Raw genomic sequence first — 115,343 nt, 5'->3', positions numbered from 1 at the left:
GGCCTTGAATAACGGCCTGTCAAAGCCTGGCGATGAGACTTCCAGCAGGTAAGCACTGCGAACCGGCTCTTCTACATCAAGAATGCCGCTGACCTGGTGACTAACCCGCTCACAATCTTCAATAGTGATGCCTTGTTCAGCGTCAATATAGATACGCAGGATGGCATCGGGGCCCCCCTGAATATACTCGACACCCACCAGCTCGTAGCCGAGAGTTTCGATTGATGCCTCAATTAATTGTTCAACCTGATCAACAATGGCCATTTTTGCCTCATCGCACTTGCCAGTGCGAATCAATTCTCCAGAAAAACAAAAACCCCATATAGGGGCCCGGAATTTAAAAAATTGTCATGCGGCGACAGTGCCTGCCCCGCTCTGCAACAAGCAATCATCGGGCTGTTCATTTCACAAGCGCCGTTGACTGCTTTCCAGAAAGCACAGAATAGTAACAAAACCAGCGCCTAACAGCAACTAAATCCACTATCAAAAGCCTTTGTCACTTGCACCGATCGGCAAAGTCGCAACAGGAATAACACACCCTGCTAAAAGGGAGCCCTTCCTTTTGAATTCAAGAACCCGATTTCAGCAAAATAGTCGGACTGTTATACACCGATTAAAGGAGAACCAATGAAACGCTTTCTGATCATGTTCATTGCCATATTTATGCCTATGGCAGCTCAGCTTACGTTTGCTGCCGACAGTGGCGATGCAGCGGAGTTTGTTGAGTTCGCCATTTTGCCTGACGAAGACACCAGCAGTGACTGTACCCAGCGTGGCGGTATGCGTGTGTTTGTGATCAACGCCCATCCGGATGCCATTATTGACCTGCAAATTGATCGCTATTTCTCGGATGTCCGCCAGGCCGGACGTTCGATGTTTGCCCTGGCGGCAGGACATCGTCAGCCGCTGGGATGCAACACGGTGATGGACAGTGAGCAGCGCTGGGAGCTAATGAACGCTGAGTTCATCACGCGTGAGCAGGGACAAGCTCGTTACGGCGTGATTTACTAATCACCCTTCTACGCCTTCAACTCTTGCTCAGGAAAGCGCCGCCGCCCGGCGTATTCCTCTATCCGGGCTGGCGATTCCATGTCGCCATTTGCTCCATACAACGCTGATTGATTGCTCTTGCCGAAGCAGAAGAACTCGACTCCGTGTAACAACGCAACTCAGGCGCATTGCCAGAAGGTCTCAGGTGGATTACATCCTCGTTGTCGAAAGTGACTCTGACCCCATCAGTATTATCAATCAATACCGGCTTTGAATCAGAAGGAAAGGCTTGCTGGATGTTGAGACTGTCAGTGTGCCAGTCACCAGTGGTAAATTGCGCCAGCCTGGACTGGCTGAGTTCCGTTGGGAACTGCTTGAGCCTGTCACTGTAGGTGTAGCGTGAGGGTAAGGTTTCTACCAACTGTGAGACGGGCAACTGGTGTTCAAATGCTGACAACATCACTGACAAGGCCACGATAACCGCATCCCGAGTTGGAAGCGGCGACAGGACTCTATCATCACGATGAATACGGGTCAGTTGCAGAAAACCACCATTGGCCTCATAGCCCACGATATTGGCATGGGGAACATCCCGGTGTGCCTGCTGCATCGCTGCAATAACATAAGGTGAGCCGATTTTTGTTCGCCCCACCCTAGAAAATAAATGGCTTTTTTCCACAGCGCTGTTACAGCTGACGGGTGTCATCACGATATCGGCTTGCAAGTAGGCTGCACATAAAATGCCGACAATATCGCCTCGCAGCCACTGGCCTTTTTCATCACTGACAAGGGGTCTGTCACCATCGCCATCAGTCGATACGATACAGTCAAAATCATATTGTTCTGCCCACTGCAAAGCGGCTGCGGTATCTTCAGGCCGGATGGCTTCGGTGTCGACTGAAACAAACGTCTCGGAGCGCCCCAGTATGGTCACCCTTGCCCCCAGCTTTTGCAAAATGGTGGCAAACACCTCTCTGGAGACCGATGAATGTTGATAAAGACCGATATGCCTGCCTTGAAGACAAAGCTCAGGGAAAAAGTCGAGATAGCGGTTTACATACAGTTCATGGGCAGCATCAGACACCGGCGGCAGTTCATGCAACTCCATCAAATATCCATGCTGATCAAATAAGCTATCATCAAGCTCAACCCGCTGTTGTCTTATCCCTTGCTCATCCTGCTTCAGGATCTCCCCTGCCACAGTATTAAACTTGATGCCATTACGGTCATCGGGAATATGGCTGCCAGTCACCATGATGGTGGGCATTTGATGAGCAATGCCATATAGCGCTATGGCCGGGGAAGGGATACAGCCAAAATAAACAGGTATCCCCCCCCTCATTGTGCAGGCAGCGGCTACCGCTTTGATGATTCGCGGGGAACTGCTTCTCAGATCGCCTGCAATACCGATCTTATCGCCTCTGGCTAGCTGCCCTTCTTGCTCCAGGTACTGAATAAATGCCGCCACATAAGCGACACAGACCTTATCGGTCATATCCGTCACCTGCCCCCGGACACCACTGGTGCCGAAAAGCACACCACTTTGATTCATCAATTCATCAATACTGATATTCATACCATCCTCTTAAATTGAGGTTTACGCCTGCCTAGTCACGGTGATAGTTGTCATCGAAGCGGATAATGTCATCCTCCCCGAGGTAGCTTCCTGACTGCACTTCAATAATCTCCAGCGGGATTTGCCCGGGATTATGCAAACGATGTTTCTTCCCCAGCGGAATATAGGTAGATTCATTTTCGGTCAACAGCGTGACCTCGTCATCGCAGATTACCTGCGCCGTACCACTGACCACAATCCAGTGTTCCGCACGGTGGTGGTGCATTTGCAATGACAGCGAGGCGCCGGGTTTGACATTGATACGTTTGACCTGGAAACGGTCACCGTTATCAATGGAATCATAAAAGCCCCAGGGCCGGTAACACAGCCGATGGTTCTCAGCTTCGGGGCGGCCGGATTGATTCAGCTCCGCCACGATCTTTTTGACATCCTGAGTTTTGTCTTTACTGGCGACCATCACCGCATCAGTGGTTTCCACTACGACCACATTTTCCAGCCCCAACACTGACACCAGCCGGTCTTCGCTGTGGATATAAGAGTTGGAGACATCATCCAGCATGACATCACCATAGATGACGTTATTATCCTGGCTGGGCCCGGCACACTCCCACAGGGACGACCAGGAGCCGACATCATTCCAGCCGGCATCGAGTGGTACCACCACTGCTTTATCGGTTTTTTCCATCACGGCGTAGTCGATGGAAATGGCCTCGCTTTTTGCAAAGCCCAGCTCATCCAGACGAATAAAATCAAGGTCTGGTTGCGCATTATCCAATGCCTCGCGGCAGGCACTGAGCAAGTCTGGCGAATAAATCTCAAGCTCTGACAGCAAAGTCGAAGCTTTAAACATAAACATGCCGCTGTTCCAGTAATAATTGCCTGAGCTGACATATTGCTCGGCCGTTGGCAGATCAGGCTTTTCAACAAAAGCTTTAACGCGACTGATAATGCCTTTTTCATTCGCTTCGATATAACCGTAACCGGTATTCGCATTGGTCGGCACAATGCCGAATGTGACCAGCGATCCTTTTTCAGCCTGTTCTCTGGCCTGCGCGATGGCCGTCTGAAAGGCAGACACATCAGCAATGACATGATCCGCAGCCAAAATCAGTAATAGCGGATCATCGCCGTCACGCATGGCCTGCAATGCGGCGGTAGCCATTGCAGGCGCTGTATCTCTGGCCACCGGTTCCAGCAGGATGGTGGGCGACGCCAGCTTCAGCTCCTGTAACTGTTCCGCCACCATAAAACGATGCTCATTGCTGCAGACAATAGTGGGCGGCTCAAGATCAGGGACACCGTCCAGACGCATCAGCGTTTGCTGAAACATGGTGTTGTCGCCAAACAGAGACAAAAATTGCTTGGGCTTATGCTTGCGGGACAGTGGCCATAAACGCGTCCCACTTCCTCCTGACATGACTACTGGAATCATTGGATTCTCCTCGTTAATTCAGCAACATTAAATTCTGGGTTGAGATTAGAGTTAGTCACTACCGAACAAGTCGCGGGTATAGACTTTGTCAGCGACATCCCGGATCTCGTCGACCATGCGGTTGGCGATGATGACGCTGCTTCTGGCCTTGAACTCATCAAAATCGCGAATCACTTCCGAATTGAAAAAGCTGTCCTCTTCCAGCACTGGCTCGTAGATGATGATCTCTACCCCTTTGGCCTTGATTCTTTTCATGATACCCTGCACCGATGAGGCCCTGAAGTTATCGGAGCCGGATTTCATAATCAGGCGGTAAATACCGACGACGCGGGGTTTTAACTTCAGAATACTGGCCGCCACATGATCTTTACGGGTGGTGTTGGCATCAACGATGGCATTGATAATGTTATTGGGCACGTCCCTGTAATTAGCCAGAAGCTGCTTGGTATCCTTGGGCAGACAGTAGCCGCCATAGCCAAAAGAGGGGTTGTTGTAATGATTGCCAATACGCGGATCCAGACAGACCCCGTTGATAATCTGCCGGCTGTCGATCCCGTGGATTTCGGCATAGCTGTCCAGTTCGTTGAAGTAAGCGACCCGCATCGCCAGGTAGGTATTGGAAAACAGTTTGACCGCCTCAGCTTCCGTCGCCTGCGTAAACAGCACCGGAATATCGGCTTTGGCTGCGCCCTGCACCAGTTTGTCAGCAAAGGTTCTGGCTCTGGGAGAATCTTCGCCCAGGATGATGCGCGATGGATAAAGGTTGTCATACAAGGCTTTGCCTTCACGCAAAAACTCAGGCGAAAAAATAATGTTGTTGCAACCCAGGCTGTGTTTAATATTTTCGGTATAACCCACCGGTACTGTGGACTTGATGATCATCACCGCTGAAGGGTTAATGGCCCTTACGTCCTCTATCACCGCTTCCACCGAGCTGGTGTTAAAAAAGTTGGTCTCAGGGTCGTAGTCGGTCGGCGTCGCGATCACCACATAATCGGCATTTTGATACGCCTCCTGTTTATCCAGTGTCGCTGTCAGATTCAGTGTTTTATGGGCAAGAAAATCTTCGATTTCAGCATCGGCAATCGGTGACTTTCCGGCATTTATCAGTGCCACTTTCTCGGCGACAAGATCCAAGGCCACAACCTCATTGTGCTGGGCCAGTAAAACGGCATTGGAAAGTCCCACATAACCTGTACCTGCTATCGCTATTTTCATAAATTCTTGTTCCTGTTAAATCTAAAGAAGATTGCCCAATCTGTAGCCGTGGGCATTCCCGTCGTCATTTTTAACCTTGAGAAACATACATCTTTGATGTTCCCGTATTGAATAGCTGCTCAAACAACGGCACCAGTAATTTATTGCCGTGTTCATTAAAGTGATCTTCATCGCTGGTGATTGGCAGACCATCTATGATTCCCGGGCAGACACCGTTGTCACACAGGTAGGGAATCGGATCGAGTAAGGTGACGTCACACTGTTGCCTGCTTTGCTGTAAGGCTTTCAGCACGGTGCTATTTTCAGCATGATGATGCGCCGTGCTTATCGCGTATTCGCCCATTTCGTCATAAAACAACAGTGCTCGCGAGGCTTCTTTCGCCACGTTATGATGCTGCTCAGGAGTCGGTTTCATCACTGCCACAGGCCGCTTTGCAGAAAAACTGCAGAAGGTGTCGACAATGGCGCTGTTGACCTCATCCAGGAATCCGGGCGCGTCATTACGCTCATATACGGATTCGAAATACACTGCCGGTTTCTTTTCTATTGATGAGCCAAACATGAAAGAAAAGCGGTTGATGATGATCATCGGGATTTGTTGCGGATACTGCTCAAGCTCTGCCTCGACCCACTTTACAAAGTTGGCACACTTGTCATTAGGGTGGTTCTGTAACCAGTCCGCCAGCATCACACCGGATAAAGTCGGGCAACTATCGTGGTAATAATGCACCACACCATGTCCATATTTAGCAGCTGCCCGGGCAATCGCAGTCACCTGCGAGGTGGAATGACTGTCACCAACAACAATGGCGCCGATATTGTCACTGTTACCATAGATACAACTCGGCATATCGTCGTTGAAGGTATCGATCCTTTTGCATTCAAAAGGGTTTTTATTCTGTGCCTGAAAGGCGATGTTATCTATCTGAGGCGCAATCCGACCGTCGATGCGGTGATTGGCAAAATTCACTGCGACGATGACCAGAACAAAGGTGATAGAAAAAATCACCGAGACCTCTTTTTTTAATGGCAGGCCGGAAAACACTCGTCTGGTGGGGGTTTCTATAAACTGATAAGAAACATGGGCCATGGCAACACTGACCAGCAAAGCCGTGACAATCGCCTGATTGCTGTCTTCAACAGACATGAAAAACAACAATACGATGGCTGGCCAGTGCCACAAATACAGTGAATAGGAACGATCGCCCAGCCACTGAAAAACAGGATTGCTGGTGAAAACCGACCGGGGCTGGTTCACGAAAATCACCAGCGCTGCCCCCAGCACCGGGATAAGCGCCCAGTAGCCCGGCCACAACAGGTCCTCATTGAGCAGAAACAGACTGCCTATGATCAGCGCCCAGGCAAGATAAAACAGACTCTTTTTATCCTGATACCTGGCTAGGGCCGGCCATATTTTGGGTGCCAGGTAAACCAGCCCGCCGGCCAGTAGCTCCCAGCCCCGCGAAGGCAACAGGAAGAATGTGGGAATCGGATAAAGCTGTACCACCACGATGTTCAGCAGCAGCGAAGCCAGAAAAGCCAGCAACAACACTGTCCAGAGAGTTTTTATGGACGAAGTCAGTTTACTCACGACCATCAGGAAAATCGGGTACAGCAAGTAAAACTGGGCCTCCACCGACAGCGTCCAGCTATGCAGCAGCCACTTGTCAAGGGCACTAGAGTCAAAGTATCCGGCATTGTCCCAGTAATAAATATTGGAGACGAAACCCAGCGCTGCGGCAGCCTCATTCGACAGACTCTGGTAGTCCGGTGTGGTCAACAGAAACCAGCCCATCGTCAGCAGCGTCACCACCAGAAACAACAGGGCCGGCAGAATTCTCCGCACTCTGGACATGTAAAACTTGACGATGGAAAACTGGCCCTGCTGATTGCCCCCCAGAATAATGGAGGTCATCAGAAAGCCGGAGATCACAAAGAAAATATCCACCCCGGCAAACCCGCCCGGCAACTGATAGGCAAAAGGCAGGTGATAGAAAACAACGGCAAGCACAGCCCAGGCTCTTAGCCCGTTGATGTCTTCTCTGAAAGGAACTTTACTCGGTAAATGTTCCACAATCAGGCTCGCAAAAAGATTCTGAACAAGAAAACCGGAATGCCAATGACATAACGCCTGAATAAGCGACGAGGCTCTTTCAGCAGGCGGTAAAGCCATTCCAGCGAACACTTCTGCACCCATGCCGGTGCCCGTTTAAAGCGTTCAGCATAAAAATCAATAATGGCTCCCCCGCAAATAACCAGACCGGCGCCGTCGATTTCCTCTCTGATCCTGGAGGCCAGCATTTCCTGCTTGGGCATACCCATGGCCAGGATAATGACGCTGAAACGCTGGGGAGCGATATGTTGTTTGAGGAAACTGAGGTAGGACTCAGTCGGATAGAAGCCGTCCTTGATGGCTTTGGCCTGACCATCAAGTAAACGATAACTGCCTTTTTCCAGCCAGGGGGACTGGGTACCCAGCACAAAATAGTCGGTGTCGACGGTATTGAAGGTATCCACGATCTGAGGGATCAGATCAGTACCGTTAAGGTTTGCCCCCTGTGGACTGGAGAAATACTTCAAGGCCAGGCTGACACCAATCCCATCCCGCAACATAAAGTCCAGACGCTGGAAGCTGCTGAAGGTTATCTCATCATCCAGCATCAGATTAAAGCCATGCTGGTTGAGAAAGCCCACCGTGGTAAAGCTGGCTTTGGCCTTTGACTGACGGCTCAAATCATTCAGAAAGGCCACACTGTTATCGTAAATGGCCAGTTGCTCAATGATTTGCTGCGCTTTTGTAGGTGATTCAGACTGCGTAGCCATCGACAATACTCCTCGCCACTGCTCTCCAGGAAAAGGTTTCGGCAAACTGTTTTGCTTTTTCGCCCTGTTGGTCGGACCAGGCACTGACCAGTGCCTGGTAGCCGGCTTCGAACTCTGAATGCTCGTAACTGAATAAGCCGCCAACGCCGGACTCGGCGATGAAGCTCTTGAACGAGTCAGGCTTTTTTGACAGGAAAGGCACCAGGCCATAGGACATCAGCTCGATAACACTCAGACCGAAGCCTTCGTATTCCGATGCGCTGACCACAAAGCGGGAAGCTTCAAGATGCTGACGGATTTGCTCATCATCAATATTGAACAGTAACTGCACCCGATCCTGGGCCTGTAACGACTCGACCAGATTCTCCAATTGCGCAGCATCACCGGTTGCCCGGTTACCAATAATCCTCAATTGACTGTCACCGGCAGCAAGACGATTAAACGCAACGATCAGCCAGTCCAGTTTCTTATTCGAACTCAAACGGCCCAGGTAGACCAGGTCATTGTGACTATCAGCCGTCTGCGCAGGACCAAACTTCTGGAAGGCAACGCCATTTTCTACCAGTTGGCAGTCTTCCCTGATTTGCTGAAACAGGGCGTTGTCATTATTACTGATGGTAAACACCACGTTGACCGGCCGCAGACTGAAACGGGTGACCGTTTTGAAAAACAATTTCTTAAAGTTCTGTTGGCGGGGGGTATGAAAGAATCCTCCATGGGTGGTCAAGACCAGTTTAGCTGTCAACAGACCCAGCCGCTTGAGCAGTGACAAGTAATCAATAAAAAAATCGACGGCATGCACATGAACAATATCAAACTGGTTCAACAGCTTAAGCGGGAAGCGCGCTATCGGATAACGCTTTGAACCCAGCCAGTTGAACCGCTTCACCGGCACGCCCTCGACTGTCGCCGTATCGGACAGCCGCTCACCGGACTGGAAATTAGTGTTCAGGGTGTACACCTTGACATCATGTCCCAGTCTTTTCTGTTCTACCGAGAGGTTAAGTACATAATCTTCCAGGCCACCAATACTCGGTGAGAACTGGCGAACAATATGTAAAATTTTCATTACTGAGTTCCTATGCTCAATCGTGTTGACAAGCAGTGAACGCAAGGCTGCCAAAGCGACTCCCGTTCCCGTTTTTAGCTAGCTATTCGCAGCGAGCTAATTGACAAAGGATTCCAAGATCTCGACCTGCGGATACTTGCTGGCATCCGGCGGGTAAATATTGAATCTGTAGTTCTCAAACCAGGGATCAGCGACCCAGTAAGACCAGCCATACCAGACTTCGCTGTTGTCCTGCATATAGGCGAGCATGTTGTCCAAGGCTTGCTGGCAGGTTTCACTCTGTCCCGTGGCAAATTCACCCAGAAACCCCTGGTAGCCATTGTCTTTCAGCCATCGCGTGAAAGTCGTCAGGCGTTCTACGCCAATATCTGCACTGACACATTGATCGTTGCTGCCGGTTGAGTACTTATCGAGATACTGATGCGCCTCGAAAATAATATTGTTTTTGGGGTCTTCAATATTTTTAAGCGCTTCGCCATTCGAATACTCGCCATCCTTGTGCAGCCAGCGAACCGCGCTCGAATAAAACGTCCCCGGCACCAGGATCTTCTGCTCTGCGCCAGTCTGGCGAATCGCATCAATCCCCTTTTGAGCCATTACCGACCAGGTCTTGGCATCCTGTTTGAACGGCTCATTCATCAGGCCGAAGATAAGATGGTCTTGCTCACTGTAATGGCCGGCCAGTCTGCGCCAGAGATCAGCAAAAGCAGCAGTTGGCACGGCGTCACTGCCAATCACATCGCCTTTGTAGCGGGCATAGTTATGCACATCCAGCACCACCAGCAGGCCCTGTTTGTCAGCCTGCTCCACAAAGGCGTCAATACCCGCCAGATACTCTTCATTGAAAGGCTGGTTCAAGCTCGGCTGCAGGCGCTCCCAGGTAAATGCCAAGCGGATAATGTCAAAGCCGAAGTCCGCGTAGGTTTTGACATCCTGCGCCGACGGGAAGTGATAGGCCTGACCGGGCTCGCCCGGATAAACATGCCCGGCTATCCCCGGCCCCGGAAAGTTGATCCCGGAAAGTGGCGTGTCAGCTCGGCCCGGGACCGAATACATCAATGCCATCAGACACAGCAACACTAATAGATACCGGTAAGATCTGACCTTATCCATATTGCATCCTCCTAGCAGGGAAAATATATTTCGCTGACTTCCAGTAACGCACCAGAAGCAGGTTGACAGGCACCAGCAACAGCGGAGCAAGCAGTCCCAGCAAATTACCGGCAATGATGTGGATATAAGCTTGCGTAAACCCGAGCTTGAGCAACACCACCCTGATGCCGGCCTCGGGAATGATGTGAGCCAGGTAAATAATGAAACTGTTCATGCCGATAAAAATCAGACAAGCATGCAGGTTTTGCAGCACACGACTGTCGCTGTTCTCGACGCGCCGCTGAACCCACTCAGCGATGTAAGCGATCGCCTGGTAACAGCTGTACACCGCAGTCAAAGAAAACAGGTAAAAATAGGCGTTCGATTGCCGGTACAGGCCTAGGTACAGCACTATACTGCCCGCGAAAATCAGCATATAAAGGGCTAATCCGGTCCTCGACTGTGCCACGGCCGGTGAAGACAGCCACACGCCCATCACGAAATATGGGAAGAAAAACAGGGCTTCGCCAAAGGTCTGCCCCGCCATTTTGAAACTGATAGCGTCAAGACCAAGCATGTTGCCCACACTCAGTGCTGCCATTGTCAGCACGGCCAGCACCAGCAAAGTTTTTTTCCCCATGCCGAGTTTGATCAATACAGCGGAGAAACAGGCGATCAAAAACAACGCCCATAAAAACCAGAACTGCTGTTTGGGCGGAAAAGGCGCCTGAATAACATAGTCCAGTGAACGCTCGACATTGACGTTGGCAGACGCCAGATACTGAATGCCGCTTTGCGTATATGACCAGAAAATAAGCGGCACGATAAACAGCAGCACATTGCGCTTGAAAAAATCGACCAGGCTGGTCTTAGCCAGGGTTTGCTGAATAAACATGCCCGACAGAAAAAAGAACAAAGGCATATGAAACAGGTAAATCGCCCGATCCAGGTTCAGCCAGAATGGGCTGTCTGCGGGCAAAATATCAGCATTGATCAGGCCTCTGATGGTATGGCCCCAGACCACCAGAATGATGCCCAGCATCTTGGCGTAATCCGGTCCAATTTGTCGCTGCAGCGCACTCATGACCCGGCCCCGCGCTTATCAGGTAAATTCGCCTGCTTGTAGAGATAGCCCATCATCATCCACATCGGCGCGGCAATTTTAATGGTGAAAACAGCAGCGCCAATCATCAGGTTGACAGCAATAAACCCGTTCATCGCAAACACATAGCGCTTGCTGGCCGGCTGGTCCGAGCGAACGACTAAGGCTACATAAAGCCAGAACAGAATCAGACCGAACAGACTAGTCGCGTAGATCAGATAACTGTAGCCACTGTCAGCCACACTGTGGATGCCAGCAAGATTGCCGGTCAGCAAGGTGGGCAGGTCAGCTTCGGACAACAGGTATAAAGTAAAGCCAATACGCCCGGCAAAAGAATCTGACAAGGAAGTCTGGCTGGGATCATAAAACAGCACTGTCGACAGCAGCAGGAGAACCGGGATAAAGGTGACGGCAAACCATCTGGGGAACAAGGGTGACAGGTAAAAGCAGGGGATCATCGCCAAGGCGAACAAGGCACCGGTACGGGTATCGTTGGTCAGAATAAGAAACACACTACCCAGCAGGAAAAACAGCACCGCCTTTTTGCCCATCTGCTGACTGAAGCCCATCAGGAAAATCAATGTCACCATCGCGAAATTAGCCAGCGATACCTGTTCTAGAAACAGCGATGAAATCCGGTGAGAGGACAAGAAGTTGAAAGAAAACCGTGAGCTGTAGCCCAGCGAGTTACGGAATAAGCCCGAGTCGCTGTACTCGAAGGGTTCGATGCCCCGGGTCTTGAAGAAATACTGTTCCGGCTCAAACAGCCATACGTAAGCTTCGGTGGCAAAAATCTCGATCGCAGCAACGCTGAGCACCGCAGCCATTAATATTTTAAAAGTAAAGATAATGTTCCGGCTGCTGAGAAAGGTGCCCAGCAACAGAAAAGCCACCATAATCAGACAGTCGCGGACGATCTTGATGAAGGTCGCCTCATTGCTCAGCATCACCCAGAACGACAGTAAACACATGCCCAGCAGGAACAGGATATGTGGCCGTATGTCCGGTACTTGCTTCAGCCTGGGCAGCAGAAACAGCATTACGCCCGCCAGCACCAGTGCTTCTGTGATAGCGACATGCGCTGAAGACAGTGACATGAGATGGGCATTGATGAACGCCAGAATGGCATTATAGGCAATCGCAAATATCACCAGCCAGCCAGGCAGACCAGGGCCTCCCCACTGACGGGGCAACTCAGAATGCACTGCGGTTGCTGTGGTTTGTTGATAATACATCAGCCGGGTTTCAACTCACTAAAGCGCGGTAATCGGTGCCCGCAGCTTCAATCATCTGCTCGATAAAAGCGTCGTATTGCGCAGCGATAGTGCTGACTGAAAAGCGTTCAGCATGTTGTTGCAGTTTCAGCCTCACTGACCTGGATGCCAGTTGATTCGCTACCGCGGCAAGACAGGCTGCTCTGACCTTTTCAGGGTCATCCGGCTCAAACAGCTGACCGGTTTCACCTTCCTTGACCAGCTCTTTCAAACCGCCTCTTGCCGAAGCAATCACTGCGCGTCCGTGAGAATAGGCCTCAATGACAGTGCGGCCAAAGGGTTCATTCCACATCGAGGGTACGATTACAAAGTCCACCTCACGATAGACGTCTTCAGCCGCGACCCAGCCCAGAAACTGGATACGTGCCGAGGGATATTTTTGCTTCAGATGCTGGACATAGTCTTCTTTGCCGGTGCCGGCGATCTTCAACTCATAATCATCTGGCAGAGACTGGAATGCCTGTAGCAGCAACTCGACCCCTTTCTCTGGCTCGATGCGGCCGAGGTAAGCAAAACGCCTGGACGCCGACTCATCATCAATATTCACATCAGGCGGTGCTTCGACAGGGTTGAAAATCACTGTTTTCAGGGCATTGCTGAAATACGGGCGATGCTTTTGCAGGATAAAATCGCTGATGCCGATCAGGCCGTTCACTCTGGCAGCACTGCGGGCCCGCCCGATGGTGCCGGTGCGGCAGCTCAGACAGCGGGATTTGCAGTTCTGACCTTGACGGAACATCGTGCCTTTAAAGCACAGGGTGTAATAGCTGCGCAGGATATGGGCGACCGGTATATTCAGCTGATGACAGGCTACCCAGACACTGTTACCAAAATTTTCGATTGTGCTGGTGAGCACCGCATCAGGCTGGATAGTCTCTAGCTCTGCCAGTAATGACCGCACCGCCCGCGGGTTCACATTTTCTTTGAAATGCCAGATCAGCTTCCTGACCGGCGGTTGGCTGTGCTTGAAGTTCCAGTAGATATTGGGTGTGCGGATTGCTTTGACCAGCACCTCACCATCCCTGAATTGATGCACCTTGTGATCCACCGTTAATACCGTGACCTCATTACCCAGATAAGATAAGCCTTGAGCCAGCAGTTGGGTGGACTTTTCCCCGCCCCCCTTTATGTTGGGCGGATAGGCGGCTGCGATAATACATAATTTCTTCATCTCAGTTCCTCATGCTCAGGGCAAGTCAGCCTGCAACTCTTTAAACAGCTGTCTCAGGTTGGTTTGAACCTGCTGTTTCCCAAACAGGGCGGCAGACTCAGATAAAATGGTGTTCTTGGTTGAGACTCTTGGCTTGTTGATAACAGCATCAAGCTCGCCCACGGAACTGAACAACTCCAGACCGCTGAAGTCTTTATCGCGCTTAAGCCAGTTCAAAAAGGCCTGTTCTGAAGCAATCACCGGCACGCCATAACTGATGGCATGAAAAAAGCTGCCGCTGACAATCATCTCTTCATTGTCATGTGAGAGGATGGTGGCCTTGGCAGCAGACATGATGGCTGCAATTTCTTCATCGGGTATGAAGCGAATATCAAAATCAATATTGCGCCCTTCTGCCTCGGCAATCAGCTCACTGACGTAGTCATGGTCCGAAGCCGGCCCGGCTATAAGCAGCTTTTCCCTGTCAGGCCAGTTTTCTATAATGCTGTGGATTTGCTTGTAGCGCTCAACCCGTCCGAACATCAGGTAGTAGCTCTGCTGTGGTTCGGCACTGTCAACACGCTGCGCATCAATACCTGTCTCATAGAGTGGGTGAGGGATATAGAAGTAATCCTGATTCTCTAGGTGACCTGAGTGAGCGACTTTCCTGTCGAACAACAATTCGCCGAAATCAACGATTTTCCGTGTCAGTCTCGCCTGCAGCCTGGGCATATCGTGCGGACAGATGTTATGCCTGACGTAAACGGTTTTTCTGGCAGCCAGCTTGAAGAACAGAATGTAAACCAGGAATTTCACTATGCCGAACAAAAATAATTTTTTCCCCTCGCTTCTGAGGTTATTTTCCAACCAGTTGATCACCGCAATATCGTACTTTTTGTAACACAGCGTCTTGTGTGGTCTGAGCACGATGTCTTTGATATTGGGCGCATAGCAAAGCGGCTTGCCGACCACAGTTTCAATGTGCTCAACCATGTTTGACGTGTATTCATTGGCGCCGTCAGGTTCTGGGTAAAAAAGTATTTTCATCCATCTACTCTGGTTCGTTGAAAGTCACTGGAGCCTTTGGGCTTCACACCCTATAATTCCGGCTCTGCCGATGCTGTGATACAGACCACTGTTCTTTTATTCTGCAGCTCGCTGCCACACAAACCCCGGCATGGCCGCTTTTGGCAGTGCTGTTCCCGATTGACTCAAGCTTGAGTGTCATGATGGCTGCTGGAAATTTTTGTTAGCCAAAAGCCGCACCTGCTCGATGTTTTGTGCCAGCTTAGCGAGGTAGTTTTCATGGTTGTTCTGAACAAGGTCTATCAAGCTGGCCACCCTGGCCCCGAAGCCCGGTTCCGGCTCCAGAGACAATTCGGGCAGCGAGAAAAACTTCATCAGGCCATCCACTTTCCCCTGCGTTGAGAGCACGATGGCGGGAGTACCAGCATTGAGAGACATAATTGACAAGTGCATTCGCCCGGTCACCACCAGTTGGGCTGCTTGTGCCAGGCGTTTAACCTGATCCGGTTCAAGCAGCCTGTTAACAAAATAGATGTCGGGGTCACTGGCAGCGATGGCTTCACAGACATCAAGATCATTGGCGCCATCACGAATCACATGAGGCAGTAACACCACGGCATACTGCTTTTCATGCAGCTTATTGATGATGGCCTTGTACTCTTCGATCTGATCAATCTCTTTTGCTATCAGGCCGCTGGCGTTTACCAGTGCCACCGGCTTGTCCCGGCAGTAACCAAGCACATCATCAATGCCCTGATCCTGCTGATTGGGATTGGCAAAAACCAGGTCGGCTGTTAATGCCGTGTTGCGCATGCCCAACTCATTCAGACGCTGGTGCGAGACGGCATCCCTTACCAGCAGTGAAACGCCTGTTTTGTCAGCAAGGCGCAGCGCCGCAACAGCTTTACGGTGAGGTCGATTATTCCAGCTGAACCCGAGGATTCGTGATGGCACCCCCGCCTTCATTGCAAATATGCCTGCATAGGCCCGCATGGCAGAAGCGTGTGGGTTGTAGCCGCCATCCATCACATCAGCGCCTATCACCGACAATGATTTCAGTCTTGGGAGCAAGCGTAGAAAGCGGACAAAGTCACGCACAAAAGCATGCGGCTGCCCGTAAATCAGACCGGGCATTGTTATGACCTCGACATCCAGCGAGTACAGCGGCGGAATGCTTAAGGCATTCTGATTGGTGGTAATAATCAGTTTCTTATCGGCCACATTGTGCAGAAACGACTCCAGCATCGCCTGATCACCAATATTGCCGCCGCCCGGCGCGGCGATAAGCGCTGAAGTATCCGGCCTAACAAGCCGCTTGCCCCTACTGCGCATGCAAAAGAGCAGAAAGCGCCCCATCATGACGTTGATAAATGTCGTGGGGATGCAGTTTTTAATAAGCTGTTTCATCAGGCTAATTTCACCTTGTTGAGGTAATGTCGTAATTCAAAAAGCTGATTGACGCTGTGTCTGAATATCGGAATCAGACAATAGGCCACAACCAGCAGGCCTGCCAGCAACAGCCAGCCCGAAGCGATCCCCTGTAGCAGTCCCAGTTCAAAATCCGCCACCATTTGTGCAGACAAAAACGCGGCTGAAAAATAAACGGCAGCCACCACCAGCGGTGTCACGATCATGCGCCTGACCGGAATGCCGGTATCTTTGAGGCACACAATCCCCAACAGCCACGACACTGCAAGGCCAATGGAATAGCAAAGCGCCACGGTCGTTATCGTGCCCATCAGGCCCAGCGCTGTGATCGCAATAATCAAAGGCCGGGTTATCAGGCTGAGTCTGAACAGACGGTTGGTGATGCCTTTACTGAGAAAGACCCAGTAACTGCTGTAGCCCAGCACCAGGAATACGCCGCCCGCTGATAAGGCCTGAAAAACCGGAACCAGCTCAGTCCATTGCGGGCCCAGCACCAGCGCCACCAGCCGCTCTGTCTGGGTCACGATAAGTACCAGTCCCAGGCAGATAAGGTGGACGATAATGTTCTGCCCAAACACCAGAAACTGGTTGTACTTGTGCCTGTCTTCATTCTCCAGTCTGGAAAGCACCGGCACAGCGACTGCCTGTGAGGGCGCGCTGAGCTGGTTCAGCGGCATCATCAAAATCTGCATCGCCCGCTCAAAAAAGCCCAGCGGCGTGGCACCGAACTTATAACCAATCATCACCACCGGCATATTCTTGGATAAATAGCCCAGCACTTGTGCGCCCATCAGATTCCAGCCGAAGGAGAAAAGCTGTTTAGTGCCCGCCTCACGCTGTGGCAGTCCCGGCCACCAGCGTGACAACAGGGCATAGAACAGCAGAAAAACCAGTGCCTGCACGATCTGCTGGTAAACAATCGCCATGTAGGAATAACCCGTGTAGGCAAGGTAGATCCCGATAGCAATGCCGATCAGGGTGCCCACTAACTCAACAGTGATCAGAAAGCCGAACTTCAGCTCACGGTTCAGCTTGGCCTTGAACTGTGACGCTGCACCATTGAGCAGAAAGATCAGTGACAGAAACTGTGCGATCTCAATGAGCTCAACCCGGTTGTAAAAATCAGCAATGACTTGGGCTAAACAGTAGGCCGCGAGCGTTAAACCGCCACCAATCAAAAGATTGGCCCAGAATAAATTACTGGCCTGTTTATGCGTCAGTTCCCGGGTTAGTATTGCGGCTGTCGACAGGCCACAATCGCGGATGATTTCACCAATGCCATACAAAGACACAATCATTGCCACCAGCCCGAAACTCTCGGGTTCGAGCAGCCGCGCCAGAATGATCAGATTCAACATCTGCAGCAACACTTTACCGGCCTGCCCCGACATCATGATCATGCCGCCACGGGCGGCTTTTGAGGCTAAGCCCATCGGGTCACTCCGGATTGGCTGATGTTGAAAAGACGCATGGCAGGATCAGTGCTCGACGATAAGATCAGACAGCGGCCTTCTGGCAGACAATGGCACCACGGTATCGTCAGCGGCATAGCCAATTGCCAGGAAGGTCAGGATCTTTTCATTGTCGGGAATAGCGCCGGTACGGTGGCCTTGTTGATCGCGCCTGGGATCCACACACCAGTTCAGACAGCAACTCGCCAGCCCCATTGATTGCAGGGCGTAAAGCAAGGACATCAGAAACAGGCCGCCGTCGAGTGACGGTTCATTTCTCTCGGTGGAATCGAAAAACGCCCCCATATCGCAGCAGACCACAGCTAGCATCGGAATGGTATGACCAAAACCACGATTGCCGTTTTGCAATTCCAACATCCGCTCAATGTCGTTTTTGTCCTGATACAGATGCAGACGCCAGGGCTGCCGGTTACAGGCACTGGGGCTCAGTTGAGCCAGCGCTGCTGCTTTCTCGACGATGTCCATTGAAACCGGCTGGGACTTGAAATTGCGTGTGCTTCTTCTGCTCAGCGCCAGCGAATACAGTACGTCATAACTGTCTTCGGGCAGGAGCTTGAAATCGATGGGCGTTCTATAGCTATCCTCCGTCTTGTCCTGCACGGATAAGAAAGCATTGAGTTCGGTCAGGGTTTGCTTTACCTGCGTGGTTTGAGGGTCGATGTTCTGGACAAAGTCACGATAGCCCTCCAATACCCCAATCGCTGCTTTGTAGACAGTAGCGTCACAAGACAGGCGATCCGAGCGCCATTTTCTCAACAGCATTAATGTCTGCTGCGCCGGATACTGCCCGAAAAAACGCCGGTTTTCGGGCGGTAAACACAGGCCTTTTTCCAACTTGTGATACCAGAAAATGAGCTCTGAACTGCGTTTTGAATAGTTGACCGTGCCCGAATGCTGCCAACCCATATGTCTGGCGTTCACTTTTTTCTCGTAGCGGTAACAGCGGTATCTCAACAGACTACGATTAAAACCATCCCGGCGCCTTTTCAGAAAAGGCTTTAAACCGGGGATCATTGAAACGACATTCTTGGCTAATGTTTCCATAGTAAAGTTCTTAATGTTGATAATTAGGGCGTTTACTAACGCGTTATAAAAGACTTGAAATCAGTGGCTTTGGGTCAACTCAGCACCAAAAAAGCGGGGCTTTTCTGACACAGCGAGATGACGGTAAAAGTCCCTGACAAAGTCAGTCATGTTGTTTAATGCCGTTTCCTCATCAGCCTCGATGGTGGAAACCCTGAACACCAATCCATCCGGAATAATATTGTTGAGCCCATATTCAACAGTCACCTGCTTTCTCTCAATGTTATTCCGGTAGAGCCGCTCACCAGCGACCGTCCAGTAAAGTAAGGGCTCGACCCGATTAGCTCGTTGCGTTTTCATATATTTCACTTGCAGTTGTCTGCCATCAGCCAGCATCAGCGGCAACGATCTTTTTTCCAAAACCTCGAAACCCTGCGCGGGGTAACAGGCCTCCGGCAAATGCACCGCCAGACCGGAGCGCTGATTTTCCGAGTAAGCCACCGACAACATCACCTTTTGATTATCTGCATTAAAATAGGTCTCACTCAGTCGATCGGTGTAGGCGCTATCCAGCTTTTCATCCAGCACTGCACTGGTAACCAACACATCACTGGTCTTAGCCAGCTGCCAACTGCCCAGCACCGGTTTGATATGGGTCATCAGTGGCTCGCGGTGTTTGATATTGGCCAGGTAGTCGGTGGGGGTGGCCCACACCGCCAGCGTGGCCGTCAAAACCATCAGAGCTGAAACACTGCATACCTTTAACCAAGTCATCGCTCATCGCCATTGTGTTTGTGGCGCCGGCTTCAAACACGCAGACAGCAGCGTATCCACCAGCATGATCAGCAGCAATGCCACCAGGAACAAAAATAAGCCCGCAAAATCATGTAAGTAGGACTGCCCCACTTCATCGCCAAAGTAATAGGTGATCAGGATCAAAGCTAAAACCCGCGTCACATTGGCGGTGAAGGAAATCGGCACAATCGCCAATGCCAGCAGTCCGTTACGCAACAATGAGTCATGCTTTACCAGGTGCAGATAAAGCAGGCCCATCGCTTCCAGAGAAATTAAAGTCTGCAGACCGGCACATGCATCTGCCACCAGTAGCTGATACGGACCGACATACATCACCACTCCATTGCGGGCTACCGGATAATCAAACCAGTAGAGTATTGATTCCGCCACATAGGACACCGCGATCTTCATCGGTAAGGTCACGGCATCAACAATAAAGCCCGGTATCGGCAATAAAAACAAAAGAAAAAACACCGGGAACCATAGCGCCAAGAGGCTTTTCCAGCCCCGGGTCATCAAAATCAGGCCGATAACGACGGGAACCAGGGCGCCGACATCAAAAATCAAAATGTCCTGTGAGCGTCCCAGCAGATAAAGCAACAGCCCGAAAAAAAAGATCACCGCACCCAACAAGGGCTGGGGACTGGCTGTCGAACTGCTGAGCAGCGCCGCTCGCTTTTTCCAGAACAGGACCAGTGTTATCAGCAATACAAATGGACCGTGGGCATGGTCCTCAGATTGCCAGAGCCTGTCCGATAAATTGAAAAAAGTGGGCAGGAACATGGCCAGCAGGGCAAAGACAATAGATAGCCACTTCAGATTGTCATTCTCATACAAATCAGCGTCGGTCTGCCCTGTAGCCATTGTTCAAGTACTGTCTTTTGTGCGTGCTTGATATCAGCTGTTGCTCAGTGATTGCCTGAGCAAGTCAAGTAAAGGCACCCGTCATTACCCTGCCTGATTAATATCAAACAAATTGACGACGACGATTACTCATAAAACCCACCAGCCCGAAACCGGCCATCATCAATGCCAGGGTGCTGGGTTCTGGGACGGGAGAAACAGAAGATGACAAGGTGTATGAGCCATTGTCTTGTGTCATCGCGTCAACCTGGACCAGATAGGTATCGGGGGCCAGATCATTAAAAGTCACAGACCCACTGTCCTGGCCATTGCCAAAGGTTTGGGACACGCCATTAGGCCCACTGACAGTCAGATTCAGGATGCCTTCATTGCCGTTAATGCGGAATGAATCAAAATTGAATGTCACATCCTCAGTCTTGGCCAGGGAAAATGAGTAATAGTTAGTGTAGTCACCCGCTGTATCAAAGCTCACCTGCACCGGCCCGCTGGAAACTTCATACGCTGAGGCCTCAGTGTTGCTTTGAGACGTGCCGTCAAACTCGACTGCTGCGTGAGCAAACGGACTCGCTAGCAGAAACAGGCTCAAGGTCCAGTACCTCTTCATAGCTATCTCCTCTCTGGTGTTATTAACAGTTTTGATGTTAAAACAGACGTGCCAGCAGAGATATGCTCCAAACCCCTAAAATTCTTTCAGCACCACCCCCACTGTGACAGCCTTGGCAATATCGAACTGCTGCTCAACCTTTTTTATTTCTTGGGTTTTGGTCTCGTTTTTACGGGCGACGATAACGCCACCGCCAACGTGAGAGGCGATAAGTTGTGCATCGGTGTATTCAAGCGCTGGAGGCGCATCAATCAGTACGATGTCATAGGCCTTCTCGGCAGCCTCCCAAAAGCTTTTTATCGACAACAGCTCCAGCGGATTGGGTAGTTTGGTTCCCGCCGTCAGGACATGCAGATTATCAAAGCCCCTCACCTTCTGGGTTTGATTCCCCCGTGACCTTCTTGCCAGGAGGTCTGACAGCCCTTGACTATTGTCCAGCCTGAATAAGTCATGCTGCATGGGCTTTCTGATATTGGCATCAACCAACAGGGTTTTATGTCCTATCTGGGAAAATAAAATCGCCAGATTAGCCACCGCATGGCTGGTCCCATGGCCATATCTCGCCGAGGTAAAAACCAAAGATTTGTTGTTCTCAAACCAGCGCAGAGACAGTTGTGTTCTCAATGCTCTGTATTCTTCGACTTCATCACCATCCAGGGTGAAAGCGACGAACACTTCGGGATCAATCGCTGCGCTATCCGGTGGCAGGATTCTGTATGTAAGCTGCTTGGCATCTGCCTTCATATTGCCCTCGTCTGTTAAAAATTACGCCATGCGCTCGGCAAGCTGTGCCCGTGATCTTTGCCCAGCTCACCGTGGCTGATTTACCCGGATTACTTCTGCGGCAGCAGTTGAGCCGTAGGCAATGAGCTGTTCTGATATTTTCTTTTTTTCAACTCGCCCAGTACCGGCAAGTCAATATCCTCGGTTGAACGCACCCGTGGACTGAGAAACTCCAGCCCCAGCGCCATGCCCACAGCCAGAAGGAAACCTAAAACAAAAGCCAGGAAGACATTGCGCTTCACATCGGGCGAGCTGGGATAAATTGGGGGCGCCGCCTGTGTCAGCACTGCCACATCACTCTGGTTGGTCTGGCCTTCCATTGACGTCTGACTGAACCTTTCAAGTGCCTTATCCAGGGTTTGTTGGGCGCTTTCCACATCCAGTTGTAATACCGCCAGTTGATCACGCTGCTGGTTCAGCTCCAGGATCCGCTGTTTTTGCTTATTGACTGCTGCTTCCAGCTCCTCTACGCGTTTATCAGAGATGGTTGCCGAGTTTGACAGGCCGCCGGTGACATTCTCGACTTCCCGTTGTAATTCCGTTTTGAGATTATTCACTTCGGCCAGGGCCGCCTGATATTGGGGATGATTCACATTCAAGCGCTGCTTGATTTTGGCCAGACTGGCTTGCGCCTTGTTGAGGTCGGCTTTCATGCTCTGTATGAGCGAGTTCTCCAGGATGTCCGGGTTCTGCTCGATACTGGTTGCTGTTGAGGCCTCATCACTGCGGGAGTTTGACTCAAGGGCATCGGCTTCAGCGTTAACCAACTCCTCGGACAGCTGTTCAAGCTTGGCATTTTCAACATCCCAGCGTTCTTCCAGCGCCACAATGCCTTTTTCCGACTGGTAGTCCGACAAGTTTTTTTCAGCTTCGATCAACTCATCCCGGTAAGATGCCAGCCGCTCACTGAACCAGTCAGCAGCTTCCAGCGATGGCTCGACCTTTAGGTGAAGATTGGTTTCAATGTAAGCATCGGCAAAGGCATTGGCAACGGTAGCCACAAACTTGGGATCAGTGCCGCTATAGCCTACTTCAATCACATTACTCTCTCGGGATGGCCGCACTATCAATTTATTTTGCAGCACGCCGGCCAGCCAGTCTTTGATATCCATCTCCCGGCTGGCATTGTTGTCAGCGCTACTGACCTCTTTGAACGCTTCGATTGCGTAGCGTGTCTCATCCAGTTGAAGCTGTTCAACAACTTTCAGGGCAACATTTTTACTGGAAATAACATCGACCTGTGTCGCCATGTACGTCGATGAAAGCTGTGGCGCCATGCTGTTACCGGTAACCGGGTCGGCGCCCTTATAGTTGATAATAAGGGTGGAGCTGGCCTGGTAGGTTTTGGGCTGCAACATTGTCACCACTGCCGCAGCCAGCACCGTCAGACCGAATACCACGATAATCATCACCCGACGGGCAAACAGTATTTTTATCAGCTGATTTAAACTCATGGACGGGTCCTTAGAAAAGCGCTTCTTTCACGTAAATAACATCGTCTTTTTGAATTCGGGTGGTGCCATTCACTTCATGGGTTTCAAATTCACCTTGTGCATTTTTTCGTTTAAGGGTGAGTCCATTCTCACTGCCACGGGGGGATAATCCGCCACCAATCGCCAGCGCCTGAAACACGGTCATATTGTTTTCATAGCGATAAGCGCCGCTGTTATTGACCTCGCCGTAAATGTAAAACTTCGGCTCACGGGGCACATAAATCACATCCCCCTCCTGCAGGGCCATGTTTTGTAACTTGTTTTCACCGGTAAACATCTCGTTCAGATTGATAACCGTGTGCTTTTCCTGCTGCTCTGCTTGGTGTCGGGTGACTGTCACCTCATCACTGCCCATCGATGCGATGCCACCAGCCAGCGCAATAAAATCGGACACGGTGCTGGACTCCTCAGTGATGGGGTATTTGCCAGGATTATTAACCGCACCGAGTACTGATACTTGTAGCCCGTGGACATAGATAATGTCGCCGGGAGAAACCGTCACATCAGCCTGCTGACCATTCAAGATGTCACTGAGGCTGAGCTTTTCCTTGCCCGGCTGGTCACCCTTACTGGAAATGATGGACACCGTGTCTGAGCCCAGTTGTGTAATACCACCGGCCATGGCCAGCACATCGGTCAGACTCATATCGCTGTGCAAAGGGATACGCTTGGGCGCCGTGACATTGCCCAGGATCGATACCTGCTGACTCAGAAATTCAGTCACCACGATATTGACTTGAGGCTTACGCAGAAATCCCTGACTTTCCAGTTGTGTCGCGATCAGTTTTTCCACCTGCGGCACGGATTTTCCGGAGATATTAACAACGCCAATCAGCGGGAAATTGATATTATCATCACTGGTCACCCTTGTTTCCGTGGTCAGGTCCGGGTTGTCATAAACGGTAATACGAAGCATGTCACCCGCGCCGAGCGGATTATCTGCCGCTGAAAGCCAGGTCGACATGCTGAGAAGTAAAACGAAGATCAGTTTTTTCATAATGGGCCCATCTTTATTCAAGTTGGATTTGGAATTACATTTTGATTGTTGCCGTCAGACTGAAAATATCGGCATCGAAATCACCTAATGGCAAGCTTGATTCACGCTCTAAGCGTTTATACCCGGCTGTGAAATCAAGCTGGGGATGTGGTTCGTAATTAAGGCTGAAAGCGAAGCTGTCATTGTCATCCTGGCGTTGCGCCACCGGACCGCTAACAAAGCCGGGGTCATCAATATCCTCACGGGACTCCCTCCGGTAGTTGGCGGCCAGCGTTAATTTTGCCGTGGGCAGCCATGACAGTTTCAGACTCTGGCCGAAGTTCTCACTGACACTGGCCTGCAGGTCATCACGGGGATAAGTCTCATCGAATACCGATAACTTGAGCCGGGTTTTGACCGTTGGTTTGTAGGTCATACTGAGGCGTTTATCAAAGGCCCCGTAGTCGCGCTCCGGTAAATTGTCGTAGTCTCTGCTGACATAGGCTGTCTGCATTTGAAAACTGGTTTTGACGCTATACTGCCAATCCACCACGACTGAAGCTGTATTCTGGGTATAGCCATCATCGATAGTGCTGACCTCGGTGACTGTGCGATTAGGATATTGACCCGCTTCCTGAGAGAGGCTGAATCCCACCCGGCTGCCTTTAGGTGTCAGGTAATCCAGTCCCACGCTAATGTTGTCGCTTTGAAAATCACCAATCCGCTGAATCGCCTCATCGTACTTGACTTCCCTGCCGGTATAGGAGAGCTTGCCCTGCCACCTGGGATGTATCAGCCAGTTCAGATTGAAAAAACGGTTTTGTTGTTCTCTCAAGTTGCCGGACAGCCCTCTGATATCGTTAAAGCTGGCCAGCGCGCGATTATACGTCTGCCCGACATTACCACTCAGATAATTGCCAAGCTGCCAGTTCCACTGGGTTTTTAAATAGCGTCCCTGGTAATCAAGTGTATTAAAGCGTTGGAAATCGTTATCACTGACTGCCGCCTTGACCAGCAATTTCTGCCTTGAATACTGCCAGTTGATATCGATTCCCAGCAGGTTTTTCTTCAGGGTGTCGGAACGGCCGCTCTCGCCCCCGACCCGGGACGAATTATCATCATCGATTCTCAGCAAGTTGGAGTCATAAACCAGACCACTGCTGTAATAGGGCGTAAAGGTATCGCCTTCAGCGGCAGCAGCGGGATTCAGCAGCATTTGTGACAAGCCAAACATAAGCATCGGCATTTTTACAGGCAGACTCTTCATGTAAATCGCTTGATTTAGTTGAGCCCCTGCAGACCTTTCTCTATGTATGACTTCTGGCTTGCTTCGGTCTGCAGTGCATCATCGTTAATTTCCGTTGTTTCCACTGAGCCGGGCTGAAAATTATCGCTGTACTCAATCACCGCATCATTTTTTAGCATTTCTACCGTTTTCTGTATCTGAGCCTTGCGTTGCTGACCTTTGAGGTGCTGCCTGATAGCCGGCGAGGCCATCTCCAGCTCAACCGGCTGAAGCTGTTTGTCTTTGACCTGAATAACCACCAGCCCGTCAGCCAGGTTGATAAACCCCATCTGGCCAACATCCAGCGTTGACAAGGGTTTCAGTAGACTTGGCGGAATATTCTCTGATGTTTTAGCTTTAGTGATAGCTTTGAAAGGAATCGCGTTATTGTTGAGCCAATCAGTGAAGTCGTTGAGCTCCTCCGTTTGCTGCACTTTTTTGTGTGCATTATCGAACTTGGCAATATCAGACTCCACAGTCACCTGCTGGTAGATAAAGAGCTTTCTGTTGGCGAACAAGTCGGTGTTGGCTGAATAATAGTTTTCAATATCCGTTTCAGAGATGGAAGGACTGATCGTCGCCAGCTGCTGCATGTATGCCGAGGCCAGAACACGACGCTTGGCGGCTTCGATTGACTGCATGACATGAGGCTCACGATCAAGATCTGCTTTTTCTGCTTCATTTTCCATCAGTGTCTGCAGGATCATATTCTCAAGCACAGCTTGTCTGAGCACTTGCTGATCCTTGTTCAGTGCCTCTTCTCCCATCGCACTAATCGCCTGATTAAGTTGATGAACCGTTATTTCTACATTGTTTACTTTGGCAGCCACCTGGCTGTTGTCTGATGTTTCAGCAGCATCGCAGCCAAGCAGCAATGTGATGAACAAGGCCAAAAACAATCGATAGAATGATGTCGTTCTCATCTGCATATTTCCTTTGTGCTTTGCCATCTCGAACAAGTCAGCTTGCTGTAACCGCACTACAGTGAAAAATTGATGGAGAGGGTGACTGTCGAAAAGGTGTTGCTTGTATAGCGACTATGGTGAGATATCGACTGGAAAATGCATATAGGGGAAACCCCTAATTGTCAGCTGCATCGCTAGCACAAGTTGGCAAGCACTCAGCGCATAAGCTGGTGCTATGCCAATAGTGGCCACTTTAGGGTGAAAAAAATCTGCTAACTGCTTAACGCCAGCCGGTTTCTGGCAACCGGACTTCAGACAATAAAGAATTTGCCTGATGGCTTTATCAGCCGGGCGCTTCAGCAGTTTACGTGGACCGTCCGGCTAGTAGGCATTGTCATCGCCCTTGAACACAACGATCACGGTTCTGAGGATGATCCACAAATCCAGATAGAGCGACCAGTGTCGCAGGTATTCAAGATCCAGACGGATACGGCTTTCCATTTTGTCCAGGGTATCCGTCTCTCCTCTGAAACCATTGACCTGTGCCCAACCTGTGATTCCCGGCTTAACCATATGCCTCACCATATAGCCCTTGATGAGTTTTCTGTATTCCTCATTGTGGGAAACCGCATGTGGTCTGGGTCCGACAATACTCATCCGGCCCTGAAATACATTAATGAACTGCGGCAGTTCATCCAGTGAGGTTTTACGAATAAAGTGTCCAAACGGGGTGATTCGATCATCGTTCTTGGTCGCCTGTTTGACATAGTCCCCCTCTTTGTGGACCCGCATGGATCTGAACTTGTAGACAAGGATCTTGTTGCCATCAAGACCATAGCGATACTGCTTGAAAAGCACCGGGCCGGGAGAGCTCACCTTCACACCAATCGCCAGCGCCAACAAAATGGGTGAAATCATCAGCAGAATGATGGCTGACAGAATGATATCGCTGATGCGCTTGACCACGCCATTCAGGCCCAGAAAGGGGCTCTCACAAACACCCACCACAGGCAAGCCGTTGACGGTGTCTATGCGGGCCTGAATCATGTCATACAAAAACAAGTCCGGCAGAAAATAGATAGATACTGTGGTGTCCCTCAAGTCATCCAGTAACTGTAAGATTCTGGGCTGTGCCGCCATCGGCAGGGCAATGTAGACATTGTCCACCTGCTGGCTTTTGCAATAGGCTGCGACTTCGGACATATCTCCCAGCAGTGGCACTTCGGCACTTCTCAGCACGGGCAAGGATGTCTGGTTATCGAAAAAACCAACGACCTGGACCATGCTTAATTCGTCGGCGTTCATTCTGGCCGCAAAGTTGCCCCCAAGGTCATTTGCACCGATAACAATGGCTTTCTTGCTGCCAGACTTGACCAGTTGAACGCTGCCTACAATCATCTTGATGACCACGCTGAACATCAGCACCATCAGCGGGGTTAATAAAGACCAGGTCACCACGATTTCCTGGGGGAAATACTTCAATGTTTGTGTGCCGTAGCCCAGCAACAAGAGTAAAGCGACGATAATGAGCCAGGACGATATCAACCTTCTGGCAAAACGCTGTACGCTCGTGGTGATCCACTCCCCCGGATAGGTGATAATCAGAATTAACAAACACAAAATAGTGTATTTGAGGTTTAAGGTATCGCCATAGAACATCGCTACAGAGACCAGCGTCAACACTGCCACGATGGGTTCGATGACGTGTTTGAGCAATGAGGTGAGCGAGAGATTACCTTGGGTGATTATGGGCATGCTTGCCATTCATGCATTCCTTCTCGTCAAATTACAGGGGGGCGCCATCGCTTTGCATTTTGATGGCGTATCGCATCAGGGCATTGCCGTCAGCCAGGCCCAGTTTTTTTCTGATATTGGCTCGATGCGCTTCAATGGTTTTCACACTTCGGCTTTTGAGACCGGCGATATCACTGGTGGACATGCCGCGCGCGAGCAGCTGGAAAACTTCGTATTCAGAGGCGGTGAGGCGATCAATGACCGAGTCAGAACCACCATTATCAGGATTCTCAATTCTTGAACGGATGGTTTCGCTCACCACAGTTTTTCCATCATTCACTGCCCTGATGCCGTTAATGACTTTATCCGATGCTTCCTGCTTCATGATGTAGCCTCTCGCACCGGTTTTAATGGTGCGCTCGGCATACAACAGTTCGTCATGCATGGAAATGGCGAGGGTGGGGATATTTTCGTAATAGATCCGCATCCACTTGATTAGCTCAAATCCTGATACGTCATCCAGAGAAATATCAATAATCGCCACATCTACCTGATTATTAGCGGCTTGCAGGTATTGTTTTGCATGATTGACGCTGGCACATTCATGGACAACATTCATGTCATCCTGAGTGTTAATCAGCATGGACATGCCTTGCCTAACCAACTGGTGATCTTCAACTATCATGACACTGATCAATTCATGAGCCATGGTCACACCTCAGTAAGCTGAAAAAAGGATTTGCACGCTAACACTTAATTAAAACTGTCAATGTGATTCATGTCGCTTTATTGAATAACAACGCACATTGCCATTAGCTTCCGAATCAGTTTTGTGAACTGATACGGAATAAAAGATGGGGAAATGATGGCCAGATCATCGGCCACACTGATTGATAATATAGAGCGTCTTTGCTCGGAGACAGTCAGTTATCTGACAACTTTGACTTCAAAGCCATTATCTTCGGGTTTGTTGAACTCAACCTTGGCTCTTATCAGCTTAGTCCTGTACATCATCGACTGTAAACCTATGCCATTGATTTTTTTATTACGCTGATATTTGTCGTAATCGAAACCAATCCCGTTATCACGGATAACCAGACTGAAGTGGTGTTTTCTGACTGTCAGGCTCAGTTCAATATGCGTGGCTTTGCCATGTCTGATGGCATTATTCATTGCCTCCTGAGCGATGCGGTAAAGGTGAAGTGAAACGATGCGATCATTCATCAACACCTCACCATCTGGTTGGTAATGACAAGTCACGTTATAGGTGCGGCCAATGTACTTGGTGAGGCTCTCCAATGCTGCGTTGAGTCCGTTTGATTCCAGTTCAATTGGCAGCAATCCCCTGGCCAGTCCTCGAATTTCAGAGATCACTTCATTGGTTTGTGTGACCAGTGTGGCGGCATTAGGCGCCAAAGCCGAGTTTTTTTCTTTCAGTCCGTGCGCCAGTAATTTGGCCAAAAATGAAATACCCACCACTTTTTGTCCGACACCATCATGCAGCTCCTGGCCAATCGAGCGCTGTTGATCCTCAGTCATCGCCACTAACTCTGACTCGACTTCCCTGTGTTGGGTAATGTCACGGCCAATACTGATTACCCCGCGGATATTCCCTTCAATATCTTTCATAGGCGCTTTGACCAGATCGAACAGGACTGCTGAATCATCCAGCTTCCTGAGCCAGACTTCTTCACGTAATAACGCGGCTTCACCCTCAAGTATTTTCCAGCTCATCTTGGACGTCAACGGCGCAAATCTCTGCGAAAAGACATCTGTTGCAGGCATGCCCAGAGTTTGTTCCTGATCCAGCCCGGTCAGGGCTTCAAAGGCGCGATTGCTGTGAGTCAGCTTACGCGCATGATCTTCGATAAACATCACATCCGGGTTGGCATCAATAATCGCCCTGAGAAAGGCGCGCTCATTCTCAACTTCCCGGTGCTTTTGCCTCGCGGCAATTTCAGCCCTTTTCCTGACTATCAGCAAAGATGATTGATAGGCGATGCGTTGTAAGGTTTCCAGATCAGCCAGTTGAAAACGCGCTGAAGAGCTGTAGAAAACACACAACACGCCCAGTGGTTTGCGGAATAAATCCAGAATCGGGAAGCAGTGCACACCACCCCACTGAGGCACATCGGTGTTCAGGTCTAACCATTTGGTCGGGTTTTCAATTGAGCTGACCATTTCTGCCCGATTGAAGCAATCTCTGACCGGCGTATTGAGGTGATAAAAATCTGATGTCGAAAACGGCTTGATAAAAGACTCAGGCAGGTTATATTGCGACTCCAGCTTTAGTTTATCCGGTTGTTCCACCAGAAAAATCGCTGAGTAGCAGCCTCTGATGTCATTGACAGCCGTCTTGCATTGCAACATCAGGAGCGTTTTGAGGGTCATTGAAGTCCGGGACAGCAGATCATCCATCCGGCTGCTGGCTGCCTTCCACTCGGTTTCCTCACGCTGGGCCTGACTGATGCCGACTGCCAGGCCGGTTATCAACAGCGACATGATAAATGACCAGATCTCCAGATCAGTCCCTGCTGAAACAGCCGCATAAAACCCAACACCAAATAACTGACTGCTGTAGCTAGCAATAAAAATAAGGAAAACGCCGGCATAAACTGCCGTCAGACCTGCGTATAGTGCGCCCCATACAATGAGCGGGTAAAAAATAAAAGGAAGAAATAAATGATTCAGCGTGGGATGAAGAATCAAATCGCTGAACACGATCAGGCAGGACACTGTGATGGATCCCAGCCACAGCATCTGTCTCATATCATAATGAGAATTAACAAAGTGAGAGCGGCCCAGCAACAATACCCGGGGGGCGATCAACAATACGCCCATTGCCGTCCACATCCAGGTATGCAAAAAAACTTCAAATGAAATTTGGAAATCCGCGACCGCCTCATCCAGCCACAACAAGCTCGTCAACGTAGAAATAAGTGCGGCGACGCCACTCCCCCAACTCAGCAGACTAAGCACACTTTGTCTGTTTTTGAGGTTGTTATCGAAATGATCGATACCCATCATGCTGACTCTACCCAGCACGGCGGCCACAACACAGGATATTGTCATGCCTATTGCGATTGCCGGTATTGAAGACAACAGCAATTGAGAAATTAAAACGCCGAGCACGATCGCAGGAATGATTCTATAGCCATAGCGCAGTACGGCTGCCAGGCTCACACTGAGCTCGAAGCCAATCGCTGGACGGGGAATATCGGGAAAATCAAACAGTTTCCCCAGTGACGCAATAACAATTATTGCAATAGTGATATAGAGGTGGGTTTTTGCAGATAAATCTGCAGCAGAGGACATTGTCTCAAGCCTTTTCTGTGCGATGGGAAGACACTCAGTGTTCAGGATCCTTTGAGCAGACTATAGCAATCGCCGCCCATGAGTTCTATGGACTGGTTGGTGATCCTGCCTTCTTTGGACAGAGATAAGCTTATTGAATGTATGAAATGAATATGGCTTTTTGGGGGAACAGCTGAGAGGTCAGGAAAAACTCAGCCGTTTTGTAGACTAATCAGGTCTTCATACTCATGTATGAATTTGGTAGCGGGGGCCAGATTTGAACTGACGACCTTCGGGTTATGAGCCCGACGAGCTACCAGGCTGCTCCACCCCGCACCTGATTAGACTGCGCATTATACATAGCCCCCCTGGGCCATGCAAGGATTAATCTAGCTTTCTTTTAATTTACGGGTCAGGGTGTTTCTGCCCCAGCCTAAAAGCTTGGCTGCTTCCTGTCTTTTACCGGCGGTTTTCTCCAGCGCGACTTCCATTAACAGGTGCTCGATCAAGGGTACGACATCCGCTAAAGCGCCTTCCTGACCGGTTAACGCTTTGTTGGCTGCCCACTGTCTGAACAGTTGCTGCCAGTCACTGCCCTGACTACTTCCGCCTTCAGCACCCTCTGCCGAGAGTTCCACTGGCAGGTCGTCCATCTGCACGACTTGCCCCGGTGACATCACGGTGAGCCAGCGGCAAGTGTTTTCCAGTTGCCGCACATTACCGGGCCAGGGCATCTGCGACAGATACATTTCGACATCCGGTGACACGTTTTTGGTGGCCATATTCAGTTCTTTGGCCGCCTTGTTAAGGAAATAGCCGACCAGGGCCGGAATGTCTTCACGCCGTTCACGCAGCGACGGAATGTGAATGCGTATCACATTGAGTCGGTGGAACAGGTCTTCACGGAAATCGCCACGTTCAACCAGTTTTTCCAGATTCTGGTGGGTCGCCGCAATAATGCGGACATCGACTTTGACGCCGCTGTGGCCACCGACACGGAAAAACTCACCATCGGATAAAACCCGCAATAAGCGAGTCTGCAATTCGATGGGCATATCGCCGATTTCATCCAGAAACAAAGTCCCGCCATTGGCCTGTTCGAAACGACCTTTACGCTGCACATGGGCGCCGGTAAAAGCGCCCTTTTCGTGACCGAATAGTTCCGACTCCAGTAATTCTTTGGGAATCGCCGCCATATTCAGGGCAATAAACGGCCCCTGCCGACGCGGACTGTGACGGTGCAGCGCCTGGGCAACCAGTTCTTTACCCGTGCCGGACTCACCGTTGATTAAGACTGTGATATTGGAGCGTGCCAAACGGCCTATCGCTCTGAACACTTCCTGCATGGCCGGGGCTTCACCGACAATCTCAGCGCCCAGGTTGATATCTTCAGCCGGACTATTATCCTGTTCTTGACTAAGCGCAATCGCCCGTTGCACCAGTTCCACCGCTTCATCAACATCAAATGGCTTGGGCAGATATTCAAAGGCGCCGCCTTCATAGACCGACACCGCACTGTCCAGATCGGAATAGGCCGTCATGATGATGGTCGGCAGTTCCGGGTAGCGTTCTTTGATTTCAGACAATAACTGCAGACCATCGATACCGGGCATGCGGATATCGCTGATCAGCACGTCAGGTGCCTGCTCGCGGCCCTGTTTCAATTCATGTAAAACCACATCGGCCGTTTCAAAGGCACGCACTGTGATATCCACCGCTTCCAATGCTTTTTGTAACACCCATCTGATGGATCGATCATCGTCGACAATCCAGGCAATTGCTTTACTGGCGTTCACGTCCTAACTCCAAGGGAAATATAACTGAAAAGATAGTCTGTCCCGGCTGGCTGTGACAGGACACTGTGCCGCCATTACGTTGTACCAGGTTCTGCACCAGGTAGAGCCCCAGTCCGGTGCCATCAGCACGACCGGTGACCAGGGGATAGAACAGACTGTCCTGTAAAGGTTCGGGTATACCGGGGCCATTGTCTTCAACTTCTATTAAGACGCCCAGCCGGTAGTAATTTTTTTCAATGGTGAGATTGCGTTTGATGCGTGTCCGCAGGGTAATCAGACCGACCCCTTTCATGGCCTGTACCGCATTACGCACAATATTCAAAAAAACCTGAATCAACTGATCAAAATCGGCAAAAAGTTCGGGGATACTCGGGTCGTAATCGACTTTGAACTTGAGCCGTTCATCCAGCTCAATATCCACCAGTTGCCTGACATGCTGCAGCACTTCATGAATATTGGTGTCATTTTTCTCCGGATGCTGGTTGGGCCCCAGCATCCGGTTCATCAAATTCTGCAGGCGATCCGCTTCGGTGATGATAATGCGTGTGTATTCTTTGAGGTCTTCAGAGTCGAGCTGGCGTTCCAGTAACTGCGCGGCACCGCGAAGGCCGCCCAGCGGATTCTTAATCTCATGAGCCAGTCCGCGCACCACCTGTTGCTGAGTCTGCAGGTTTTCATCGCGGCTGATGCGCTGCTGATAATCCAGCTGTGTCAGTTCCATGATGACATAGGACTGATCGATATCGAGTACCCTCATGGCACAGTCGATAAGGACTTCACCGCTGGCAGGCAGAAACAGGTGTACTTCCCGTTCAATCAAAGCCTGGCCGGTTGAAACGACCCGCCGCAGCGAGTTGATCAGTCTTTTCTCTCCGGGCAGTAAAGTCTGCAGTGGTATATGCTCAGCCTGACGCTGGCTGATCTCAAACAAAATTTCGGTGGCAGTGTTGATGTAACAAACACGCAAAGACGTGTCGAGAACCACGACCGCAGTGGTCAGGTTTTCCAACACATCATTGCTGGCAATGGCATCGTGACTCATTGTGGTGACACTCATATACATGCACAGCTGTTAGCAAAAAACGCTCCATCTATGATCAATTTTGCAGCGTCTGATGCTAAGCTGTTGATTGTAGGTAAAACTCGTTATAAATAGCTTGGGCGCAAGCAAGTCTGAACGCGCCATAGCCGGCACTATAGCATCAAACCGCCGATTCAATGCACCATTAAGGTGCGCTAGTTGGCGCCGGGATTGGGTGAGGGTCTGCCACCGGTCGGCCCGGGCGGGGTCAGGCCGGTGTTATTCTGAATTGAAGTGCGGTGAAGCTGGAAACTGATGACGGGACTGCTGGCAAAGGTATTGCCATTGTCATCCACTATCATGGCATCCAGCGTATGGGTGCCGCGGCTGAGATTATTGAGTTGGAAGGTGGTTGAGGCTCTGGGCTCGCTGACGGCCTCGCCATCAAGCTGGAGTAGGATCTTGTGGCCCTGCTCGGCATCCAATGCCGGCTCTACAATCATGCTGACGGTCAAATCGCCGTTATTGCTCCAGATACTCTCATCACCGGACGGCGCGATAATGCGTAATTCGTAGGACGTTGCCGGTGCTTCATTATCCTCATCACTACTGTCTGGCTCCGGACTCAAAGTCAGCGGAGGCTGATCCGGCTCCGGTGCACGGATACTGTCATCAGGGGTATACACCGTGGAAGGCGAGACTTCTATCTTTTCCGCCTGGGGATGAGGCTCGTCAGTAAACACCACATTACCGCTTTCATCCACCCAGCGGTATATCTCAGCCAACGCCGGGAAGCTAAAAAACAGCAGTAATAGCCATGTGTATCTCATAACTGAAGCATAGGCCAGCACCGCCAAAGGCGCAACTGTCAGACATAAAAAAAGCGCCCCGCAGGGCGCTTTTTGTAGCTTAGGTCACAAACCGTGGCAAATTAGACGCTGTAGTACAGGTCAAATTCTGCCGGGTGAGTTTCCATACGCAGACGGGTGACTTCTTCCATTTTCAGTTCGATGAAGCCATCGATCATATCGTCGGTGAAGACACCACCTGCAGTCAGGAATTCACGGTCTTTGTCCAGTGCATCCAGCGCCTGATCCAGTGAATGGCAGACTTGTGGGATAGACTTCGCTTCTTCAGCCGGCAGGTCATAGAGATCCTTGTCCATTGCATCACCAGGATGAATTTTGTTCTTGATACCATCAAGACCAGCCATCAGCAGTGCAGAGAATGCCAGGTAAGGGTTGGCTGTTGAATCCGGGAAACGCACTTCAATACGACGACCTTTTGGATTGTTCACAAAAGGAATACGGATAGAGGCTGAACGGTTACGGGCTGAGTAAGCCAGCATAATCGGCGCTTCAAAACCCGGAACCAGACGCTTGTAGCTGTTGGTTGAAGAGTTAGTGAAGGCGTTCAGGGCCTGGGCGTGCTTGATCACACCACCGATGTAATACAAAGCGGTTTCAGACAGACCACCGTATTTGTTACCGGAGAACAGGTTTTCACCGTCTTTGGACAGCGACATGTGCACGTGCATACCGTTACCGTTATCACCTACCAGCGGCTTAGGCATGAAGGTAGCAGTTTTACCGTATGCGTGCGCCACGTTGTGAATCACATATTTCAGTTGCTGTACTTCGTCAGCTTTTTTCACCAGCGTGTTGAACTTGGAACCGATTTCACATTGACCGGCAGTCGCCACTTCGTGGTGATGCACTTCGGTGGTTTGGCCCATTTCTTCCAGTGTCAGGCACATGGCACTACGCACGTCCTGCAGTGAATCTACAGGAGGTACAGGGAAATAACCGCCTTTCACGCTTGGACGGTGACCTTTGTTACCGTCAGCGAAGACTTTTTCGGTATTCCAGGAAGACTCGTCAGAATCAACTTTATAGAAAGAACCTGAAATATCGCTGCCCCAGCGAACATCATCCAGTACAAAGAATTCATTCTCAGGGCCGAAGAAAGCGGTGTCAGCCAAACCGGTTGACTTCATGTAAGCTTCAGCACGATTGGCAACAGAACGTGGATCACGCTCGTAACCCTGCATGGTGGCTGGCTCAACGACATCACATGTAATGATCAGCGTCATGTCGTCCATAAATGGATCAAGTACGGCTGTTTCCGGATCCGGCATCAGGATCATGTCTGATTCGTTAATGCCTTTCCAACCCGCTACTGACGAGCCGTCGAACATCGCACCTTCGGTGAAGCTGTCTTCATCAATGGTGTGCGCAGGGTAAGACACATGCTGCTCTTTACCGCGCGAATCGGTGAAACGGAAGTCAACAAACTTGACGTCCTCGTCTTTGATCATCTGAAGCACTTTTTCGACTGACATTTAACTTCTCCAATTTATAAAAACTGCACTTAAGGCGTGCAAATAAAACTCGCGACTGGTTACAGCAGAAATCACGCCAACTTCTGCCACCAATAAAAATCAACCATTTAGGTGCAGGCGCACCATACATTAGCACTACTATGGTGCATAGTTATAGCTATAAGCACCATTTTAGTGCTATGCACCAACACGAACCGTTATCCGGATTTCGTCGTCATGCTGATGCGACTCAACGACTTCGTGACCATTGATCCGTGCCCAGGCCGGTATATCATTCAAAGCGCCCGGATCGGTACAAATCACATCCAGCTCATCACCGGGCTGCATGCTGGCGATACGGTTCTGTGCTTTGATCACCGGCATCGGGCATAACAGGCGGCGCGCATCCAGTTGCTCACGGTTCATACATACCACTCCTGCATGACCGCTTGTGTTTCCATCGGCGCGGTTTTAATCGTCAGGCTGGTGCGGTCGGGAATTGTCAGACTAAGTTCCACTTCATCCGCACTTCGCCCCTTGCCATAACGGGCAACGATGGCCGCCGCCAACTGGTATTGTTCCGGCTCCAAATCACCATCGACCAGTGCCATCGGCCCACTATGACTGGTGGAATAGATACTGGCAAACTGTTTGCGGTAGCCTTCCAGAAATTTGCTTTCGCCGGCATCGCGGGCAATGATCAGCTTGAACTCGGGTGTGGGGCGAATATGCCGGCCCACCTTGAGCAGCATGATGTCGTCCATCTCGTAATCACGGCTGTTACGCGCCTGCCACAGATCAACCAGTTTGTCGGAATAACTCTTGTCAGTGAGGAAGCAGCAACCGCCCGCCGGTGACGCAAAGTCATTAAGGCCGAATGATTTGGCCAGCGCGATTTGCGGTTTTCGGTTGCGGCCATGGAAGTCATACAGCTTGTCACGATCGACCCAGCCCTCACGCTCAGGTTTGGTCTCGGGCAGGTTTTTGGCACATAAAGGACGCAGCAACAGATCTTCGGCACCCGACTCTTCTGATACCAGCGGCATGGTGTCACTGCGCTGCGACATCGGTCGCTGACCGATGACTTCACCGGTAATAATAAAGTCAAAACCGTCTTTATGGTGCTCCTTGACCCATTCCACTGCCTTGCCGACCATAAAGATCTTGCAGTCTAGGCAGGGGTTCATATTGGCGCCATAACCATGTTTGGGATTGAGCAGCACGTCTTTGTATTCTTCAATGACATCCACAATGTGCAGCTTGATGCCCAGCTGTTCAGCCACCCATAAGGCATTATTACGTTTGGGTTTGTTCTTGTCCTGATTGCGAATGGCATGAGTGTGGCCTTCCACGCAAAAACCGGTAAAGAAGTTGATGCCTTCAACTTCAATCCCCTGCTCCTGCATTACACGCACTGCCAGCATTGAGTCCAGGCCGCCGGAAATCAGGGCGACCGCTTTGTGTTGTTGTGCCATTGTTATGCTGTTCCGCCCACCGTTAATGCATCGACTTTCAACGTAGGTTGACCGACACCAACCGGCACGCTCTGTCCTTCCTTGCCACAGTTACCTACGCCACTATCGAGCGCCAGATCATCAGCCACCATCGAAATACCCTGCATCACTTCCGGGCCGTTACCAATCAGGGTCGCCCCTTTAACCGGCCGGGTGATTTTGCCATTTTCGATGAGGTAGGCTTCACTGGTGGAGAACACAAATTTACCCGACGTAATATCTACCTGGCCACCACCGAAGTTAACGGCGTAAATGCCTTTATCAACGGAAGCAATGACTTCTTCAGACTTGTGTTCACCGGGCAGCATGTAGGTGTTGGTCATTCGCGGCATGGGCAGGTGAGCATAAGACTCGCGGCGGCCATTACCGGTGCTTTTGACGCCCATCAGTCTGGCATTATGTTTGTCCTGCATATAGCCAACCAAACGACCTTTCTCAATCAACGTGGTGTGCTGGGTGACCTCACCTTCATCATCCACATTAAGCGAGCCGCGTCTGAATTCCAGCGTGCCGTCATCCACTACGGTACAGAGCGGTGAAGCGACCTGTTCGCCCATTCGTCCGGAGAAGGTCGAAGTGCCACGGCGGTTAAAATCGCCTTCCAGGCCGTGGCCCACCGCTTCATGCAACAGCACACCGGGCCAGCCGCTGCCCAGCACGACCGGCATAGTGCCCGCCGGCGCAGGAATCGCTTCCAGGTTGACCAGAGCAATGCGGACTGCCTCATGGGCATAGCCTCGCGCCATATCATTATCGCGGAAATAACGGTAATCCATACGCCGGCCACCACCGGCACTGCCTCGCTCACGGCGACCGTCGGACTCGACGATCACACTGACATTCAATCTGATCAGCGGCCGGATATCATTGGCATAGGTGCCGTCACTGGCGGCGATCAATACAGTATCGAGTTCGCCTGCCAGGCTGACGGTCACCTGCTTTACTCTGGGGTCAGCAGCGCGGGCCGCTGCATCCGCTTCACGCAGCAGAGCAAGTTTATCTTCCACGCTCAGGGCCAGAATCGGATCCTGACTGCTATACAATGCCGGACTGGTCTGTTTTTTCCAGACGGCGACCTGTTTGTCGCTACCCTGGCGGGAAATCGCCTGCGCCGCACTGGCCGCCTGTTGCAGAGCCGGTAAAACCAGATCATCGGAATAGGCAAAGCCGGTTTTTTCGCCGCTGCAAGCGCGCACGCCGACGCCCTGTTCCAGGTGGTAGCCACCATCTTTGATAATGCCGTCTTCCAGCACCCAGCTTTCCTGGCGCGACTGCTGAAAATACAAATCGGCATAATCAACGCCGCCGGTCATGGTGGCACTCAGCGCCTGCTCCAGATCATTCTCAGTCAGGCCTGCCGGCAGTAATAACTGCTGTTGTACTTGTTCGGAAATCGATGCTTTCATCAACTAGAAAATCGCTGTCGCTTCAAACCCATTATGATAGCAGATTTAGGGGTTTATTGGCCTCTGCTCATTGTCCGGCGTCAGCACTTTCAGACGCGGATTTTCCCAGGGTCCGCTCAATTGATAACTGTAGCTGATCAGATTGACCAACTCACGGTCAAAAATATCACCGGCCAGTTTATCAAACAGCAGAATCGCCGTACCCACACCCAGCCCCACCGGTCCGCCGGCCACGGCCCCGGCCAGTGGCAAGGTTGATGATACTTTGGGTGTCACTTTAACAATCTGATCATAGCTGCGTTCGACCAGGTTAATAGGGCCGGTTACTTCTATCAAAGCAGAGTCGCCCTGCATCACCAGATTGCTGGTGCGGGCGATACCGTTGGCAAAGCTAAAATCACCACTAATGGCCCTGAAATCAAAGCCCTTACCAAATAAGTCACTGAAATCCAGTGCCAGACGACGCGGTATGGCAGCAATGCTGAGCAGACCGAAGATACGGCCAGCCGCACCGGGCTCAACTTCTATCAGGCTGCCACGCCCGACGCTCAGTGCCATGTCCCCTTGCATAGATGCCAGGGAAAAGTCGCCGGGCGCGCCCGGCCAGTTAAGCTGACTGTTCAGTTGTACCTGGTTGGCTTCGATGACCTCCTGGTAACCGTAATAAGCCAGCAGGGCTTGCAGATCATCACTGGACGCCACAATCTCAAAGCGACTCTGGTCGACTGTCCCAGCCCTACTCCAGCGACCGTTAATCGACGCCTGCAACACCGGTGAGGTCAGGCTGGCCGACTCCAGCACCCAGCTATCAGGCTGCTGATTGGCCCGCAGGCTCAGCTGCCCCAGACGAATGTCGTCCAGTTCCAATTCATTGATTTCCAGCCTCAACGGCGGCCACAGCTCAGACTCACTGGACGGAACTTCATCAGTTGACTGTTCGAGGTCGAGATGCAAATGTGCTAGTTCTACATTGAGGGGCCGCTGATTGGAAAGCGTATGAGGCCACTGAATATCGCCCTTGATTTGCGTCGAGTTCAAGCCAATTTGCCACTGCCCCGCAGTCTGACTCGCTGAAATGGCAATATCTTTTATCTTTTGCCTGGCTATTTGCAGTTGCTGGATGCGGACATCCAGCGCGCTGACGGGTATCGCTGACTTGGCAGTGGTCGCCGGCATTTCGCTCTGCCAGTCCAGCCACTCATCCAGGTTGAGTTGTTCAAGCCGGCCGTTGATGCGTAGGCCTTGACCACCGGCACGTGCAGACTCACCACCAAGCCTTACCTCCCCATTGAGACTGTCATTTGAAAAAGATAAGGCGGTCTTGAGCCAATTATCCAGACTCAGCCGGTAAACCGTCTGATCACGGTTATCAATGTTGAGCCGCAGCATGATCGGCTGATTGGCGGTTTTACCCAGTGGCGACGGGGTATTAATAGCAATCCCCGCCAAATCTGACTGCACATTGACGGCTACATCAAACTGGCCGGGCTCGGGTTCATTGATAGCAACACGGGCCTGGTAAGCACTTTCACCACTGACAAACGCCGGGATAAATTCCGGCCACTGCTGGCGCAGCGCCGGGATACCAGCCCGGCCGTTAATGACCACTGCGGTCTGACCTGAATCAGGTTTTACATCCACCGAAATGTTTTGCTCTAGGGCTTTGGCTGTTATCGCCTCGGCGCTCACCCCGTTGTTATCAAAATTCAGCTTGCCGTTAATGGCCGTGACTTTAAGGCCTGGCACCGCCGAGGTGCTCAGCGCGCTGTCAGCAAAGGTGACATGGCCATTCGCCTGCGTATTGTCCGGATTCACCAGCGGCACCATCAATTGCAGACTGATATCACTGCTGCCACTGGTCTGCAGCCAGTCCGCCACCTGTCCGAAACGCTGTTTAAGCGGGCTGTTTTGCAAAAAGGCCAGCGCATCGGGCGTTGTACCATTGAGCAGACCGTCTACCCGCAGCACCGGTTTGGGTCTGACCAGGTTGTCGATAGTGGTCTTAACCTGATTGAATTTAAAGTCGGCAATCGTGCCGGACTGGCTCTCAATCAGCAGATTATTGCCCTGACCGGTTATCGTGCCATCCACTTGTTTGATATCAGGCCAACCCTCGGCATAGTGCAGTTGGGTGTTTTCCACCTCAAACTGCATATCAAAGCGCCCTTCTTCCGGTGATTCATCAAAAGGAAAGGCAGCCGGATTGCCTTGCATTACGATATAGCCGCTGCGGATCAGACCCTCGCGAAAAGCCTCCCGCGACCACTGTTCGAAGTCTTCAGGGATAATTTTCTTTGGTACGTAACGGCGCCAGCGATTAACGCTGACATCCTGCAAATCCAGCCGCAGATCGGTATCTATTTGCTGATTTACCTGCCCAATGCGCCCATTGAGACTGAGGTTTAAATCCTCATTCCATAGCTGCAACGCTTTTGCTGACAGCGCCCAGTTATCTTGCTTTTGTTGCCAGTTAAGTTGGCCACTGATGGAGTCCAGAAACACAGCCTCATCCAGCCAGCCCTCGGCATAAACGGTAGTTTGCTGGCTGTCCAAAGTCAGTTGGGCCTGGTTCTGCTGCCAGTCAAGCTGGAAGCTGAGTGCGTTTACGCCCGGAAAATCCTGCCAAGGCAATACTGCCAGTTGCTCAGCGCGCAGGCTGGCCGCCTGAAGCCCCTGCTCAGGCTGATAGCGCAGCGTCAGGTCATAAATATCACCGGCCGGTTGTGCGCTCACCAGCCAGTCAGGCATATCCTGCATCAACAAAGCGAGGGCCGTGATATCACTTAAACGCAGATAATCCGTACTGAACGCAATCTCACCCTGCTGATCATGCTGAACACGAAAAGCCGTGACAGGCCAGGGCTGTTCCGCCCCGGTGATTTGCATATTATCGCCCTGTAACTGCCAACTGGCATTGGTTTTACTGAAGTTAAGGCGCCCCTGCAGGCTGGCAAACACCACTGGCTCGGCTGTGGTTTGCTGCATGCTACTGTCAAGACTGAGTTCAGTGATTTCCAGATCGGCATCGGCTTCAAGCTGACCGTGATTTGTATAGGAGACGGTGGCCCGGCCGGCCACCTCGCCGGCAGCGATATGCAAACCTCTGAGCGACGATGTTTCAAGCAGCGGTGACAGGGCCAGTGCTGCGGTTTCCACACTGCCGCGCCAGTCAATCAGCCGGTAATCTTCATCGATAGTGGCGCGTCCCTGCAAAGTCAACCCCGTGCCCAGTTTTTCCGGCACAATAATCCGAGCATCTGCCTGCCATTGTCCCTCACTGAAGTCGAGCTGCAGTTGCTGCAGCTGATAACTGCCGCTCAGTGCGGGCTGAAATTGATCATTCACGGCAAGTTGGATATCTGTCAGTTCCAGTTGCCGTAGCCAGCTCAGCCAGCGGGTCACCTCAGGCAGGCTGGTCTGACCACGCCGGGCCCGATCTTTTTCCAGTCCGGTGAGGTGCCATTTGCCGTCACTGCTGCGCTCCACCGCAAGACGTGCCTGGTCAATACTGGCATCAGCCACCACCGGTTCGCCCTGCTGCAGCGTCTGCAATATATCCAGGCTCAGATACATCTGCCCCACTGTGGCAATCGCTGCGCTGCGATCTTGCTGCTGCAGGGTAATGCCACGGACTTCCAGTTTCGGGATCAGGTCATACCAGTAAAGTCCCGCCTGTTCGATGTTGACCGGATAGCCGGTTTTATCGCTGGCCCAGGCTGCAATTTCATCTTCACGATCAGCGACCTGCTCTGACAGCCACATCGCACCGATCAGAGCCAGCAAAGCAAGAATAATCAATACCACTGCCAGGTAGAAAAGCTGGCGGCTGGCAATATGCAGGCTGCGCAATAGCATCGATGGTTTACCTACATCAGCACCACGTTAAACTGCTCACGGCCGTATTGTATTTCGCACTGAAACAGAATCGGTTTACCAATCAGCTGCTCCAGTTCGGCCACCTTGGTGGAATCCTCATCGTTAAGCCGGTCAATCACATCCTGCGACGCCAGGATCAAAAACTGTTTGGTTTCATACTGGCGGGCTTCACGCATGATTTCGCGGAAGATCTCATTGCAGATGGTTTCCACGTTTTTGGTGTAGCCCTTGCCATCACAGCTTGGACAGGGTTCGCATAAGATATGACCCAAACTCTCGCGGGTTCGTTTGCGAGTCATTTCTACCAGGCCCAGTTCCGACACAGCGCTGAGGTTATGACGAGCGCGATCCTGCAGCATGGCTTTATCCAGTGCCCGTAACACCTGTTCACGATGGCTGACTTCTTCCATATCGATAAAATCGATAATGATAATACCGCCCAGATTACGCACACGAAGCTGACGGGCGATGGCGTGAGCCGCTTCCAGATTGGTTTTGAATATGGTTTCTTCCAGATTCTTGTGACCGACAAAGCCACCGGTATTCACATCGACCGTGGTCATCGCCTCGGTCTGATCAAAAATCAGATAGCCGCCGGACTTGAGCAGCACCTTGCGTTGCAGCGCTTTCTGAATTTCATCTTCGACCGCAAACAGGTCAAACAAGGGCATTTCACCATCATAATGCTCGAGCCTGATTGCACATTCAGGCATAAAGCCCTCGGCGAAATGCACCGCTTTGCGGTAAGTGTCTTCGGCATCAATGCGGATACGATCAATATCGTCATTGAACAGATCCCGTAAGGCCCGCATCGCCAGCGGCAAATCCTCATGCAGGGGTTCACCGCAATTGACCGATTGTTTGCGCTCCTGCAGCTTGCCCCAGAGCCGGTAGAGGAATTTCAGATCGGCCTGCAACTCTGATTCAGACACACCTTCTGCTGCGGTTCTGAGGATGTAGCCACCGGTGCCGGGATCGAGCAGACTGGTCAGGCAGCTTTTCAATCTTTCGCGCTCTTCCTCGGTTTCAATTTTCAGCGATACGCCAATGCCTTCCGTTTCCGGCATATACACTAGGTAGCGCGATGATACCGACAACTGGGTGGTAAGCCGCGCCCCTTTGGTGCCCATCGGATCTTTAATCACCTGCACCAGGATCTCCTGCCCCTCACGCAGCAGGCTGCTGATAGTGGGTTCTGTGGTCGCGGCTTCCTTGAGATCGCCGGTTTGTCCCTTGGGAATGGAGATATCAGAGACATGTAAAAAGGCGGCCCTTGGCAGGCCAATCTCGACAAAAGCCGCCTGCATGCCGGGCAAAACCCGGCACACCTTGCCTTTGTAGATATTGCCCACCAGACCGCGATACTCACTGCGCTCTATAAAGACTTCCTGCAACACACCGTTTTCAACAACGGCGGCGCGGGTCTCGCTGGGGGTCACATTAATTAGAATTTCACTGCTCACGCTGGCTGTCCATTTTTAATAGTTGTGCTGTTTCCCTGATCGGCAAACCCATAATGCCGGAATAACTGCCTTTGATTTGTTCAATGAAAATCGCGCCCAGTCCTTGCACCGCATAACTTCCGGCCTTGTCACTGCCCTCTCCGGTACTGAGATACCAGTCAATATCCGCTTCGCTGAGCGCGGCAAATCGCACTTCACTGACTGATATCGCATGAAGCAGATCTGCTGAGCCCGCCAGACTGATGGCGGTCATCACCTGGTGGGTATTGCCTGAAAGCAGTTTTAACATACGCCGGGCATCAGCGTCATCGACCGGTTTACCAAAAATGCGATTATTGACGATGACGGCCGTATCCGCTGCCAGCACCGGCCTCATCGGGCTATCTGAAAGCATAGCCTGACCGGCCCGGGCCTTGTTGTCCGCGATACGACGGACGTAGGCCTCTGGCGTTTCACCAGCCTGTACCGACTCATCAATATCAGGCGCAACAACAGCAAAATCGACTGCCATCTGCTGGAGAAGTTCGCGCCGCCGCGGTGAGCGTGATGCCAGGTAAATGGCTGGAAAATTCATGAGCGGTGATAAGGATGATTTTGCAGGATGGTCCAGCCGCGATAAATCTGCTCGGCCAGCACAATGCGCACCAGCGGGTGCGGTAAGGTCAGCGCAGACAAAGACCACTTAAGATCAGCGCGTTGCAGGCATTGCGGATCCAGACCATCAGGACCACCGACTATCAGTGAGACATCACGGCCATCACTGAGCCAGTCCTGCATGTTTTGGGACAGGGTTTCGGTCGACCAGCTTTTACCAGTAACTTCCAGTGCGATCACGCGATGATTATCCGGAATCGCCGCCAGGATGCGTTCGGCTTCCTCCTTCATCCACTGTAAAGGCTGGGCATTTTTACCACGCCGGGCTGGGGCTATTTCTAGCAGTTGCAATTGGCATTCGCGCGGCAGGCGCCGACTGTACTCATCAAAGGCCTGGGTGACCCAGGTCGGCATCTTGTTACCGACCGCCACCAGGTTGATTTTCATTCCTGATCAGCCGAACGTTTTTCGCCGGCTTCAGGCACGCTCCACAGTTTCTCCAGGTTATAAGTCAGTCGGGTTTGCGGGGTCATGATGTGAGTAATAACGTCACCCAGATCAACCAAGGCCCACTCCCCCACAGTTTCGCCTTCCACGCCAAGGGGCTGGACACCAGCCGCTTTGGCCTGCATCACCACTTCATTGGCCAGCGCCTTGACCTGGCGGCTGGTCTTACCGGTGGCAATAATCATCACATCGGTGACATCGGTCATCTCGGTGACATCCAGTATCTGGATATCATCGGCCTTGATATCTTCAAGCGCATCAATGACCAGTAATTTGAGTTGTTCAGCCTGCATGGGGCTCTCCGTATCAATTAAGGTTAATTATAGTGTAACGCAGCGGCGCACTCTGTTGTGTGCGCTTATTCATCCCGGGCCTGAGACCGCGGCGCCGGAAACCAGGCGGCGCTTTTGCCGGTGGCGAAATAGGCGCTGAGGCCGATCCATTCGTGCCAAGCGACTTCCAATACGCTGAGGTGAGAAAACAGATCAAAATCCCAGTAGCGTTGCTCGGGCCTGGCACTGCGGTAATCCACCGGGTAGGGAATCACATCAATACCCTGTTTGCGGGCGACGCCGACTGATCGAGGCATATGAAAGGCCGAGGTCACCAACAAATAACGCCCTTCGGGATCAGGCAGCATCGGCTTGATCATGACAAAGTTTTCATGGGTGTTGCGTGCCCGGTTCTCCATCAAAACCTGTGATGTTTTGATGCCAGCCTGACTTAGCAGAATTTGAGACACCTGCCCGTCCTCATCCAGTGCCGGCATCTGCACCAGATTACTGCCGCCGGTGTAAATGATCGGTAAGTCAGGATAATCACGGCTGAGTTTCGCCGAAGCCAGGATCCGTTCACCGCCCTCGCCCATTTGTGCTGCCTGCCAGCCCACTGAGAGTTTGAGATTTTCAGCGCCGCCCAGCACGATAATGCCGTCGATGTTATCCGGCAGCGAGGCCGGTTTTTCAAAACGGGTTTCCAGCGGATAAAGCAGCCAGTCACTGACCGGATAGGCCATCAGGGTGATGGCCAGTAAAGTGAGCAATGTCAGCAGACGGCGTGCGGCTTTGACATAGTTCAACCACAACAATAGTGTCGCCAGTAACAGGATCCAGACCAGCAGATTGACCGGGCTGAGCAGTCCCCACAGCAGTTTGGATGCAACAAAAAACAGGTTATCCATTAGCTGGCTTGCGGCTTGAGCTGGTACAGCCCCATTTGTTCAATCAATGTGATCACTGCATCAGGTAATAAATAACGCACATCGCGTTGCTCGTAGAGCGCATCACGGATAGCGGTAGCGGAGATCGCCAATTGCGTCACCGGAATCGTCCAGACCTTGCCGTAAGCCAGCGTTTCATCACCGGCCTGCGCCTGGCGTGACTGATACCAGTCAGCCAGCTCCGTGTTCATTTGCATCGGCTCTTCGGGCCGCTGCATCACCACGATATGCGCCAGCTCGGCAATTTGCTGCCAGCGCGACCAGGAGCTCAGGCTGCAAAAAGCATCCGTGCCCATCAACACAAACAGCGGATTATCGGGCAGATCTTCACGCAAACTGAGCAGGGTATCGACCGTGTAGGAAGGGCCTTCCCGATCCAGTTCACGGTCATCGACCACCAGCCGTGGATGATTTTTAATCGCCAGTTCCAGCATCAAACGCCGTTCCTGGGGACTGGCTACCGGCTCCACCCGATGGGGAGGCAAAGCACAGGGAATCAGGCGCAGTTGCTCGAGGCCCAGCGCTTCGACCACATCCAGGCCAGTACGCAAATGGCCGAAATGCACCGGGTCAAAGGTGCCGCCAAGAATGCCAATTGCCGGTTTAATCTCTGATTTGTCCACTGCCCAGCACTATCCATTTCTGTGAAGTCAGCCCTTCCAGCCCTACCGGGCCGCGGGCATGAATTTTATCGGTGGAAATACCGATTTCAGCGCCCAGACCATATTCAAAGCCATCAGCAAAGCGGGTCGAGGCATTGACCATCACCGAACTGGAATCGACCTCGGCCAGGAAGCGACGCGCCCGCTGGTAATTGTCGGTGACTATCGATTCGGTATGACCAGAGCTGTGCTGATGGATATGCGCCATCGCGGCATCGAGGCCATCAACCACTTTAATCGACAGGATCGGAGCCAGGTACTCGGTATCCCAGTCGGCGTCGCTGGCAGCATTGATATCCTTGAGAATGGCACGGGTACGGGCACAGCCACGCATTTCCACGCCTTCATCGGCATAACGCACTGCCAGTCTGGGCAAGATCGTCTCTGCCACCGTCTCATCCACCAACAGCGTTTCCATCGCATTACACACACCATAACGGTGGCACTTGGCATTGAAAGCAATATCCTCCGCCATATCCAGATCGGCTTCGCCGTCGATATAAACGTGACAGATACCGTCCAGATGTTTGATCACCGGCACCCGTGCTTCATTGCTGATGCGCTCAATCAGGCTTTTACCACCGCGCGGCACAATCACATCCACATAATCGGGCATGGTGATAAGCTCACCCACTGCAGCCCGGTCAGTGGTCTGCACCACCTGCACGGCCGTGTCCGGGAGCCCGGCCTGTTCCAGCCCACGGCGGATACAGGCGGCAATTGCCTGGTTGGAGTGAATGGCTTCACTGCCGCCGCGCAAAATGGTGGCGTTGCCTGATTTCAGGCACAAAGCTGCGGCATCGGCAGTGACGTTGGGCCGTGATTCGTAAATAATGCCGACCACGCCCAAAGGCACCCGCATTTTGCCCAGTTGAATGCCGGACGGACGGTAAGTCATCTCACTGATTTCACCCACCGGATCGGGCAAGGCGGCAATTTGCTCCAGCCCTTCTGCCATGGACTCGATACGGGCATCGGTCAGCGTCAGTCTGTCCAGCAGCGCGGCTTCAAGGCCTTTATTTTTGCCGGCTTCCAGATCGCGTTCGTTTTCCCGTTTCAGCGTGGATGCTGCGTTTCGAATTTCAGCAGCCATCGCCAGCAGGGCCCGGTTTTTGGTTTCAGTTCCGGCACGCGCCAGGGCACGGCTGGCCTGTCGGGCCTGCTGTCCCAGACTCTGCATGTATTCAATCACGTCCAACAAAAGACTCCTTCATTAAGCGGTTTCAGGCATGTTGACGCCTGCGACCTGCAGGCAGAGAGTTTCCAGTAAGCGCCAGGGATCGGCCGCATTCATGCCTTTGGCGGACTGATCGACAGCGGCCATCTGCGACAGAAATTGCTGCCAGCGCTGCACACTGTGGCGTTGCAAAGCCGATCTTGTCATCGCTTTTTTGCTGTCCCAGACCGGTGGTTTCTGACTGGCAAAGACACGTTCCAGCGCTTCGCCCTGCTGCAGCCTGCTGGCCATATCTACCAGCCTCCTGAGCGTCCACGACACCGCAGAAAAAACCGCCAGAATATCAACACCTTCACCCTGTAAACGACTTATTATACGCGGGATTCGGGCACTGTGTCCGAGCAGCACAGAGTCCATCAGGCCAAAGGCTTCAAAGCGGGCATTATCGGCCACCGATTCCATTACCAGCGAGACATCAAGTGGCTCAGGGCCATGCAGTAACACCAGTTTGTCCACTTCCTGGGCGGCAGCAAACAGATTGCCCTCCACTTTTTCGGCAATAATCGCGGCAACCCGGCTATCAGCCTGCAATCCCTTATCTTTCATGCGCTGCATCAGCCAGCGCGGCAAGTGGCTGGCATCAACGGGCCAGATTGGCAGGCTGACGCCGAGCTTATCCAGCTCGGTAAACCACTTGGCTTTCTGCGAACGGCTATCGATTTTGCCGCTGATAATCAGCAGCGTGGTGTCCTCGGGGGACTCGGCAACAAAGCGGCGCAAAGCTTCGCCGCCGTCTTTGCCGGGACTGCCGGAGGGCAGGCGGATTTCAATCAGACGCTGGCTGGCAAATAATGACAGGCTCTGTTCCTGCCATTTAATTTGTGACCAGTCGAAACGACCTTCCACATGCCAGACTTCGCGGTCATTGGCCCCGGCCTGACGGGCACGCTGTCGAATTTTATCGGCCGTTTCTTCCACCAGCAACGCTTCATCACCATGCACCAGGTAAACCGGCTGCAGGCCCTGCTGCAATGCTTGGTCAAGCTGTTCGGCTTTGAGTCGCATTGTTTATTTCATAACAGACAAACGTCTGAGAATGCTTTGTACCATTTGCTTGTTGAGATCCTGGCGCAGCACCCGTTCCTGCTCGTCCATCGCCAGGATCTGGGTGCGATCGAACTGATAATCCCGACGCGCTTCTACGCGTTGCTTGCTGCCTATCAGTTCACCCTTATCGTCGGTGACCTGGAATATCACAATGGTTTCCAGTTCATATTCACGAACCAACGCATCGGAGCCGACTGAGAGGATATTGCGGTTGTAGCGGTTTTCCAACACGGTAAACAGGGCTGCGTCTTCCTGGTATTCATCCAATACGGTGATGCCGTTTCGAACCAGCGCCCGCTTGAGATCCACGCCAAATTCATCCTGACGGGTATCAACCCCCTGAATATAAAGCGTTTGCAGCTCTTCCGAGACGGTGGTCTGGCCTCTGAGCTGAAAGCCACAGGCAGCCAGCATCAACAAGCTCAGGCCCAGAATGCAATTTGACACAATACGGTTCATCGTTGGTTTCCTGTGTTTAGCCTGCTACCACGATATTGAGCAATCGTCCCGGCACCAGAATGACTTTTTTGACTTCCTTACCGTCGGTGAACTTCTTCACGTTCTCCTCGGCGAAAGCCACCGCTTCAATGGCATCCTGCTGGGCATCGGCGGCGACGGCGATCTTGGATCTGAGTTTGCCGTTCACCTGCACCATCAACTCGATTTTATCCTGCTTCAACGCCGTCTCATCAACGTCGGGCCAGCGTGCATCCACAATGGCTTCGTCGTGGCCCAGTGTCTGCCACAACTGGTGGCAGATATGCGGCGTAATCGGCGACAGCATTAAGACTACCAGCTCCAGAGATTCCTGCACAACGGCGCGGCCCTGCTCGCTATCATCGCTTCGTTTGCTGATAGCATTCATCAGTTCCATCACCGCTGCAATCGCGGTATTAAAGGTATGCCTGCGACCAATATCGTCTTGTACCTTGGCCAGCGTCTGGTGAGACTGTCGCCGCAGATCCTTAAGGTTGTCTGACAGTTTGTCGCTGTCGAGCTCGGTCACCTCGCCCTGCTCACGATGCTCGTTGACGGCCCGCCACAAACGTTTAAGGAAACGATTAGCACCGTCTACCGCCTTGTCCGACCATTCCAGCGACATTTCCGGCGGCGCAGCAAACATCATAAATAACCTTGCGGTGTCGGCGCCGTATTCATCGATCAGAGCCTGCGGATCGACCGTGTTGCCCTTGGACTTGGACATCTTGGCCCCGTCTTTCAGCACCATGCCCTGGGTCAGTAAATTCTTAAACGGCTCATCACCGGAGACTAGGCCTTCATCACGCATCAGCTTATGGAAGAAACGGGCATACAAAAGATGCAATACGGCATGTTCAATCCCGCCGATGTACTGATCCACGGGCAGCCAGTGATCAGCACGCTGGTCCAGCATCGCTTCTTCGTTATCCGGGCAGGTAAAACGGGCGTAGTACCACGATGATTCGAAGAAGGTATCGAAGGTATCGGTCTCACGTTCAGCCTCGCCGCCACAATCCGGACAGGCCACCTGGTAGAAATTGGGCATAGATTTAATCGGTGAACCGGAGCCGTCTACCACCACATCTTCCGGCAAGGTGACCGGCAGATCGGCTTCCGGCACCGGCACTGAACCACAGCTCGGACAGTTGATAATTGGAATCGGTGTGCCCCAGTATCTTTGCCGTGACACGCCCCAGTCACGCAGACGGTAGTTGGTCTGGCGTTCGCCCAGATTTTTGTCAGCCAGGAAATCAGCAATGGCATCGAACGCCTGTTCACTGCTGAGCCCATCAAACTGCTCAGAATTCAGCAAACGTCCTTTTTCGGTAAAGGCCTGTTTAGCCAGATCGATCTCTGCATCATCAACTGGCTCAATCACCTGCTTCACCGGCAGATTATATTTCTCAGCAAACTCGAAGTCACGCTGATCATGCGCCGGCACTGACATCACTGCACCGGTGCCATAGCCCATCAGAACGAAGTTGGCAGCCCACACCGGGACCTGTTCACCGGTAACCGGATGCTCTGCCATCAAACCGGTTGCCACGCCTTTCTTCTCAGCGGTTTCCAAAGCGGCTTCCGAGGTCTGCATCTTTTGGCAGTCTTCGATAAAGCTTTGCAGTTCAGCGTTGCTTTCCGCGGCTTTGATCGCCAGTGGATGCTCGGCTGCCACCGCCACATAACTCACGCCCATCAGGGTATCGGGCCGGGTGGTGTAGACGGCAAGGCTGTCTTCACTATCAGCGATATTGAACTGGATTTGTACGCCCTCAGAGCGACCAATCCAGTTAGCCTGCATGGTGCGAACCTGTTCCGGCCAACCATCGAGCTGATCCAGATCGGCCAGCAACTGATCGGCGTAGTCAGTGATTTTCATAAACCACTGTGGAATATCACGCTTTTCCACCAACGCGCCACTGCGCCAGCCGCGGCCGTCAATCACCTGCTCATTGGCAAGCACGGTATTATCAACGGGGTCCCAGTTCACCGATGCGGTTTTCTTGTAGACCAGGCCTTTCTTGAACAGGCGGGTAAACAGCCACTGTTCCCAGCGGTAATAATCCGGCTTGCAGGTCGCCAGTTCACGCTGCCAGTCATAAGCCAGCCCCAGACGCTGCAACTGACCACGCATATAGTCGATATTCTGATAAGTCCAGTTGGCAGGCGGCACCTGATTTTTGATCGCCGCATTTTCCGCCGGCAGGCCAAAGGCATCCCAGCCCATGGGTTGCAGGACGTTTTTACCCAGCATGCGCTGGTAACGGGAGATTACATCGCCGATGGTGTAATTCCGCACATGGCCCATATGCAGCTGACCACTGGGATAGGGAAACATCGACAGGCAGTAAAACTTTTCCCGGTCAGGGTCTTCGGTGACCTGAAAGCTGTTATTGTCTTGCCAGAAAGACTGGGCAGCCGATTCCACTTCATCAGGGCGATATTCTTGTTGCATGGACTCTCTTTAAAATACGGGAAATCAGAAAGCGCTTAGGATACCTCAGCGCGGGCCTGGCTCAAAATATTGTGTCAACAAAAAAGCAGCCCGTAGGCTGCTCTTGAGATAATTTAACTTGTTGTCGTTATTGCTGCTGTGGCATTAATTACCGGCTGCCATCAGCCCTTCGTACTTGGCGTAAAGCTGATCATGGCTTTCTTCGTTATCCGGGTCCTTGGGAATACAATCCACCGGACACACTTCAACGCACTGCGGTGTATCAAAGTGACCGACACATTCGGTACACAGATCCGGATCAATCTCATAAATTTCAGCACCTTGCGAGATGGCGCCATTGGGACACTCCGGCTCGCATACATCACAGTTGATGCATTCATCGGTGATAAACAGGGACATGGTTTACTCCAAGATAAATAGTCATTGCGATCTTAGCGCTGTTTTTTCGGGGCAGGCAATGTCGCTTTCAATGCTGTCTGCACGCAGGGTGCAACGAACTCCGACACATCGCCGCCCAGAACAGCAATTTCCTTGACCAGCGACGAAGAGACAAAGCTCAGGTTTTCCGCCGGGGTCAGAAACAGGGTTTCTACTTTTGACTGCATACGCCGGTTCATGGTTGCCAGCTGCAGCTCATATTCAAAATCCGACACCGCTCTCAGGCCCCGGATTATAACATTGGCGCCCATGTTAATGGCTTCATTGACCAGCAGCCCTTCAAAACCGCGCACTTCAATATTATCCAGCCCCTGCAACGTCTCTTTGGCCAGCGCGACCCGTTCCTCCAAGCTGAACACCGGCTGTTTGCCGGGGTTGATAGCAATGGCCACGATCACCTTGTCAAACAAGGGAGCGGCGCGTTGCACCAGATCAATATGGCCGTAGGTAATCGGATCAAATGTGCCCGGGTAAATCGCCGTGGTCATCAGGCTCCGGCTCCGTTTTGAAATTCAAACAAGGCGTATTTTACATCACCGGCCTGCTTTTCTTTCAAACAATGCCAGTTTGCAGGCAAATCCGGTTGTGGCTGACGGCGAGGATATTCCAGATAAATGCGGGCGCCGTCGTTGAGCAAACCGCTCTCGTTGAGTAATAAAGCAACCGGTGACCACAAATCCAGCTGATAGGGTGGATCCAGAAACACCACGTCAAACTTGCCTTGGGCCGATTGCAGATACTGTTCGACGCGATCCTGAATAAGCTGGCACTGTTCGGCCTGCAATAAATCGATATTCTGCTGGAGTGCGGCGGCAGCCTGGCGATCCCATTCCACCATCACCACTGAATCAGCACCGCGCGATGCGGCTTCCAGCCCCAGTGCGCCGCTGCCGGCAAAACAGTCCAGACAGCGGCTGCCGCCCAACACTGGCTGCAGCCAGTTAAACAAGGTTTCCCGCACCCGGTCACCAGTGGGTCTCAGCCCTTCCGTGTCGGGGAATGCCAGCTTACGGCCACGCCAGCGACCGCCGATAATTCTCAGTATGCCCTGCTTATTGCTTTTCTGTTTCGCCACCTACCAGCACCGTCAGCATTTTATCTGCATTCACACGACGCTTGAATGCATCCTTGATCTCCGCCACGGTGACCGCGTTAACCCTGTCGTTGAAGTTGTCAAGATAGTCCAGTGGCAAGTCGTAGAATCCTATCATAGCGAGGTAGTCTGCGATCTTGCTGTTACTGTCGACGCGTAGAGCAAAGCCACCGGTAATGTTCTGTTTGGCCGCGGTAAGCTGTGCCTCGCTGGGCCCGGTTTCAACAAAGTTTTTCACCGTATCGCGCAGCACGGTTAAGGCTTCTTCCGCTTTTTCATTACGGGTCTGCAGCGCCATTTGGTAGGGGCCAAGCTGCTGCATCGGCCGGAAGTAACTGTAAACCCCGTAAGTCAGGCCACGTTTTTCCCGCAACTCATCACTGAGCATCGACACCAGACCGCTGCCACCGAGAATGTGGTTGCCGACATAGAGCGGAAAATAATCCGGATCATCGCGGCTGATGCCCGGCTGGCCCATCACGATCGTGGTTTGCGTAGACGGGAAGGATTTATGTATCAGTTCCGCTGACTTGAGTTCTGCCACTTGAGGCAGCGCCGGCGCCGCCTCACCGGCAGCAAGTCCGGCAGTCACACGCTCAGCGATTTGCTCGGCCTCGCTGCGGTCAACCGCGCCGACAATCACTACCACCGCATTGCGGCTGACAAAATATTGCTGATAAAAGGCTTTCAAGTCCTCAGGCGTTAATTGTTTCACACTGTCTGCTGTTCCGTTAGGCATCACGCCATAGGGATGTGAAGGATAGAGGTTTTCATAAAAAGCCCGGCTGGCAATCGCCTTAGGTGACTGGTTTTCTGCCTGTAATCCGGTCAGTAACGTTTGCTGGATACGTTCAAACGGCGCTTGCGGGAAATCAGGTTTAGCCAGAATCTGGCTGTAAGTGGTGAGCGCCTGTTCAAACGCTTGGTCTTCAGTCAGGGTGCGCAGGCTGAACACAGCCATATCGCGTTCTGAGCTGGCGCCAAAGTTAGCGCCGACATCGGCAAAGGCAGTGGCAATCTCATCAGCGCTCATGCCGCCCGCCCCTTCATCAAGCATCGCCGAGGTCATCTTGGCCAGTCCCGGCATGTCGCCATCACGTGCAGCCCCGGCATTGAAAACCACGCTGATATCTACCATCGGCAATTCCGGAGCCGGCACAAAATAGACGCCGGCACCATTGTCAGTGTCCCAGTGCTGAATATCAGGATTGGCCCAGGCCAGGGCACTGGTCAGACACAGTGCAACAAAAGCAAAAGGTTTAGCGAACATGAGTATCTCCGGTTGTTACGGCAGGACGGCTTCCATCCAAAGGCTGTGGCACTAATTCACCAATGGTCAGCCTGTCATCAACAAAATATTTGTTGGCTACAGCCTGTACCTGTTCGGCGGTCACCTGCTTGACGTTATCAACATAATTTTCGCCCACCATCCAGTCCAGACCGATGGTCTCCAGCATGCCGATCTGCATCGCCTGATAAAACACGCTGTCTTTTTCATAAACCGTGTCTGCCACGACCTGGGCTTTGACCCGGGCCAGTTCCTGCTCGGTCACCGGTTCATCTTTAAGGCGTTGCAGTTGTTCTCGTATCGCCTGCTCCAGGTCGGCAACGGACTTACCATTGGCCGGTGTACCGGCAATCACAAACAAGTCTTTCAAGCGTGAGAACAGGCTGTTACCCGCGCCGACATTGGTGGCCACCTGCTGTTCACGAACCAGTTCGCGGGCAAAACGGGCGCTGTTACCACCATCAAGGATGCCGGCCAGCACCTCCAGCGCATAAGGCTCCCAAGCCTTGTCTTCGGCAACAGTCGTCACTACCGGGACTTTCCAGCCCATCATCAGATAAGGCAGTTCCGCAGGTGCCTTGACCTTGATTTCGCGCAGGCCTTTTTGTGCCACCTCGGTCTGTGGTTTCAATTCAGCCACTTGCTCGGGTTTGAGCGGGCCAAAATATTTTTTGGCCAGTTCCAGCACCGTCTTGGGTTCGACATCACCAGCCACCACGACAGTGGCATTGTTGGGCGCATACCATTGCTGATACCAGTCGCGCAGATCGTCAGCCTGGTAATGATGAATATCGCTCATCCAGCCAATGACCGGGTGATGATAGGGACTACTCATAAAGGCCGCGGCGTTAAAACTCTCGCGCAGCTGCGCTTTGGGATTGTCTTCGGTGCGCATACGCCGCTCTTCAGCCACCACATCACGTTCTTTGATGAGTTCCGCTGAATCGATAATGAGGTTACGCATGCGGTCAGACTCGTGTTTGAAGCTCACCTCGAGCCGGTCTTTGTGTAATTTTTGAAAGTAGGCGGTGTAATCACGTCCGGTAAAGGCATTATGTTCACCGCCGTTATCAGCGATGATTTGCGAGAACTCGTTGGGTTCGAGGTTCTCGGTGCCCTTGAACATCATGTGTTCGAGGATGTGGGAGATCCCGGTAATACCGTTATGTTCGTAGCTCGACCCCACTTTGTACCAGACCTGGGAGACGACCACCGGCGCCCGGTGATCTTCTTTAACGATGAGTTTGAGCCCGTTTTCAAGCTCGAATTCACTGACTTGCGCCAGCGCCAGACCGGGAATCAACATCGCCAGCCAGGCCAGTATTTTTAGTTTTTGCATCTGCATATCTTCAACTATCGCGTGATAAGATTGACCGTCGAAGTTTAACGACAAGCAGAGAATATGTTTAGTTTCCTCAGAAAGAAAAGTAAAAAAACTGAGCCGGAAGCGGTATCAGAGCAGGCTGTAACGCCTGTTGAAAACACACAGGATGCAGACACCGAGGCCGAAGCGGCAGCGCCTGCTGAGCCGCGCGACAAACCGGGGCTTTTTGGCCGCCTGAAACAGGGCCTGAGCCGCAGCAGTAACAAGCTGACTGAGGGCTTTGCCAGCCTGGTGCTGGGTCGCAAAAGCATCGATGATGATCTGCTTGAAGAATTGGAAACCCAGCTGATTACCGCGGATCTTGGTGTTGAGGCCACCACGCGCATTATTGATGATCTGACTCAGCGGGTCGCACGCAAACAGCTAGGTGATGTCGAGGCACTATTCAATGCCATGCGCGATGATATGGTTACTATCCTGGAGCCCAGTGCCCAGCCGCTGGTGGTGCCAGAAAAACCCGGTCCTTATGTGATTCTGATGGTGGGCATCAACGGGGTCGGCAAGACTACCACCATCGGTAAACTCGCCAAACAATTCCAGCAACAGGGCAAAAAGGTCATGCTCGCCGCCGGTGATACCTTCCGCGCTGCCGCTGTGGAGCAGCTTCAGGTCTGGGGTGAACGCAACCAAATCCCGGTCATTGCCCAGCCCACCGGCGCCGACTCGGCTTCTGTCATCTATGACGCATTGGAAGCTGCCAAAGCCCGTGATGTCGATATTCTGATTGCCGATACTGCTGGTCGCCTGCACACCCAATCCAATCTGATGGAAGAGCTCAAAAAAGTGAAGCGTGTGATGGGCAAGGTCGATGATACCGCGCCTCATGAAGTCATGCTGGTTGTCGATGCTGGCACCGGCCAGAATGCCCTGCAACAGGCGCAACAGTTTGATCAGGCAGTGGGCGTCACCGGCATTACCCTGACCAAACTGGACGGCACCGCCAAGGGCGGTATTATTTTCGCCATTGCTAACAAAACCGGCCTGCCTATTCGCTTTATCGGCGTCGGTGAGAAGATTGATGATCTGCGGCCGTTCGAAGCCGGCGAATTTGTGGATGCTTTACTGGGAAGGGAAGACGACGAGTGATCCGCTTCAGCGACGTTTACAAACGCTACTCCAATCAGCACGAAGCCCTGTCCGGACTCAGCTTTGAGTTGAGCAAGGGTGAAATGGCTTTCCTCACCGGCCACTCCGGTGCCGGCAAAAGCACGTTGCTCAAACTGATTGCATTGATTGAGCGTAGCTCGCACGGCCAGGTCTGGGTCAACAACCAGAACCTGACCCGTCTGCCCAAGTGGAAAGTGCCGTACTACCGTCGCAAAATCGGCCTGGTGTTTCAGGATCATAATCTGCTGCATGACCGCACCGTGTTTGATAACGTGGCACTGCCTTTAATCATTGCCGGTGAAAACCACCGGGAAATCGGCCGCCGGGTACGCGCAGCGCTGGATAAAGTGGGCCTGCTCGGCAAAGAACGCAGCCTGCCGATTGCTCTGTCCGGCGGTGAACAACAACGGGTGGGCATTGCCCGCGCCGTGGTCAACCGACCGCCGGTGCTGCTGGCTGACGAGCCTACCGGTAACCTCGACCCGGCATTGTCACGCGAAATTATGGATCTGTTCGAACAATTCAATCAGGTTGGCGTCACGGTCTTCATCGCCACTCACGACCTGGAACTCATCAACCGCATGCCCTACCGCCGAATCACGCTGGAACAGGGAAGGCTGGCATGATAAAACTCAATATCCATAACTATTTCCTGCGTCATATGCAGGTGATGCTCTACAGCCTCGGACAACTGTGGCGAACACCGGCGGCCAGTGCCATGACAGTCATGGTCATTGGTATTGCATTGGCCCTGCCGGCTGGCCTCTATGTGCTGCTGAAAAATGTCGAACAGGTCAGCAGCCAGTGGGAGGATGCCAGCCAGATTTCTCTGTTCCTGCAGCACAACACGCCTGACAACCGCGGCAAGCAACTGGCCGAACAATTACTGAGCTGGCCGGATATCAATGCCGTGCATTATCAGAGCTCGCAGGATTCGCTGGCTGAATTCCGTCAGCTATCCGGCCTCGACAGTCTGCTTGATACCCTGCCCAGCAATCCTTTGCCGCCGGTCATCGTGATCCAACCCGAGCAGGGGCAAAATGAAACCGAGGCGCTGCAGGCACTGTTGGAGCGCCTGCAGAACATGCAGGAGGTCGAGCTGGCTCAGCTAGACATGCAGTGGCTTCAGCGCCTGCGCAGTATTAATCAGACGGGTGAGCGCGGCATCAGCATTCTGGCCGTTTTACTGTCACTCAGCGTACTGCTGGTGATCGGCAACACCATCCGCTTGGCCATCTTGAGTCGCCAGACTGAAATCAGAGTCATCAAACTGGTGGGCGGCACTAACGCCTTTGTGCGTCGGCCTTTTCTCTACACCGGCTTCTGGTATGGCTTGTTGGGCGGCATCATTGCCTGGCTGACGCTGCTGATGACATTATTGTTTATCAATGGCCCGGTCAATCGGCTGGCGACGCTCTATGACAGTCAGTTCATGCTGAACTGGCTCAGTGGCCAGATGTTTATTGCCCTGCCCTTGTTCGGCACGATTCTGGGTGTGCTGGGTGCATGGCTGGCTGTAGGCCGACACCTGAATACGATAGAGCCCACCTGACAGCAGGAACTTTTACCTGATTTGCTTATCATATAGTTGCAAATTCCTAATAAATGTTATTATTAGGCGATGACTCTCAGGAGACTGCGTAGATGACGAATAATGTGGCCCAATACGAAATGGCCTTGGCACCGATTGGTAATCTGGATGCCTACACCAGCCTGGTTCACACCATTCCTGTTCTTACCGCAGAAGAGGAATACGAGCTGGCGACACGCCTGCAAAACGATGGTGATCTGGAAGCTGCCCAGCGGCTGGTTCTTTCGCATCTGCGTTTTGTTGCCCGCATCGCCAAAGGTTACAGCGGTTATGGTCTGCCGGTTGCCGATCTGATTCAGGAAGGCAATATCGGCCTGATGAAAGCTGTCAAACGATTCAACCCTGAAAAAGGCGTGCGTCTGGTCTCTTTCGCCGTGCACTGGATTCGCGCTGAAATTCACGAATATGTGATTCGTAACTGGCGCATCGTCAAGATCGCGACAACCAAGGCGCAGCGTAAATTATTCTTTAATCTACGCAGCGCTAAACAACGTCTGGGTTGGCTTAACCAGGAAGAAGTGGAAGCTGTAGCCGAAGATCTGGGCGTCACACCGGCCAATGTGATGGAAATGGAACGTCGCCTGGCCCAGCCTGATACCTCTTTCGATTTACCGGCTGACGGTGACGATGAAGAAACCCACTTCTCCCCGGTCGCTTACCTTGCCGCGCCTGATAACAGTGATCCGTCACAGCAACTGGAACAGGATAACTTCAGTGACTATCAGCAGCAGAAGCTGGCTAATGCACTGTCGACGCTGGATGATCGCAGCCGTGACATCATCAGCCAGCGCTGGCTCAATGATGAGGATAAAGCCACGCTCCACACCCTCGCTGATCAATATCAGGTTTCTGCCGAAAGGATTCGACAGATAGAAAATAATGCGATGAAAAAACTCAAGAAACTGATGGCCTGAGTCATTATCCAGGCCAAAAAAAAGCCCGCTTAGAGCGGGCTTTTTTTTATCCGGGAGTGTCGGCTAGCGTTCAAGCAGCGGCGTTTTATCCGCTTTGCCGTCCCATTCCTCAGCGTCTGGCAAAGGATCTTTTTTCTCGGAAATCACCGGCCAGCTTTGTGATAATTCTTCATTAATCTGCAGGAAGTCCATTTGATCGTCCGGCAAATCATCTTCCGAGAAAATCGCTTCTGCCGGACACTCCGGCTCGCACAGGGTGCAGTCGATGCACTCATCAGGGTCAATAACCAGAAAATTGGGACCTTCGTGAAAACAATCTACTGGGCAGACATCAACGCAATCAGTATATTTACACTTGATACAGTTTTCTGTGACGACAAAGGTCATGCTGAATTCTCCAAAAACACGAGTGACGCGAGCTTGACTCGCTTTAATTATAGTTAAACCGCTATTTTACATGATTTAGCCCTATTCTGGGCAAGGCCCGTTTTTGCGGTATGATCATCAATCTGGGAGCAAAGCTTCCAACCTGAGCAATGTTAAGGGACTGCGCAGTATGCGAAAAATGTTTTTCTGGCTCTTGTTTGCCCTGATTTTTATTATCAGCGCTGCCTTTGCCGCATTTAATATGACCGCCGTTACGGTGAATTTCTACTTCGGTGATATCACGCTGCCACTGGCTGCCGTGCTGGTGCTGGCCATGCTTGCCGGTGTCGCTCTGGGGGTCATTGTGCTGATGATGAGCACGCTGAAACTGCGCTACGAAAACCGTCGCCTGCAACATAAACTGTCGGTCTCCGAACAGGAAATTAACAGCCTGCGGATCCTGCCGATTAAAGACAAGCACTGATCGTGATGCTGGAATGGCTGTTTTTTCTGCTGCCTGTTGCTGCCCTGTCCGGCTGGATGATGGCCAGGCGTCATTACAAACGCCGCTATCGTCCCCAGGACTCGGCTTTCAGTCCGGAGTACTTCAAAGGCCTCAACTACCTGCTGAATGAACAACCGGATAAGGCCATTGATGTGTTTATCGGCTTGCTGGAAGTCAACAGTGAAACGGTAGAAACCCATCTGGCGCTGGCTAACCTGTTCCGTCGCCGCGGCGAGACCGACCGCGCCATCCGTATTCATCAAAACCTCATTGCCCGTCCCACGCTCAGCGGCCAACAGCGAGTCCAGGCATTGGTAGAGCTGGGACTGGATTATATGAGCGCCGGGGTGCTGGATCGGGCTGAGCAGCTGTTTCTGGAACTGCTGCAACAGTCGCCACCACCATCGGAAGCGCCCAGACAGCTACTGCGGATCTACCAGCAGGAGAAGAAATGGCAGCAGGCCATTGATATGGCCAAACTGATCCCTGCCGATACCAAGCTCAATACCGATGCGCTGATTGCCCAGTTTTACTGTGAACTGGCCGAGCCGCTGAGCAAGCAGGATCGTCAACAGGCCATGACTCTGTTGCGTCAGGCTTATCAATACGATCCCAGCTGTGTTCGCGCCAGCCTGCTGGAGGGCAAAATGCTGATCAATGCGGGTCACAGCCGTAAAGCCATCAAAGTTCTACAGCAAATCGAACAACAGAATCACTATTATTTGTCCGAGGCGCTGCCACTGCTACAACGCTGTTACGAACAAAGTGGTCAGTCAGCACAGTTTCGTGGCTGGTTACAACAGTTGCTGGAGCGCCATCCCCAGCTCACCTCTGCGCGGCTACTGCTGACCCGGCTGCTCCAGAAACAGCAGGGCAACCAGGCAGCCCAGCAGTTTCTTTACCGACAGCTCTATCAACACCCTTCAGTGGAAGGCCTGCATCAATTAATACAGCTGGGTGAAGACAATCACCAGGTGCTGATTCCTTTAATTAAAGAGGTCACCACCGCTTTGATTCATAAAGGTGACCGCTATACCTGTAAAAACTGTGGTTTCTCCGGCCGCACGATGCACTGGCAGTGTCCCGGTTGCTCAAACTGGGCCACTATCCGCCCGGTCGAAATTCATTTATCTGCTTTGGAAAAACTATTGGAGCCATCTCGATGACCGCTATTCAGATTCTGCATAACCCGCGTTGCAGCAAGTCCCGACAAACGCTGGCCTTGCTGGAAGAAAAAGGGGTTGAACCGGAAATCATCAAATACCTTGATACCCCGCCCAGCGCCGCAGAGTTAAAGACGATTCTGGCAAAGCTGGGAATCAGTGCCCGTGATTTGCTACGCAAAGGCGAAGATGATTACAAAAAACTGAACTTGAAAGATCCCGACTTAAGCGAAGCCGCACTGATCGATGCCATGGTCAATCACCCCAAGCTGATTGAGCGGCCGATTGTCATCAATAACGACAAAGCCCGGCTTGGCCGGCCACCGGAATCGGTTCTGGATATTGTCTGAGCCATGGCCGATATCCTGATCCTTTATTACAGCCGCAGCGGTCATGTGAAAAGCATGGCGGAACAGGTGGCACGAGGCATTGAGACGGTCTCCGGCTGTCACGCCATGCTGCGCACAGTACCGCCGGTTTCCACGGTCTGTGAAGCCACCGAAGACAGCATTCCGGCGGAAGGTCATCTTTATGTGACCCATGATGATCTCAAACACTGCTCAGCCCTGGTGCTGGGCAGCCCGACCCGCTTTGGCAACATGGCTGCACCGCTCAAGTATTTTATCGATTCCACCAGCGATCTGTGGCTGTCCGGCGAACTGGCCGGCAAACCGGCGGCGGTCTTTACCTCAACCGGCAGTCTGCATGGCGGCCAGGAATCAACGCTGCTGTCGATGATGCTGCCGCTATTGCATCAGGGCATGGTGCTGATGGGGCTGCCCTACAGTGAACCAGGCCTGATGCTCAGCGAAGACGGTGGCACTCCCTACGGCCCCAGCCATGTGGCAGGCAGCCAGAACAACCGCAAGCTCAGTGACAATGAAGCACAATTATGCCGGGCGCTGGGTAAACGCATTGCCGAATTCACTATGAGGTTAGAATGAATCAAGTCGCCCTGTTCCGCTGGCTGACCCTGGCCAGCTATTTCGGTCTGATGCTGACTTTGCTGGGCTGGATTTTACTGGCTCCGCATACTGAGAACTATCCCACCTCAGCCATGCTACTACTGGGCGTCGTCCCCCTGCTGTTTCCGCTAAGAGGGCTGCTTTATGCCAGACCCTATACCCATGCCTGGACCAGTTTTCTGATGCTGTTCTATTTCAGTCATAGTGTGGGCGAGGTCTACAGTGCCGGTGGCAGTGGCATTTATCCATGGTTAGCACTGCTATGCAGCAGCGTCTGTTTCTGCACTTGTATTGTTTTTGTTAAAGTAGACGCAAAAAGACGACATGCATCACAAAACAAAACGCATTAACATGCTATAAATACATTGATTCTGGGAGACAGACAATGAATAGTATTTCAGCATTTCAATCAGGGATTGCCGGTGTACAGAACGGCGTTTATGGTGCAAGCCAGAACGCTAGTCAGATTGCCCGTGCCGATCAGCTCTCCAGTCAGCAACTGACACAGGAACTGGTATCGCTCAATGCCAACGAACGCCAGGTACAGGCGGCGGCCAAAGTGATTGAAACCAGCAATGAAATGATTGGCAGCCTGTTAGACATCAAAGTCTGACATCACAGCCCTTTCCCGGCGCTTCACAGTGCCATCCCGGCCCTGCTAAACTAGCGGCTCAATCTCAACAGCAAGACTTTTGACTTGAGCCAATCCCCTTTTTCACCGCTCACGACGGTTGCAATCAGCAAGGCCATGTCGGCTTCGGCGCAACAGCAACTTGATGACATCCTGGTTTATCCGCAAATAGACTCCACCAGCGACCAGCTGTGGCGGCGTTTCAGTGATGGTCAGCAAACCCCTGCGGTATGTCTCGCAGAATCTCAGACATCGGGACGCGGCCGCCGGGGAGATCAATGGCAGTCTCCTGCCGCCGGCAATTTATACCTGTCGCTGTTCTGGCCCAGTTGCGCAGAAACACCGCGTAACGGCCTCAGTATCGCCATGGGTATCAGCCTGATAAACAGCCTTAAAGAAGCTGGAATCAATCAGTTACAACTGAAATGGCCCAATGACGTGTTATACCGGCGACAAAAGCTGGCGGGAATTCTAGTAGAATCAAGGTTCAACAGTAAGCAATTTACGGTTGTGGGCATCGGCCTTAATTTCAAGCTTCCGGCGTCCACCCAGAACTTAATCCAACAACCCTCCACCAGCCTCGAACAGCTCTGTGACCCGGTTCCCTGTCGAAACTGGCTGGCCGGAAAAATAATTCAGAACATGATCGAGACAATACAAGTGTTTGAACACCGCGGCCTGAGTGACTTTCTTCCTCTGTGGCCACAATATGACGCCCTCCACGAACAGGCGATAACCCTGGTAGATGGCGAACAGCGTACCCCCGCCCTGGCCTGTGGCATTAATGAACAAGGCGAACTGCGTTACCTGCGTGACAGCCAGGTTCACCTGCTTTCCAACAGTCATATCAGCATCAGGTTTGCCTCATGAAACTGCTGGTCGATATCGGTAACAGCCGGGTCAAATGGACCGTAATGGATAAAGACGGTCTGGCCGACAGCCAAGACTTCCAACGTAGCAAAACCGGCATCAAGGCCTCACTGAATAAAGTCTGGAAATCATTGACAGACGTTGAAGCGGTGTTTGTGGCCAATGTTGCCGGTGACAAGCTGGCCCAGCAACTCACTGAATGGACGCAAAAACAATGGCAGTTAACGCCGACATTCGTTAGCAGCGAAGCCAAACGCTTCGGCGTCAGCAATGCCTATGATGAGCCGGAAAAACTGGGTATCGATCGCTGGTTGTCGCTGATTGCCGCCCGCCAGCATGCCCGCCAGGCACAATGTGTGATCGACTGCGGCACAGCGATGACGATTGATATTGTCAGCAAAACCGGCCAGCATCAGGGTGGTATGATCCTGCCGGGCCTGAGCCTGATGCGCAGTTCGCTGGCCGCCAACACCGACGCCTTGACCGAAGCCCCGGGTGAAAAAGAATTCAAAACCCTGGCTACCAATACATTCAGTGCGATTCATGCAGGGACGCTCTACAGTATCAGTGCCACACTGGAACGCATAATTAATGATCTCAGACAAGGCTTCGACAATCAGATCCGCTTCATCATTACCGGCGGTGACGCCATGCAGTTATTGCCCTTGTTACCTGACGATATTCACCACTACCCGGATATCGTGCTGAAGGGGCTGGCTTTTTATGCTCGCCAAGCCGACAGGAAAAAACGCAGTAATAAAAAAGCTGAAAACACTGCGCAGAACGAAGCGGAAACGGCAGAAAAGCCGGCAGTGCAACAGACCCAAGCTGCGCCTGAAAAGCCGCAAAAAAGCGATAAAGAAACCACTGGCAGCAAAGCAAAACCGCGCCGCAGCAAAGCCCCCGCTAAAAAAGATAAGACCCAAACTGCACCACAAAACGCGGAGAAACCTGACACAGCATTGCCAGACAAGGCGATCTGAGGTAATCTTCGCCCCCTCTGGAGAGCTGGCCGAGTGGTTGAAGGCGCACGCCTGGAAAGTGTGTATAGGTTTATAGCCTATCGAGGGTTCGAATCCCTCGCTCTCCGCCATTTTCCCTCCTTCCCTGCACGACCTTAGCGCTGTTGATGGGCTATAATCAGCCTAAGATTAACAGCTAACCATGACCTATGCCTGCAGTTGATATCAAACTTCGCTTTCCTTACCACGGCCTCTACGCGTTGGGACCCGGCAAAGCGGACTTACTTGATGCCATTATCGAAAAGGGCTCGATATCTGCTGCAGCAAAAACCATGGGCATGTCCTACAAACGCGCCTGGGATCTGGTCAGTACCATGAACAACAGCTTCAAACAGCCTCTGGTAGCTACCGCCACTGGCGGCAACCACGGCGGCGGCGCTCATATTACTGAATTTGGTCGTGACGTACTGCAACGTTATCGGCATATCCAGCGTCAGGCGATGGCTGCGGTCGAACAGGAAGCCCAAGCATTTAACGAGCTACTCCGTTAGTAGAGTTGGTTTATTGTCTTGCGTTGTATATGCTTGCATACAGCGAGTAACTGAATAGACACATGGCAAATAGCGAATCCAGCCGGATACTGCTGATTGGGATTGACGACACCGACAACCTGGAAAGTCGTGGCACTGGCTTCCATGCCCGCCACATCGGTGCGGCTGTGGGCGAGAATAACTGGGGCACGTGCCGGGTTATTACCCGCCACCAACTGCTCAAAAGCCCGCTGGTGCCGTTTACCTCGCATAACAGCGCGGCCTGTATCAGGGTAGAAACGGCCACTTCGGCTATGGCTGACATTGAAAGCTTTTGTAAGGCGTATCTACAACAGAACAGCGCCGAAGGCTCAGATGCCGGGCTTTGCTTGATGTGGCAGGAACAAATCCCGCTGACAATTCAACAGTTCGGTTTTGTCTGTAAACAGCAACTAGTCAGCCAGCAAGCCGCTTGGGATTTGGCTGAACAACATGCGATCAAGCTGTTTGGCCTTACCGGCACTAAAGATGGGGTTATCGGCGCCCTGGCAGCGGCGGGCCTCAACGCTTCGGGCAGTGATGGCAGGATGCTGTGGTTGGCTGGAATGCGCGAATTAGCTGGGCAGACAGTTACGCTCGAGGCTCTACTTGCACAGACCGGGATTGAGCTGGTGCAGAGTCTGCAAGGACTGGTATTAACCGATCCGGCATGCCTGATTGCGATGGGGCCCTGGCCCCGTGGTATCTGGCTGGGTGGCAAGGCTACCCTGCTGGTTGAACCTGATACGGAGAACGCTGATGGCTGGCAAGTCGCTGCCAAAGACTATCTCAGGAAATTCTGAAGCGCATAGATCAAACGGCTGGCAACTGCTGCTGATATTCTCGGCCGGGGTCCTCGCCGTGTGGTTTCACGAGGCCCTGCGCTGGCCGCTCAACCTACCCGGTCGCCATGGCCTGGAACTGATGGCGATTCTGATGTTTGTACGTCTGAGCGCACCACAGCATTACGCTGCAACCCTGGCTGCCATGGGCGGCGTATCCGCCTCTTTACTGTTCAATGATGCTGCCGGCGTGGGCAGCCTGATTTTACTTGCCCAGGGGCTGTTTATTGACAGTGCCCATCGCCTGCTCAAGCACCACAGCCTGACGTTATGGCTGATGATGGTTGTCACTGCCTTGGCACACATGCTTAAACCCATGATCAAGTTCGGCTTCCAGTCCGGCATGGGCATAGTCAGTGATTCGCTCAGCCATGGCCTGCTTTACCCGCTCATTACCCACTTCAGTTTCGGTCTAATCGGCGGCCTGGCCGGATTATTGGCCTGGCGCTCGCTGCAAAAAAACAAGTCCGACCAACCCTAAACCAAGGCAACCCATCATGAGAACAACACCCACTCATCATGTCAGCCGTTATAGTTCAAAGAATATAGCGAAACCTATTATCAATACCACGTTGAGTTTGATGGCTTTGACCGTCAGTAGCGGTATTGCTGCCAAAGCAAACAGCGAAGATGTTTACCCGCTGGGACAAATCGTCGTCAGCGAAGACGTCGAAACGGCGAGTCAGTTCCGCATTGAACGTCAGGATATGGAGCGAATCAGCGCCCGCAGCCTTGATGATGCCATCAGATTGCTACCCTCACTCAATGTCCGCAATGGCGCAGACGGTACGCCGCGAATTGATATCCGGGGCCTCAGAACCCGTCAGATCAAACTGCTGGTCAATGGTATTCCGTTTAACTCGACTTTTGACGGCCAGTTCGACCCTACCCTGATTCCAACGCTGGGCATAGGGCGAATCAACCTCAAAGCCGGCGGTTCGTCAGTGCTTTACGGTGATGGCGGCATGGGCGGTGTGATGGATATTCAGACCCGCGGCCAATTCGACGGTTTGCGCAGTGGTGTCAAAGCCGAACTGGGCAGCGATCATTTCTGGCACGGCAACGCCTACGCTGGCTATGGTGATGAAAACAATGATTTGTTTATGGCTGCCGGGATCCGCTCCCGCGATGGTTTTCCAATGTCGGATAATTTTGATTCGCCCATCGGTGTCGACACTGATAATTTCCAGGATACCAATGAGCGTAATAACAGCGATTACCGGCGTAAGAATTATCTGCTTTCCTATAATCGGCAGGTGACTCAAAAACTCAATCTGGGTCTGTTTATCAGCCACCTGCAGGGTGATTACGGCAAACCCCCTATCGCTTTTGATAACAGCGATCCTTTCTCACGTCGGGCCCGCTATGAGCGTACCGAAGATCAGCGAGGCACCACACTGCAGCTTGGCGGTGATTATGCTTTCAATGACAACTGGGGCGCCAAACTCTGGTTGTTTCATAACCAGTTGGAAGATACCGAGTTAAGTTTTGATGATGCCAGCTATAACAGCATCAGCCAAAACAATAGTTTCCGGCTGGATAATGAAACCCGTATCCGTGGACTGCATGCCCAACTTGACGGGCTGATTACATCGACATCCACCGAAATCGCTTTCAGCGTCGACAGCCGCAATGAAGACTTCGACTCCAGTGGTGTCGAATGTAATGCTTCCGGTGGCGGCGGTGGCGGCGGTGGCGGCGGTGGCGGCGGTGGCGGCGGTGGCGGCGGTGCCTCAGGATGCGATACCCCGTCCGACTTTACCAGCATTGATTTAAATAAAGATATCGATGTCACCTCCTATGCCGTCGAAGTCACCCAACCCCTGCCCTACCAGATGACCCTGGTGGCAGGCATGGCGCATCACAAGCTGGATAAGGATGGCGGCCAGGATGAAAGCGAGCAAAGTGCGCGGCTGCTGTTGAGCAAAGCCGTGAGTGCATCGTCCTCGGTGTATGGGTCTGTCTCACGCAAGGTGGATGCGCCCAGTATTCGCCAGTTATATGAGAGCCGTGGCGGTAATGACAGCCTGGGCTTTCAGCGTGCCAACCACCTGGAAGCAGGCTATAACAAACATTGGCAACAGGCTGATCTGAACATTGCTTTCTGGCATTCAAAAGTCTATGACTTTATCGAACGCAACAATGACACTGATGAGTTCGAAAACCGCCAGGAGCTCGAACTCAAAGGCATTGATATCAGCGCCCAAATCCGCCCCACTGACAAACTGACTGTCCGTGCAGCATTGGGTTTATTGCGGGCCCGGGATGACTCCAGTGATGCGGCTTCCAGCACCCTGCAATACCGGCCTAAGCAAAAGCTGAGCCTGGATGCCGATTATAGGGTCAATGCTGACTGGACGGTGTCGGGCACGCTGATTCATATCGGTGAGCAGGCCTATTTTGCACGTGGTGGCAGCAGTGAGCACCGAGAACTGGACAGCTATGAACTGGTGGGTGCCAAGCTCAGCTACCAACTGCCAGCGCAATCGGGCCAGGTTTATATCGGCGTTGATAACCTGTTTGATGAGGACTATCAGACCAGCTATGGCTTTCCGCAGGCCGGGCGATTTCTCTACACCGGTATTAATCTGAACTGGGACTAATTATTGATTGGGCGTTCCCCTTTCGCCCCGGCTGATCAGGGACGATCGGCTGTTTTCCTGTCAGCGCTGGCAATCTGATCACGAACGTACTGTTCAAACTTGGCCAGCGGCAAGGGTTTGGCAAACAGGTAGCCCTGCAGCCACTGACAGCCGATTTGTTCCAGGATCAAGCGCTGGCTGTCAGTTTCCACCCCTTCGGCAATGACGGCAATGCCCAGGTGGCGGGCCATATCACTGATCGCTTCAATAATCGCCCGGTCATTTTCATCCGATTCCAGATCACGGACAAAGGAACGGTCAATCTTCAGATAATCGACATCCATTTCCTTGAGATAGGACAGTGAGGAATAACCGGTACCAAAATCATCAACTGCGATCTGCACATTGGCTTCACGCAGTTTTTTCAGTAACACCCGGCTTTCAGCGTGACGTTGCATCAGCACACTCTCGGTGATTTCCAGTGTCAGTAATTGGCCATCAATCCCCTGCTCGCGAAGATGTGCCAGCCAGTCAAGTCGACCGCGCTGGTTGCCGAAATTATGGGCTGAACGATTGACCGACACATGTACATCCCCCAGACCTTCTTGTTGCCAGTTTTTGATCTGCTGACAGACCTGTCTGAAAACAAAGTCATCAATTTTCTCGATCATGCCCATGCGTTCGGCCTGGGGCAGAAATTCCGCCGGCGCAATCAAGCCCCGTTCCGGATGCAGCCAGCGCACCAGCGCCTCGGCACTGATATCCAGCTCATCGCCGGTAGCAATCAGCGGCTGGTAATAGACCTCAATTTCACCGTTTTCAATCGCGGCTTCCAGTTCATTGATAATGAACGTTCTGGAACGCCAGCTTGATTCCAGTTCCGAAGTATAAAACTTGAAGGCACTGCCGCCCATATCCTTGGCGGCGTACATGGCACGGTCGGCATTCTGAATCAACATGCCGGTATCCAGCGCATCATCGGGATAAAAAGTAATGCCGATACTGGTGGTGATCCGCAGCGTCTGTTCCTCAATGGTAATCGGCTGCTCAATATCGCTGATCAGTTTCTGGGCAATATTAACTGCATGACTCTTGCTATCGAAGTCACTCAGAATAATGGTGAACTCATCCCCACCCAGCCGGGCCACCGTATCCACTTCGCGCACACAGTCGCGGATCCGCAATGCCATTTGCCGTAGCAACTCATCACCGAATTCGTGGCCCAGCGTATCGTTGACGTCCTTAAAACGGTCCAGATCCAAAAACATCAGGCACAGCTTTTCCTGTTCACGCCCTGATCGCAGTATGGCCTGCTGCAGTCGGTCGGTAAACAGCCGACGGTTGGGTAAGTCGGTCAGAATATCGTAATTGGCGTGACGCTCGATTTTAGCCTGGGCTTCCTTGACGTCGGTGATATCAGAGAACACGGCGACCATATTGCTGATCCTGCCGTTATCGTCATACACCGCAGACATCGACACGTAGGCCGGGAAGGTCTTGTTATCGCGATGATGGCTCTGTATTTCACCCCGCCAGATCCCTTCGCTTTCGATGGCGCTGGAGAAGTCTTCCGATAACTGCCGGTATTCACTCTCGCTGAGTCCGCTCACCAGAAAATCGGGATATTCGCCCAGCACCGACTGCTCGCTATAGCCGGTAATGCGGGTAAAGGCCGAGTTCACAGCGATGATGCGCTTGCTGTCATCAGTAATCATCATCGCTTCACTGGTAGAGTTGAATGCCACATCCGACAACAGCAGCTTCTGCTCGGCCTGTTGCATTTGTCTGAGCACCTGGCGAATGCGCTTTTCCGATGCCTGCGCCCGATTCGTGGCTGCCGTCAGTTCTTCGGTACGCTGATTGACCTCCTCGGCCACCCGATGGGTGCGTCCGGTGATACTCAGAAACAGCAGCGAGAACAACCCGGCGAGCAGAAAGCCGCCTATCAGCGCGAAAACGGCCAGCTGCGTAGTATTGCTGTTGAGGAAGTGCTCGGTGGGCGTGAACTGCAGCCGCATGCTGCGGCCCGCCATCTCAAATGCGACTTCATGGCTGATATCGGTGTCTATGCTGGACGCCTGCTGATAGTAATACTCACCAGTGAGTTCATCCTGCCATTTCAACGTGAAATCGCGCGTGCCGCTGTCACGCAGAATCTCATTAATAAAATCGTCGATACGAATCACGATATTAACCAGCCCAGCCACCTGGCTGCGGGCCGGATCCAGCGTCAAATTGCCGCTGGCTCGCTGATAAACAGGCCGGTAGATAAGTAGGGCATCGATGCGGCTGTTATCACGCAGAATTTTAAGCGGTGGTCTGGCGTAGGGACGGCCTGTTTCGATGGCCTTTTCAATGACCTGCCTGGACACCGCTGAAGAGGTTGGGTCAAAGCCGCGCGCCGGCTTGTTATCCCATTCGGGTTCAAGGAAAGTAATCGGATAATACACTTCACGTTGACCCGCTGGTCCCAGTTGCCCTCTGGCCACGAATTCCGTAATTGAAAAACCGGGCCCGAAATAAGCCTGCTGCTCTGCCTCATAGGCAGCACGCTGTTCAGCAGTGATCCTCGGCAGCCACTCAACCACCTGAATATGTTGATTATGGGCTGTGGCCCAGCGCACAAATTCACTGAACTCTTTCCGCGTGACTTCTTCGGAAGACACAAATAACTGGGCAACACTCTCCTGGATCAGTTCCTCGGCACGTAAAGCCACCTGGAATAGAGTGCCGGCTTCCTGAGTACGGATACGGAAACGATCATCCAGCCGATTATCTTCAAACTGTTTGATGTTGTGCGTCAGGGTCACGATCACCAGTAATGACACCAGCATCTGTATCCCCATTAACCAGCGTCTGCTGCGCCAAAGTTGGCGTGGCTGGCCGGTGAAGCTCATAAGCAGCGGCAAGGTAACCAGAATGCCCAGCGAGTCGCCGGCCCACCACCCGGCCCATGTGGACCAGTAACTCAGCCCGGCCTCGCTGAAAACATGCATGGTGCTGACGCTGATACTGGCACTGATAAGACAAACCAGCGGCACAAATACCAGAAACAGCAGAATTTCACGATCATCACTCAAGGTCAGCGGATCACTGACAAAGCGCTTCAGCATCAGGGCACCCACTGCTGCCTGCAGCGCTGAGGCCAGCGCTATCACCATGGGTAAAGCATGAGACACAAGCGTGAAAGAGCCCTGCTCACTGGCTACCAACAGGTTCAGCAAATAAGAACCAATAAGCACACCGGGCAAGACCCGCCACAGTCGATAGGACAGACAGAACGCCAGCGCAATGCCGGCCGGAAAAAAGACAACAGCGGTAAACTCATTGATCGCCGAGATTTTCAGGCTCAGCAATCCGGTCGCCAGATACAGCAGCGCAACCAGCAGATTACTGATTAGGCCTTTCATTGAGTGGCGCGTTGTTTGGGACAAAAAATTCTCCGCTTCGGGTTCTGGGCCAGTCAGGCGACTTTGCCTGACTGCCGGGCAATCAATTTGCGGTTTGCCTATCAGCTTATCGGTTGATTCTATCCTCTCAACAGCTTTTTTAGAATCTGATTGCGCAAATCAAACGCAATTATTGCTGAGTTTCAGACAGGTCTATCGCTAAGTGCTTGTTTAACGGGGACTGGTCCGGCGGTGTATTTCGGTGATGGAAAATCTCGTCATTAACACCTACAATATGGGGTTCTATGGTGGCCTGCATCGGTCTCCTCGCGACGATATGTTGGTCAACCCGTCAGGCCCGGAAGGGAGCAGCGGAGCCTTCGGACTCGGGCGCCGAGATTCGGCTGGTGTGGGTCACCACCCTAACTGATCAAGGGTGACGTTTAGCTGATGAGTTATCTGGTTCTGGCCCGCAAGTGGCGACCTAAATCGTTTGCCGAAGTCGTCGGCCAGCAGCACGTATTACGGGCGCTGATAAATGGTCTCGATCAAGACCGGCTGCATCATGCTTTCCTGTTTTCAGGCACCCGCGGCGTCGGCAAAACCACCCTTGCCCGTATTCTTGCCAAATCCCTTAACTGTGAACAAGGCGTCAGCTCCACACCCTGTGGCGAATGCCAGAGCTGCATTGAAATCGATAACGGCCGCTTTGTTGACTTGATTGAGGTCGATGCTGCTTCGCGTACCAAAGTCGATGACACCCGCGAATTACTCGACAACGTGCAATATGCCCCCAGCCGTGGCCGCTACAAAGTCTACCTGATTGACGAAGTGCACATGTTGTCCGGCCACAGCTTTAATGCACTGCTGAAAACACTGGAAGAACCCCCACCCCACGTTAAATTCCTGTTTGCCACGACTGATCCACAGAAACTGCCGGTCACCATTTTGTCGCGTTGCCTGCAATTCAACCTGCGCCGACTGGAACTGCCGCAAATCAGCGACCATCTCGCCTTTATCCTGCAACAGGAAAATATCCAGTTCGAAACTGAGGCCCTCACGCAAATCGCGCGGGCTGCTGACGGTAGCATGCGTGATGCATTGAGCCTATTGGATCAGGCGATTGCTTTCGGTGGCGGTGAAGTCAGCAGCGATACCGTGTTTCAGATGCTGGGTAGTATCAGTCAGCAGCAACTGACCCTGTTGCTTCACGCATTACAGCAACAGGACGCCAAAGCCCTGCTGGCGCAATCCGCCGAGTTGGCCGCTTTGGGCCGCGATTTCGGGGTGGTGTTTGACTATATGCTGGCCGCCTTGCAACACATCGCTACGCTGCAACTGGTGCCAGATATGGAAAGCACCGAATCCAGCAGCGCCGAACTTAAAGAACTGGCCCAACTGTTTGATGCTGAAACCGTGCAGCTGCTATATCAGATAGCCCTGCATGGTAAACGTGACTTATCCTGGGCTGCCGATCCACAAAGCGGCTTTGAAATGACGCTGCTGCGTATGCTCAGTTTCCGGCCGGCCCCGCCACCGACGGAGTCAGAGGAGACAGCGCCGCTAAAAAAGTCGCCACCGCCCAGTAAACCGGCCGTGACTCCACCGCCGGTGAGTCAAGCGACCCCGCCTGAAACGCCGCCCATTACCGAAGCTGCGGTTAAAACAGCGCCCGCCGCACCCCGGCCAGAAACGCCACCAATCGACCAAGCAGCGCCTGCGCCCGTTACTCAACCGGTTACTGCTGCCAATGATGCTGAGCCTGGATCTGCCGGCCAGAGGCCAGATCTGGATCTGACGCCGGACAACTGGACCCGCATTATTGCCGAACTCAAACTGTCCGCTTTGACCCGGCAACTGGCAGAAAACAGTGCCTTAGTCCGGGTCGAACAGCAGGCCGTGCATTTATCACTGTCGCCGGAACTAGCACATCTGGCTACTGACAAATCCAAGAAACGACTCTGCGACGCGCTGTCCACCAAACTGGGACAGGAACTCAAGCTGGTGTTTGCCGAGCCCGCCGATGTGCAGGATGCCGGCCCCACGCTGGCAGTGGAACGTGCCGCTCTGGCAGCAGAGAAGCAACAACAGGCGGTTGATGCGATTAATAATGACCCGGCAGTGGAAATCATCAAAAACACTTTCAATGCCCGTATAATTGAGCAATCAATCAAACCTATCGATTAACAAAAGGAATGGCCATGAAAGGTGGATTAGGCAACCTGATGAAGCAGGCCCAGCAGATGCAGGCCAATATGGAAAAAGCCCAGGAAGAACTGGCTAAAGTAGAAGTCGTCGGTCAGGCCGGCGGCGGCATGGTCAAAGTCACCATGACCGGTAAACATGATGTCAAACGCATCGAAATCGAAGATACCTTGTTCGAAGATGACAAGGAAATGGTGGAAGATCTGGTAGCGGCAGCCATCAATGATGCAAACCGCCAGGTCGAAAAAACCACGCAGGAACGCATGTCTGGCATGATGCCACCCGGCATGAAGATGCCCTTTTAATATCACGCTATGGCCAGTCTCGGACCCAGTATTGACGAGTTGATGCAGGCTTTGCGCTGCCTGCCCGGTGTCGGCCCCAAGTCGGCGCAGCGGATGACCTTTCACCTGCTGGAACGTAACCGTGATGGCAGTGAACGCCTGGCAACGGCATTACAAAAGGCATTGAACAATGTGCGTCACTGCCAGCGCTGCCGGATTCTGTGTGAAAGCGATCTTTGCATCCGCTGTCAGGATATCCGCCGTCAGCAGGATTTGCTCTGCGTGGTGGAAATGCCCAGTGATGTGCTGACTATTGAACAGGCCACGCAATATCAGGGGCAGTACTTTGTATTGTCAGGGCACTTGTCACCGCTGGATGGCATCGGCCCGGAAGCTTTGGGTATCCCGCAACTGGCCGAGTGGCTGGATCAGGGCACGGTGGAAGAAGTCATTCTGGCTACCAATCCCACGGTGGAAGGGGAAGCCACCGCCCACTACATCAGCGAACTGGCCCGCGCCCGTAATATCAAGGTATCGCGGCTGGCACATGGCATTCCACTGGGCGGAGAGCTGGAATTTATTGACAGTGGTACACTGTCACATGCCTTCTCCGGTCGTGAATCAATCTGAGAAGACTGATTTTTAACAAGAGCATCTGACCATGGATGAACAACCTGTGCCTTTTGAGTTGCTAAAGACCTTCAAGGGTTTGATTCATCGCCAGCCGCTGTTCACCCCCAACCGGCTCAATGTGGACAGTTATCACCTCTCGTTCCTGGATTTGCAGGGCAGCAAGCTGGATGATGACAGCGCGGTACCCGACTTTATTGAACAACTGCCCAACATTCTCAAAGGCATCAGTCACCGTCAGCAGGCCTTGCTCACTATTCCCGAGTCCTGGCAGGATGCCCTGCTCAATTTATCCGATATCGGCATGTCTCTGACGCTGGATATTAACGGTGATGATGTGCCGCAGCTCAGCAACAAGGCTTTCAGCTTCGCCGGCCATGCCCGTAATGATAATGACAGCCGCGCCCAGACGCTGCTGATCGACCTGGAACAGTTCCGGCCACAGGTGCTGACCGACTATCTGCCTCAGTGGCGTCAGCAACATCAGATCCTCTGTGCCACCAATGTCAACGCGGCCGCCGAATATCAGTTCTGTAAAAGTCAGCGCCTGGATCTGCTGCAGGGGATTTTCTATACCCTGCCCCAGGCCAAGGAAAAGCCCAGTGCCAGCCCCGCGCAGCAAACCCTGATGGAAGTGCTGGTGAAACTGCAGGAGCCCGATATCGAACCCGATGATTTGGCTGCCACCATCAATCAGGATGTCAATCTCAGTTATAAACTGTTGCGGCTGATTAACTCGGCCTTCTTTGGCCTGCCACGCGAGGTCAACAGCACCAAACAGGCCGTGATGATGCTGGGCTTCAATAAAATCAAAACCTGGGCCAGCCTTTTGTGCCTTGCCGGTATGGATGACAAACCCAACGAACTGCGTGGAGTGGCCATGATCCGGGCGCGCATGTGCGAGCTATTAGCCAAGTATTACCGCGGCCAGCCTGATGCTTTTTTTGCCACCGGCCTGTTTTCCACCCTCGATGCCATTCTGGACCGGCCGATTAGCGACATCACCGAAAACCTGCCTTTGTCCGAGGAGCTGAAAATCGCCCTGAATCAGCAGAAAGGCCCGGCCGGTTTTGCCCTTCATGACGCACTGAATTACGAGCGTGGCGAGTGGCAGTTACTGCAACATTCCCCTATCCCCAAAGAAGTACTGGTCAGAACCTATCTTGATTCCATAAACTGGGCTAAGGAACTCAATTTACAACTGCAAGATTGATTCTATGTCTATCACTTGGTTAGCGGCCACAACCCGCAGTCGCTTCCCGCCGGTTGAACAGGCCACAGAACATGGTTTGCTGGCAGCGGGGGGAGACTTATCCGCAGAACGGCTGCTTGATGCCTACCAGCATGGTATTTTCCCCTGGTTCAACAAAAATGATCCGATCCTCTGGTGGTGTCCTGATCCCCGTATGATCCTGCACACTGATCGGGTGCATATCAGCAAAAGTCTGAAACGCCAGCTGCGCAAGCAATCGTTCAAGGTCACCCTGGACCAGGCATTTGAAGAAGTCATGCATGCCTGCTCCGCGCCCCGCGCCAATCAGCCCACCGACCCGGATAACCGCACCTGGATCCATGACGAGATGATTATGGCCTATAATGAACTACATAGGCTGGGTTATGCCCACAGTGTCGAAGTCTGGCAACAAAATCGCCTGGTGGGCGGTCTCTATGGTGTGGCTATGGGCAAGGCATTTTTTGGTGAATCCATGTTCAGTTTTGTCACTGACAGTTCCAAAGTGGCACTGGTCGCTTTGTGCCAGCAAATGCAGCGCTGGCATATGCCGCTGATAGACTGCCAGATTTACTCGGATCACCTGTCCCGGATGGGCGCTGAAGAAATGCCGCGGGCCGGCTTTATTGAACAACTTCAGCAACTTTGTCATCAGCCGGCAGTGCTGGCACCTTGGCAGCTTGATGCCGATTTACCGGTGATCACATGAGTCTCGATTTTTATCAGGATCAACCTCACGCCTGCTCCTACCTGGAAGGCAGACGGGCGCGGAATATTTACCCTGATCCGACTAAACCGGCCAGTAAAGCCCTATACAGCCAGTTGATCGAACATGGCTTTCGCCGCAGTGGCGATCATATCTACCGGCCTTTCTGTCCGGACTGTGATGCCTGCGTGCCGGTGCGTATCGATGTCAATAACTTCCGGCCCAACCGCAGTCAGCGACGTTGTTTGAACAAAAACCGTGATATCGAAATGAAAGTACGGCCGGCCGAATTCCATTTCGAGCATTTCGCACTCTACAGCCGCTACCTGGCTGGCCGTCATCCCGGCGGCGGTATGGATAACCCCACCACCGACAGCTACATCAACTTTCTCACCAGTAGCTGGTGTGATACCGCCTTTATCGAGTTTCGTCTGGGTGAAAAACTGGTCGCGCTGGCCGTCACCGACTTTATCAATCAGGGGGCATCGGCCTTCTACACCTTTTTTGACCCCGCTATGGATAAACGCAGTCTGGGGACTTTTGCCATACTCAAACAAATAGAACTGGTAAGAAATTACGGACTTTCATGGCTTTATCTGGGTTACTGGATCGAAGAAAGTCCCAAAATGCGCTACAAAACCAAATTCTCAGCGCTGGAGGCCTACCGCTCCAAATGGCGTAAAGTTGATAAAAACTTTGAATAATCAGTGATATTACGGCAAAATGATCGTTTTACCTCAAGGTCATTAAGAGTTTATGGCAAAAGAAGATCATATTGAATTTGAAGGCACAGTCATTGACACCATGCCTAATACCACTTTCCGTGTCGAACTGGAAAACGGTCACGTGGTCACTGCCCATATTTCAGGCAAAATGCGTAAAAACTACATCCGCATCCTGACCGGCGATAAAGTCACTGTTCAACTGACTCCCTACGATCTGAGCAAAGGTCGCATCGTCTACCGCGCACGCTAATCAGCAGCCATGCCGCGCATGGCCTTCCCTGATCTTTTTACCCGCTGCTGCTATCAGCCCTCAAGGGCCCGACTCAGATAAAGTCGGGCTGTCTGTGTTTGCCAAATAGCTGACTCAGCCCTGCCAGGATCATCAGCACAAAAGCCACCAGCGTCCACGCCGGTATGCTTAATCCGAGAAAGGTCCACATCACATCGGCGCATTCGCCGGAACCGCGCAGCACCATATCAATGGCCTGGCTAAGCGGGAAATTTTCCAGGATAAAGTTCAGTCCCGGACCACAGGTTGGTACCTGATCGGCCGGCAATTGCTGCAGCCAGACATGACGGCCGGCAATCACCGCACCGATGCCTGCCGACACCACAACCAGCAGGCCATAAATACGGCGACCAGTCGTCACCGGGTTATGGATGGCTCCCAGCAAAAAGAACACACCTGCCACCAATACCATCAGTCTCTGCAGAATACACAAGGGACAAGGATCCAGGTGCTCAATAAACTGAAAATAGCCGGCAATCAGCAACATGCTCAGACAGAGCAGAAATCCGGTCAGGAAAACCCCGCGAAATGTGTTCAAAATGGCCCCCTAGGTTTGGTTAGTTGTGCTAACTTATCTTAAAAAGGCCGGCGTTTAAAGGAGTAATGCGATGGAACAGGACAATTTTGAAAAAAAACTGGTCGACGCATACGACAAAATGATGGAGCGGGTGCATCACCTGCTCGATGATGCCGAAGAGCAGGCTATCCCCACTTTACAGCGCAATATTGACCGGGCCAAGAAGCGTGCGGTGGAACTGCGTGAGTTGTCGAGCGAAGAGGCAGAAAAAGTCGCAGCCTACGTCAAACGTGACCTGCATGAGGCTGCCGACTACCTGGATAAAACCGGTAAAGAGCTTTCCAGTTGGTTCAGTTTTGATCTGCAACTGGTTGAGGAGCGCATGCTGGATCTGTTCGCCCGTGCCGCTGACAAGACCCGGCTGGAGCTCAACCGGCTTGCCGCTCAGGCCAAACGTGCCCAGGAATATCACACCGGCGAAATTGCTGCGATCGGCACCCTGGTCTGTGATGCCTGCGGCTGTGAGATGCACTTCAAGAAAACCAGTCGTATCCCGCCCTGCCCTAAATGTCATAAGACGATTTTCAAGCGCGGCGTCAAAAACTAATCCTGCTGCCAATGTCGGGCGCCGACGGCTATCAATTGCTCCAGCGCTGCCATAGCTGAGGGCAGCGCGCGCAGTTGTTTTAATACTGTCAGATCAATCGGCCGCTCCTGCAGCAGCAAGGGTAAGGCGACGCTGGCGGTTTTAGCGAGACTGATACTGTCACCGGCAGCAAACAGTTTGAATTCTGCTTCAGTTTCCACCCAGGCCACGCGAATATAGGGGTTAGCAACCAGACTATCCCCTGCCAGCATTCGCTCTGTCAGCATTGTCTCACTGACCGGATCACTGATACTGGCATCGGCCAGCCACTGCAGACTGGGTTTGGTTTCGGTCATCAGGCGGCCGACCGCATCCATAACCCACTGATCGGACTGTTCTATGCAGTTAAGCAGGCTCTGCTTGAAGCGATTCAATGCCGCAGCATCAATCAGTTTGTCATCCGCTGCCACCTGTAGTCCGGGATCACGGTAGCGTTGCAAACCGCCTTCCTGTTCGGTCAGCGTTTGCATAAAAGCATCCAGCAACTCCATTTGGGTCGGGGCCCGGAACCCCACTGAAAACGTCATACAGTCATCCAGCGCCACCCCGTGGTGGGCAAAATGCGGTGGCAGGTAAAGCATATCGCCGGGCTGCAGATCCCAGCTCTCATCAGCCTCAAACTGCTTGAGGATTTTTAAATCCAGGCCATCGATAAATTCCGCTTCCTGCAACGGCTCATGGCTAATCTGCCAGCGCCGGCTACCCTTGGCCTGCAGCAAAAAGACATCATAACCATCGGTATGCGGTCCGACACTGCCACCCTCGGGGGCAAAGCTCACCATCAGATCATCACGACGCCAGTCAGGAATAAAATTAAACCGCCGCATGATGCTGGCCAGTTCCGGCACATGTTTATCCACATCCTGTACCAGCAAAGTCCAGTGGGAGGCCGGCAAGGCAGCAAAGTCCAGCTCGCTGAACGGGCCATGGCGCAGTTGCCAGGGACCGCTTTCACCCTGCTCTATTACCAGCCGCGATTCAATCTCCTCTTCACAGGCCAGTCCGGCCAGTTCCTCAATACTGAGGATAGGGTCAAAGCCGGGCCAGGCCTGACGAATAAGCAGCGGCTTTTTCTGCCAGTACTGGGTCAGAAACTGTTGCTGGGTCAGCTCACTGTTGAAAAAAGCGGTCATAAACGTCCTGCATGAAACTTGAGTTGCGGCTGTGCAGTGGCACCTCGGCCGATAATCTGAATCCGGCTCACGCTGGCATAGGGCACGCTCAGCCGCCATATTGAATCAAGCGGCATATTCAAAACATGCGCCAGAATAATGCGAATGGTGCCGCCATGGCTGACCAGCAGCACGTGGCGTTGTTGATATTGTTGCTGAATCGCGTCAAAAGCGCGCAATACCCGCTGCTGAAAATCCACCAGTGGTTCGGCACCGGGCGGGGTGTTGTTCAGCGGATCATTGTAAAAGGCATAAAAAGCCGATTTATCGGCCCTTTCCAGTGCGGCGGCGGTTTGCCCTTCCCAGTCACCGAAATCAATCTCCCGCAAGTCAGGTTCATAGGTCAGCGGCAGGCCGGACTGTCGCGCCAGGTCCTCAGCAAAAGCCGAACAGCGCTTGAGTGGCGAGGTGATGATCTGCTGCCAGGGTGTATTGACCGGCAGCAAGTCACGCATTTGCTGCCAGCCCAGCTCGCTCAGCGGATCATCAAGCTGGCCCCGATAGCGTGTGCCGCCTTCAGGCTCACCGTGACGCAGCAGATCGATAACGGTGGGCCACATTCAGCGCTCCGGTTCCACATCGAACACTACATTATTGAGCGCGATGATCCGCACTTTGGTGCCTTTGGCACAGTCGGGGCCGGTGACTTTCCAGGTCGAATCATCCAGCCGGATTTTGCCCACGCCATCGCTGATCGGCGAGGTCAGGGTCACCACCCTGCCAATGTATTGCTCGCCCCGGCGGTTGAGATTAGGCTGATCACTTTGAATCGGATTTTTCAGATAATAATGCCGCCACAGCACGATGCTGACAACGGATAACACGGCAAACAACAGTAACTGGATTTGCCATGCCAGATCCGGCATCAGCAACAGCGCAAGTCCGGTCAGGAACGCTGCGATTGCCATCCAAAGTGCAAAAAAGCTGGGCGCCAAAATTTCAATAATCACCAGCGCCACGGCAAATATCCACCAGTACCAGAAATCGATCTGCCAGCTCATTGTGATGATCCCTTATTGCCAAAGGCCTCGCGGGCCAGTTCGGTAATACCGGCTACTGAGCCTATGACACTGCTGGCTTCCAGCGGCATCATGATCACTTTGTGATTGTCGGCCGCCGCCATATCTTTCAGCGCTTCGACATATTTCTGGGCAACAAAATAATTGACCGCCTGAATATCGCCTTTGGCAATCGCTTCGGACACCATCGTGGTGGCCTTGGCTTCAGCTTCTGCCAGTCGCTCACGGGCTTCGGCATCACGGAAGGCGGCCTCACGGCGGCCTTCAGCTTCCAATACCGCGGCCTGCTTTTCGCCCTCAGCACGCAGAATTTCGGCCTGGCGGTCACCCTCGGCATCCAGAATATTGGCGCGTTTTTCCCGCTCGGCTTTCATTTGCCGGCCCATCGCTTCCACCAGGTCTGCAGGGGGCTCAATGTCCTTGATTTCAATCCGGGTGACTTTAATCCCCCAGGGAGTGGTGGCATCATCGACCACACCCAGCAGGCGGGTATTGATGTCATCGCGCTTGGACAGCAATTCATCCAGATCCATCGAGCCCATCACGGTGCGCACATTGGTCATGGTCAGGTTGAGAATGGCATTATCCAGGCCGCTGACCTCGTAGGCCGCCTTGGCGGCATCAATGACCTGGAAAAAGACCACACCGTCGACCCGTACCATGGCATTATCGCGGGTGATAATTTCCTGTGACGGCACGTCGAGCACCTGTTCCATCATGTTGATCTTGGCACCGACCTTATCGATGACCGGCACAATCAGATTAAGCCCCGGTCTCAATGTGCGGGTATAGCGTCCGAAACGCTCGACAGTAAACTCCATGCCCTGGCTGACTGACTTCACGCCCATCAGGACGATGACTACCGCCAGTGCCAGGAAGAACAGCACAAACCCCGAAAATCCGTCCATTTCCCTTTCCTCTGTGTTGATCCGCATTGATCAGCCCGATAATAGCAGGTAACTGCGGGCTTGGGCGCCTCACTTGAATATTGGCGGGCATTCGGTGGACAATAGCTCGACACACACTCTTATCAAGGTTGCCATGACTCACAAAACCTTCTTTTCCCGCGCCAGCCTGCTGGCTCTATTGCTGCTGGCAAGTGGCAATGTACTGGCCCAGCAGTGGTATCACGTTGAACTGGTAGTATTTGAACGCCTCAGCGGTGCCAATGCCGAACACTGGCCGGCCATGAGCAATATTCGCAGTGGCAGCCTCAGCCCGCAGATGTCGAACAAACATATCCAGCCGGCCGCTGTTGATACCCTGGCCGGTGTTTCCAGCAGGCTCTCCAACGCCAGCAATTACCGGGTGCATTATCACAAGGCCTGGCAGCAACCGATGCTGAGTAAAGGCAGTGCCCGTTCAGTGCAGATCAGTTCCAACAATAATCTGGTCGAAGGCGCGCTCAAGTTATACCGGGTCAATTATCTGCACGCGGATATTGATCTCTGGTTCAAGGAAAACAGCAGTATCGGTAACAACTGGTCTGCCGCTGTACCCGACAGTGTCGATCTGGGTGGCCCCCGCAATCCGCACCTGTCACAGATCCGTCGCATCCGCAGCAAGGAATTGATTTATTTCGACCATCCGCGGATCGCTGCCATTTTACAGCTAACCCCGGTTGCGGCTCCCGCCTCAGCGGTATCTGACACTCCGGAGAGCTATTCCCTGCCCGCTAGCGGCGAAGCTGAGGAAGGTCAGTAAGACCAGCAATCACTTTGCGTACATTTTCGATGCCGGCCTCCAGCGTGTGCTGGATGTCAGCCATGCTCAACTCGCTGTGGGCAATACCGGCAGCCCAATTTGCCACCACGGCCAAGGTGGCATATGGCAGATCCGCTTCCCGCGCCAGATAAGCCTCGGGCATACCGGTCATGCCCACCAGCTCACAACCATCACGGGCCAGCCGCCGGATTTCAGCTGCGGTTTCCAGGCGCGGCCCCTGTACCGCGCCATAGGTGGCACCATCTATCAGTGAAAGCTCTGCCGCCTTGCCCGCTGCCAAAAGCGCCTGTCGCAGCTCGGCATGGTAGGGCCAGGTAAAATCAATGTGACGGTCGGCGCTGAAAGCATCGCTGAAAAAACTCTGCTCACGGTCATGGGTGTAATCAATAATCTGATCCGGCACCACCAGCCTGCCCGGCGCAAACTGCTCACCGATGCCGCCGACGGCAGCTACCGCAATGATATGACTGACGCCGAGCTGTTTCAGCGCATGAATATTGGCACGGTAGTTAACCCGGTGCGGCGCAATAGTGTGCTTGTCACCGTGACGGGGTAAAAATACCACCGGCTGATTGTGCAACATCGCGCTTCGCAAAGGCGCTGAAGGCATGCCAAACGGCGTCTCGATATTGTGAACATCGGTCATTTCCAGCCCCGGATAATGAGCCAGGCCACTGCCACCAATAATGCCAAGTACCGTCATTTAACTGTCCTTCATCGCATAGACAGCAGGCAGATTACGCCAGTAACCGGCGACATCCATGCCAAAACCAAACACGTATCGATCGGGCACGGTGAGTCCCAGATACTCCGGCAGCGGCCCGACTTTATCCTCACGCAGCTTGTCGAACAGGCAGACGCAGCGGACAGAAACAGCCCCCGCCTCCTTGCAGAATTCGCGTAATGCGGCCAAGGTCAGGCCCTGATCATAAATATCCTCGATCAACACCACGTGCCGATCGTTAATATCAATGCTGGGCTGGGATTGCCAGACCAGTTCCCCACCCACCGTTTTATCGCCATAGCGGCTGGCGTGGATATAATCCAGCTCCAGCCTGAACGGTAATCGCGGCAATAGGTGCCCGGCTGTCATGACTGCGCCGTTCATCACACACAGCATGACCGGGTTAAGCTCGGCGTAGTCGCGCTCAATGGCCTCAGCCAGTTTATCCAGGGCCTGATTGATATCATCCATGCTGTAGAGCAAATCAGCCTCAGCCAGCAGGCTGTCCATTTGTGTCATTGCTTGTGTTCCCCTTTGGGCTTGGCCGCTTCGAACGTATAATGGGCTATTTAAACACGGGAGCCATCATGCGCCGATTCTGGCCGCTGTTACTATTTGTTGCCATTATGGCCGCCGTTGTCTGGCTGCTGCCGCGACAGGCTCCCCCCGCAGACTCAGCCGCATCTGACTCAGACTACCAGCGCATTGTCTCTTTATCACCCGCCATTACCGAAACCGTGTTTGCGCTGGGCCTGGGTGACAAAGTGGTGGCGGTCACCGATTATTGTGATTACCCGCCGGGCGCGCAAGCCCTGCCCAAGGTGGGCGGCTACACTGACACCAGCTTGGAGGCCATCGTCGCAAAGAAACCGGATCTGGTGATCATGTTGCAGGCACAGCAACGCCTGCAACAGCAACTGCAACAACTGGGGATAAAAACCCACGCCGTCGACACCAGCGGGCTGATGGATATTGAGGCCGCAATTGCCAGCATTGGCCAGCTTACCGGCCAGAAACAGCAGGCCGAGCAGCTACTGGCCGGCATTCATCAGTTAATTGAACGGGTCACCACCAAAGTCGCTGGCGCAGAGCCGGTGCGCACCCTGATTTCCATCGCGCATTATGTGAACAGTGACCAGCTGGAAACGGTTTATGTTGCCGGCCAGCAGGATTTTTACAATGATCTGTTGGATCTGGCCGGCGGCCGGAATGTCTATACCAGCCAACAGATCAAAGTGCCGTCGGTGACCCGCGAAGGCATTATTCGTATGAACCCGGATGTTATTATCGACGTTTTTCCGGAAGCCGATGATCACCAAAGCAATATGCAGCAGGTACGACAACAATGGCAGCAACTGGATATGGTCAGTGCCGTAAAAGCAGAGCGCGTACATATTCTCGAGCGTGACTATGCCAGTGTGCCCGGACCACGGGTGTTTCAGCTGCTGCCGGAGTTTGCCCGCCTGCTGCATCCGCAACTGAACTGGGAAAGCACCGATGATTGAAGTGCAGCAACTGAGCGTCAGTCTGCAGGACAAAACTTTGCTGGCCGACATTGAGTTTCAACTCGATAAAGGCGACTACCTGGTGGTGGTCGGCCCCAACGGTGCCGGTAAAAGCACCTTGCTCAAGGCCATGCTGGGCATTATCGATATTGGTCAGGGGCAGATACGTTATCAGGATCAGCCTGTTGCCGACTTTTCACAGCGCCAGCTGGCCCAACTGGTCAGTTATGTACCGCAGAGCAGCGGCCGTGAATTGCCCTTTGCGGTGGAAGAATTTATCAAAATGTCGCGTTATGCCCACCAGCATGCTTTGTCGGAATGGCAGCCCGACGATCAGCAGGCGGTGGAAGATGCCATGCGGATCACCAATACCGAGCGATTTCGTCTGCGACAGATGAGCACCCTCAGCGGCGGCGAAAGCCAGCGGGTCATGATCGCCGCGGCCCTGTCGCAGCAAACCCCGATCATGCTGCTGGATGAACCCACCAGCTATCTTGATCCCCACCATCAGGTGGAAGTGCATCAATTAATAAGTCGGCTGAACCGTCAGTTGGGCATTACCGTGGTGGAAGTCAGTCACGATATCAACCACGCTGGCCAGCAGGGTCAGACCGTGCTGGCACTCGTTGAAGGCCACAGTCTGTGGCTGGGGCCGGGTGAAGACTTTCTCGACAAACAGTTACTGCAGGCACTATATCAACAAGAATTTGTTTTCGTCCCCCACCCGCGCAGCGGGAGAACCATCGCTTTGGCTGATCCTATATGACACTGACTACCCGACTGACACTGATGGTGCTTTTTTGCCTGGCTGTGCTGGCTTTAGCGCCTTTTGCCGGACTGGGCGGGATTGATGATGCTGCCATCAGAGAGCAGATTCTGACCCAGATCCGCTTTCCTCGAACTCTGTTTGCCTTTGTCGCCGGCGCCGGACTGGCTTTGTGCGGTCTGGTGTTTCAGGCCATGTTCCACAACCCGCTGGCGACACCGTTCACGCTCGGGGTTGCCAGTGGCGCCTCATTCGGTGCAGCGCTGACCGTATTGCTGGGTATCAATATCAGCCTGCTGGGATTCGATGCCATCACTCTGGGCGCATTCTTCGGTGCATTGGGCGCGATCAGTTTTGTCTATGGCATCAGTCGGCTAAACTACAGTTTCTCTACCGAAACCCTGCTGTTGACTGGGGTCGCCACCAGCTTTTTCTTTTCCAGCCTGATCCTGTTCACGCAGTATCTCAGTGATGTCAACGAATCATTTCGTATCACCCGCTGGTTAATGGGCGGACTCAGCATCAGCGGTTATCAGCAGCTTTTGCAATTGCTGCCGGTAGTCACCCTGAGCGCCGGCATTATTATCTGGCTCAGCCGCGAACTGAACCTGTTAATGGCCGGTGATGATATTGCCATCAGTCGTGGTGTAGCCGTCAAACGGGTGCGTTATCTGATGTTTTTCACCACCTCGATGTGTGTCGGCGCCATTGTCGCTTTATGCGGCCCAATTGGTTTTGTTGGCATGATGGTGCCGCATATCTGCCGGCTGATTATCGGCACTGATCACCGCTGGCTGATCCCGGCCAGCCTGGTATTTGGTGGCGGCTTCTTAATCCTCTGCGATACGCTGGCCAGAGTTATCATTGCCCCGGCTGAGTTACCGGTGGGCGTCATCACCACCTTGCTGGGCGGACCATTCTTCCTCTGGTTACTGGTTCGCAGCCGCCGTCAGAGCGCTTGACCACGTACCGGTCGCGTGTGATGATCGTAGTGAAATTAAGCACTTATCCGCGAGGCAGTGGTGTCAGCAAGGACAGGTCTGGTTCTGCTTATCCTGACGGTGACCCTGTCGTCACCGGCGCAGGTCTATTCGTCACCGGATCAACTGCCCGTCCCTGATCATCCGCAACTGGCGCAACTCAGTGAGCTCACAACACCACTCTGGCTCAGGCATTCTCAGTTAAATCGGCAGGCGCATGATGCGCTCAGCTTCATCGCGGCTTCTGCCCGGCATGGCCTCGATCCCAATGACTATCACCTGAGTCTCTTGAGGCGTTTGTCGGCAGCAGAAAAAGTCGAAAATGCCACGTATTTTGAGCAGTTGCTGACCGATGCGATGTTGGATTTGATCAGTGATCTGGCCATTGGTCGCCTGGATCCAGCCAGTGCCGATCCTGACTGGCATATCCCCCGGGATGATGTGGATCCGGCTGCGGTGTTGAAAAAAGCACTTCAGGAAAAATATCTGCGTAACAGTCTGAATCAGCTTATTCCCCGCGATGAACAGTATCATTTGCTGACCCAGGTGTTATCGCGATACCAGCGTTATGTGGCCCGCGGCGGCTGGCAGACGGTGCCTGATATGGGGCTACTCAAACCCGGTGAGTCTCATCCCCATGTACCGCTCATCCGCCAGCGGCTGGCGATGAATGATGCCTATCTGACGCGCCGTGAATTCAAGGGGCTGGAGCAGTATGATCCCAGGCTGGAGCAGACAGTCAGAGCGTTTCAGCGCCGCCACGGCCTGAAAATAGACGGTATTATCGGTCCGCAAACACTGGCGGCACTCAATGTCCCGGCGCAGCAAATGGTCGATAAAATTCGCATCAACCTGGAGCGCTTTCGCTGGCTGCCTGACGATCTGGGGTCACGCTACCTGATGGTCAACCTGGGCAGTTACCAGCTGAATGCAGTGGAAAATGATCAGACCACGCTCAGTATGAAGGTCATCGTCGGCATGCGCACCCGCTCCACCCCGACTTTCAGTGGTAGCATGACGCATATCGTTATCAACCCATACTGGAATGTGCCGCACACGCTGGCGCGTCGGGATCTGCTGCCCAAACAACAGGCCGATCCAGACTTTTTCTTCCTCAATGATTTTAATATTTTCCTGCGCGAGTCCGGTTTTCAGACTGCGGTCGATCCTTATCTGGTCGATTGGGATGAGATCAGTGCCAGCCAGTTTCCCTTCCGGCTGCAACAGCGCCCTGGCAGCAATAATGCGCTGGGCAAACTGAAATTCATGTTTCCCAACCCGTGGAATATTTACTTGCACGACACCCCCAACAAAGCGTTGTTTGACGAAAGCCAGCGCAATTTCAGTTCCGGCTGTATCCGCGTAGAACAGCCGCTGGAACTGGCCGAGTTCAGTCTTAATCGTGACGGTGCACGACAGTCAATACTCGACAGGATCACCAGTGGACGTAATCAAGGCGAGCGCCTCGATACCCCGTTACCGGTGTATGCGGTGTACTTCACCGCCTGGCCGTATCAGGGCGAAGTGCTGTTTTCACCTGACCCTTATCAGCGCGATCAGAGTATGTATAAATTGTTGTAATCGGGATACTTTTGTTTATAATTGTTCAATTTTTGACCAATAATCAGGGGGCCTTATGCTGGCGAAACCGGGCAAAAAAACAGTGCGCAAGGAAGCTGAAACCTGTCATATCAGACGTCGCTTTCTACAAATCGGACTGGGTGCCACCGCTTCGCTGGCCATGCCCAATGCCTTTGCCGGCGTAATCAAACAACCGGAGCGTTCCATCGCCCTGCTCAATCTGCATACCGGCGAGCAGGTCAAGGCGACCTACTGGGCCGAAGGCCAGTATCAGCCTGATGAGCTGAGTGCCATCCACCGGGTGTTGCGAGATCACCGTACCGGCGATGTGCATGATATCGACAGTGACCTGATTGATATGCTCAATCTGTTGCATCAGAAAATGCACGGCAAGCAGCCTTTCCACGTGATTTCCGGTTATCGTTCACCCAAAACCAATGCCATGCTCAGTAAAAACAGCAGTGGCGTTGCCAAGAAAAGCCTGCATATGCAGGGCCGGGCAATTGATATTCGTCTACCGGGTCGCGAGTTAAGCGCACTGCAAAAAACCGCGCAGCAGATGAAAATTGGCGGCGTCGGTTTTTATCCCGGCTCCGATTTTATTCATGTCGATACCGGTCGCGTTCGTAGCTGGCAGGGATAAACCGGCTAGTCGATCAGCTTTTCCAGCTCATTTTGCAGGCGTTCCGTCAGATCACGAAAGCGCCGCATTTTGCGCTTGTAGTCCTTGCTGAAGCTGGCATGTTCACGCGCCATCTCCTCATGGCTATGCGCCATGACGTCATGCAAATGCTGGAGTTTATCCAACTCGATACGCGACGGGCACTCAGGCATGCAGTTTTTTTCCAGTCCGCAACGATAGCGGCTTAAATCCTGATCATGCTGGTCAATCCGGGCTTTGTGTTTATCAAGCCGTGAGGAATGTTCGGGAAGGGCTTTTTCCAGCATGTAGAGTAAAGCGACCAGGCGCTGAGTTTCATGCTGCCAGTCTTGCATTTCGCTTTGCCAGCATCGGTTGTCCTGTTGCCACTTGTCGTTGCTGAGTCTGAGTTGCTCCTGCTTGTCCATCTTCAAATCCACGCTGATAAGAAGTCTGTCTGGGTCACGAGCGTTTTATTTCCAATATACCCCTGTCGTTGCTGAAATAACATAGCTTTGATCCGGATCAGTTTTTCTGTTTTCAGCACAGGACAGCCACCGGAAAACCCAGTAAAATAATGCGTTTAAGTACTTCACAAGTTCAGGATTGACCATGGCCGATATCGTCGTCTGCGCCCTCTATAAATTTGTCACACTGGATAACTACCAGGCGCTGAAACAGCCGCTGCTGGATTTTATGCTCAAACATCAGGTACGTGGCACATTGCTGCTAGCCCACGAAGGCGTGAACGGCACCGTGGCAGGGTCCCGTGATGCCATTGATGGCCTGCTTGACTACCTGCGTCAGGATCCCCGTTTGGCAGAAATCAGCTTTAAAGAGTCTTACACCGATACCCCGCCGTTTCTGCGCAGCCGCGTCAAACTGAAAAAAGAAATCGTCACCATGGGCGTTGAGGGCATCGACCCTAAACAGGTTGTCGGCACCTACGTGAAGCCCAAAGAGTGGAACCAGCTGATTTCCGAGCCCGATGTGCTGCTGGTCGATACCCGCAATGATTACGAAGTCCAGGTTGGCAGCTTTAAAAATGCCGTGAATCCCAAGACCGACAGCTTTCGCGAGTTTCCGGATTATGTGAAAAGTCACCTTGATCCGGGCAAACACAAGAAAGTCGCCATGTTCTGCACCGGCGGTATCCGCTGTGAGAAGTCGACAGCCTTTCTAAAAGAACAGGGCTTTGACGAGGTCTATCACCTGGAAGGCGGTATTCTCAAATACCTGGAAGAAGTGCCGCAGGAAGAGTCTCTGTGGCAAGGTGAATGCTTTGTCTTCGACGAACGGGTCACCGTCAACCACCAGTTGGAAAAAGGCGATTACGATCAGTGCCATGCCTGCCGCCTGCCTATCACTGAAGAGGATAAAAAGAGCCCGCTCTACCAGAGAGGCGTCAGCTGCCCCCACTGTTATCACCAGACCAGTGACGAGCAGAAACAGCGTTTTGCCGAGCGTGAAAAACAAATTCGCCTGGCCCACCAGCGCGGTGAAGCCCATATCGGCGTGGAAACCACCGAAACCGCAGAAATGAACCGTGAGAGAAAACGCCAGCGTCGCGAACAGGATCGGCTGGCGATGCGCAACAAGCAAGGCTGATATGCGACATATTCTGATTTTATGGCTGTGCTTTCTGTCTTTCTCTGCCCAGGCACAGGGCAGACAAGCTGCCATTGCCTCGGCACATCCGCTGGCCACCCAGGCCGGCATGGAAATACTTGAACAGGGCGGCAACGCTTTTGATGCAGCCATCGCGGTCACCGCGGCACTCGCTGTGGTTGAACCCGCAGGTTCCGGTCTGGGCGGCGGTGGTTTCTGGCTGTTACACCGCGCCAGAGATGCCCATCAGATCATGATCGATGGCCGCGAAATGGCACCGGGTAAGGCCCATGCCGATATGTATCTGGACCAGAAGGGACAGTTCAATCCCAAGTCCTCCCTCAATGGCCCGCTGGCTGCCGGTATTCCCGGTGTACCGGCCGCAATCGACTATCTCAGCCGTCATTACGGCCAGTTGCCTTTATCTACAGTGCTGCAGCCTGCGATTCGCTATGCCCGCGAGGGCTTTGCCATCAGCGAAGGCTACCGTCGGCTGGCCGGTTTTCGTCATGAGGTGATGCAGAGCTATCCGGCGACGGCGGCCATTTTCCTGGATGAGGGTGAGGTTCCGGCTTTGGGTTACCGCCTGCAACAACCCGATCTGGCTGATACCCTGGAAGCGATTGCCGAGCAAGGTAAAGCCGGATTTTATCAGGGTGAGACCGCCACAAAGCTGGTTCAATCGGTACAGGATAATGGTGGTATCTGGACCCTGGAGGATCTGGCCAACTACCGCGTCAAAACCCGTAAGCCGGTCAAAGCTGTCTATCATGACTATCAGATCACCTCGGCATCGCTGCCGTCCTCCGGTGGCATTGTGCTGACCCTGGCACTCAACATTCTGGAACATTTTGATTTGCAAGGCGCCGATAAACTGCAACAACAACACTGGGTAATTGAAGCCATGCGCCGGGCCTACCGTGACCGCAGCCGTCATCTGGGTGATAGCGACTTTGTGGCGGTGCCGCGCCTGCTGACCACCAAAGCTTATGCCCGGCAACAGGCGAAAACCATTGATAATCACCGCGCCGGCGTCAGTGAACCCGTCAAACCGGCCAAATCAGGCGGCGAAAATACCACCCATTTTTCCATCGTTGATCAACACGGCAATCGCGTGGCAGCGACGCTGAGCATCAACTATCCGTTTGGTTCCGGCTTTGTCGCCGAAGGCACCGGGGTTTTGCTTAATGACGAAATGGATGACTTTTCGGCCAAGACCGGCACCGCCAACGCCTACGGCCTGGTCGGCACCGAGGCCAATGCCATCGCGCCATATAAGCGACCGTTATCGAGCATGTCACCGAGCTTCATTGAAAACCCCAACAAACTGATGATCACCGGCACTCCCGGCGGCAGCCGGATTATCAGCATGGTTTTGCTGAGTCTGCTGGACTTTGTTGAAGGTAAGAATGCCGAGCAGATTGTGTCTGCCCCGCGCTATCACCATCAGTATCTGCCAGACCAAGTGCAGATAGAAAAAGAAGGCTTCAGTGAGGAAACCATTTCTGCTCTGACACAGCGTGGCCATAAAGTGAAAACCTTGTCCCGCCAGTATGGGGATATGCAGATCATTACCGTCAATCTGGCAACCGGTGAGCTGGATGCCGCCAGCGATCCCCGCGGTGAAGGCCTGGCAGAGGTGAAAACTATCAGGCCTTGAACCACCAGGTAATCTGTTTGGGCATCATGCCCTGCCGTGACTGAGCCAGCGAGGCTGTTTCCAGGATTAACAGCAACACAATCGTCAGCGATATCGGTAGCAGGCTGAACCAGCCCACTACCGCCAGTTGAATGCCTCGCATCACCTCATCGGGCTGCAACATCAAAAACAGCCAGCCTGTAAAAAATACGATCAGTGAAACCAGGTAGGACAGCAGCAGATAACGGCTGCGACGCCAGGCCAATAGCCAGTGAGCGTGGATCAAATCAGGTTGCTGCCGTCGGCCTGCACGGCGCATAATCGACACCACAAACCCGGTTGATATCAGCATCGGTAAGCCCACTATCAACCATAATATTTCAGTGTTGAATAGCAAAGCAGGCAACAAAAAGTGCACCACTGACAAATTGAATAACAAGCGCTCATGGGCGTCGCTGGCGATTTTAGCTTCTTCCGTCATCCTATCCTCCACCTTAGCTGGGCTATTTGACTGTTAACACCAAAACAGGTTTCAAAACAGCGAGCCCTGATAGCGAGCATTGGCATTGTGCCCGGCTGCGGGCATAAAATGGCTGGCAAGCCTTTGTAATACTCAACCCTATTTATCAGGATTGTAGCTATGATGCCTCTGATCGACAGTCACTGTCATCTTGATTTCAGTCATTTTGACGATGATCGTGACGCGGTGATTGAGCGCTGTATTCAACTGGGCTTAACCCGCATTATCGTGCCCGGTGTCAGCCTTGAACGCTGGCCGGCGCTGATCGCATGCTGTGATCAATCACCGCTGCTGTCCCCGGCCCTGGGCCTGCACCCCATGTTTATGCAGCATCACAAGGACACAGATATAGCGGCGCTGAAACTGGCTTTAGAGCAGCACCAGCCTATCGCAGTCGGCGAAATCGGCCTCGACTTTTTTGTGCCGGGCCACGATAAAAAAGCCCAGACCGCCCTGTTTGCAGCACAAATAGAACTGGCCGAGCAGTTTAATCTGCCGGTGATTCTGCATGTGCGTAAAGCTCATGACGAAGTATTGAAGATCCTGCGCCAGTCCAGCGTGCCCGGCGGTATCGTGCATGCCTTTAACGGCAGTATGCAGCAGGCTGAGCACTACATGAAACAGGGTTTTTTATTTGGTGTAGGCGGCGCTTTAACCTATCCGCGAGCACAGAAGCTACAGCGCCTGTTCAGCGAACTGCCTTTAACAGCCATCGTGCTGGAAACTGACGCCCCTGATATGCCTTTGGCCGGACACCAGGGCGAGCGCAACGCGCCCACCATGATTCCGCAGATCATGGAAAAGCTGGCCGAATTGCGTGGTGTGGACAGCAAAGAGGTGGCCAGCGTCACCACGGCCAACTGCCAGCGGCTATTTGCACTCGACTGAATGAGCCCGCTTTTTCTCTGATCTTCAGCTTTACAGCGAACCAAGGGCGACATAGTGTGTCTGTTTGGAAGATATCATCTCAGACCTACTGAGTCACAGGAATCAAGGCACAGGATTATTTATGGCCCAAGCCCAGCTCGCCGCCATTTTGGCAACCGTCAACGACATCATTTTAGGCAAACAGCACCCCATCAAACTGGCTCTGACCTGCCTGCTGGCAAAAGGCCACCTGCTGATAGAAGATCTCCCCGGCGTAGGCAAAACGACACTGGCCCACACCCTGGCCACCACCCTGGGACTCAGGTTTCAACGCATTCAGTTCACCAGTGATATGCTGCCGGCGGATATTATCGGCGTATCCATCTACGAACGTGAAACCGCTAAATTCAATTTTCACCCCGGCCCGATTTTCAATCAGTTGATTCTGGCTGATGAAGTGAACCGGGCCTCGCCCCGCACCCAGAGCGCCCTGCTGGAAGCCATGGAAGAACAGCAAGTCACGGTCGAGGGCCAGACCCAGTCGCTGTCATCTCCCTTCTTTGTGATTGCTACCCAGAACCCCGCCAACCAGATTGGCACCTTCCCTTTGCCCGAGTCGCAACTGGATCGCTTCCTGATGCGGATCGAACTGGGTTACCCGGATGCCCGCGCTGAACGTGACTTATTACTGGGCCAGGATCGGCGCGAACTGTTACAGCAGTTGCAGGCCGTCATCACTGTTGATGAGCTGTTACAAATGCAACAGGCGGTGGCTGAGGTGCATATCAGCCATGCCCTGGTTGATTATGTGCAACGTATCCTCAACCACACCCGCGAATCCGGGCTCTATCAGACCGGCCTGTCACCGCGCGCGGGGTTGGGCCTGCTGCGTGCCGGTCAGGCCTGGGCGATGATTGAGGGTCGTGATCATGTACTGCCGGAAGATATTCAGGCCGTACTGCCCAGCATCGTCAGTCATCGCCTGCAGCGCCGCGAACAAGAGACAAACCAGGACTGGATTGAACAACTGATTCACCAGGTGGCTATTCCTTAATCAAGCTATGACTGAGGCAATCACAGCACTCTGGCAACGCTGGCGACAAAGCCAGAAACAGCGGATTTACATCATCCCCAGCCGGGCCGGATATGGTTATGTCGCGCTGCTGTTATTGATGCTGCTGGGCGCCATCAATTACAACAACAGCCTGGGCCACCTGCTCTGCTTTCTGCTGGCCAGCATCGGTCATGTGACCATGCATCAAAGCCACACCAACCTGCGCTTGCTGACCCTTAAGGTGACCGCGCTGGACCCTGTGTTTAAAGGCCAGCCTGCCCGTTTCCGGCTGACCGTCAACAACCATGACGAACATGACAAGTACCAGATTGAAATCGCCGGCAAAAAACCCGGCAACTGGTCACGCTGGCAGTTCTTCAAAGCCTATGAAAAGACCGGCCTGTTGGAGCACGTTGAAGCCGATAATACGCGCAGCATCAACCTCAGCAGGGACACCCATCAGCGCGGCTGGCAATCAATCGGCAAGCTGAGACTGGCCAGTCTTTATCCGCTGGGACTGTTTTATACCTGGACCGTGTATCAGCAAAATGCACGTGTGCTGGTCTATCCCGAGCCCGCTGGCAAGCGGCCACTGCCCGAACCGCCTGGCAGCGACAGGCAACGCACGCAGCGTGAGCACAGTGGCGATGATGACTTTTCCGGCCTGCGTAATTACCGCGAAGGCGAACCTTTGCACCGGGTTGCCTGGAAAGCCCTGGCCCGCGATGAAGTCATGCGCAGCAAACAGTTTTCCAGCCCCGAGGGCCACCAACTGATATTGCGCTGGCAGGATCTGGCTGATCTTAATGACACCGAAGCGCGGCTGTCTCAGCTTTGCCGCTGGGTATTGGAAGCCGAATCTGCCGGTCACCGCTATGGACTGGAACTGCCGGATAGCTGGCTGCCACCGTCACAGGGCGATGCCCATCAACATCAATGCCTGAAAAAGCTGGCGCTATATCATGGCTAGACCGGATCTGTCTCCCGATCACCGCACCATCAACGGGCTGGTAGCGGCCTTGTTTATCGCCGCGCTGCCCCACTTTATTTACCAGCCTTTCTGGGTAGGGCTGGCTTTTACGATGATGATCAGCTGGCGTTTGCTGCACAACCTGCGTGGTTGGCCGCTGCCGGCTTCCAGCATCTGGCTGCGGGTGCTTCATAACGGGGCTGCCGCGCTGATGATTGTTATTATTTTCAGCCACTTCGGGCTCACCATCGGCCGCGATGCCGGTGCGGCGCTGCTGACTATTATGCTGGCCTTCAAAGTGGTCGAGATCCGTTCTTTGCGGGATTATTATCTGACCTGTTATCTCGGCTATTTTCTGGTCATCACCAACTTTTTTTACACCCAGAGCCTGTTTATTGTGGTGCTGATGATGCTGGTGATTGTGCTGCTTAACAGCTGCCTTATCAGCGTTAATACCAGCACCAGCGCACAGAGCCTGAAAAAAAGGTTGGGCCTGTCAGGCAAAATGGTGCTGAAAGCACTGCCGGTGATGCTGTTTCTGTTTATGCTGTTCCCACGCATTCCAGGTCCTATCTGGGGCTTGCCGGAAGATGCCGGTGGCAATGGAGCGGCCACCATGTCCGAACAACTGACGCTGGGTGAAATCCCCCCCGATCAGAACCGCGGCACCAGTGGCATCAACGATGAAATCCAGATGGGTAAAATCAGCCAGTTGATACAGTCTGATGCCATTGCCTTTAGGGTGCAGTTTGAAGACGACAACGTTCCCCCCAACAAACAGCTCTACTGGCGCGGCCCGGTGTTGTGGCAGAGCGATGGCACGGTCTGGTCGCCACTGCAGACTTCGCAACTGAATGAGCAAGCACTGCAGGTTGATTACCAGTCTCAGGCTGTGGACTACACCATCACCCTGGAGCCGCATAACAAACGCTGGCTGTTTGCCCTCGACTTCCCCACCGGTAAACCGCAGGGCCTGGCCAGTTATTTTGCGCCCGATGGTGGTCTCAACAGTGCCGAAAAGATGCGAAACCGCCGCCAGTACCAGTTGTCATCAAGCACCGAATACCAGTTAAATGCCAGCGGCGACCGTAATTTATGGGCGGCATTGCAATTGCCTGCCGGCGAGCATCCCAGAACCCGGGCTTTGGCAGAAAGCTGGCTGGAGGAAAGCACGGGCCAGAGCGATTATATTGACCGGGCGCTGGCCTTTTTTAATCAGCAGGACTTTGTCTACAGCCTGTCTCCGCCTCAACTGCGCGGTGATATCGTGGACAGCTTTTTGTTTGAAACCCGCGAAGGCTTCTGCGAGCACTATGCCGCCAGCTTCACTATTTTGATGCGAGCTGCAGGCATACCGGCGAGAATTGTGACCGGCTACCAGGGCGGCGACCTGAATCCGGTGGATAATGTGCTCACCGTGCGCCAGCGCGATGCCCATGCCTGGACCGAAGTCTGGCTGCCCGAACAGGGCTGGATCCGGGTTGATCCGACTGCCGCGGTCTCCAGTCAGAGACTGGAAAACGGCATCAATGATCTGTTGCCCGCCTCACGTCGCTCACCCGGCATGATTGCCAATAACGACATGCTGGTCGAACTGTGGCAGGACATGAAAAATAACTGGGATGCCTTCAATACTGCCTGGGATATCTGGGTCGTCGGTTTTGATTCACAAATCCAGAAAGAACTGCTGTCCCGGCTGGGCATGAGTAACCCGGACTGGCGCAAGATGATTGCCGTCTTGACTGCGCTGCTGGCGCTGACCGGGATTATCATGCTGTTTTTATCGTTCTATCGGCGCCAGCCAACAGAACCCGTTGTCGCCTATTACCAGCGGTTTTGTTACAAACTGGCACGGCTGGGGATCCACAAAGCAGCCCACGAAGGCCCGCAGGATTTTGCCCGGCGGGCAGAACAGCAATTACCCGCTTATCAGCGCCAGATTCAGTCAATTACCGAGCTCTATGCCCGACTGCGCTATCGCCGTGACAACAGCGCCTTACTCAACGAACTGGCTGATCAGATCAAAGCGTTTCGTCCGCGCCGCTAAAACTCGGCCTGAATATTTTGCCAATTCTGGCGGAGATCAGGAAAATAGTGTGCCAGTTACGTCGCTTTGAGGTCTTCCATGGCACATTCCAACCCCCTGTTTGAACGCACCCACATCCTGATTGGCGATGAGGGCATTGCCAAACTGCAACAGTCACACGTGTTTCTTGCCGGCATGGGCGGCGTCGGTTCTTTTACCGCCGAAGCCCTGGCCCGGATGGGCGTGGGTAAAATGACGCTGGTCGATCATGATGTGGTGTCCGGCTCCAATATGAACCGCCAACTGGTCGCCCTCAACTCGACCGTGGACACACTCAAAGCAGAGGTCATGGCCAACCGCATCCGTGATATCAACCCCGATTGTGAGTTAACCCTGCTGACTGAATTTCTTACCCCGAGCAGTATTCCCGAAGTATTGAGCAGCGCTGATTACGATGTGATTATCGACGCTATCGACAGCCTCAGTAGCAAAGCCACCCTGCTGGAAGCGGCTTGGCGTGAGGGCATGGCGGTCTTCGCCAGTATGGGTGCAGGCGGCAAACTGGATCCGACCCAGGTCCGCAGCGGTGATCTGATGGATACCAGCATGTGCAAACTGGCTAAACAACTGCGTAGCAAACTGCGCAGACGCGGAGTCGGCCGCGGTATTCAGACCGTCTATTCCCTGGAATCCCCGCTTCCCCCGCTCCCTCCCGAACCAGTCAGCCGCGGCAGGGCCCGGGCGGTTAATGGCACAGTCAGTTATATGCCTTCCATTTTCGGGCTGACACTAGCCGGGATGGTGGTCAATCATATCGTCGGTGACTCGCGGCGTGTCTGATCCCACCGACGTTATCAACTGCGATCAGGCCATGCAGCAAAAGCTGGCTGCATTGCTTAGCCGTTATGGCATTGAAATTGTCAGCGTTTCCGATGATAAGGCCATTCCCGGCAGTTTCTTTGGTGAACGCGAAGCCGGGCTGTCTGGCAATCGACTGTTTCTGCGAAACGACACCCCGGTACACTCGGCTTTGCACGAAGCCGGTCACTATATCTGTATGGATCCAGACCGTCGTGCCCTGCTGGATACCGATGCCGAGGGTGACTACGACGAAGAAAACGGCGTCTGCTTTTTGCAAATCCTGCTGGCCGGGTTTATCGACAAGCTGGGCCGGGCCAAAATGCTCCGCGATATGGACCGCTGGGGTTACACCTTCCGCCTGGGCAGTGCCAAGGCCTGGTTCGAGCACGATGCCGACGATGCCCGTGAGTGGTTGATCGCTTATGGCATTATCAATTCATCGCTTGAGCCGACCTGGCAGGTGAGACAGGTTTAGGTTTGTGTCTGGTTTTAAGCTGGGGACTGGATTGCTTCGTCGTACCTCCTCGCAATGACGAGGGTTTACGTAGCTTTTAGTGGTGACGATCTCTTAAGCTTTAAGGCTTTTGTTCAAAACTGGTTCTTTCACCCGGCACTGGACTGGATTGCTTCGTCGTGCCTCCTCGCAATGACGAGGGTTTACGTAGCTTTTAGTGGTGCCGCTCTCTGAAGCTTTCAGGCTTTGTTCAAAACTGGTTTTTTCACCTGGCACTGGACTGGATTGCTCGGTCGTGCCTCCTCGCAATGACGGTGGGTTCGCGAGACTCTTAGTGGTGTCGCTCTCTTGAGCTTTCAGGCTTTGTTCAAAACGGTTTTTTTCACCCGGCGCTGGACTGGATTGCTTCGTCGTACCTCCTCGCAATGACGGGGATGGAAGTTGGGCATTGTTATAGATTACATTGGACGTTGAGTGGCATAGAGCGAGGGAAAACCACCTTTAATGTCATCGCGAGGAGGCGAGCCGACGCGGCGATTCAGTCCGGCTAATACAGTCACACATTAGGGAGTTTGATTGAGTACACGGAGGTTCATAATTGAAACAGCCAGCGGTTTATAGCATGACCAATCAAAGAAACGGTACGCTCTACACTGGCGTCACTTCCAACCTGATTCAGCGGGTTTGGCAGCATAGAGAAGGTTTGTGTGAGGGATTCAGCTTCAAATATAAAACCAACAAACTGGTCTATTTTGAGCAGTGTGAAGATATGATTTCAGCGATTGCCAGGGAGAAACAAATTAAAGGCGGTTCAAGGAAAAAGAAAATCCGCCTGATAGAAAGCTTCAATCCCGAATGGCATGATCTTTATCCTGAAATCATCCAGTAATAAAACTGACAAGCCGACCATAACCATCAGTTAGTTTTGAGCCCGTCATTGCGAGGAGGTACGACGAAGCAATCCAGTCCCAAGTTCAAAAAACACTCCTCCACAATGGCCAAAACACCACCAGCTTTGCCAGATCACCACAGCCGAAAGCCCCTGCAATACCAAACACTCGAAAACCGTCATTGCGAGGAGGCACGACGAAGCAATCCAGTCCCAGTGCAGAACAAAAAACCCAACACCCACAAGGATGAACCCGGCCGGCAAATCCAGTATCCTTAAGTCTTTCAAAAATCACAGTCAACAAACCAGCAGGAGCTACCATGAGCGACAGCATTTCTTCCCCGGTCACTGAACTACTATCAGCCAACGGTATCGATTATCAGCTTATTGAAATTCCACTGACCGAGGATAAAAAGCCGATCCGCAACCTGGAAGAACTTCTGCGTAACCAGGGGCATGACCCGAACTCTGTCGTTCGCAGCCTGCTGTTTAAAACCAGCTCGGATAAGTTTGTTTTGCTGGGCGTAGCCGGCGGTGGCCGCGCTGACTGGGGCACATTACGCAAGCACCTGGGTGAAAAGAAACTGCGTATGGCCGAGTTTGATGAGGTGCCTGAAGCCACCGGTTATGTAGTGGGCGCGGTGCCGCCAGTGGCGCTGCCTGAAGAGATTATCGTGTTGCTCGATAACAGCGTCGATGACTTTGACAATGTGGTGATCGGCAGCGGTGTGCTGGGCTACGCACTGGGCCTGAAAACCGCCGATCTGAAATCGCTGATGAGTGGTGTGGATCAAGGGCAGTTCATCAAAGCCTGAACAATTTGACAGGTATTTCAGGCGGTTGAACCTCGGCCCCGGTTTGCAGTCCTAACTAATGCCCTGCAAATAAAGGTGGTCATTATGTTTCACCGCTTGTCTCCCCTGATATACAGCCTCGGCCTGATCTTGGCCACTGGCCTGCTGCCCGCCGCGACTTATGCCGATAACAGCGGCTGGTCGCGAGAGTCCCCGGCTTCACGTTCCTGGTCAAGACAGGACCCGGGGGATCGAAGCTGGTCACGCGGCCAGCATCATTCACATGGCATCAGTCGTGGGGATCATCACAGTTACGGCATCACTGGCCGCCCCGAGTATAAACAACGTCAGCATAGCCACAACAAGCCACAGCGTGACCGCCACCATAAAAAGCATTATCGGCATTACAACGGGCCTTCGGGAGGCATTCGCGGCCATCGCTCATTTGGTTACAGCGATCCTCATCCACGCCGTAAGTATCATCACCATGACAAAAACCGCGGGCTGATTTATCGGGGCAACGGCGCTGGTGTGAGCATTTATTATGCGCCGTCGACTTATCGTGATTATCGTTATGAACGCGAAACAGTGACCGGTGGCACATACCGACCCAGCCGATCTGTTCAAAGGCCGCCTGTCGACCGTGGTGTTGATCCCTGGCGGGCACTGGCCGACTATCAAATTAACACTGCCCGTTATGCCTTTGAGGCACAGATCCAGCAACAGCCGCATGCTTCGCTGCCGCGTATCGGGCTGGCTTTGAGTACGGCTTTATCCGGAGACTTGAATGCCGGCGCCTTTGCCATGGAAGATGCCTGGCTGTCGGATACGTCGGATGTGCGTTATTTCCGCCCCGGCGAGCCACTACTGTTGGTGGTAGAGGAACTGCTGCTCAGTTACCAGGGTGATGCGATGATGACTGCCTCACTGCTCTACCTGAGTGGTCGCTATGACGACGCCAACCGTGCCCTCGACGTGGCGGCCAATTACTGTCAATCCTGTTCATCGGTTAACAGTCTGGGCCGCCTTATCGACGAGGCACGCTGATCAGGCTTTATTCGCCATCATCAAAATCGCCCTTCTCGGTGGGATTGGACTCGGCTGATTTGTCAGCGCTTTTTGCCTTTTTCTGAGCGCCAAGTTGCTCGACCTGGGCATCATTGACCACTTCCACCTCATTGAGCATCTTGAGCGGCATGGCGGGTGCCTGTCCCTGCTTGTCCTCACCGAAGTAAAGCGTGAGATGCGGGAACGGAATTTCGATACCGGCAGCATCCAGATGACGTTTGACCAGACGGTTGTACTCACGGCCAACTGCCCACTGATTGCCCGGCAGCGTCTTGATGCGGACACGGATATTCACTGAGCTGTCTGCCAGCGCTGTGACACCATGCACTTCCAGTTCGTCAGAAAGGATTTTCTCACGCTGCTCATCAATCGACAGCAACTCGGCAAAGGCCTCACGCAGCTTAATCACGACCTCATCGGTATCTTCACGATAAGCCACACCATATTCACCCACATGGTAAGCAAACTCACGCATGTAGTTGGACACGGTATCCACCGAGGAGAAAGGAATCACATGATAAGTACCAGACAAATCACGCAGCCCCAGTGAGCGGATAGTCAGCTTTTCCGCGGTGCCTGTCAGGCCACCGGCAGTGACAATATCACCGGCATTAATGGCATTTTCCATCTGGATAAACACACCGGTGATGACATCCTGCACCAGTTTCTGAGCACCAAAACCAATGGCCAGACCCAGAACACCAGCACCGGCCAGTAATGGCCCGATATTAATGCCGATTTCCGACAGCACAATCATCAGCGTCATCACGATAATCGCGATAGCCGTGGCGTTACGGAAAATCGTCAGCAGGGTTTTCTCGCGGGCACTGGGCTCACCCCGGCCTTCTTCAGGATTCAAGCGGTGCTCAATCCAGCTAGCCAGCACCATCCAGAACAGAGTGGCAGAAGCCAGAATAAACAGCACTGAAATAATAGTCGACAGCACATGCGTGCCTGCCGGTGAGGCCAACCATGTCGGTAAATCCACTGCGCCCCAGGCGTCCAGCACCGCACTGATCACCATCACCAGAATGATGCCTTTCAGTACCTTGTTCAGGGTCGGCAGAAACTGGTTCAGCCGCTGTTCAAAGGTGGACAGGCGGGCACTGATCATCGCAGGTACCTTAACCTGCTGTCCCAGCGTGGCCTGTAGCAGACCAATCAATGACATACCAATCAGCACGGCCAGCACGGTCTGCAGCGTTGCCATCAGCATCTGCGGCAGAGCCTGTTCAGGCTGAATCAGCAGGGCCGCGGACATCGCCAGGAAATACAGGTAAGCCAGCCAGTGCCAGCTGCGGGATAAAACGCCCAGCGTCACTCGCGTCATGGAGAAATTCGCTTGTTGTGACAGCTTTGAAAGCCCATCACGAACATGGTCACGCTGACGTCTGACCACGGTCAGCGCAAAGCTCAGCGCGACCAGCACGATCAGAAGATTAGTCAGGGCACCCAGTTCCGCCGAAAGTTGATTACTGATGACTGGCACCACCAGCAGCGTGCCGTAACCAACCAGGCTGACCAGCGAAGTAATGAAACCACTCCAGAAACGGGCTGTGGGTGTGGTCATCGGTAACAGTCGCAGGCTGTCATCGCGGGCCGCAAACACCGCACGAACCAGCACTTTAAAGAACTCGACCGCGAGGAACACATTGAGGAAAAGGGTCTGCACCACGGTGACTTCGCCCATCTCACCGACAAACAGCAAGGCTGCCGCGTAACCTGCCAGCCAGGCCAGCAGTACCACCACCACATCGGTAATCACACCAAGCACAATCGCACCGGCTTTAATCATCAGCGGGTTGCTGCCGTTATTGTTAGCTACCATGGAGTCGGCACGGCGGAAAAGCAGCCGCGCCAGCACGCGCAGCACCATATAAGTCACGATAGTCGCAGCGATAACCACAGCGAGTTTGAGCAGGGTACTGATAAAGCTGCCCACTTTATTATTATCGCCAGTCACCAGAACAGTCATCGCTGACCAACTGCTGGTCAGGGTAGTGACCATCACTTCAACCACGGATTGAGTCTGCTTGGCGACATCAGTGGCCGCATCATCAACCTGAGCGGATGCATCTACGCTCTGTTGGTCCTGAGCTTCGCCACTTCCCTGTTGCTGGCTTTGCTGCTCACCCTGCTCAGATAAATTACGCAATTCTTCAATCAGCTTATCGCGACTGGCCGGATCGGAGAGCACATCGGCAAGCGCCTGATAGTTATTTGCCCCTGAGTCACTATTGGTAGCAGCGGCTGTAGCGCCTGCCTGCAGCGGGTTGGCAAACAGCAAAATACTGCTTAAAAGCAGCACAGACATGGCTTTGAAGAAACTCACGGCTGGTGTATTCAAAATCAATCTCCCTGCATGATTTAAAGGTTGTGCGACAGATAAACGGTCACAACCATAACAATACGGCCATGACAAAACAAACCGCGGCGGCGACCGGTTTAACTTTCTCAAGGGACTGATTATGATGAGGTGAGTTCACCGATAACGGAAGAAAATGGACGAGTCCACGCTCCACAGCCGCTTGACAACTTTGCTACAAATCATCCTGCTTGCCGGGGCTGTGGGCGCTGTCTGGGAACAGCAATGGTTCAACGCCGTCATTATCAGCGGCATTATTCTGATTACCCTGTTGCCGCAACTATTGGCCCGGCGTTTTCATGTTGTTATCCCCGCCGAATTTCAGCTCCTCACCATCGGATTTGTGTTTGCTTCCCTGTTTCTGGGCGAGGTGCACGGTTACTACACGCGCTTCTGGTGGTGGGATATCGTGTTGCATACCAGCTCCGGGTTTTTGCTGGGCATCATCGGTTTTTTGCTGGTCTATGTGCTGAATGAAACCGAGCAGATCCAACTCAAGATGCGCCCCGGCTTTGTCGCCTTTTTTGCCTTTCTGTTTGCGTTGGGCACCGGGGCAGTGTGGGAAATCTTCGAGTTCACTGTAGACAGCCTGTTCGGCACCGATATGCAGAAAACCATGCTTGGCGACAGCAGCGGCCTCACTGATACAATGTGGGACTTGATTGTCGATACAGTCGGTGCACTTATCATCAGCGTACTCGGTTATGGCTACCTCAAGGCCAAGCGCGATGAATCCTTTCTCCGCCGCTGGATCCGCAAATTTATCAAAAGTAATCCACGCCTGTTCAGACAAAGCTGACAGCCTGATTTCACTGTAAGGATAAAAATGGACTCGGATACACGTCTTGGTTACGGCGGCCTGTTAAGTCGTCATTTCGGCCTGATCGCGGCTGCCTGGCTGGCCGTGTTTACCGGCAATCTGGGTCAGAGCTTTTTTATCGGGCTGTTCCAGGCCGATATCAGTGCCTACCTCGATATTTCTGCCGGTGAATTTGGCAGTATTTACGCCGCCATTACCATGACCAGTGGCTTTCTGGTGATGCATTTCGGACCCAAGATCGACTGGGTTGCACCGCGCCGTTATGTATTGATGGTGTTATCTGTTCTCTTTATCGGCGTACTGATGCTCACCCTCTCACCCTGGTGGGGACTCGCTGTTTTCGGCCTGGGCCTACAACGCCTTTGTGGTCAGGGTTTGATGACCCACTTCGGCAGCACCTTAGCGGGACGCGAGTTTGCCCTCAATCGTGGCAAGGCTCTGGGCCTGGTCAGCCTGGGCATGCCATCCGGTGAAATCATTCTGCCCCCAGCCATCGCTCTGTTAGTGGGCGTCTTGAGCTGGCAGCAAATCTGGTGGGGCCTGCTCGTGGTGCTGGCGCTGTTATGGGGCTTATTACTTTTGTTTGTTGACTGGCCTGAAGCCCCCAGAAAGAAAAAAGATAAAAACAGCCACCAGGATAAAGGCCCGTCACCCATGCGTGAGCGTCGCTTCTGGATGCTGATACCCATGCTCATGATCCTGCCCATCACCCTGACCGGTATCTTTATCTACCAGGCGCAAATGACCGAAGATCTGGGTGCCACTGCCACCGCCTATGCCTTTGCCCTGACCGGACTGGGGATTTCCCGTTTTCCTGGTGCGCTGCTCGGTGGCCGCTGGATAGATGAGTTTGGCGTGACAGCACTGGCCCGCCTCTACCTTCTGCCGTTTGCACTCGCCCTGCTCGCTGCTGTGCTGGTCGGCGGCAATGCTGCGATTTGGATCATTATGCTCGGCGCGGGGACCGCTTTGGGTATGTCCTCCCCCATCGGTGACAGCCTGCTGGTCAGACTCTGGGGCCGGGAACACCTGGGCCAGGTGCGCTCCTTAAAATCAGCCTTCTTGGTGTTCTCAACCGGCCTGGCCCCGGCCTTTTTAGGCTATATGCTTGATGCCGGTGTCCGCTTCCAGTCCATCCTGATTGGCATGCTGGTGATTCTGATCATTGCCTGGCTGATGGCGCAAGGGCCTATTCGGGAGGCGCATAACAGCCCCGCTGCCTGATTCAGTTGCGCTATCTTATTGATTGTGAAATAGTTCACAAAACGGTCATCAGTTACTACGCTGATTTTATAAGGATTTAATTCTAGCAACTTCACCAGAAAAGGATTTCTATTATGGTTTCAAACCGGTCATTTCCTAGCTCTCACCACCAGCAATTAAAGAGGCCTTGTTCCTCTTTAGCACCCTATCTATTTTCAGCTTCTTATTTCGCCATAAAATCAAGTAATTACAAAGCATCAATCTTTGCATGAGTAATTATGATCTATTCACGCTAATCATTATTATGAGGCCAGCGGCCTCATAAACAGACTGTTAGGAGTTACACATGAAGAAGATTCCATTGATTATTGTTGTAGCTATTCTTAGTGGTTGTGCTACCTCAAACACAACGTATCTCCCAAGTGGGGAGCAGGGGCACAGTATTGATTGCTCGGGCACTGCCTTGACATGGGGTAAGTGCTATGAAAAAGCTGGTGAATTATGTGGTGCCAAAGGGTATGAGATTATAGCGGGAGGCTCGGAAAAAGGTGCGGTTATTAGCGCCGATCAAGGTACAGTTTTTGGTAGTACAGTAATGCAGCGCTCAATGCTAGTAAGGTGCAAGTAGCACTCCTAACAAGCGCATGTTGTTGGCCCCTGCGGGGCTGGGACCTCGGTTCCGCTGCGCTTCACTACGGCCCCAAATGAGGGTGTTAGGCGCACAGGAAATGGGGGGGGGAAGAGATTGAGAGGACTACACAAAAAGCTTAATGAAGATGAGGTGCTTGCCATCATCAGAAAAGCAATTACCGCTGCTTCTGAAAGCTATATTTGTGAGCGGGAAAATCGTATTGGTGAGTTCGTTCGCCGCCATTATTCTTTCCGCGGAGCGCTGAAGATTCACAGCCACGCACTTGGTTGGGATGTGGTTCGTGTGCCGGTCAACATCATCTGGTCGGTTGCAAACATCTTCCTCGCGCTGGTTGGATTCGTTGCCGGCCTTATCAGGCTGAAAAAGCTACAGCACTGGATTAGGAAAATTCCCCCAGGTTGGGAAACTGATATGGATCGGCAAATTAGTTGGCTCATCGTCACCGAGCTTCTGGAACTTCCGTATCAACAGGGTCAAAACAGTAGCGACAAAGATGCTTTGATGACAGAAATTCTCAAAGATCCGGATTTACGGTCGTTGCTAAACGAGGTTCTTGATACATTCTCTGAGCCTGCCAAATCGCCTGAGTTCAGAGACAAGCTTGACGCAAAGCTGGCTGAGTATGGCGCAACTCGCACAGCATCATCAGACTTGGCAAGCAACGCCATGCTACTGGTAACTAGCAAAATTGCCCTTGGCCAGGCCTCATTTGGCACACTTAGTGCTGGGACTGCAGTTTCTGCAACTGTGGCGAACTCCGCGGCCGCATCCAACTTCTGGTTGGGTTCAACGGCTGGTTCATACTACTACGCGGTTTTTCCGGTTGCGGCTTCCGCTAGGCTGTTTGTGGCTGTCACAGCTGCTATCGCTATTGTCCTTGCGCTTGTATCAACGTTCATTGGTATTTTGACCGATCCACTACAGGCGAAGCTTGGAATTCATCAGAAGAGGTTGAAAAAGCTGGTGAGTGCGGTTGGGAGCGACCTTAGCGGCAAAGCGGGTACAGACTTCAATCTGAGGGAAAAGTATGCCGGTCGGCTTTTCGACATAATTGATGTCTTATCTACCGTTGGGCGTTCGATGTGAGCGGCGTTAAGGCAGGTGAGTGTGCGCCTAACAAATCGTTGCAGCTGAACTCAGGAGTTAATGTTCAAGACGGAGTAAACCTCATTGTTCGAGCATAAGGATATAGATAAGTACTCTTTCAAAGATATTCCACTAAATCAGGACTGTGTCTTGATGAGTGAGAAGTACATGGAGGAATTTAGCAATGCTCTTGTAAGCATGCTTGAAGGTAAAGACAACAGTCCCCACGAGGTTGGTTATGTAACTTTTGTCGCCGGAAGACAGATAAACGATAACTCACTTGATCTTTCGTGGTACCCAAATACTCACACGAGATTTCACGAAGTCTCTATAAGTTTACCAAAGGACAGAATTATAACTTGCATAGGTTGCTGGCAATATGATCTTAATCCTTACATATTTGTCAAAGACGATTGGCTAGAGCGCCTATATACAAGGGAATACTCAGTTTTTGCTCTCATTGATGCCATTGGCGTTAAAGAGGCAATTCGAAACAACTTGCTTACTAAGGAGTTGCTTGTTGAACTGCGTAACAGAATAGATGCCCTAGCAGAACAACATAGTGACATATCGTTTATTTCATTCGCGGATAGCCTGATTCTAAAAAGCAATTGGTCTGTCGGTTATTTCCATAAAGGAATCGAGTGCTCTTACGAGCCTGAGTCAATTCTTAAAATAATTTGCGAGATACGAGAAATATACCGTGATGTTTTAGGGTTGGATATATATTCCGTAGTAACTCAGGGTAGTAATGAGTATTACGAAGAGCCTCTTCTACATATATCACAATCAAAGAATCATATTTGCTTGAATAGCTTAGGAGTCCCATTCGCTGAGTTACTTGCGATTGAGAGTGCAGCAAAGTCTGCAATAAAGAACGGCACGCATGGCCCTTCAGAGCTCTATATGGATGAGCAGTATTACCATTCTCTTAACTTCGAATTTGAATACGGGAAGAACGATAAACCAAAGAATACTTACAGAGCCATCATGAAAACCGAAGTCCCGAATTACTTTTACGCATCTTGTAGCGATATTATGCTGAACCTAAGGTCAGATGATGAATAACATTAACAAGGCCAGCCAGAGGGACGCAGCAAAGCGGCACCCTTGCTGACAGCCTTAAGTCGTCATTTCTAGTTAAAGTTAAGGACAATTCTCAATGCCAGAAATCAAAAGCATAACAATAGATGAGCTTGATCATTTGGGCATAGACGAAGATAACAACCTTTATTGGCATGGGAAACCCGTGCATATAAAACAAAAAATTGAACTAGAAAGTTGGCTGAATATAGCCATCATTTCAGGCGCGATATCAACTGTTGTTATAGCAATAATCGAAGTCTTACGGTTTTTTGGCTATGGCTCATAAACAACCTGATGAGTAGCTCATACTCACCGTCGGCCAAGGCATACTCCGCAGGACTACGTAAAATGAGCTTGGTAATACGTCAAGCATAAAGGACAGCTCGATGAAGGAAACAGGAAAAATCAATTATGTCGAAATGCCATCACGGGATCTTGAGGCGACGAAGGCATTCTTTACTTCGGCTTTTGGCTGGTCGTTTGTTGATTATGGCACCGACTATGTAGCGATTGAGAATGCGGGATTAGATGGCGGCTTTTACAAGTCAGACCAAATAGCTTCACCTGAGAAAGGCAGCGTTTTAGTCGTGCTCTACAGCTCAGAGCTTGAGGCAACACTTGAAGGCGTTATCTCAGCGGGCGGTATGATAGTTAAAGATATATTCGATTTCCCCGGCGGTCGGCGGTTTCACTTCACCGATCCCAGTGGGAATGAGTTCGCTGTCTGGTCTGAGCCCGTTGCCTGAGAATGCTGTTAACATCACTGTCAGTGTCCGGCCGACCTCTTTGGCTCAGCCTCTATTCACACACCATGGAGACATACGTCCTGGTAACCTTAACTCAGTTCCACCTAACAACGCTGTGTAAGCCAACCTTCCAACTGAGAAAGGAACCTCAATGAATTCAAATGCTTTTCGTATGATTCCCGCCGCTGCAGTAGCTTTAGCGCTCCTGGCAGCGATTGTTTCAACGGCTGTTTCAGCACAGGACCTGGCAAAGGAACTACAACAAATGTCTATGGACTGTCGTGCTGCAAACAGCGAATGCTATAGCACGTGCGTCAGACCCGCTCGTAATCTGGCGCGTGGCTATGAGGCGTCTGACGCCGACATTGAGGCCTGTCGAATTGGCCATGCCAAGCTTGAGCCAGTAGCCAAACCTGAGACCTGGAAGCCAGTGTACGCGCCTATTCCGGATGTGGTGGGTGTGTTTCGCGGGGCCCTGGTGGCTGCACAAGGCCGCGATGACTGGAAGCGTTACTGCGGCTCATCAGCTTTAATCGGCGATATCAACTCGCCTACACCGTGGTCTGTTCCCAAGGGCGCCACCGTCAGGGTAACCGGGGTTCGGTATGTCACCAACCCGGTTCAGAGCTTTGACAGGAAAAAAACGGCTTGCCTTGCTGATAGCGTTGAGGTGATCTCGAAACCGTGATTGCACTAGCCTCATCAAACTACTCCAGACAGTGACGAATAGTCAGGTTTAAAGCAAGAGCACCCAGTAGAGCACAGCTCCCGATTCAGGCTGCATCTCCACTCAAAATTTAAAAGCATCAAAAGGAATTATTGAATGACACAGGACGTTAAACTCAGCAAATATATCCTCAGATTTGGGTTGGTCAACCTAGCCCTCCTTATTGTCTTATCAATCGTGTCGGCGTTACTGGAGATAGAGTCTGGGTCAGGCGTGACAATTGGCGCTCTGATGGGGGCAGCTATATTCGCTGTGGCAAAATTTATTCAGGACAACAAGCGCGTTCCAACCTCATCAGAAAAAACAAAACTCGTCTGGTTTTCCTATCTGACTTCATGGCTGGTTTCACTGCTTATAGTGAGCATTTTTGTGACACTGACAAGTGAACATTATCAAGTCATCAATTTCATGAAATCCAATCCATTAATCTTGATCGGGATACTGGCTTTTCTCACTGTATTTTATGTAGGTGTTCTTTATCTATCTTATGGATACCTGGCAAGAAAACAGTTCGAGAGTATGAAAAAGAGAGGGAAAATCTAACAATATCCTGAAGCGGACTGCTAGAGAATCAGAGTCTCAACCAGCCTTGATGCAGGTGATTTCGAAGAGCCGTTCACAGACCTCGTTTGAAATTGGCTGCTAGCCAGAAACCTGGCCAAGTTTAATTGTTAATACTGACTCACAAACCTTACATCAACCCACTGCAACGCATTCTGAAAAAACCATCATGGCGTTTGAATGTGAGCTTTTTCTGGTTGGCATTTTTGTAACTCAATGAGTCTTCTTTCACCGTGACATCGGTAAAGGTAATGGTTTCGCCTGATTCCGTTTCTTCATACTTATTGAAATCACTACGGGTTTTCGGCATCTGGATTAATGCTGATTTATCTAACTTCCAGGTGCCGGTTGTTTCATCGACCCAGATTAATTTTTTTGTCTGACACAGCATTTTCTGAGAAAGGTAGCTGTTGTCTTCCCTGAGTTGAAGCAACCACATAGTCGATTCAGACATACTGGTATGAATATTCGCATACCATGTGCCAATAAGCGCATCTTTGCTTGGTTCAGCCTTGACTGATATTGAAATTAATAAGGTTGAAGCAATAAGTAGCCACTTTGAAGATTTCATTTTTTCTCGTCCCTATTTTCTAATTGAATCCGCTGTTGGAAGCCGTGATACTCGCTCCCCACCTACCAGCTCAGTTCTGGGTCAACACACTGATAGACCTGACCGACACTCTCTGCTTTGTTGAGTAACATTTCAGCCAGCCTTGCCACTTCACTGCGGTAAATCAGGCCATGAACTTCCTGATGCTGTGATAATTGGCCTGTGTGAGTCACTTCACCGTCTTTCAGGCCACCGGGGCGAAGGATGGTGTAATCAAGGGTGCTGGTCTGCAGCCAGGATTCGGCCAGCGATTTCTCCCGTACGGCTGCACCAAAGCCCTGCTTGGATCGCGCTGAAAGATACTGCCAGGAGTCGCCGCAGCCCAGTGATGTCACCAATAGAAAGCGCTGGATAGAATTGGCTTCCAGGGCATTGATAAGATGACGATGACCGATGTAATCGACCGGAACTTCAGCCCGGTAACTGCCCATGGTTGAGATAACCCAGACGTCTTTGGGCAGCTTGGCAACGGTCTGTTCGACCTGCATCTCATCGGTGGCATCACAACTGAAGCTGTCCAGATTCAATTCAGCCAGGCGTGGATTTCTCGACGGGTCACGGGCGACAGCGATAACGTTGTAGCCCGCATCATGAAAATAATCCAACATTGCCGCGCCCAGACCACTGGCGGCACCGAAGACAACAACCGTTTGCATATCAACTCCCTGGATAATGAGATAGTCAGTGTCACGCTTTGCCGGCTAAATTACCAGCGGTTCGTCTGACCAGCGGCGGGGATTATTGCGTTCAAGCCGATTTTCGCCATTTCAGAACTCAGATCAGCACACCGATACATCAAAAATCTTTTCTCAGTCACGAAACCATTTAAATCAGTTTTTAATTAATATTCAGTAACTTGAGTTATACACCTAATTTAAAAGTTAATATTATCTTGCAAACGCCTAAAAAGCGGTTTAAATTTTGTCACAAATAGTTCAGGGAATATTGAGAGGAACTCGCTATGAAAACATGGGCGGTAGCCAATCAGAAAGGTGGGGTAGGAAAAACCACAACGGCTATCAGCCTGGGAGGCTTACTGGCCGACCAGGGACAGCGGGTTCTGTTAATTGATATCGACCCACAGGGTTCGATGACTTCCTACTTTGGCCATGATCCTGAACATATTCATACAAGCAGCACCAATCTGTTCAGCACAGATAAAATCCGCCGCAGCGAAGTGCAGGCCTTGATTCGCCCCACCAACAGTGAAGGTCTGTATTTGATGCCGGCCAGCATCGGCCTCGCTACGGTTGAACGCAAAGCCACACAGGGTGGCATGGGGCTGAAAGTGACACGAGCCATTGCTCAGGTCAGTCATGATTTTGATCATGTCATTATCGACAGTCCGCCCGGACTCGGCGCTTTGATGATTAATGCCCTGGCCGCGAGTGATCACCTGCTGGTTCCTGTACAGACCGAGTTTCTGGCACTTAAAGGCCTGGAGCGTATGCTCAGAACCATCACTATGGTGACCAAATCTCTTAAGCAGGCGTTGGACTACACCATCATCCCCACTATGTATGACCAGCGAACACGGGCCTCAGTGCTGACGCTGGAAACTCTGCGTACGGATTATGCCCAGCACACCTGGTCTTCGGTGATTCCGGTGGATACGTCTTTTCGTGAAGCCAGTAAACAGGGTGAAACGCCATCGCGTTACGACAGCCAGAGTCATGGTGTCAGAGCATATCAGGCATTACTTGAGAGGCTGCAACAAGCGCCATCGAAACA

The 115,343-nt window shown here is 52.5% G+C and carries 115 protein-coding genes, 2 tRNA genes and 1 other RNA gene (2 of these 118 running past the window's edge); 54 read left to right on the top strand and 64 right to left on the bottom strand.

Features of this window, described 5'->3' with window-relative positions; translation table 11 throughout:
* On the bottom strand, window positions 1-264 hold the 5' portion of the coding sequence (gene rimP / locus Q0X64_RS11725; RefSeq protein ID WP_297813194.1) for a ribosome maturation factor RimP. 183 nt of this gene lie to the left of the window's left edge; 264 of the gene's 447 nt are visible here — the first part of the coding sequence; its start codon is at window positions 262-264; its stop codon lies beyond the left edge, outside the window.
* Between the two features lie 363 nt (window positions 265-627).
* Here rimP and Q0X64_RS11720 point away from each other — a divergent pair, with 363 nt between their 5' ends.
* Complete coding sequence (locus tag Q0X64_RS11720) at window positions 628-1,011, top strand: hypothetical protein (protein ID WP_297813191.1); 384 nt, start codon at window positions 628-630, stop codon at window positions 1,009-1,011.
* Window positions 1,012-1,069: 58 nt separating this feature from the next.
* Here the strand turns inward: Q0X64_RS11720 and Q0X64_RS11715 are convergent, their stop codons facing one another.
* From Q0X64_RS11715 to Q0X64_RS11475, 49 genes are all read right to left on the bottom strand, one after another.
* Entirely contained in the window at window positions 1,070-2,566 is a 1,497-nt protein-coding gene (locus Q0X64_RS11715) for a phosphomannomutase (protein WP_297813188.1), read from the bottom strand.
* Window positions 2,567-2,597: 31 nt separating this feature from the next.
* The gene (locus Q0X64_RS11710) at window positions 2,598-3,998 is read right to left on the bottom strand and encodes a mannose-1-phosphate guanylyltransferase/mannose-6-phosphate isomerase (protein ID WP_297813185.1); all 1,401 of its coding nucleotides are present in this window, start codon (window positions 3,996-3,998) and stop codon (window positions 2,598-2,600) included.
* A gap of 51 nt (window positions 3,999-4,049) precedes the next feature.
* Complete coding sequence (locus Q0X64_RS11705; RefSeq protein ID WP_297813183.1) at window positions 4,050-5,216, bottom strand: nucleotide sugar dehydrogenase; 1,167 nt, start codon at window positions 5,214-5,216, stop codon at window positions 4,050-4,052.
* A gap of 70 nt (window positions 5,217-5,286) precedes the next feature.
* A complete protein-coding gene (locus Q0X64_RS11700) occupies window positions 5,287-7,290 on the bottom strand; it encodes an acyltransferase family protein (protein WP_297813182.1) in 2,004 nt (667 codons plus the stop codon).
* 2 nt (window positions 7,291-7,292) lie between these two features.
* On the bottom strand, window positions 7,293-8,039 hold the full coding sequence (locus tag Q0X64_RS11695) for a WecB/TagA/CpsF family glycosyltransferase (RefSeq protein ID WP_297813180.1): 747 nt from the start codon (window positions 8,037-8,039) through the stop codon (window positions 7,293-7,295).
* Window positions 8,023-9,108 carry a glycosyltransferase family 4 protein gene (locus Q0X64_RS11690; protein ID WP_297813178.1) on the bottom strand — a complete coding sequence of 362 codons (1,086 nt, stop codon included), beginning with the start codon at window positions 9,106-9,108 and terminating at the stop codon, window positions 8,023-8,025. Before Q0X64_RS11690 ends, Q0X64_RS11695 begins: the two co-directional genes overlap by 17 nt.
* Window positions 9,109-9,204: 96 nt before the next feature.
* On the bottom strand, window positions 9,205-10,221 hold the full coding sequence (locus tag Q0X64_RS11685) for a glycoside hydrolase family 5 protein (protein ID WP_297813175.1): 1,017 nt from the start codon (window positions 10,219-10,221) through the stop codon (window positions 9,205-9,207).
* Window positions 10,214-11,284, bottom strand: coding sequence for an acyltransferase (locus Q0X64_RS11680; RefSeq protein ID WP_297813173.1), 1,071 nt, complete (start codon window positions 11,282-11,284; stop codon window positions 10,214-10,216). Before Q0X64_RS11680 ends, Q0X64_RS11685 begins: the two co-directional genes overlap by 8 nt.
* The gene (locus Q0X64_RS11675) at window positions 11,281-12,537 is read right to left on the bottom strand and encodes a hypothetical protein (RefSeq protein WP_297813170.1); all 1,257 of its coding nucleotides are present in this window, start codon (window positions 12,535-12,537) and stop codon (window positions 11,281-11,283) included. The genes Q0X64_RS11680 and Q0X64_RS11675 overlap by 4 nt, the downstream gene beginning before the upstream one ends.
* A gap of 10 nt (window positions 12,538-12,547) precedes the next feature.
* A complete protein-coding gene (locus tag Q0X64_RS11670) occupies window positions 12,548-13,747 on the bottom strand; it encodes a glycosyltransferase family 4 protein (RefSeq protein WP_297813168.1) in 1,200 nt (399 codons plus the stop codon).
* Window positions 13,748-13,762: 15 nt separating this feature from the next.
* A complete protein-coding gene (locus tag Q0X64_RS11665; protein WP_297813165.1) occupies window positions 13,763-14,773 on the bottom strand; it encodes a glycosyltransferase in 1,011 nt (336 codons plus the stop codon).
* Between the two features lie 177 nt (window positions 14,774-14,950).
* Window positions 14,951-16,159, bottom strand: a complete 1,209-nt coding sequence (locus tag Q0X64_RS11660) for a polysaccharide pyruvyl transferase family protein (RefSeq protein ID WP_297813163.1) — start codon at window positions 16,157-16,159, stop codon at window positions 14,951-14,953.
* The gene (locus Q0X64_RS11655) at window positions 16,159-17,613 is read right to left on the bottom strand and encodes a lipopolysaccharide biosynthesis protein (protein WP_297813160.1); all 1,455 of its coding nucleotides are present in this window, start codon (window positions 17,611-17,613) and stop codon (window positions 16,159-16,161) included. The genes Q0X64_RS11660 and Q0X64_RS11655 overlap by 1 nt, the downstream gene beginning before the upstream one ends.
* A 45-nt stretch (window positions 17,614-17,658) precedes the next feature.
* Entirely contained in the window at window positions 17,659-18,696 is a 1,038-nt protein-coding gene (locus tag Q0X64_RS11650; protein WP_297813158.1) for a nitroreductase family protein, read from the bottom strand.
* Window positions 18,697-18,756: 60 nt separating this feature from the next.
* Complete coding sequence (locus tag Q0X64_RS11645; RefSeq protein WP_297813156.1) at window positions 18,757-19,449, bottom strand: exosortase C-terminal domain/associated protein EpsI; 693 nt, start codon at window positions 19,447-19,449, stop codon at window positions 18,757-18,759.
* 3 nt (window positions 19,450-19,452) lie between these two features.
* Window positions 19,453-20,334, bottom strand: a complete 882-nt coding sequence (xrtB, locus tag Q0X64_RS11640) for an exosortase B (RefSeq protein WP_297813153.1) — start codon at window positions 20,332-20,334, stop codon at window positions 19,453-19,455.
* A 103-nt stretch (window positions 20,335-20,437) separates the two neighbouring features.
* Complete coding sequence (locus tag Q0X64_RS11635; protein ID WP_297813150.1) at window positions 20,438-20,938, bottom strand: FxDxF family PEP-CTERM protein; 501 nt, start codon at window positions 20,936-20,938, stop codon at window positions 20,438-20,440.
* A 75-nt stretch (window positions 20,939-21,013) separates the two neighbouring features.
* A complete protein-coding gene (locus Q0X64_RS11630; RefSeq protein ID WP_297813147.1) occupies window positions 21,014-21,682 on the bottom strand; it encodes a CpsD/CapB family tyrosine-protein kinase in 669 nt (222 codons plus the stop codon).
* A gap of 89 nt (window positions 21,683-21,771) precedes the next feature.
* Window positions 21,772-23,175, bottom strand: a complete 1,404-nt coding sequence (gene epsF, locus Q0X64_RS11625; RefSeq protein ID WP_297813144.1) for a chain length determinant protein EpsF — start codon at window positions 23,173-23,175, stop codon at window positions 21,772-21,774.
* A 10-nt stretch (window positions 23,176-23,185) separates the two neighbouring features.
* A complete protein-coding gene (locus Q0X64_RS11620) occupies window positions 23,186-24,211 on the bottom strand; it encodes an SLBB domain-containing protein (protein WP_297813141.1) in 1,026 nt (341 codons plus the stop codon).
* Between the two features lie 34 nt (window positions 24,212-24,245).
* Window positions 24,246-25,457 carry an XrtB/PEP-CTERM-associated polysaccharide biosynthesis outer membrane protein EpsL gene (epsL, locus tag Q0X64_RS11615; protein ID WP_297813138.1) on the bottom strand — a complete coding sequence of 404 codons (1,212 nt, stop codon included), beginning with the start codon at window positions 25,455-25,457 and terminating at the stop codon, window positions 24,246-24,248.
* 14 nt (window positions 25,458-25,471) lie between these two features.
* A complete protein-coding gene (locus Q0X64_RS11610) occupies window positions 25,472-26,398 on the bottom strand; it encodes an EpsD family peptidyl-prolyl cis-trans isomerase (RefSeq protein WP_297813135.1) in 927 nt (308 codons plus the stop codon).
* Between the two features lie 363 nt (window positions 26,399-26,761).
* Window positions 26,762-28,144 carry an undecaprenyl-phosphate glucose phosphotransferase gene (locus Q0X64_RS11605; protein ID WP_297813132.1) on the bottom strand — a complete coding sequence of 461 codons (1,383 nt, stop codon included), beginning with the start codon at window positions 28,142-28,144 and terminating at the stop codon, window positions 26,762-26,764.
* A gap of 22 nt (window positions 28,145-28,166) precedes the next feature.
* Window positions 28,167-28,823: a response regulator transcription factor gene (locus tag Q0X64_RS11600; RefSeq protein WP_297813129.1), complete on the bottom strand. Its 657-nt coding sequence runs from the start codon at window positions 28,821-28,823 to the stop codon at window positions 28,167-28,169.
* Between the two features lie 218 nt (window positions 28,824-29,041).
* Window positions 29,042-31,429, bottom strand: a complete 2,388-nt coding sequence (locus Q0X64_RS11595; RefSeq protein WP_297813126.1) for a PAS domain S-box protein — start codon at window positions 31,427-31,429, stop codon at window positions 29,042-29,044.
* Between the two features lie 238 nt (window positions 31,430-31,667).
* A tRNA-Met gene (locus tag Q0X64_RS11590) sits at window positions 31,668-31,744 on the bottom strand.
* Window positions 31,745-31,797: 53 nt separating this feature from the next.
* Window positions 31,798-33,204 carry a nitrogen regulation protein NR(I) gene (gene ntrC, locus Q0X64_RS11585; RefSeq protein WP_297813123.1) on the bottom strand — a complete coding sequence of 469 codons (1,407 nt, stop codon included), beginning with the start codon at window positions 33,202-33,204 and terminating at the stop codon, window positions 31,798-31,800.
* A complete protein-coding gene (gene glnL, locus Q0X64_RS11580) occupies window positions 33,191-34,267 on the bottom strand; it encodes a nitrogen regulation protein NR(II) (protein WP_297813120.1) in 1,077 nt (358 codons plus the stop codon). Before glnL ends, ntrC begins: the two co-directional genes overlap by 14 nt.
* Window positions 34,268-34,440: 173 nt before the next feature.
* Window positions 34,441-35,055 carry a DUF4124 domain-containing protein gene (locus tag Q0X64_RS11575; protein WP_297813117.1) on the bottom strand — a complete coding sequence of 205 codons (615 nt, stop codon included), beginning with the start codon at window positions 35,053-35,055 and terminating at the stop codon, window positions 34,441-34,443.
* Window positions 35,056-35,156: 101 nt separating this feature from the next.
* On the bottom strand, window positions 35,157-36,566 hold the full coding sequence (gene glnA / locus Q0X64_RS11570) for a glutamate--ammonia ligase (RefSeq protein ID WP_297813114.1): 1,410 nt from the start codon (window positions 36,564-36,566) through the stop codon (window positions 35,157-35,159).
* Between the two features lie 177 nt (window positions 36,567-36,743).
* The gene (locus Q0X64_RS11565) at window positions 36,744-36,971 is read right to left on the bottom strand and encodes a sulfurtransferase TusA family protein (RefSeq protein ID WP_297813111.1); all 228 of its coding nucleotides are present in this window, start codon (window positions 36,969-36,971) and stop codon (window positions 36,744-36,746) included.
* Entirely contained in the window at window positions 36,968-38,020 is a 1,053-nt protein-coding gene (locus tag Q0X64_RS11560) for a tRNA (5-methylaminomethyl-2-thiouridylate)-methyltransferase (RefSeq protein ID WP_297813108.1), read from the bottom strand. Before Q0X64_RS11560 ends, Q0X64_RS11565 begins: the two co-directional genes overlap by 4 nt.
* Window positions 38,021-38,022: 2 nt before the next feature.
* Entirely contained in the window at window positions 38,023-39,465 is a 1,443-nt protein-coding gene (tldD, locus tag Q0X64_RS11555; RefSeq protein ID WP_297813105.1) for a metalloprotease TldD, read from the bottom strand.
* Window positions 39,466-39,510: 45 nt separating this feature from the next.
* The gene (locus tag Q0X64_RS11550; protein ID WP_297813103.1) at window positions 39,511-43,320 is read right to left on the bottom strand and encodes a YhdP family protein; all 3,810 of its coding nucleotides are present in this window, start codon (window positions 43,318-43,320) and stop codon (window positions 39,511-39,513) included.
* A gap of 11 nt (window positions 43,321-43,331) precedes the next feature.
* Entirely contained in the window at window positions 43,332-44,804 is a 1,473-nt protein-coding gene (rng, locus tag Q0X64_RS11545; protein WP_297813100.1) for a ribonuclease G, read from the bottom strand.
* On the bottom strand, window positions 44,794-45,378 hold the full coding sequence (locus Q0X64_RS11540) for a nucleoside triphosphate pyrophosphatase (protein WP_297813097.1): 585 nt from the start codon (window positions 45,376-45,378) through the stop codon (window positions 44,794-44,796). Before Q0X64_RS11540 ends, rng begins: the two co-directional genes overlap by 11 nt.
* Window positions 45,375-45,845: a 23S rRNA (pseudouridine(1915)-N(3))-methyltransferase RlmH gene (gene rlmH, locus Q0X64_RS11535; RefSeq protein WP_297813094.1), complete on the bottom strand. Its 471-nt coding sequence runs from the start codon at window positions 45,843-45,845 to the stop codon at window positions 45,375-45,377. Before rlmH ends, Q0X64_RS11540 begins: the two co-directional genes overlap by 4 nt.
* Entirely contained in the window at window positions 45,842-46,198 is a 357-nt protein-coding gene (gene rsfS, locus Q0X64_RS11530; protein ID WP_297813091.1) for a ribosome silencing factor, read from the bottom strand. The genes rlmH and rsfS overlap by 4 nt, the downstream gene beginning before the upstream one ends.
* A 65-nt stretch (window positions 46,199-46,263) precedes the next feature.
* Window positions 46,264-47,085, bottom strand: a complete 822-nt coding sequence (locus Q0X64_RS11525; protein WP_297813088.1) for a YdcF family protein — start codon at window positions 47,083-47,085, stop codon at window positions 46,264-46,266.
* Window positions 47,085-47,747 carry a nicotinate-nucleotide adenylyltransferase gene (gene nadD / locus Q0X64_RS11520; RefSeq protein WP_297813085.1) on the bottom strand — a complete coding sequence of 221 codons (663 nt, stop codon included), beginning with the start codon at window positions 47,745-47,747 and terminating at the stop codon, window positions 47,085-47,087. Before nadD ends, Q0X64_RS11525 begins: the two co-directional genes overlap by 1 nt.
* Complete coding sequence (locus Q0X64_RS11515; RefSeq protein ID WP_297813294.1) at window positions 47,728-48,984, bottom strand: glutamate-5-semialdehyde dehydrogenase; 1,257 nt, start codon at window positions 48,982-48,984, stop codon at window positions 47,728-47,730. Before Q0X64_RS11515 ends, nadD begins: the two co-directional genes overlap by 20 nt.
* 15 nt (window positions 48,985-48,999) lie before the next feature.
* Window positions 49,000-50,028: a DNA polymerase III subunit delta gene (gene holA / locus Q0X64_RS11510; RefSeq protein WP_297813082.1), complete on the bottom strand. Its 1,029-nt coding sequence runs from the start codon at window positions 50,026-50,028 to the stop codon at window positions 49,000-49,002.
* 3 nt (window positions 50,029-50,031) lie between these two features.
* Window positions 50,032-50,529 carry an LPS assembly lipoprotein LptE gene (lptE, locus tag Q0X64_RS11505; protein ID WP_297813079.1) on the bottom strand — a complete coding sequence of 166 codons (498 nt, stop codon included), beginning with the start codon at window positions 50,527-50,529 and terminating at the stop codon, window positions 50,032-50,034.
* 16 nt (window positions 50,530-50,545) lie between these two features.
* Entirely contained in the window at window positions 50,546-53,002 is a 2,457-nt protein-coding gene (leuS, locus tag Q0X64_RS11500; protein ID WP_297813076.1) for a leucine--tRNA ligase, read from the bottom strand.
* 144 nt (window positions 53,003-53,146) lie between these two features.
* On the bottom strand, window positions 53,147-53,401 hold the full coding sequence (locus Q0X64_RS11495; protein WP_297813073.1) for a YfhL family 4Fe-4S dicluster ferredoxin: 255 nt from the start codon (window positions 53,399-53,401) through the stop codon (window positions 53,147-53,149).
* A gap of 32 nt (window positions 53,402-53,433) precedes the next feature.
* Window positions 53,434-53,931: a pantetheine-phosphate adenylyltransferase gene (gene coaD / locus Q0X64_RS11490; RefSeq protein WP_297813292.1), complete on the bottom strand. Its 498-nt coding sequence runs from the start codon at window positions 53,929-53,931 to the stop codon at window positions 53,434-53,436.
* Window positions 53,928-54,515 carry a 16S rRNA (guanine(966)-N(2))-methyltransferase RsmD gene (gene rsmD / locus Q0X64_RS11485; RefSeq protein ID WP_297813071.1) on the bottom strand — a complete coding sequence of 196 codons (588 nt, stop codon included), beginning with the start codon at window positions 54,513-54,515 and terminating at the stop codon, window positions 53,928-53,930. Before rsmD ends, coaD begins: the two co-directional genes overlap by 4 nt.
* On the bottom strand, window positions 54,493-55,803 hold the full coding sequence (locus Q0X64_RS11480) for a pitrilysin family protein (RefSeq protein WP_297813068.1): 1,311 nt from the start codon (window positions 55,801-55,803) through the stop codon (window positions 54,493-54,495). The genes rsmD and Q0X64_RS11480 overlap by 23 nt, the downstream gene beginning before the upstream one ends.
* On the bottom strand, window positions 55,793-57,160 hold the full coding sequence (locus Q0X64_RS11475) for a pitrilysin family protein (RefSeq protein ID WP_297813065.1): 1,368 nt from the start codon (window positions 57,158-57,160) through the stop codon (window positions 55,793-55,795). The genes Q0X64_RS11480 and Q0X64_RS11475 overlap by 11 nt, the downstream gene beginning before the upstream one ends.
* Window positions 57,161-57,223: 63 nt before the next feature.
* Here Q0X64_RS11475 and ftsY point away from each other — a divergent pair, with 63 nt between their 5' ends.
* The 4 genes from ftsY to rpoH all read left to right on the top strand — a co-directional run bounded on the left by ftsY (window position 57,224) and on the right by rpoH (window position 60,817).
* Window positions 57,224-58,291, top strand: a complete 1,068-nt coding sequence (gene ftsY, locus Q0X64_RS11470) for a signal recognition particle-docking protein FtsY (RefSeq protein ID WP_297813062.1) — start codon at window positions 57,224-57,226, stop codon at window positions 58,289-58,291.
* Window positions 58,288-58,938: a cell division ATP-binding protein FtsE gene (ftsE, locus tag Q0X64_RS11465; protein ID WP_297813059.1), complete on the top strand. Its 651-nt coding sequence runs from the start codon at window positions 58,288-58,290 to the stop codon at window positions 58,936-58,938. Before ftsY ends, ftsE begins: the two co-directional genes overlap by 4 nt.
* Window positions 58,935-59,864, top strand: coding sequence for a permease-like cell division protein FtsX (ftsX, locus tag Q0X64_RS11460; RefSeq protein ID WP_297813056.1), 930 nt, complete (start codon window positions 58,935-58,937; stop codon window positions 59,862-59,864). Before ftsE ends, ftsX begins: the two co-directional genes overlap by 4 nt.
* Window positions 59,865-59,956: 92 nt before the next feature.
* Window positions 59,957-60,817: an RNA polymerase sigma factor RpoH gene (gene rpoH / locus Q0X64_RS11455; RefSeq protein WP_297813053.1), complete on the top strand. Its 861-nt coding sequence runs from the start codon at window positions 59,957-59,959 to the stop codon at window positions 60,815-60,817.
* A 63-nt stretch (window positions 60,818-60,880) separates the two neighbouring features.
* Here the strand turns inward: rpoH and fdxA are convergent, their stop codons facing one another.
* Window positions 60,881-61,204: a ferredoxin FdxA gene (gene fdxA, locus Q0X64_RS11450; RefSeq protein ID WP_297813050.1), complete on the bottom strand. Its 324-nt coding sequence runs from the start codon at window positions 61,202-61,204 to the stop codon at window positions 60,881-60,883.
* A gap of 169 nt (window positions 61,205-61,373) precedes the next feature.
* Between fdxA and Q0X64_RS11445 the strand changes: the two genes are divergently transcribed.
* The 13 genes from Q0X64_RS11445 to Q0X64_RS11385 all read left to right on the top strand — a co-directional run bounded on the left by Q0X64_RS11445 (window position 61,374) and on the right by Q0X64_RS11385 (window position 70,293).
* Window positions 61,374-61,667 (top strand): lipopolysaccharide assembly LapA domain-containing protein, encoded by a 294-nt coding sequence (locus Q0X64_RS11445; RefSeq protein ID WP_297813047.1) that lies wholly within the window; start codon window positions 61,374-61,376, stop codon window positions 61,665-61,667.
* 5 nt (window positions 61,668-61,672) lie between these two features.
* Complete coding sequence (gene lapB / locus Q0X64_RS11440) at window positions 61,673-62,854, top strand: lipopolysaccharide assembly protein LapB (RefSeq protein ID WP_297813289.1); 1,182 nt, start codon at window positions 61,673-61,675, stop codon at window positions 62,852-62,854.
* Entirely contained in the window at window positions 62,851-63,201 is a 351-nt protein-coding gene (arsC, locus tag Q0X64_RS11435) for an arsenate reductase (glutaredoxin) (RefSeq protein ID WP_297813044.1), read from the top strand. The genes lapB and arsC overlap by 4 nt, the downstream gene beginning before the upstream one ends.
* A gap of 3 nt (window positions 63,202-63,204) precedes the next feature.
* On the top strand, window positions 63,205-63,795 hold the full coding sequence (wrbA, locus tag Q0X64_RS11430) for an NAD(P)H:quinone oxidoreductase (RefSeq protein ID WP_297813041.1): 591 nt from the start codon (window positions 63,205-63,207) through the stop codon (window positions 63,793-63,795).
* On the top strand, window positions 63,792-64,166 hold the full coding sequence (locus Q0X64_RS11425) for a DUF2069 domain-containing protein (RefSeq protein WP_297813038.1): 375 nt from the start codon (window positions 63,792-63,794) through the stop codon (window positions 64,164-64,166). Before wrbA ends, Q0X64_RS11425 begins: the two co-directional genes overlap by 4 nt.
* Before the next feature lie 35 nt (window positions 64,167-64,201).
* On the top strand, window positions 64,202-64,429 hold the full coding sequence (locus tag Q0X64_RS11420; RefSeq protein ID WP_297813035.1) for a hypothetical protein: 228 nt from the start codon (window positions 64,202-64,204) through the stop codon (window positions 64,427-64,429).
* Between the two features lie 135 nt (window positions 64,430-64,564).
* Window positions 64,565-65,317 (top strand): biotin--[acetyl-CoA-carboxylase] ligase, encoded by a 753-nt coding sequence (locus Q0X64_RS11415; protein ID WP_297813032.1) that lies wholly within the window; start codon window positions 64,565-64,567, stop codon window positions 65,315-65,317.
* Window positions 65,314-66,300, top strand: coding sequence for a type III pantothenate kinase (locus Q0X64_RS11410; protein ID WP_297813030.1), 987 nt, complete (start codon window positions 65,314-65,316; stop codon window positions 66,298-66,300). The genes Q0X64_RS11415 and Q0X64_RS11410 overlap by 4 nt, the downstream gene beginning before the upstream one ends.
* 19 nt (window positions 66,301-66,319) lie before the next feature.
* Window positions 66,320-66,410: transfer RNA gene (locus Q0X64_RS11405), tRNA-Ser, on the top strand.
* A 78-nt stretch (window positions 66,411-66,488) separates the two neighbouring features.
* Entirely contained in the window at window positions 66,489-66,830 is a 342-nt protein-coding gene (locus tag Q0X64_RS11400) for a winged helix-turn-helix domain-containing protein (protein WP_297813027.1), read from the top strand.
* Window positions 66,831-66,892: 62 nt separating this feature from the next.
* The gene (locus tag Q0X64_RS11395) at window positions 66,893-67,651 is read left to right on the top strand and encodes a hypothetical protein (RefSeq protein WP_297813024.1); all 759 of its coding nucleotides are present in this window, start codon (window positions 66,893-66,895) and stop codon (window positions 67,649-67,651) included.
* A gap of 58 nt (window positions 67,652-67,709) precedes the next feature.
* The gene (locus tag Q0X64_RS11390; RefSeq protein WP_297813022.1) at window positions 67,710-68,171 is read left to right on the top strand and encodes a hypothetical protein; all 462 of its coding nucleotides are present in this window, start codon (window positions 67,710-67,712) and stop codon (window positions 68,169-68,171) included.
* Window positions 68,172-68,187: 16 nt separating this feature from the next.
* Window positions 68,188-70,293, top strand: a complete 2,106-nt coding sequence (locus Q0X64_RS11385; RefSeq protein ID WP_297813019.1) for a TonB-dependent receptor plug domain-containing protein — start codon at window positions 68,188-68,190, stop codon at window positions 70,291-70,293.
* Window positions 70,294-70,328: 35 nt separating this feature from the next.
* On the opposite strand, the gene Q0X64_RS11380 is transcribed toward Q0X64_RS11385, so the two are convergent.
* The gene (locus tag Q0X64_RS11380) at window positions 70,329-73,706 is read right to left on the bottom strand and encodes an EAL domain-containing protein (RefSeq protein WP_297813016.1); all 3,378 of its coding nucleotides are present in this window, start codon (window positions 73,704-73,706) and stop codon (window positions 70,329-70,331) included.
* 271 nt (window positions 73,707-73,977) lie between these two features.
* Here Q0X64_RS11380 and ffs point away from each other — a divergent pair.
* The 8 genes from ffs to infA all read left to right on the top strand — a co-directional run bounded on the left by ffs (window position 73,978) and on the right by infA (window position 79,692).
* An RNA gene (gene ffs / locus Q0X64_RS11375) (signal recognition particle sRNA small type) lies at window positions 73,978-74,074 on the top strand.
* Between the two features lie 37 nt (window positions 74,075-74,111).
* A complete protein-coding gene (gene dnaX / locus Q0X64_RS11370; RefSeq protein WP_297813013.1) occupies window positions 74,112-75,848 on the top strand; it encodes a DNA polymerase III subunit gamma/tau in 1,737 nt (578 codons plus the stop codon).
* A 14-nt stretch (window positions 75,849-75,862) separates the two neighbouring features.
* The gene (locus Q0X64_RS11365) at window positions 75,863-76,171 is read left to right on the top strand and encodes a YbaB/EbfC family nucleoid-associated protein (RefSeq protein WP_297813010.1); all 309 of its coding nucleotides are present in this window, start codon (window positions 75,863-75,865) and stop codon (window positions 76,169-76,171) included.
* A gap of 9 nt (window positions 76,172-76,180) precedes the next feature.
* Entirely contained in the window at window positions 76,181-76,780 is a 600-nt protein-coding gene (gene recR / locus Q0X64_RS11360) for a recombination mediator RecR (RefSeq protein ID WP_297813007.1), read from the top strand.
* Between the two features lie 31 nt (window positions 76,781-76,811).
* Window positions 76,812-77,993, top strand: coding sequence for an HDOD domain-containing protein (locus Q0X64_RS11355; protein ID WP_297813004.1), 1,182 nt, complete (start codon window positions 76,812-76,814; stop codon window positions 77,991-77,993).
* 4 nt (window positions 77,994-77,997) lie between these two features.
* Window positions 77,998-78,720 (top strand): leucyl/phenylalanyl-tRNA--protein transferase, encoded by a 723-nt coding sequence (aat, locus tag Q0X64_RS11350; RefSeq protein WP_297813002.1) that lies wholly within the window; start codon window positions 77,998-78,000, stop codon window positions 78,718-78,720.
* Entirely contained in the window at window positions 78,717-79,421 is a 705-nt protein-coding gene (locus tag Q0X64_RS11345; RefSeq protein ID WP_297812999.1) for an arginyltransferase, read from the top strand. Before aat ends, Q0X64_RS11345 begins: the two co-directional genes overlap by 4 nt.
* Window positions 79,422-79,473: 52 nt before the next feature.
* Complete coding sequence (infA, locus tag Q0X64_RS11340; RefSeq protein WP_009726411.1) at window positions 79,474-79,692, top strand: translation initiation factor IF-1; 219 nt, start codon at window positions 79,474-79,476, stop codon at window positions 79,690-79,692.
* A gap of 73 nt (window positions 79,693-79,765) precedes the next feature.
* On the opposite strand, the gene Q0X64_RS11335 is transcribed toward infA, so the two are convergent.
* Complete coding sequence (locus tag Q0X64_RS11335) at window positions 79,766-80,269, bottom strand: disulfide bond formation protein B (RefSeq protein ID WP_297812991.1); 504 nt, start codon at window positions 80,267-80,269, stop codon at window positions 79,766-79,768.
* A 70-nt stretch (window positions 80,270-80,339) separates the two neighbouring features.
* Between Q0X64_RS11335 and Q0X64_RS11330 the strand changes: the two genes are divergently transcribed.
* Complete coding sequence (locus tag Q0X64_RS11330; RefSeq protein ID WP_297812988.1) at window positions 80,340-80,855, top strand: zinc ribbon-containing protein; 516 nt, start codon at window positions 80,340-80,342, stop codon at window positions 80,853-80,855.
* Here the strand turns inward: Q0X64_RS11330 and Q0X64_RS11325 are convergent.
* Genes Q0X64_RS11325 through Q0X64_RS11310 form a run of 4 tightly spaced genes read right to left on the bottom strand, consistent with a single transcriptional unit; the run spans window position 80,852 to window position 83,993 of the window.
* A complete protein-coding gene (locus tag Q0X64_RS11325; protein WP_297812986.1) occupies window positions 80,852-82,027 on the bottom strand; it encodes a cupin domain-containing protein in 1,176 nt (391 codons plus the stop codon). The two genes, Q0X64_RS11330 and Q0X64_RS11325, sit on opposite strands and share 4 nt — an antisense overlap.
* Window positions 82,024-82,626, bottom strand: a complete 603-nt coding sequence (gene cobC / locus Q0X64_RS11320; RefSeq protein ID WP_297812983.1) for an alpha-ribazole phosphatase — start codon at window positions 82,624-82,626, stop codon at window positions 82,024-82,026. The genes Q0X64_RS11325 and cobC overlap by 4 nt, the downstream gene beginning before the upstream one ends.
* On the bottom strand, window positions 82,627-83,067 hold the full coding sequence (locus tag Q0X64_RS11315; protein WP_297812981.1) for an NfeD family protein: 441 nt from the start codon (window positions 83,065-83,067) through the stop codon (window positions 82,627-82,629).
* Window positions 83,064-83,993, bottom strand: a complete 930-nt coding sequence (locus Q0X64_RS11310; protein ID WP_297812978.1) for an SPFH domain-containing protein — start codon at window positions 83,991-83,993, stop codon at window positions 83,064-83,066. Before Q0X64_RS11310 ends, Q0X64_RS11315 begins: the two co-directional genes overlap by 4 nt.
* 133 nt (window positions 83,994-84,126) lie before the next feature.
* On the opposite strand from Q0X64_RS11310, the gene Q0X64_RS11305 reads away from it, so the two are divergent.
* On the top strand, window positions 84,127-84,789 hold the full coding sequence (locus tag Q0X64_RS11305) for a CsiV family protein (protein ID WP_297812975.1): 663 nt from the start codon (window positions 84,127-84,129) through the stop codon (window positions 84,787-84,789).
* On the opposite strand, the gene Q0X64_RS11300 is transcribed toward Q0X64_RS11305, so the two are convergent.
* Window positions 84,761-85,513 (bottom strand): S-methyl-5'-thioinosine phosphorylase, encoded by a 753-nt coding sequence (locus Q0X64_RS11300; RefSeq protein ID WP_297812972.1) that lies wholly within the window; start codon window positions 85,511-85,513, stop codon window positions 84,761-84,763. The two genes, Q0X64_RS11305 and Q0X64_RS11300, sit on opposite strands and share 29 nt — an antisense overlap.
* Window positions 85,514-86,053 carry a hypoxanthine-guanine phosphoribosyltransferase gene (locus Q0X64_RS11295; RefSeq protein WP_297812970.1) on the bottom strand — a complete coding sequence of 180 codons (540 nt, stop codon included), beginning with the start codon at window positions 86,051-86,053 and terminating at the stop codon, window positions 85,514-85,516.
* A gap of 68 nt (window positions 86,054-86,121) precedes the next feature.
* Between Q0X64_RS11295 and Q0X64_RS11290 the strand changes: the two genes are divergently transcribed.
* From Q0X64_RS11290 to Q0X64_RS11270, 5 genes are read left to right on the top strand one after another with little or no spacing between them, the layout of a single operon-like run.
* Window positions 86,122-87,039 (top strand): helical backbone metal receptor, encoded by a 918-nt coding sequence (locus Q0X64_RS11290; protein ID WP_297812967.1) that lies wholly within the window; start codon window positions 86,122-86,124, stop codon window positions 87,037-87,039.
* Window positions 87,032-87,805, top strand: a complete 774-nt coding sequence (locus Q0X64_RS11285; RefSeq protein ID WP_297812964.1) for an ABC transporter ATP-binding protein — start codon at window positions 87,032-87,034, stop codon at window positions 87,803-87,805. The genes Q0X64_RS11290 and Q0X64_RS11285 overlap by 8 nt, the downstream gene beginning before the upstream one ends.
* Window positions 87,802-88,767 carry an iron ABC transporter permease gene (locus Q0X64_RS11280; protein ID WP_297812961.1) on the top strand — a complete coding sequence of 322 codons (966 nt, stop codon included), beginning with the start codon at window positions 87,802-87,804 and terminating at the stop codon, window positions 88,765-88,767. Before Q0X64_RS11285 ends, Q0X64_RS11280 begins: the two co-directional genes overlap by 4 nt.
* Window positions 88,768-88,827: 60 nt before the next feature.
* On the top strand, window positions 88,828-90,366 hold the full coding sequence (locus Q0X64_RS11275) for a L,D-transpeptidase family protein (RefSeq protein ID WP_297812958.1): 1,539 nt from the start codon (window positions 88,828-88,830) through the stop codon (window positions 90,364-90,366).
* 55 nt (window positions 90,367-90,421) lie between these two features.
* Complete coding sequence (locus Q0X64_RS11270; protein ID WP_297812955.1) at window positions 90,422-91,009, top strand: DUF882 domain-containing protein; 588 nt, start codon at window positions 90,422-90,424, stop codon at window positions 91,007-91,009.
* Window positions 91,010-91,014: 5 nt separating this feature from the next.
* Here Q0X64_RS11270 and Q0X64_RS11265 read toward each other — a convergent pair whose 3' ends face one another.
* Window positions 91,015-91,434: a hypothetical protein gene (locus tag Q0X64_RS11265; RefSeq protein WP_297812953.1), complete on the bottom strand. Its 420-nt coding sequence runs from the start codon at window positions 91,432-91,434 to the stop codon at window positions 91,015-91,017.
* Between the two features lie 184 nt (window positions 91,435-91,618).
* On the opposite strand from Q0X64_RS11265, the gene Q0X64_RS11260 reads away from it, so the two are divergent.
* Entirely contained in the window at window positions 91,619-92,614 is a 996-nt protein-coding gene (locus tag Q0X64_RS11260) for a rhodanese-related sulfurtransferase (RefSeq protein ID WP_297812950.1), read from the top strand.
* Between the two features lies 1 nt (window position 92,615).
* Window positions 92,616-94,274 carry a gamma-glutamyltransferase gene (gene ggt, locus Q0X64_RS11255; RefSeq protein WP_297812948.1) on the top strand — a complete coding sequence of 553 codons (1,659 nt, stop codon included), beginning with the start codon at window positions 92,616-92,618 and terminating at the stop codon, window positions 94,272-94,274.
* Here the strand turns inward: ggt and Q0X64_RS11250 are convergent.
* Entirely contained in the window at window positions 94,264-94,734 is a 471-nt protein-coding gene (locus tag Q0X64_RS11250) for a hypothetical protein (RefSeq protein WP_297812945.1), read from the bottom strand. The two genes, ggt and Q0X64_RS11250, sit on opposite strands and share 11 nt — an antisense overlap.
* A gap of 159 nt (window positions 94,735-94,893) precedes the next feature.
* On the opposite strand from Q0X64_RS11250, the gene Q0X64_RS11245 reads away from it, so the two are divergent.
* The 9 genes from Q0X64_RS11245 to Q0X64_RS11205 all read left to right on the top strand — a co-directional run bounded on the left by Q0X64_RS11245 (window position 94,894) and on the right by Q0X64_RS11205 (window position 103,735).
* Window positions 94,894-95,661, top strand: a complete 768-nt coding sequence (locus Q0X64_RS11245; protein ID WP_297812942.1) for a TatD family hydrolase — start codon at window positions 94,894-94,896, stop codon at window positions 95,659-95,661.
* A gap of 121 nt (window positions 95,662-95,782) precedes the next feature.
* The gene (locus Q0X64_RS11240) at window positions 95,783-96,694 is read left to right on the top strand and encodes a MoxR family ATPase (RefSeq protein ID WP_297812939.1); all 912 of its coding nucleotides are present in this window, start codon (window positions 95,783-95,785) and stop codon (window positions 96,692-96,694) included.
* A 7-nt stretch (window positions 96,695-96,701) separates the two neighbouring features.
* Window positions 96,702-97,664, top strand: coding sequence for a DUF58 domain-containing protein (locus tag Q0X64_RS11235; protein ID WP_297812936.1), 963 nt, complete (start codon window positions 96,702-96,704; stop codon window positions 97,662-97,664).
* Window positions 97,657-99,711, top strand: coding sequence for a DUF3488 and transglutaminase-like domain-containing protein (locus Q0X64_RS11230; protein ID WP_297812933.1), 2,055 nt, complete (start codon window positions 97,657-97,659; stop codon window positions 99,709-99,711). Before Q0X64_RS11235 ends, Q0X64_RS11230 begins: the two co-directional genes overlap by 8 nt.
* Before the next feature lie 78 nt (window positions 99,712-99,789).
* Window positions 99,790-100,530, top strand: coding sequence for a tRNA threonylcarbamoyladenosine dehydratase (locus tag Q0X64_RS11225; protein ID WP_297812930.1), 741 nt, complete (start codon window positions 99,790-99,792; stop codon window positions 100,528-100,530).
* Complete coding sequence (locus Q0X64_RS11220; protein WP_297812927.1) at window positions 100,523-101,026, top strand: hypothetical protein; 504 nt, start codon at window positions 100,523-100,525, stop codon at window positions 101,024-101,026. Before Q0X64_RS11225 ends, Q0X64_RS11220 begins: the two co-directional genes overlap by 8 nt.
* 601 nt (window positions 101,027-101,627) lie before the next feature.
* Complete coding sequence (locus Q0X64_RS11215) at window positions 101,628-101,894, top strand: GIY-YIG nuclease family protein (RefSeq protein WP_297812926.1); 267 nt, start codon at window positions 101,628-101,630, stop codon at window positions 101,892-101,894.
* A gap of 320 nt (window positions 101,895-102,214) precedes the next feature.
* Window positions 102,215-102,709 (top strand): YbaK/EbsC family protein, encoded by a 495-nt coding sequence (locus tag Q0X64_RS11210; protein WP_297812923.1) that lies wholly within the window; start codon window positions 102,215-102,217, stop codon window positions 102,707-102,709.
* Between the two features lie 84 nt (window positions 102,710-102,793).
* On the top strand, window positions 102,794-103,735 hold the full coding sequence (locus Q0X64_RS11205; RefSeq protein ID WP_297812920.1) for a hypothetical protein: 942 nt from the start codon (window positions 102,794-102,796) through the stop codon (window positions 103,733-103,735).
* A 7-nt stretch (window positions 103,736-103,742) separates the two neighbouring features.
* Here the strand turns inward: Q0X64_RS11205 and Q0X64_RS11200 are convergent, their stop codons facing one another.
* Window positions 103,743-106,103: a mechanosensitive ion channel domain-containing protein gene (locus Q0X64_RS11200; protein ID WP_297812916.1), complete on the bottom strand. Its 2,361-nt coding sequence runs from the start codon at window positions 106,101-106,103 to the stop codon at window positions 103,743-103,745.
* Between the two features lie 154 nt (window positions 106,104-106,257).
* Between Q0X64_RS11200 and Q0X64_RS11195 the strand changes: the two genes are divergently transcribed.
* From Q0X64_RS11195 to Q0X64_RS11155, 9 genes are all read left to right on the top strand, one after another.
* Entirely contained in the window at window positions 106,258-106,920 is a 663-nt protein-coding gene (locus Q0X64_RS11195) for a DUF2238 domain-containing protein (protein WP_297812886.1), read from the top strand.
* A 27-nt stretch (window positions 106,921-106,947) separates the two neighbouring features.
* Window positions 106,948-108,165 carry an MFS transporter gene (locus Q0X64_RS11190; protein WP_297812884.1) on the top strand — a complete coding sequence of 406 codons (1,218 nt, stop codon included), beginning with the start codon at window positions 106,948-106,950 and terminating at the stop codon, window positions 108,163-108,165.
* A 325-nt stretch (window positions 108,166-108,490) separates the two neighbouring features.
* The gene (locus tag Q0X64_RS11185) at window positions 108,491-108,772 is read left to right on the top strand and encodes a hypothetical protein (protein WP_297812881.1); all 282 of its coding nucleotides are present in this window, start codon (window positions 108,491-108,493) and stop codon (window positions 108,770-108,772) included.
* Window positions 108,773-108,889: 117 nt separating this feature from the next.
* Window positions 108,890-109,882 carry a DUF6635 family protein gene (locus Q0X64_RS11180; RefSeq protein WP_297812878.1) on the top strand — a complete coding sequence of 331 codons (993 nt, stop codon included), beginning with the start codon at window positions 108,890-108,892 and terminating at the stop codon, window positions 109,880-109,882.
* A gap of 153 nt (window positions 109,883-110,035) precedes the next feature.
* A complete protein-coding gene (locus tag Q0X64_RS11175) occupies window positions 110,036-110,950 on the top strand; it encodes a hypothetical protein (RefSeq protein WP_297812875.1) in 915 nt (304 codons plus the stop codon).
* Window positions 110,951-111,044: 94 nt separating this feature from the next.
* Window positions 111,045-111,254: a hypothetical protein gene (locus Q0X64_RS11170; protein WP_297812872.1), complete on the top strand. Its 210-nt coding sequence runs from the start codon at window positions 111,045-111,047 to the stop codon at window positions 111,252-111,254.
* A gap of 100 nt (window positions 111,255-111,354) precedes the next feature.
* The gene (locus tag Q0X64_RS11165) at window positions 111,355-111,714 is read left to right on the top strand and encodes a VOC family protein (RefSeq protein ID WP_297812869.1); all 360 of its coding nucleotides are present in this window, start codon (window positions 111,355-111,357) and stop codon (window positions 111,712-111,714) included.
* A gap of 265 nt (window positions 111,715-111,979) precedes the next feature.
* A complete protein-coding gene (locus Q0X64_RS11160) occupies window positions 111,980-112,402 on the top strand; it encodes a hypothetical protein (RefSeq protein ID WP_297812866.1) in 423 nt (140 codons plus the stop codon).
* Window positions 112,403-112,537: 135 nt separating this feature from the next.
* Window positions 112,538-112,984: an ABZJ_00895 family protein gene (locus tag Q0X64_RS11155; RefSeq protein ID WP_297812863.1), complete on the top strand. Its 447-nt coding sequence runs from the start codon at window positions 112,538-112,540 to the stop codon at window positions 112,982-112,984.
* A 148-nt stretch (window positions 112,985-113,132) separates the two neighbouring features.
* Here Q0X64_RS11155 and Q0X64_RS11150 read toward each other — a convergent pair whose 3' ends face one another.
* Complete coding sequence (locus Q0X64_RS11150) at window positions 113,133-113,573, bottom strand: hypothetical protein (RefSeq protein ID WP_297812861.1); 441 nt, start codon at window positions 113,571-113,573, stop codon at window positions 113,133-113,135.
* A 62-nt stretch (window positions 113,574-113,635) separates the two neighbouring features.
* Window positions 113,636-114,268, bottom strand: a complete 633-nt coding sequence (locus tag Q0X64_RS11145; protein ID WP_297812858.1) for an SDR family oxidoreductase — start codon at window positions 114,266-114,268, stop codon at window positions 113,636-113,638.
* A gap of 305 nt (window positions 114,269-114,573) precedes the next feature.
* Between Q0X64_RS11145 and Q0X64_RS11140 the strand changes: the two genes are divergently transcribed.
* Window positions 114,574-115,343 carry the 5' portion of a ParA family protein gene (locus Q0X64_RS11140; RefSeq protein ID WP_297812855.1) on the top strand. Its footprint extends 49 nt past the window's final position, so the window shows 770 of its 819 coding nt (coding positions 1-770); its start codon is at window positions 114,574-114,576; the stop codon falls past the right edge of the window.

It is taken from the genome of uncultured Methylophaga sp. (assembly GCF_947259025.1).
GTDB lineage: Bacteria > Pseudomonadota > Gammaproteobacteria > Nitrosococcales > Methylophagaceae > Methylophaga.
The sequence above is the reverse complement of the archived record's forward strand: the minus strand, read 5'-3'. Positions and strand labels throughout refer to the sequence as shown.

Excerpts from the sequence above, each read along its gene's own strand:
- Q0X64_RS11720 (WP_297813191.1), top strand. The coding sequence starts at position 628 with ATGAAACGCTTTCTGATCATGTTCATTGCCATATTTATGCCTATGGCA.
- Q0X64_RS11715 (WP_297813188.1), bottom strand. The coding sequence starts at position 2,566 with ATGAATATCAGTATTGATGAATTGATGAATCAAAGTGGTGTGCTTTTC.
- Q0X64_RS11710 (WP_297813185.1), bottom strand. The coding sequence starts at position 3,998 with ATGATTCCAGTAGTCATGTCAGGAGGAAGTGGGACGCGTTTATGGCCA.
- Q0X64_RS11705 (WP_297813183.1), bottom strand. The coding sequence starts at position 5,216 with ATGAAAATAGCGATAGCAGGTACAGGTTATGTGGGACTTTCCAATGCC.
- Q0X64_RS11695 (WP_297813180.1), bottom strand. The coding sequence starts at position 8,039 with ATGGCTACGCAGTCTGAATCACCTACAAAAGCGCAGCAAATCATTGAG.
- Q0X64_RS11690 (WP_297813178.1), bottom strand. The coding sequence starts at position 9,108 with ATGAAAATTTTACATATTGTTCGCCAGTTCTCACCGAGTATTGGTGGC.
- Q0X64_RS11685 (WP_297813175.1), bottom strand. The coding sequence starts at position 10,221 with ATGGATAAGGTCAGATCTTACCGGTATCTATTAGTGTTGCTGTGTCTG.
- Q0X64_RS11680 (WP_297813173.1), bottom strand. The coding sequence starts at position 11,284 with ATGAGTGCGCTGCAGCGACAAATTGGACCGGATTACGCCAAGATGCTG.
- Q0X64_RS11675 (WP_297813170.1), bottom strand. The coding sequence starts at position 12,537 with ATGTATTATCAACAAACCACAGCAACCGCAGTGCATTCTGAGTTGCCC.
- Q0X64_RS11670 (WP_297813168.1), bottom strand. The coding sequence starts at position 13,747 with ATGAAGAAATTATGTATTATCGCAGCCGCCTATCCGCCCAACATAAAG.
- Q0X64_RS11665 (WP_297813165.1), bottom strand. The coding sequence starts at position 14,773 with ATGAAAATACTTTTTTACCCAGAACCTGACGGCGCCAATGAATACACG.
- Q0X64_RS11660 (WP_297813163.1), bottom strand. The coding sequence starts at position 16,159 with ATGAAACAGCTTATTAAAAACTGCATCCCCACGACATTTATCAACGTC.
- Q0X64_RS11655 (WP_297813160.1), bottom strand. The coding sequence starts at position 17,613 with ATGGGCTTAGCCTCAAAAGCCGCCCGTGGCGGCATGATCATGATGTCG.
- Q0X64_RS11650 (WP_297813158.1), bottom strand. The coding sequence starts at position 18,696 with ATGGAAACATTAGCCAAGAATGTCGTTTCAATGATCCCCGGTTTAAAG.
- Q0X64_RS11645 (WP_297813156.1), bottom strand. The coding sequence starts at position 19,449 with ATGACTTGGTTAAAGGTATGCAGTGTTTCAGCTCTGATGGTTTTGACG.
- xrtB (WP_297813153.1), bottom strand. The coding sequence starts at position 20,334 with ATGGCTACAGGGCAGACCGACGCTGATTTGTATGAGAATGACAATCTG.
- Q0X64_RS11635 (WP_297813150.1), bottom strand. The coding sequence starts at position 20,938 with ATGAAGAGGTACTGGACCTTGAGCCTGTTTCTGCTAGCGAGTCCGTTT.
- Q0X64_RS11630 (WP_297813147.1), bottom strand. The coding sequence starts at position 21,682 with ATGAAGGCAGATGCCAAGCAGCTTACATACAGAATCCTGCCACCGGAT.
- epsF (WP_297813144.1), bottom strand. The coding sequence starts at position 23,175 with ATGAGTTTAAATCAGCTGATAAAAATACTGTTTGCCCGTCGGGTGATG.
- Q0X64_RS11620 (WP_297813141.1), bottom strand. The coding sequence starts at position 24,211 with ATGAAAAAACTGATCTTCGTTTTACTTCTCAGCATGTCGACCTGGCTT.
- epsL (WP_297813138.1), bottom strand. The coding sequence starts at position 25,457 with ATGAAGAGTCTGCCTGTAAAAATGCCGATGCTTATGTTTGGCTTGTCA.
- Q0X64_RS11610 (WP_297813135.1), bottom strand. The coding sequence starts at position 26,398 with ATGAGAACGACATCATTCTATCGATTGTTTTTGGCCTTGTTCATCACA.
- Q0X64_RS11605 (WP_297813132.1), bottom strand. The coding sequence starts at position 28,144 with ATGGCAAGCATGCCCATAATCACCCAAGGTAATCTCTCGCTCACCTCA.
- Q0X64_RS11600 (WP_297813129.1), bottom strand. The coding sequence starts at position 28,823 with ATGGCTCATGAATTGATCAGTGTCATGATAGTTGAAGATCACCAGTTG.
- Q0X64_RS11595 (WP_297813126.1), bottom strand. The coding sequence starts at position 31,429 with ATGTCCTCTGCTGCAGATTTATCTGCAAAAACCCACCTCTATATCACT.
- glnL (WP_297813120.1), bottom strand. The coding sequence starts at position 34,267 with ATGTATATGAGTGTCACCACAATGAGTCACGATGCCATTGCCAGCAAT.
- Q0X64_RS11575 (WP_297813117.1), bottom strand. The coding sequence starts at position 35,055 with ATGAGATACACATGGCTATTACTGCTGTTTTTTAGCTTCCCGGCGTTG.
- glnA (WP_297813114.1), bottom strand. The coding sequence starts at position 36,566 with ATGTCAGTCGAAAAAGTGCTTCAGATGATCAAAGACGAGGACGTCAAG.
- Q0X64_RS11565 (WP_297813111.1), bottom strand. The coding sequence starts at position 36,971 with ATGAACCGTGAGCAACTGGATGCGCGCCGCCTGTTATGCCCGATGCCG.
- Q0X64_RS11560 (WP_297813108.1), bottom strand. The coding sequence starts at position 38,020 with ATGGCACAACAACACAAAGCGGTCGCCCTGATTTCCGGCGGCCTGGAC.
- tldD (WP_297813105.1), bottom strand. The coding sequence starts at position 39,465 with ATGAAAGCATCGATTTCCGAACAAGTACAACAGCAGTTATTACTGCCG.
- Q0X64_RS11550 (WP_297813103.1), bottom strand. The coding sequence starts at position 43,320 with ATGCTATTGCGCAGCCTGCATATTGCCAGCCGCCAGCTTTTCTACCTG.
- Q0X64_RS11540 (WP_297813097.1), bottom strand. The coding sequence starts at position 45,378 with ATGAATTTTCCAGCCATTTACCTGGCATCACGCTCACCGCGGCGGCGC.
- rlmH (WP_297813094.1), bottom strand. The coding sequence starts at position 45,845 with ATGAAAATCAACCTGGTGGCGGTCGGTAACAAGATGCCGACCTGGGTC.
- rsfS (WP_297813091.1), bottom strand. The coding sequence starts at position 46,198 with ATGCAGGCTGAACAACTCAAATTACTGGTCATTGATGCGCTTGAAGAT.
- Q0X64_RS11525 (WP_297813088.1), bottom strand. The coding sequence starts at position 47,085 with ATGGATAACCTGTTTTTTGTTGCATCCAAACTGCTGTGGGGACTGCTC.
- holA (WP_297813082.1), bottom strand. The coding sequence starts at position 50,028 with ATGCGACTCAAAGCCGAACAGCTTGACCAAGCATTGCAGCAGGGCCTG.
- lptE (WP_297813079.1), bottom strand. The coding sequence starts at position 50,529 with ATGAACCGTATTGTGTCAAATTGCATTCTGGGCCTGAGCTTGTTGATG.
- leuS (WP_297813076.1), bottom strand. The coding sequence starts at position 53,002 with ATGCAACAAGAATATCGCCCTGATGAAGTGGAATCGGCTGCCCAGTCT.
- Q0X64_RS11495 (WP_297813073.1), bottom strand. The coding sequence starts at position 53,401 with ATGTCCCTGTTTATCACCGATGAATGCATCAACTGTGATGTATGCGAG.
- Q0X64_RS11480 (WP_297813068.1), bottom strand. The coding sequence starts at position 55,803 with ATGTTCGCTAAACCTTTTGCTTTTGTTGCACTGTGTCTGACCAGTGCC.
- Q0X64_RS11475 (WP_297813065.1), bottom strand. The coding sequence starts at position 57,160 with ATGCAAAAACTAAAAATACTGGCCTGGCTGGCGATGTTGATTCCCGGT.
- ftsY (WP_297813062.1), top strand. The coding sequence starts at position 57,224 with ATGTTTAGTTTCCTCAGAAAGAAAAGTAAAAAAACTGAGCCGGAAGCG.
- ftsX (WP_297813056.1), top strand. The coding sequence starts at position 58,935 with ATGATAAAACTCAATATCCATAACTATTTCCTGCGTCATATGCAGGTG.
- rpoH (WP_297813053.1), top strand. The coding sequence starts at position 59,957 with ATGACGAATAATGTGGCCCAATACGAAATGGCCTTGGCACCGATTGGT.
- fdxA (WP_297813050.1), bottom strand. The coding sequence starts at position 61,204 with ATGACCTTTGTCGTCACAGAAAACTGTATCAAGTGTAAATATACTGAT.
- Q0X64_RS11445 (WP_297813047.1), top strand. The coding sequence starts at position 61,374 with ATGCGAAAAATGTTTTTCTGGCTCTTGTTTGCCCTGATTTTTATTATC.
- lapB (WP_297813289.1), top strand. The coding sequence starts at position 61,673 with ATGCTGGAATGGCTGTTTTTTCTGCTGCCTGTTGCTGCCCTGTCCGGC.
- arsC (WP_297813044.1), top strand. The coding sequence starts at position 62,851 with ATGACCGCTATTCAGATTCTGCATAACCCGCGTTGCAGCAAGTCCCGA.
- wrbA (WP_297813041.1), top strand. The coding sequence starts at position 63,205 with ATGGCCGATATCCTGATCCTTTATTACAGCCGCAGCGGTCATGTGAAA.
- Q0X64_RS11425 (WP_297813038.1), top strand. The coding sequence starts at position 63,792 with ATGAATCAAGTCGCCCTGTTCCGCTGGCTGACCCTGGCCAGCTATTTC.
- Q0X64_RS11420 (WP_297813035.1), top strand. The coding sequence starts at position 64,202 with ATGAATAGTATTTCAGCATTTCAATCAGGGATTGCCGGTGTACAGAAC.
- Q0X64_RS11415 (WP_297813032.1), top strand. The coding sequence starts at position 64,565 with ATGTCGGCTTCGGCGCAACAGCAACTTGATGACATCCTGGTTTATCCG.
- Q0X64_RS11410 (WP_297813030.1), top strand. The coding sequence starts at position 65,314 with ATGAAACTGCTGGTCGATATCGGTAACAGCCGGGTCAAATGGACCGTA.
- Q0X64_RS11400 (WP_297813027.1), top strand. The coding sequence starts at position 66,489 with ATGCCTGCAGTTGATATCAAACTTCGCTTTCCTTACCACGGCCTCTAC.
- Q0X64_RS11395 (WP_297813024.1), top strand. The coding sequence starts at position 66,893 with ATGGCAAATAGCGAATCCAGCCGGATACTGCTGATTGGGATTGACGAC.
- Q0X64_RS11385 (WP_297813019.1), top strand. The coding sequence starts at position 68,188 with ATGAGAACAACACCCACTCATCATGTCAGCCGTTATAGTTCAAAGAAT.
- dnaX (WP_297813013.1), top strand. The coding sequence starts at position 74,112 with ATGAGTTATCTGGTTCTGGCCCGCAAGTGGCGACCTAAATCGTTTGCC.
- Q0X64_RS11365 (WP_297813010.1), top strand. The coding sequence starts at position 75,863 with ATGAAAGGTGGATTAGGCAACCTGATGAAGCAGGCCCAGCAGATGCAG.
- recR (WP_297813007.1), top strand. The coding sequence starts at position 76,181 with ATGGCCAGTCTCGGACCCAGTATTGACGAGTTGATGCAGGCTTTGCGC.
- Q0X64_RS11355 (WP_297813004.1), top strand. The coding sequence starts at position 76,812 with ATGGATGAACAACCTGTGCCTTTTGAGTTGCTAAAGACCTTCAAGGGT.
- aat (WP_297813002.1), top strand. The coding sequence starts at position 77,998 with ATGTCTATCACTTGGTTAGCGGCCACAACCCGCAGTCGCTTCCCGCCG.
- Q0X64_RS11345 (WP_297812999.1), top strand. The coding sequence starts at position 78,717 with ATGAGTCTCGATTTTTATCAGGATCAACCTCACGCCTGCTCCTACCTG.
- infA (WP_009726411.1), top strand. The coding sequence starts at position 79,474 with ATGGCAAAAGAAGATCATATTGAATTTGAAGGCACAGTCATTGACACC.
- Q0X64_RS11330 (WP_297812988.1), top strand. The coding sequence starts at position 80,340 with ATGGAACAGGACAATTTTGAAAAAAAACTGGTCGACGCATACGACAAA.
- Q0X64_RS11325 (WP_297812986.1), bottom strand. The coding sequence starts at position 82,027 with ATGACCGCTTTTTTCAACAGTGAGCTGACCCAGCAACAGTTTCTGACC.
- cobC (WP_297812983.1), bottom strand. The coding sequence starts at position 82,626 with ATGTGGCCCACCGTTATCGATCTGCTGCGTCACGGTGAGCCTGAAGGC.
- Q0X64_RS11315 (WP_297812981.1), bottom strand. The coding sequence starts at position 83,067 with ATGAGCTGGCAGATCGATTTCTGGTACTGGTGGATATTTGCCGTGGCG.
- Q0X64_RS11310 (WP_297812978.1), bottom strand. The coding sequence starts at position 83,993 with ATGGACGGATTTTCGGGGTTTGTGCTGTTCTTCCTGGCACTGGCGGTA.
- Q0X64_RS11305 (WP_297812975.1), top strand. The coding sequence starts at position 84,127 with ATGACTCACAAAACCTTCTTTTCCCGCGCCAGCCTGCTGGCTCTATTG.
- Q0X64_RS11300 (WP_297812972.1), bottom strand. The coding sequence starts at position 85,513 with ATGACGGTACTTGGCATTATTGGTGGCAGTGGCCTGGCTCATTATCCG.
- Q0X64_RS11295 (WP_297812970.1), bottom strand. The coding sequence starts at position 86,053 with ATGACACAAATGGACAGCCTGCTGGCTGAGGCTGATTTGCTCTACAGC.
- Q0X64_RS11290 (WP_297812967.1), top strand. The coding sequence starts at position 86,122 with ATGCGCCGATTCTGGCCGCTGTTACTATTTGTTGCCATTATGGCCGCC.
- Q0X64_RS11285 (WP_297812964.1), top strand. The coding sequence starts at position 87,032 with ATGATTGAAGTGCAGCAACTGAGCGTCAGTCTGCAGGACAAAACTTTG.
- Q0X64_RS11280 (WP_297812961.1), top strand. The coding sequence starts at position 87,802 with ATGACACTGACTACCCGACTGACACTGATGGTGCTTTTTTGCCTGGCT.
- Q0X64_RS11270 (WP_297812955.1), top strand. The coding sequence starts at position 90,422 with ATGCTGGCGAAACCGGGCAAAAAAACAGTGCGCAAGGAAGCTGAAACC.
- Q0X64_RS11265 (WP_297812953.1), bottom strand. The coding sequence starts at position 91,434 with ATGGACAAGCAGGAGCAACTCAGACTCAGCAACGACAAGTGGCAACAG.
- Q0X64_RS11260 (WP_297812950.1), top strand. The coding sequence starts at position 91,619 with ATGGCCGATATCGTCGTCTGCGCCCTCTATAAATTTGTCACACTGGAT.
- ggt (WP_297812948.1), top strand. The coding sequence starts at position 92,616 with ATGCGACATATTCTGATTTTATGGCTGTGCTTTCTGTCTTTCTCTGCC.
- Q0X64_RS11250 (WP_297812945.1), bottom strand. The coding sequence starts at position 94,734 with ATGACGGAAGAAGCTAAAATCGCCAGCGACGCCCATGAGCGCTTGTTA.
- Q0X64_RS11245 (WP_297812942.1), top strand. The coding sequence starts at position 94,894 with ATGATGCCTCTGATCGACAGTCACTGTCATCTTGATTTCAGTCATTTT.
- Q0X64_RS11240 (WP_297812939.1), top strand. The coding sequence starts at position 95,783 with ATGGCCCAAGCCCAGCTCGCCGCCATTTTGGCAACCGTCAACGACATC.
- Q0X64_RS11235 (WP_297812936.1), top strand. The coding sequence starts at position 96,702 with ATGACTGAGGCAATCACAGCACTCTGGCAACGCTGGCGACAAAGCCAG.
- Q0X64_RS11230 (WP_297812933.1), top strand. The coding sequence starts at position 97,657 with ATGGCTAGACCGGATCTGTCTCCCGATCACCGCACCATCAACGGGCTG.
- Q0X64_RS11225 (WP_297812930.1), top strand. The coding sequence starts at position 99,790 with ATGGCACATTCCAACCCCCTGTTTGAACGCACCCACATCCTGATTGGC.
- Q0X64_RS11215 (WP_297812926.1), top strand. The coding sequence starts at position 101,628 with ATGACCAATCAAAGAAACGGTACGCTCTACACTGGCGTCACTTCCAAC.
- Q0X64_RS11210 (WP_297812923.1), top strand. The coding sequence starts at position 102,215 with ATGAGCGACAGCATTTCTTCCCCGGTCACTGAACTACTATCAGCCAAC.
- Q0X64_RS11205 (WP_297812920.1), top strand. The coding sequence starts at position 102,794 with ATGTTTCACCGCTTGTCTCCCCTGATATACAGCCTCGGCCTGATCTTG.
- Q0X64_RS11195 (WP_297812886.1), top strand. The coding sequence starts at position 106,258 with ATGGACGAGTCCACGCTCCACAGCCGCTTGACAACTTTGCTACAAATC.
- Q0X64_RS11190 (WP_297812884.1), top strand. The coding sequence starts at position 106,948 with ATGGACTCGGATACACGTCTTGGTTACGGCGGCCTGTTAAGTCGTCAT.
- Q0X64_RS11185 (WP_297812881.1), top strand. The coding sequence starts at position 108,491 with ATGAAGAAGATTCCATTGATTATTGTTGTAGCTATTCTTAGTGGTTGT.
- Q0X64_RS11175 (WP_297812875.1), top strand. The coding sequence starts at position 110,036 with ATGAGTGAGAAGTACATGGAGGAATTTAGCAATGCTCTTGTAAGCATG.
- Q0X64_RS11170 (WP_297812872.1), top strand. The coding sequence starts at position 111,045 with ATGCCAGAAATCAAAAGCATAACAATAGATGAGCTTGATCATTTGGGC.
- Q0X64_RS11165 (WP_297812869.1), top strand. The coding sequence starts at position 111,355 with ATGAAGGAAACAGGAAAAATCAATTATGTCGAAATGCCATCACGGGAT.
- Q0X64_RS11160 (WP_297812866.1), top strand. The coding sequence starts at position 111,980 with ATGTCTATGGACTGTCGTGCTGCAAACAGCGAATGCTATAGCACGTGC.
- Q0X64_RS11155 (WP_297812863.1), top strand. The coding sequence starts at position 112,538 with ATGACACAGGACGTTAAACTCAGCAAATATATCCTCAGATTTGGGTTG.
- Q0X64_RS11150 (WP_297812861.1), bottom strand. The coding sequence starts at position 113,573 with ATGAAATCTTCAAAGTGGCTACTTATTGCTTCAACCTTATTAATTTCA.
- Q0X64_RS11145 (WP_297812858.1), bottom strand. The coding sequence starts at position 114,268 with ATGCAAACGGTTGTTGTCTTCGGTGCCGCCAGTGGTCTGGGCGCGGCA.